At 43.5% G+C, this 115,343-nt stretch carries 100 protein-coding genes, 2 pseudogenes and 1 riboswitch (2 of these 103 only partly in view); of the genes and pseudogenes, 63 read left to right on the top strand and 39 right to left on the bottom strand.

What is annotated here, in order from left to right:
* Positions 1-39, bottom strand: the 5' end (the start) of a protein-coding gene (locus tag OCU28_RS06140) for a DUF2982 domain-containing protein (protein WP_261815339.1). It extends 633 nt beyond the left edge of the window; the window shows 39 of its 672 coding nt (coding positions 1-39); the start codon lies at positions 37-39; its stop codon lies off the left edge, out of view.
* A gap of 304 nt (positions 40-343) precedes the next feature.
* Between OCU28_RS06140 and OCU28_RS06135 the strand changes: the two genes are divergently transcribed.
* The 4 genes from OCU28_RS06135 (at position 344) to OCU28_RS06120 (ending at position 4,874) form a co-directional block, all read left to right on the top strand.
* Positions 344-1,366, top strand: a complete 1,023-nt coding sequence (locus tag OCU28_RS06135; RefSeq protein WP_261817446.1) for a TRAP transporter substrate-binding protein — start codon at positions 344-346, stop codon at positions 1,364-1,366.
* Between the two features lie 29 nt (positions 1,367-1,395).
* Positions 1,396-1,911, top strand: a complete 516-nt coding sequence (locus OCU28_RS06130) for a TRAP transporter small permease subunit (RefSeq protein WP_390623755.1) — start codon at positions 1,396-1,398, stop codon at positions 1,909-1,911.
* Complete coding sequence (locus OCU28_RS06125) at positions 1,908-3,203, top strand: TRAP transporter large permease (RefSeq protein ID WP_261815338.1); 1,296 nt, start codon at positions 1,908-1,910, stop codon at positions 3,201-3,203. Before OCU28_RS06130 ends, OCU28_RS06125 begins: the two co-directional genes overlap by 4 nt.
* Positions 3,204-3,302: 99 nt before the next feature.
* Complete coding sequence (locus OCU28_RS06120) at positions 3,303-4,874, top strand: BCCT family transporter (protein WP_261815337.1); 1,572 nt, start codon at positions 3,303-3,305, stop codon at positions 4,872-4,874.
* Here the strand turns inward: OCU28_RS06120 and OCU28_RS06115 are convergent.
* Positions 4,871-5,575 carry a 3'-5' exonuclease gene (locus tag OCU28_RS06115; RefSeq protein ID WP_261815336.1) on the bottom strand — a complete coding sequence of 235 codons (705 nt, stop codon included), beginning with the start codon at positions 5,573-5,575 and terminating at the stop codon, positions 4,871-4,873. The genes OCU28_RS06120 and OCU28_RS06115 overlap by 4 nt on opposite strands.
* A 2-nt stretch (positions 5,576-5,577) precedes the next feature.
* Positions 5,578-7,449 carry a putative nucleotidyltransferase substrate binding domain-containing protein gene (locus OCU28_RS06110; protein ID WP_261815335.1) on the bottom strand — a complete coding sequence of 624 codons (1,872 nt, stop codon included), beginning with the start codon at positions 7,447-7,449 and terminating at the stop codon, positions 5,578-5,580.
* A 170-nt stretch (positions 7,450-7,619) separates the two neighbouring features.
* Between OCU28_RS06110 and OCU28_RS06105 the strand changes: the two genes are divergently transcribed.
* Positions 7,620-8,249 (top strand): hypothetical protein, encoded by a 630-nt coding sequence (locus tag OCU28_RS06105; RefSeq protein ID WP_261815334.1) that lies wholly within the window; start codon positions 7,620-7,622, stop codon positions 8,247-8,249.
* Positions 8,250-8,360: 111 nt separating this feature from the next.
* Here OCU28_RS06105 and OCU28_RS06100 read toward each other — a convergent pair whose 3' ends face one another.
* From OCU28_RS06100 to pabB, 4 genes are all read right to left on the bottom strand, one after another.
* Positions 8,361-9,551 carry an amino acid aminotransferase gene (locus OCU28_RS06100; RefSeq protein WP_261815333.1) on the bottom strand — a complete coding sequence of 397 codons (1,191 nt, stop codon included), beginning with the start codon at positions 9,549-9,551 and terminating at the stop codon, positions 8,361-8,363.
* A gap of 190 nt (positions 9,552-9,741) precedes the next feature.
* Positions 9,742-11,142 (bottom strand): asparagine--tRNA ligase, encoded by a 1,401-nt coding sequence (gene asnS / locus OCU28_RS06095; protein ID WP_261815332.1) that lies wholly within the window; start codon positions 11,140-11,142, stop codon positions 9,742-9,744.
* Between the two features lie 121 nt (positions 11,143-11,263).
* On the bottom strand, positions 11,264-11,833 hold the full coding sequence (locus OCU28_RS06090) for a CoA pyrophosphatase (protein WP_261817444.1): 570 nt from the start codon (positions 11,831-11,833) through the stop codon (positions 11,264-11,266).
* A gap of 47 nt (positions 11,834-11,880) precedes the next feature.
* Positions 11,881-13,221 carry an aminodeoxychorismate synthase component I gene (gene pabB / locus OCU28_RS06085; protein ID WP_261815331.1) on the bottom strand — a complete coding sequence of 447 codons (1,341 nt, stop codon included), beginning with the start codon at positions 13,219-13,221 and terminating at the stop codon, positions 11,881-11,883.
* Positions 13,222-13,371: 150 nt separating this feature from the next.
* On the opposite strand from pabB, the gene OCU28_RS06080 reads away from it, so the two are divergent.
* The 8 genes from OCU28_RS06080 to OCU28_RS06045 all read left to right on the top strand — a co-directional run bounded on the left by OCU28_RS06080 (position 13,372) and on the right by OCU28_RS06045 (position 20,992).
* Positions 13,372-14,892, top strand: a complete 1,521-nt coding sequence (locus tag OCU28_RS06080; protein WP_261815330.1) for a fumarate hydratase — start codon at positions 13,372-13,374, stop codon at positions 14,890-14,892.
* A gap of 137 nt (positions 14,893-15,029) precedes the next feature.
* Positions 15,030-15,215, top strand: coding sequence for a hypothetical protein (locus OCU28_RS06075; protein WP_261815329.1), 186 nt, complete (start codon positions 15,030-15,032; stop codon positions 15,213-15,215).
* Positions 15,216-15,287: 72 nt separating this feature from the next.
* Positions 15,288-16,655: a YcjX family GTP-binding protein gene (locus OCU28_RS06070; protein ID WP_261815328.1), complete on the top strand. Its 1,368-nt coding sequence runs from the start codon at positions 15,288-15,290 to the stop codon at positions 16,653-16,655.
* Positions 16,656-16,658: 3 nt separating this feature from the next.
* The gene (locus OCU28_RS06065; RefSeq protein WP_261815327.1) at positions 16,659-17,708 is read left to right on the top strand and encodes a YcjF family protein; all 1,050 of its coding nucleotides are present in this window, start codon (positions 16,659-16,661) and stop codon (positions 17,706-17,708) included.
* Positions 17,709-17,789: 81 nt separating this feature from the next.
* Positions 17,790-19,331: a transcriptional regulator TyrR gene (gene tyrR / locus OCU28_RS06060; RefSeq protein WP_261815326.1), complete on the top strand. Its 1,542-nt coding sequence runs from the start codon at positions 17,790-17,792 to the stop codon at positions 19,329-19,331.
* Positions 19,331-19,918, top strand: coding sequence for a ribosomal protein S5-alanine N-acetyltransferase (rimJ, locus tag OCU28_RS06055; RefSeq protein ID WP_261815325.1), 588 nt, complete (start codon positions 19,331-19,333; stop codon positions 19,916-19,918). Before tyrR ends, rimJ begins: the two co-directional genes overlap by 1 nt.
* The gene (locus OCU28_RS06050; RefSeq protein ID WP_261815324.1) at positions 19,915-20,517 is read left to right on the top strand and encodes an HD domain-containing protein; all 603 of its coding nucleotides are present in this window, start codon (positions 19,915-19,917) and stop codon (positions 20,515-20,517) included. The genes rimJ and OCU28_RS06050 overlap by 4 nt, the downstream gene beginning before the upstream one ends.
* A 1-nt stretch (position 20,518) precedes the next feature.
* Entirely contained in the window at positions 20,519-20,992 is a 474-nt protein-coding gene (locus OCU28_RS06045) for a DUF2947 domain-containing protein (protein ID WP_261815323.1), read from the top strand.
* Between the two features lie 65 nt (positions 20,993-21,057).
* Here OCU28_RS06045 and OCU28_RS06040 read toward each other — a convergent pair whose 3' ends face one another.
* Together OCU28_RS06040 and OCU28_RS06035 are read right to left on the bottom strand one after the other, a co-directional pair.
* The gene (locus tag OCU28_RS06040) at positions 21,058-21,612 is read right to left on the bottom strand and encodes an outer membrane beta-barrel protein (protein ID WP_261815322.1); all 555 of its coding nucleotides are present in this window, start codon (positions 21,610-21,612) and stop codon (positions 21,058-21,060) included.
* A 133-nt stretch (positions 21,613-21,745) separates the two neighbouring features.
* Positions 21,746-22,375, bottom strand: coding sequence for a helix-turn-helix transcriptional regulator (locus OCU28_RS06035; RefSeq protein ID WP_261817443.1), 630 nt, complete (start codon positions 22,373-22,375; stop codon positions 21,746-21,748).
* A 555-nt stretch (positions 22,376-22,930) separates the two neighbouring features.
* Here OCU28_RS06035 and OCU28_RS06030 point away from each other — a divergent pair.
* Genes OCU28_RS06030 through OCU28_RS06015 form a run of 4 tightly spaced genes read left to right on the top strand, consistent with a single transcriptional unit; the run spans position 22,931 to position 25,183 of the window.
* Positions 22,931-23,614, top strand: a complete 684-nt coding sequence (locus tag OCU28_RS06030) for a hypothetical protein (protein WP_261815321.1) — start codon at positions 22,931-22,933, stop codon at positions 23,612-23,614.
* Between the two features lie 21 nt (positions 23,615-23,635).
* A complete protein-coding gene (locus OCU28_RS06025; protein ID WP_261815320.1) occupies positions 23,636-23,959 on the top strand; it encodes a carbon storage regulator in 324 nt (107 codons plus the stop codon).
* A gap of 4 nt (positions 23,960-23,963) precedes the next feature.
* Positions 23,964-24,644, top strand: coding sequence for a C39 family peptidase (locus tag OCU28_RS06020; RefSeq protein WP_261815319.1), 681 nt, complete (start codon positions 23,964-23,966; stop codon positions 24,642-24,644).
* An 8-nt stretch (positions 24,645-24,652) separates the two neighbouring features.
* Positions 24,653-25,183 (top strand): hypothetical protein, encoded by a 531-nt coding sequence (locus OCU28_RS06015; protein ID WP_261815318.1) that lies wholly within the window; start codon positions 24,653-24,655, stop codon positions 25,181-25,183.
* Between the two features lie 61 nt (positions 25,184-25,244).
* On the opposite strand, the gene OCU28_RS06010 is transcribed toward OCU28_RS06015, so the two are convergent.
* From OCU28_RS06010 to OCU28_RS05990, 5 genes and pseudogenes are all read right to left on the bottom strand, one after another.
* The gene (locus OCU28_RS06010) at positions 25,245-26,231 is read right to left on the bottom strand and encodes a transporter (RefSeq protein WP_261815317.1); all 987 of its coding nucleotides are present in this window, start codon (positions 26,229-26,231) and stop codon (positions 25,245-25,247) included.
* A 156-nt stretch (positions 26,232-26,387) separates the two neighbouring features.
* Positions 26,388-27,398 (bottom strand): annotated as a pseudogene (gene msrB, locus OCU28_RS06005) (peptide-methionine (R)-S-oxide reductase MsrB); the annotation flags it as partial.
* A 248-nt stretch (positions 27,399-27,646) separates the two neighbouring features.
* Positions 27,647-30,427: an Hsp70 family protein gene (locus OCU28_RS06000; RefSeq protein WP_261815316.1), complete on the bottom strand. Its 2,781-nt coding sequence runs from the start codon at positions 30,425-30,427 to the stop codon at positions 27,647-27,649.
* A 52-nt stretch (positions 30,428-30,479) separates the two neighbouring features.
* Entirely contained in the window at positions 30,480-32,324 is a 1,845-nt protein-coding gene (locus tag OCU28_RS05995) for an Hsp70 family protein (protein WP_261815315.1), read from the bottom strand.
* Positions 32,324-32,956: a DUF2760 domain-containing protein gene (locus OCU28_RS05990; RefSeq protein ID WP_261815314.1), complete on the bottom strand. Its 633-nt coding sequence runs from the start codon at positions 32,954-32,956 to the stop codon at positions 32,324-32,326. The genes OCU28_RS05995 and OCU28_RS05990 overlap by 1 nt, the downstream gene beginning before the upstream one ends.
* Positions 32,957-33,108: 152 nt before the next feature.
* Here OCU28_RS05990 and OCU28_RS05985 point away from each other — a divergent pair, with 152 nt between their 5' ends.
* Entirely contained in the window at positions 33,109-33,639 is a 531-nt protein-coding gene (locus OCU28_RS05985) for a 3'-5' exonuclease (RefSeq protein ID WP_261815313.1), read from the top strand.
* 20 nt (positions 33,640-33,659) lie between these two features.
* Here OCU28_RS05985 and OCU28_RS05980 read toward each other — a convergent pair whose 3' ends face one another.
* The gene (locus OCU28_RS05980) at positions 33,660-34,106 is read right to left on the bottom strand and encodes a tellurite resistance TerB family protein (RefSeq protein WP_261815312.1); all 447 of its coding nucleotides are present in this window, start codon (positions 34,104-34,106) and stop codon (positions 33,660-33,662) included.
* Positions 34,107-34,240: 134 nt separating this feature from the next.
* Between OCU28_RS05980 and OCU28_RS05975 the strand changes: the two genes are divergently transcribed.
* The 4 genes from OCU28_RS05975 (at position 34,241) to OCU28_RS05960 (ending at position 41,066) form a co-directional block, all read left to right on the top strand.
* Positions 34,241-34,933, top strand: coding sequence for a sulfite exporter TauE/SafE family protein (locus OCU28_RS05975; protein WP_261815311.1), 693 nt, complete (start codon positions 34,241-34,243; stop codon positions 34,931-34,933).
* 119 nt (positions 34,934-35,052) lie between these two features.
* Complete coding sequence (locus tag OCU28_RS05970) at positions 35,053-36,420, top strand: MipA/OmpV family protein (protein WP_261815310.1); 1,368 nt, start codon at positions 35,053-35,055, stop codon at positions 36,418-36,420.
* A 166-nt stretch (positions 36,421-36,586) separates the two neighbouring features.
* Positions 36,587-40,492 (top strand): ATP-dependent RNA helicase HrpA, encoded by a 3,906-nt coding sequence (gene hrpA / locus OCU28_RS05965; RefSeq protein WP_261815309.1) that lies wholly within the window; start codon positions 36,587-36,589, stop codon positions 40,490-40,492.
* Positions 40,493-40,574: 82 nt separating this feature from the next.
* A complete protein-coding gene (locus tag OCU28_RS05960) occupies positions 40,575-41,066 on the top strand; it encodes an outer membrane beta-barrel protein (RefSeq protein ID WP_261815308.1) in 492 nt (163 codons plus the stop codon).
* A gap of 108 nt (positions 41,067-41,174) precedes the next feature.
* Here OCU28_RS05960 and tnpA read toward each other — a convergent pair whose 3' ends face one another.
* Positions 41,175-41,570: an IS200/IS605 family transposase gene (tnpA, locus tag OCU28_RS05955; protein ID WP_261815307.1), complete on the bottom strand. Its 396-nt coding sequence runs from the start codon at positions 41,568-41,570 to the stop codon at positions 41,175-41,177.
* Positions 41,571-41,667: 97 nt separating this feature from the next.
* On the opposite strand from tnpA, the pseudogene OCU28_RS05950 reads away from it, so the two are divergent.
* Both OCU28_RS05950 and OCU28_RS05945 read left to right on the top strand, forming a co-directional pair.
* Positions 41,668-42,867, top strand: a pseudogene (locus OCU28_RS05950) (RNA-guided endonuclease InsQ/TnpB family protein); the annotation flags it as partial.
* Positions 42,868-43,102: 235 nt separating this feature from the next.
* Positions 43,103-43,531 (top strand): GNAT family N-acetyltransferase, encoded by a 429-nt coding sequence (locus tag OCU28_RS05945; protein WP_261815306.1) that lies wholly within the window; start codon positions 43,103-43,105, stop codon positions 43,529-43,531.
* Positions 43,532-43,640: 109 nt separating this feature from the next.
* On the opposite strand, the gene OCU28_RS05940 is transcribed toward OCU28_RS05945, so the two are convergent.
* Entirely contained in the window at positions 43,641-45,122 is a 1,482-nt protein-coding gene (locus OCU28_RS05940; protein ID WP_261815305.1) for a carboxypeptidase M32, read from the bottom strand.
* A 79-nt stretch (positions 45,123-45,201) separates the two neighbouring features.
* On the opposite strand from OCU28_RS05940, the gene OCU28_RS05935 reads away from it, so the two are divergent.
* On the top strand, positions 45,202-45,837 hold the full coding sequence (locus OCU28_RS05935) for a LysE family translocator (RefSeq protein WP_261815304.1): 636 nt from the start codon (positions 45,202-45,204) through the stop codon (positions 45,835-45,837).
* Here the strand turns inward: OCU28_RS05935 and OCU28_RS05930 are convergent.
* Positions 45,815-46,342 carry a cobalamin adenosyltransferase gene (locus OCU28_RS05930; protein ID WP_390623753.1) on the bottom strand — a complete coding sequence of 176 codons (528 nt, stop codon included), beginning with the start codon at positions 46,340-46,342 and terminating at the stop codon, positions 45,815-45,817. The genes OCU28_RS05935 and OCU28_RS05930 overlap by 23 nt on opposite strands.
* 141 nt (positions 46,343-46,483) lie before the next feature.
* Here OCU28_RS05930 and OCU28_RS05925 point away from each other — a divergent pair, with 141 nt between their 5' ends.
* Genes OCU28_RS05925 through OCU28_RS05915 form a run of 3 tightly spaced genes read left to right on the top strand, consistent with a single transcriptional unit; the run spans position 46,484 to position 49,190 of the window.
* Positions 46,484-47,386 (top strand): ABC transporter substrate-binding protein, encoded by a 903-nt coding sequence (locus tag OCU28_RS05925; protein WP_261815303.1) that lies wholly within the window; start codon positions 46,484-46,486, stop codon positions 47,384-47,386.
* The gene (locus OCU28_RS05920) at positions 47,386-48,426 is read left to right on the top strand and encodes a FecCD family ABC transporter permease (protein ID WP_261815302.1); all 1,041 of its coding nucleotides are present in this window, start codon (positions 47,386-47,388) and stop codon (positions 48,424-48,426) included. Before OCU28_RS05925 ends, OCU28_RS05920 begins: the two co-directional genes overlap by 1 nt.
* Positions 48,423-49,190, top strand: coding sequence for an ABC transporter ATP-binding protein (locus tag OCU28_RS05915; RefSeq protein WP_261815301.1), 768 nt, complete (start codon positions 48,423-48,425; stop codon positions 49,188-49,190). The genes OCU28_RS05920 and OCU28_RS05915 overlap by 4 nt, the downstream gene beginning before the upstream one ends.
* 64 nt (positions 49,191-49,254) lie before the next feature.
* Here OCU28_RS05915 and OCU28_RS05910 read toward each other — a convergent pair whose 3' ends face one another.
* Positions 49,255-50,640 carry an alanine/glycine:cation symporter family protein gene (locus OCU28_RS05910; RefSeq protein WP_261815300.1) on the bottom strand — a complete coding sequence of 462 codons (1,386 nt, stop codon included), beginning with the start codon at positions 50,638-50,640 and terminating at the stop codon, positions 49,255-49,257.
* Between the two features lie 109 nt (positions 50,641-50,749).
* A riboswitch (glycine riboswitch) is annotated at positions 50,750-50,842 on the bottom strand.
* A gap of 507 nt (positions 50,843-51,349) precedes the next feature.
* Between OCU28_RS05910 and OCU28_RS05905 the strand changes: the two genes are divergently transcribed.
* From OCU28_RS05905 to OCU28_RS05895, 3 genes are all read left to right on the top strand, one after another.
* The gene (locus OCU28_RS05905; RefSeq protein ID WP_261815299.1) at positions 51,350-52,051 is read left to right on the top strand and encodes a hypothetical protein; all 702 of its coding nucleotides are present in this window, start codon (positions 51,350-51,352) and stop codon (positions 52,049-52,051) included.
* 67 nt (positions 52,052-52,118) lie between these two features.
* On the top strand, positions 52,119-52,751 hold the full coding sequence (locus OCU28_RS05900) for a LysE family translocator (protein ID WP_261815298.1): 633 nt from the start codon (positions 52,119-52,121) through the stop codon (positions 52,749-52,751).
* On the top strand, positions 52,729-53,199 hold the full coding sequence (locus tag OCU28_RS05895; RefSeq protein WP_261815297.1) for a GNAT family N-acetyltransferase: 471 nt from the start codon (positions 52,729-52,731) through the stop codon (positions 53,197-53,199). The genes OCU28_RS05900 and OCU28_RS05895 overlap by 23 nt, the downstream gene beginning before the upstream one ends.
* On the opposite strand, the gene yidA is transcribed toward OCU28_RS05895, so the two are convergent.
* The 4 genes from yidA to OCU28_RS05875 form a co-directional block, all read right to left on the bottom strand.
* Positions 53,192-54,001 carry a sugar-phosphatase gene (yidA, locus tag OCU28_RS05890; protein WP_261815296.1) on the bottom strand — a complete coding sequence of 270 codons (810 nt, stop codon included), beginning with the start codon at positions 53,999-54,001 and terminating at the stop codon, positions 53,192-53,194. The two genes, OCU28_RS05895 and yidA, sit on opposite strands and share 8 nt — an antisense overlap.
* A gap of 13 nt (positions 54,002-54,014) precedes the next feature.
* Entirely contained in the window at positions 54,015-54,368 is a 354-nt protein-coding gene (locus OCU28_RS05885) for a DUF2750 domain-containing protein (RefSeq protein ID WP_261815295.1), read from the bottom strand.
* Positions 54,369-54,484: 116 nt separating this feature from the next.
* The gene (locus OCU28_RS05880) at positions 54,485-55,081 is read right to left on the bottom strand and encodes an OmpA family protein (protein ID WP_261815294.1); all 597 of its coding nucleotides are present in this window, start codon (positions 55,079-55,081) and stop codon (positions 54,485-54,487) included.
* Between the two features lie 2 nt (positions 55,082-55,083).
* The gene (locus OCU28_RS05875) at positions 55,084-56,391 is read right to left on the bottom strand and encodes a TolC family outer membrane protein (RefSeq protein WP_261815293.1); all 1,308 of its coding nucleotides are present in this window, start codon (positions 56,389-56,391) and stop codon (positions 55,084-55,086) included.
* 259 nt (positions 56,392-56,650) lie between these two features.
* Between OCU28_RS05875 and OCU28_RS05870 the strand changes: the two genes are divergently transcribed.
* Entirely contained in the window at positions 56,651-61,105 is a 4,455-nt protein-coding gene (locus tag OCU28_RS05870; protein ID WP_261815292.1) for an Ig-like domain-containing protein, read from the top strand.
* A gap of 37 nt (positions 61,106-61,142) precedes the next feature.
* Here OCU28_RS05870 and OCU28_RS05865 read toward each other — a convergent pair whose 3' ends face one another.
* The gene (locus tag OCU28_RS05865; protein WP_261815291.1) at positions 61,143-62,330 is read right to left on the bottom strand and encodes a class I SAM-dependent methyltransferase; all 1,188 of its coding nucleotides are present in this window, start codon (positions 62,328-62,330) and stop codon (positions 61,143-61,145) included.
* Between the two features lie 124 nt (positions 62,331-62,454).
* Between OCU28_RS05865 and yccX the strand changes: the two genes are divergently transcribed.
* Positions 62,455-62,724 (top strand): acylphosphatase, encoded by a 270-nt coding sequence (gene yccX, locus OCU28_RS05860; protein WP_261817440.1) that lies wholly within the window; start codon positions 62,455-62,457, stop codon positions 62,722-62,724.
* Here yccX and OCU28_RS05855 read toward each other — a convergent pair.
* From OCU28_RS05855 to OCU28_RS05830, 6 genes are all read right to left on the bottom strand, one after another.
* Positions 62,719-63,048, bottom strand: coding sequence for a TusE/DsrC/DsvC family sulfur relay protein (locus tag OCU28_RS05855; protein ID WP_261817394.1), 330 nt, complete (start codon positions 63,046-63,048; stop codon positions 62,719-62,721). The two genes, yccX and OCU28_RS05855, sit on opposite strands and share 6 nt — an antisense overlap.
* A gap of 93 nt (positions 63,049-63,141) precedes the next feature.
* Positions 63,142-63,804: a Bax inhibitor-1 family protein gene (locus OCU28_RS05850; RefSeq protein ID WP_261817393.1), complete on the bottom strand. Its 663-nt coding sequence runs from the start codon at positions 63,802-63,804 to the stop codon at positions 63,142-63,144.
* Between the two features lie 255 nt (positions 63,805-64,059).
* Positions 64,060-64,809: an amino acid ABC transporter ATP-binding protein gene (locus OCU28_RS05845; RefSeq protein WP_261817392.1), complete on the bottom strand. Its 750-nt coding sequence runs from the start codon at positions 64,807-64,809 to the stop codon at positions 64,060-64,062.
* Between the two features lie 16 nt (positions 64,810-64,825).
* Positions 64,826-65,923, bottom strand: coding sequence for an amino acid ABC transporter permease (locus tag OCU28_RS05840; protein WP_261817391.1), 1,098 nt, complete (start codon positions 65,921-65,923; stop codon positions 64,826-64,828).
* A 2-nt stretch (positions 65,924-65,925) separates the two neighbouring features.
* Positions 65,926-67,128, bottom strand: a complete 1,203-nt coding sequence (locus OCU28_RS05835; RefSeq protein WP_261817390.1) for an amino acid ABC transporter permease — start codon at positions 67,126-67,128, stop codon at positions 65,926-65,928.
* Between the two features lie 75 nt (positions 67,129-67,203).
* On the bottom strand, positions 67,204-68,232 hold the full coding sequence (locus OCU28_RS05830) for an amino acid ABC transporter substrate-binding protein (RefSeq protein WP_261817389.1): 1,029 nt from the start codon (positions 68,230-68,232) through the stop codon (positions 67,204-67,206).
* A gap of 438 nt (positions 68,233-68,670) precedes the next feature.
* On the opposite strand from OCU28_RS05830, the gene OCU28_RS05825 reads away from it, so the two are divergent.
* Positions 68,671-69,612: a precorrin-2 dehydrogenase/sirohydrochlorin ferrochelatase family protein gene (locus OCU28_RS05825; protein WP_261817388.1), complete on the top strand. Its 942-nt coding sequence runs from the start codon at positions 68,671-68,673 to the stop codon at positions 69,610-69,612.
* A 46-nt stretch (positions 69,613-69,658) separates the two neighbouring features.
* Here OCU28_RS05825 and OCU28_RS05820 read toward each other — a convergent pair whose 3' ends face one another.
* Together OCU28_RS05820 and OCU28_RS05815 are read right to left on the bottom strand one after the other, a co-directional pair.
* Positions 69,659-70,141, bottom strand: coding sequence for a YajQ family cyclic di-GMP-binding protein (locus tag OCU28_RS05820; protein WP_261817387.1), 483 nt, complete (start codon positions 70,139-70,141; stop codon positions 69,659-69,661).
* A gap of 10 nt (positions 70,142-70,151) precedes the next feature.
* Positions 70,152-71,204: a 3-deoxy-7-phosphoheptulonate synthase gene (locus OCU28_RS05815; protein ID WP_261817386.1), complete on the bottom strand. Its 1,053-nt coding sequence runs from the start codon at positions 71,202-71,204 to the stop codon at positions 70,152-70,154.
* A gap of 244 nt (positions 71,205-71,448) precedes the next feature.
* Here OCU28_RS05815 and OCU28_RS05810 point away from each other — a divergent pair, with 244 nt between their 5' ends.
* Complete coding sequence (locus OCU28_RS05810) at positions 71,449-72,312, top strand: putative PEP-binding protein (RefSeq protein WP_261817385.1); 864 nt, start codon at positions 71,449-71,451, stop codon at positions 72,310-72,312.
* A gap of 87 nt (positions 72,313-72,399) precedes the next feature.
* A complete protein-coding gene (locus OCU28_RS05805) occupies positions 72,400-73,236 on the top strand; it encodes a CvfB family protein (RefSeq protein ID WP_261817384.1) in 837 nt (278 codons plus the stop codon).
* A 144-nt stretch (positions 73,237-73,380) separates the two neighbouring features.
* Here the strand turns inward: OCU28_RS05805 and rsmF are convergent, their stop codons facing one another.
* The 3 genes from rsmF to OCU28_RS05790 all read right to left on the bottom strand — a co-directional run bounded on the left by rsmF (position 73,381) and on the right by OCU28_RS05790 (position 78,808).
* Positions 73,381-74,808 carry a 16S rRNA (cytosine(1407)-C(5))-methyltransferase RsmF gene (gene rsmF / locus OCU28_RS05800; protein ID WP_261817383.1) on the bottom strand — a complete coding sequence of 476 codons (1,428 nt, stop codon included), beginning with the start codon at positions 74,806-74,808 and terminating at the stop codon, positions 73,381-73,383.
* 110 nt (positions 74,809-74,918) lie between these two features.
* Complete coding sequence (locus OCU28_RS05795; protein ID WP_261817382.1) at positions 74,919-77,561, bottom strand: PqiB family protein; 2,643 nt, start codon at positions 77,559-77,561, stop codon at positions 74,919-74,921.
* Positions 77,558-78,808, bottom strand: coding sequence for a paraquat-inducible protein A (locus OCU28_RS05790; protein WP_261817381.1), 1,251 nt, complete (start codon positions 78,806-78,808; stop codon positions 77,558-77,560). The genes OCU28_RS05795 and OCU28_RS05790 overlap by 4 nt, the downstream gene beginning before the upstream one ends.
* A 156-nt stretch (positions 78,809-78,964) precedes the next feature.
* Here OCU28_RS05790 and OCU28_RS05785 point away from each other — a divergent pair, with 156 nt between their 5' ends.
* From OCU28_RS05785 to rmf, 13 genes are all read left to right on the top strand, one after another.
* Entirely contained in the window at positions 78,965-79,438 is a 474-nt protein-coding gene (locus OCU28_RS05785; protein ID WP_261817380.1) for a GAF domain-containing protein, read from the top strand.
* 101 nt (positions 79,439-79,539) lie between these two features.
* On the top strand, positions 79,540-80,166 hold the full coding sequence (proQ, locus tag OCU28_RS05780; RefSeq protein WP_261817379.1) for an RNA chaperone ProQ: 627 nt from the start codon (positions 79,540-79,542) through the stop codon (positions 80,164-80,166).
* An 18-nt stretch (positions 80,167-80,184) separates the two neighbouring features.
* On the top strand, positions 80,185-82,188 hold the full coding sequence (prc, locus tag OCU28_RS05775) for a carboxy terminal-processing peptidase (RefSeq protein ID WP_261817378.1): 2,004 nt from the start codon (positions 80,185-80,187) through the stop codon (positions 82,186-82,188).
* Positions 82,189-82,375: 187 nt separating this feature from the next.
* On the top strand, positions 82,376-83,029 hold the full coding sequence (locus OCU28_RS05770) for a hypothetical protein (protein ID WP_261817377.1): 654 nt from the start codon (positions 82,376-82,378) through the stop codon (positions 83,027-83,029).
* Between the two features lie 134 nt (positions 83,030-83,163).
* The gene (pepN, locus tag OCU28_RS05765) at positions 83,164-85,767 is read left to right on the top strand and encodes an aminopeptidase N (protein ID WP_261817376.1); all 2,604 of its coding nucleotides are present in this window, start codon (positions 83,164-83,166) and stop codon (positions 85,765-85,767) included.
* A 222-nt stretch (positions 85,768-85,989) separates the two neighbouring features.
* Positions 85,990-90,837, top strand: coding sequence for an NAD-glutamate dehydrogenase (locus OCU28_RS05760; protein WP_261817375.1), 4,848 nt, complete (start codon positions 85,990-85,992; stop codon positions 90,835-90,837).
* A gap of 46 nt (positions 90,838-90,883) precedes the next feature.
* Complete coding sequence (pyrD, locus tag OCU28_RS05755; RefSeq protein ID WP_261817374.1) at positions 90,884-91,894, top strand: quinone-dependent dihydroorotate dehydrogenase; 1,011 nt, start codon at positions 90,884-90,886, stop codon at positions 91,892-91,894.
* 162 nt (positions 91,895-92,056) lie between these two features.
* The gene (locus tag OCU28_RS05750; protein WP_261817373.1) at positions 92,057-92,599 is read left to right on the top strand and encodes a cell division protein ZapC; all 543 of its coding nucleotides are present in this window, start codon (positions 92,057-92,059) and stop codon (positions 92,597-92,599) included.
* A 467-nt stretch (positions 92,600-93,066) separates the two neighbouring features.
* The gene (gene rlmKL, locus OCU28_RS05745) at positions 93,067-95,202 is read left to right on the top strand and encodes a bifunctional 23S rRNA (guanine(2069)-N(7))-methyltransferase RlmK/23S rRNA (guanine(2445)-N(2))-methyltransferase RlmL (protein WP_261817372.1); all 2,136 of its coding nucleotides are present in this window, start codon (positions 93,067-93,069) and stop codon (positions 95,200-95,202) included.
* Entirely contained in the window at positions 95,186-95,422 is a 237-nt protein-coding gene (locus OCU28_RS05740; protein WP_261817371.1) for a glutaredoxin family protein, read from the top strand. Before rlmKL ends, OCU28_RS05740 begins: the two co-directional genes overlap by 17 nt.
* Entirely contained in the window at positions 95,400-97,319 is a 1,920-nt protein-coding gene (locus OCU28_RS05735; RefSeq protein WP_261817370.1) for an ABC transporter ATP-binding protein, read from the top strand. Before OCU28_RS05740 ends, OCU28_RS05735 begins: the two co-directional genes overlap by 23 nt.
* 6 nt (positions 97,320-97,325) lie before the next feature.
* The gene (locus OCU28_RS05730) at positions 97,326-99,230 is read left to right on the top strand and encodes a DUF3466 family protein (RefSeq protein WP_261817369.1); all 1,905 of its coding nucleotides are present in this window, start codon (positions 97,326-97,328) and stop codon (positions 99,228-99,230) included.
* A 189-nt stretch (positions 99,231-99,419) separates the two neighbouring features.
* Positions 99,420-99,593: a ribosome modulation factor gene (gene rmf, locus OCU28_RS05725; RefSeq protein WP_261817368.1), complete on the top strand. Its 174-nt coding sequence runs from the start codon at positions 99,420-99,422 to the stop codon at positions 99,591-99,593.
* 184 nt (positions 99,594-99,777) lie between these two features.
* Here rmf and fabA read toward each other — a convergent pair whose 3' ends face one another.
* Positions 99,778-100,308: a bifunctional 3-hydroxydecanoyl-ACP dehydratase/trans-2-decenoyl-ACP isomerase gene (gene fabA, locus OCU28_RS05720; protein WP_261817367.1), complete on the bottom strand. Its 531-nt coding sequence runs from the start codon at positions 100,306-100,308 to the stop codon at positions 99,778-99,780.
* A 66-nt stretch (positions 100,309-100,374) separates the two neighbouring features.
* The gene (locus tag OCU28_RS05715) at positions 100,375-102,018 is read right to left on the bottom strand and encodes a Lon protease family protein (RefSeq protein WP_261817366.1); all 1,644 of its coding nucleotides are present in this window, start codon (positions 102,016-102,018) and stop codon (positions 100,375-100,377) included.
* 188 nt (positions 102,019-102,206) lie between these two features.
* Between OCU28_RS05715 and matP the strand changes: the two genes are divergently transcribed.
* From matP to OCU28_RS05700, 3 genes are all read left to right on the top strand, one after another.
* On the top strand, positions 102,207-102,656 hold the full coding sequence (gene matP, locus OCU28_RS05710) for a macrodomain Ter protein MatP (protein WP_261817365.1): 450 nt from the start codon (positions 102,207-102,209) through the stop codon (positions 102,654-102,656).
* Positions 102,657-102,668: 12 nt separating this feature from the next.
* Entirely contained in the window at positions 102,669-102,968 is a 300-nt protein-coding gene (locus OCU28_RS05705) for a DUF3634 family protein (RefSeq protein WP_261817364.1), read from the top strand.
* Positions 102,969-103,227: 259 nt separating this feature from the next.
* Positions 103,228-104,421, top strand: a complete 1,194-nt coding sequence (locus tag OCU28_RS05700; RefSeq protein ID WP_261817363.1) for an MFS transporter — start codon at positions 103,228-103,230, stop codon at positions 104,419-104,421.
* Positions 104,422-104,682: 261 nt separating this feature from the next.
* On the opposite strand, the gene OCU28_RS05695 is transcribed toward OCU28_RS05700, so the two are convergent.
* Complete coding sequence (locus OCU28_RS05695; protein ID WP_261817362.1) at positions 104,683-104,859, bottom strand: hypothetical protein; 177 nt, start codon at positions 104,857-104,859, stop codon at positions 104,683-104,685.
* 255 nt (positions 104,860-105,114) lie between these two features.
* On the opposite strand from OCU28_RS05695, the gene ccoN reads away from it, so the two are divergent.
* The 11 genes from ccoN to ttcA all read left to right on the top strand — a co-directional run bounded on the left by ccoN (position 105,115) and on the right by ttcA (position 115,174).
* On the top strand, positions 105,115-106,542 hold the full coding sequence (gene ccoN / locus OCU28_RS05690) for a cytochrome-c oxidase, cbb3-type subunit I (RefSeq protein WP_261817361.1): 1,428 nt from the start codon (positions 105,115-105,117) through the stop codon (positions 106,540-106,542).
* A gap of 11 nt (positions 106,543-106,553) precedes the next feature.
* Positions 106,554-107,174 (top strand): cytochrome-c oxidase, cbb3-type subunit II, encoded by a 621-nt coding sequence (gene ccoO, locus OCU28_RS05685; RefSeq protein WP_261817360.1) that lies wholly within the window; start codon positions 106,554-106,556, stop codon positions 107,172-107,174.
* A 10-nt stretch (positions 107,175-107,184) separates the two neighbouring features.
* The gene (locus tag OCU28_RS05680; RefSeq protein ID WP_261817359.1) at positions 107,185-107,358 is read left to right on the top strand and encodes a cbb3-type cytochrome oxidase subunit 3; all 174 of its coding nucleotides are present in this window, start codon (positions 107,185-107,187) and stop codon (positions 107,356-107,358) included.
* Entirely contained in the window at positions 107,358-108,338 is a 981-nt protein-coding gene (ccoP, locus tag OCU28_RS05675; protein ID WP_261817358.1) for a cytochrome-c oxidase, cbb3-type subunit III, read from the top strand. The genes OCU28_RS05680 and ccoP overlap by 1 nt, the downstream gene beginning before the upstream one ends.
* A gap of 88 nt (positions 108,339-108,426) precedes the next feature.
* Entirely contained in the window at positions 108,427-108,906 is a 480-nt protein-coding gene (locus OCU28_RS05670) for a FixH family protein (protein ID WP_261817357.1), read from the top strand.
* Positions 108,907-108,913: 7 nt separating this feature from the next.
* Positions 108,914-111,355, top strand: a complete 2,442-nt coding sequence (locus OCU28_RS05665) for a heavy metal translocating P-type ATPase (protein ID WP_261817356.1) — start codon at positions 108,914-108,916, stop codon at positions 111,353-111,355.
* The gene (ccoS, locus tag OCU28_RS05660) at positions 111,276-111,458 is read left to right on the top strand and encodes a cbb3-type cytochrome oxidase assembly protein CcoS (RefSeq protein WP_261817355.1); all 183 of its coding nucleotides are present in this window, start codon (positions 111,276-111,278) and stop codon (positions 111,456-111,458) included. Before OCU28_RS05665 ends, ccoS begins: the two co-directional genes overlap by 80 nt.
* Positions 111,445-112,107, top strand: a complete 663-nt coding sequence (locus OCU28_RS05655; RefSeq protein WP_261817354.1) for a sulfite exporter TauE/SafE family protein — start codon at positions 111,445-111,447, stop codon at positions 112,105-112,107. The genes ccoS and OCU28_RS05655 overlap by 14 nt, the downstream gene beginning before the upstream one ends.
* A gap of 142 nt (positions 112,108-112,249) precedes the next feature.
* On the top strand, positions 112,250-113,002 hold the full coding sequence (locus OCU28_RS05650; RefSeq protein ID WP_261817353.1) for an FNR family transcription factor: 753 nt from the start codon (positions 112,250-112,252) through the stop codon (positions 113,000-113,002).
* A gap of 183 nt (positions 113,003-113,185) precedes the next feature.
* Complete coding sequence (gene uspE, locus OCU28_RS05645; protein WP_261817352.1) at positions 113,186-114,130, top strand: universal stress protein UspE; 945 nt, start codon at positions 113,186-113,188, stop codon at positions 114,128-114,130.
* Positions 114,131-114,250: 120 nt separating this feature from the next.
* Positions 114,251-115,174 carry a tRNA 2-thiocytidine(32) synthetase TtcA gene (gene ttcA / locus OCU28_RS05640; protein WP_261817351.1) on the top strand — a complete coding sequence of 308 codons (924 nt, stop codon included), beginning with the start codon at positions 114,251-114,253 and terminating at the stop codon, positions 115,172-115,174.
* Between the two features lie 33 nt (positions 115,175-115,207).
* Here the strand turns inward: ttcA and OCU28_RS05635 are convergent, their stop codons facing one another.
* On the bottom strand, positions 115,208-115,343 hold the 3' end of the coding sequence (locus OCU28_RS05635; protein WP_261817350.1) for a DUF2987 domain-containing protein. The gene runs 494 nt beyond the window's last position; 136 of the gene's 630 nt are visible here — the last part of the coding sequence; its start codon lies beyond the right edge, outside the window; it ends in the stop codon at positions 115,208-115,210.

Genomic DNA, 115,343 nt, shown 5'->3' with positions numbered 1-115,343 from the left:
AAACCTTATCTTTTGATTCGAAAGCTGAAGGGTGCGCACAGTGAAGGCTCCTCTCATGATCAAATTCATTAAAGTGGATCGCTAAGTCTAGACCCATATAAAGCATCTTGCCTTGTTAAATTTTGATTTCGTGTTCAAGGGCAATTTTTGATGATTTTCTTTTATAAATCATAAATTTAAGACCATATTTATAATGACGTAACTTAATGTTATTGATGAGCGTGAATAGGATATAACAAGGTAGTCCCGCGGTTGCGGAGTACATGGATTAATGGAGATGTGTATGGCTTTCAAAGCAAAGTTGTTTACGGCGTGTATTAGCAGTGCAGCGCTAGTCATAGGGATGTTAGGAGCGAGCAGTGTTGCCGCTGATGATAAAGTTTATCGCTTGAAACTGGCAGAAACCTGGGGACCAAACTTTCCAATTTTTGGTGATGCGACTAAGAACATGGCAGCAATGGCGGATAAGATGTCGAATGGACGTCTGAAGATCCGTATTGATTCTTCAAACAAGCATAAAGCGCCGCTCGGTGTGTTCGATATGGTTAAATCCGGTCAGTATGATATGGGGCACTCGGCTTCGTACTACTGGAAGGGTAAGGTTCCAAATACGCTTTATTTTACCACTATGCCATTTGGTATGACGGCATCTGAGCAATATTCTTGGTTCTACTACGGTGGAGGTATGGAATTGATGGCTGATGTGTATAAGCCTCACAATCTGTTGTCCTTCCCTGGTGGTAACACAGGTGTACAAATGGGGGGATGGTTTCAAAAAGAGATCAAATCTGTCGACGACCTAAAAGGCTTAAAGATGCGCATCCCCGGTTTTGCAGGGGAAATCCTAGCAGAGCTTGGCGCCAAGCCAACCAATATTGCACCGGGTGAGCTTTATACGGCATTAGAAAGAAAAACCATAGATGCACTCGAGTGGGTTGGACCTTCTCTCGATCTGCGTATGGGCTTTCATAAGATAGCGCCGTATTACTATACAGGTTGGCATGAGCCTGGAACTGAATTGCAATTTCTTGTGAACCAACGCGTATGGGACAAATTACCGGCCGATCTGCAAGAGATCTTACGCGTAGCAATGCGAACTGCAGCTTATGATATGTATACCCAGTCTACTTATGAAAGTGGTAAAAACTGGGTGAGTATCAAAACTGAGTATCCAGATGTACAGGTGAAAAACTTCCCACCAGAGGTTATGACACAATTGCGCGCGGCTAACGACAAGTTGTTGGTTGAGCATGCTGCACAAGATGACATGGCAAAGAAAATCCAAAAGTCACAAGCTGAATATATGAAGCAAGTGCGTTCATGGACTGAAATATCCGATAAAGCTTACCTAAATAGCTTTGATTAAAGCTAGCGTCAGCAGGACAGGGAGGTCATTTGCTGAAATCACTAAAATCTATATTAGATAGAATTTGCAACACACTCGGGCATGTCTCGAGTGTGTTGTTTTTATTGTTGCTGGCTAACGTCGTTTATGACGTGGTTATGCGATATGTATTTAACGATGTTTCAATTGCAATGCAAGAAATGGAGTGGCATCTATTTTCCGCCGTTTTCTTGCTAGGGGTACCTTTTGCATTAAAGACCCACGGTCATGTTCGGGTCGATGTCTTCTATGAGCGCTTTTCAGTAAAAACCCAAGCCACCATTGACATACTCGGCACCTTAGTTTGGTTATTGCCTTTTAGCCTATTAGTTGCATGGTACGGAATTGATTTCGCCTGGCAGGCCTACGAACTCGGTGAGAAATCGGGAGACCCAGGCGGTTTAGCCTATAGATGGATTATAAAAGCCGCAATTCCAGTCTCATTTCTATTTATTGCCATAAGTGGCGTTGGGCTTATCTGTCACTCACTTATTCGCATTCAAGAGAGCAAGGAGAGCACTCAATGATAGGCATTATTATGTTTTTTGTAGCACTGCTTGCATTGCTACTCGGGTTCCCAGTTGCGTTTACTTTTGGCGGAATTGCGTTGATATTTGGTGTGTGGGCAGAAGGTTGGGATATGTTTGCCTTTATGCCTTATCGTATTGAATCTATTATGCAAAATACGGTTTTGATGGCTGTTCCCTTGTTTATTTTTATGGGGCTAGTTTTACAAAAGACCCGCTTAGCAGAACAACTTCTAGAAGCTATGGGGCGATTATTCGGTGGTGTGCGTGGTGGTATAGCGATATCCACTGTGGTGGTTGGTGCGCTTTTGGCCGCTTCAACCGGAGTGGTTGGTGCGTCAGTGGTTGCAATGGGCTTAATCTCATTACCGGTTATGTTGAAGTATCAATATGATACCCGTTTAGCCTGCGGTACGATTTGCGCATCGGGTACTTTGGGGCAGATCATTCCCCCCTCTATTGTTCTAATACTTCTTGGCGATGTATTAGGTGTTCCTGTCGGTGATCTGTTTCAAGCCGCAATATGGCCTGGGGTGGTATTAGTTCTGGCGTATGTTATATACATAGCGTTATACGCATACTTTAAACCAGAGGTTGCGCCACCGATCCCACAGCAAGACGATCTATCAAAATCGGAGCAGTGGATCTCCGCGGCCAAAGCGATAGTGCCTCCTCTAGCGCTAATCGTTGTGGTTCTTGGGTCTATCTTTGCCGGTGTCGCTACTCCAACTGAATCGGCGGCTCTAGGTGGGGCAGGAGCGGTTGTACTGTCAATAGTATACCGTCAGTTTAGTTGGCGATTAATCTACGAATCTGCTACGGAAACGGTCAAGGTTACCGCGATGGTGTTTGCCATCTTGCTTGGAGCAACGGCGTTCTCGATGGCGTTTACTTATACAGGGGGAGACTACCTTGTAGAAGAGTGGATGCTCGCACTGCCAGGTGAGAAGTGGGGATTTCTGATTTTAGTCATGTTGGTAATATTATTACTTGGCTTCTTCATCGACTTTGTTGAGATATGCTTCATTATCGTACCTATTATTGCACCTGTTGCCGAGTTACTTGGCATTAATATGGTGTGGTTTGCCATTCTGGTAGCGATGAATTTACAGACCTCGTTTTTAACCCCTCCCTTTGGGTTTAGTCTATTTTATTTGAAAGGGGTAGCACCGAAAACAGTATCGACAGCGCAGATCTACTCCGGCGTTATACCGTTTATTTTGATCCAAATAGTTGTATTGGCCAGCATACTTCTTGTACCAGGGTGGTATGGTTTGTCTTCGTTAGGGTGATTTTTGTACTGTTCTTTCAGTATCTTACAGATTTAGCCCACATTTTAGTGTATACTTGTAAGTTAATTACAACCCATGCCTCGCATATAAGGAGTTTGCATGACTAAGGGTATCGATAAATATAGCATCGATAGTACTGATTATCAGATAGGACAGGATAACATTCAGAAATGGGGCTTTGATGTACATAACGCCGTATTTTCTACCAGTGCTGGCCTGACTATTCTGTTTTTATTAGCAATGGTGTTTATGGACGCCGACACAGCAAAGAATGCATTAGATGGTTTGAAGTGGCAAATTATCGGATCATTTGATGTGTTGTTTATTTGGGCAGGTAATATTTTTGTTATCTTCTGCTTTGCATTGATCGTATCTCCGTACGGTAAGATCCGACTAGGTGGTAAAGAGGCGGTTCCTGAGCACTCATGGATGTCGTGGATAGCGATGCTGTTTGCCGCAGGCATGGGTATCGGTCTGATGTTCTGGAGTGTGGCTGAGCCGGTTGCTTACTTCACTGGTTGGTACCATACGCCACTCAACGTGGCAGCTAACTCACCAGAAGCAGCTAAGCTTGCCCTTGGTGCGACTATGTACCACTGGGGTTTGCACCCTTGGGCTATTTACGCGGTAGTAGCACTTTCTTTAGCATTCTTTACCTATAATAAAGGTCTTCCGCTGTCTATTCGCTCTATTTTTTATCCTATTTTAGGTGATAGAACTTGGGGTTGGCCCGGACATATTGTTGACATCTTAGCGGTGCTTGCAACCTTGTTTGGTTTAGCAACATCTCTTGGTTTAGGTGCACAACAGGCTGCTAGTGGTATTAACCATGTATTTGGGATTACATCTGGATTTGGCTTGCAAGTTGGCGTAATCGCCTTTGTTACGTTGTTGGCCATTATTTCGGTAGTGCGTGGTATTGATGGCGGTGTGAAAGTCGTATCAAATATCAATATGATCGTGGCGTTTGTTTTACTAACTCTAGTAATGATTATTGGTTACCACGTAACATTTAGCAGTATTTCTACTACTTTAATGTCTTATGTTGAGAATATTATTCCGCTAAGTAACCCGCATGGTCGTGAAGATGAAGCTTGGTTCCAAGGCTGGACTGTATTCTATTGGGCATGGTGGATTTCATGGTCCCCATTTGTTGGTATGTTTATCGCTCGCGTTTCTAAAGGTCGTACTGTACGTGAATTCATCACAGCTGTACTACTTGTTCCGGCAGCAGTAACCCTAGTTTGGATGTCTACCTTTGGTGGTTTGGCTATCGACCAAGTGATTAATCATGTTGGTATTCTAGGTGATAAGGGTCTAACAGACGTATCTCTTGCAATGTTTGAGATGTTTGATGCGATGCCAATGGGTAACGTTCTGTCTATCATCGGTATTATTCTAGTCATGGTGTTCTTCGTGACTTCATCGGATTCAGGTTCGTTGGTAATCGATAGTATCACTGCTGGTGGTAAGCTCGATGCGCCAGTTCCACAGCGTATCTTCTGGGCATTTATCGAAGGTGCAATTGCTGTTGCAATGTTGTGGGTAGGTGGATCGGAGGCGGTTCAGGCACTGCAAGCAGGTGCAATCTCAACCGCGCTACCATTTACCTTTATTCTACTTGCCATGTGCATTAGTTTATTAATGGGTATGGCGACGGAAGAGCGTTAAACCCATAGCTCTTCAAGCAGGGTCTCATCACTGTAAAGGTGTGAGACTTGTGCTTGCAAAAGTTCTGCTGTTGCAATGGCGTCAACCAAGGCATCGTGCGGAGTATAGGCTGGCAGGTTGTACCTAGTACGACTTGCCCCTAATCTTACTGAAGCAGGCCGCTTACCTTTAAGTCTATTCCAAACTCCACTACTGATCTTTCTCTGTTGTTCCCACTCAATCTGTAGCGTATCAATGACCGGAAATACAATCCCTTCGCCAAACCGGCGTTTAAAGGTCGCATTCAAAAAATCCCGCTCAATTTGACGATAATGCACTACGCATATCTTGCCAGCTATGGTCTCAAGAAACTCGGGTAATATTTTATTTAGGTCCGGCGCATCTTCAAGATCAGAGTGTGTAATGCCATGGATTACCACAGAATCTGTATTTAATTTTTTCTTTGGCTTAATTAACCAACTTCTACTCTGCTTTAGATAAATACGATTCATATCAAAAGGGACAAGTCCAATTGATATGATCTCATCTTTTTTGGCATCTAATCCAGTGGTTTCAAAATCCAAAGCCAACAACTGTGTATCTTTTAATAAGGTGCCTGATTGGGGAAGTGCCGTTTGAAAAAAGCTCTTCAACCAAGGATTTATAGCGTTGTGTGCTTGATGCTGATGCTGCTCAAACCAATCTAAATTTTGTTTACTCATAACTATCTAAATGTATTTCCTTGGTGACGAAACTTGAGGAAGTTTTGCGCGTTGCTTAAGATTTGGAAAGCATCTTTAAGGTTACGACGTTCAAATTCGGACAGGTTATCAGGTTCAATATTATTATCAGGCTCATTACCTTGTTCGATATCTATAGCTTGATGTCGAATACGAACCATTGAGATAAACTCAAGGGCATCCTTGAGATCTTGCGCTTTGCCTTTCGGTAATAGAGCACTTTCCAAGATATCATCTAAACGCTCAAATGAGTTTTGCTGGGTCGAACCAATCGCTAGAGCATGAACACGTATTAGATCCGCTAATGGTGCTGTACCGCGTCGTTTAAGGTTGATTGATTTTCTATGCTTACCATCTTTCTCCATCACAAAACTTTTAAAGAAGCCAAGTGGTGGGGTTCTATTGAGGGCATTACGTGCCATCAGGGCTAAAAACTTAGGGCTTTTACGGGCGCGCTTGGTTATAAAGCGATTAAGTTGATCCGCCCACTTGAGTTGGCCGTGTACTCCTACAAGGTCAAAAAAGATAGAGGCATTGAGTAATGCTTTAGGGTTTGGATTATCGATCCAATCGGAGAAGCATTCCTCCCATTCAGTTTGAGTCATGCGCCATATTGGGTTGGTTGCCATAATGTCACCGGTACAGTAGGGATAACCACATTTGTCCAAGCCATCACTGACCCATTTTGCAAGTTCACTAAAGTACTGGTCATGTTTTTCTTTTTCAAAGCTGTTGGACAAAATGATGGCGTTGTCTTGATCGGTGACAATAAGCTGCTCATCTCTTGCCATCGAGCCTAATGCAAGGAAGCAGTAGGGGATAGGCGCAGGGCCAAGTTCTTCTTCGCCAAGCTCAATAATACGCTGTTTAAAGCTTTGACCAATAACCGACATCGCGCTGCCAATCATATGTGAATTGGCATCTTCATTAACAAATCGAACAAAGCTTTCTCTTACTTGTTCGGAAAGTACCACCAGTTCTTCGATGGTGTTTTGTTGGAAGATAGAGCTTACTAACAATAAGGAGTTTTGAGACTCGTAGCGAACAATATCGGTTGCTTCAATAACGCCAAGTGCTTGCCCTTTGCGCATTATAGGCAGGTGATGCACGTTATATCGCAACATGGTTAACATGGCTTCATATACATAAGCATTACTGTCTAATGTAATAACCTCTTTGGTCATCACTGAGCTTAGGGGGGCATCGGTATCTACGCCCCGAGCAAGGGCTCGAGTACAGAGATCACGGTCAGTAAGGATGCCTTGTACTTCATCTTGCAGGTGCTCTTCTTCTGAGATAACCAATAGGCAGGAGGTATTTTCTTCATCCATAATAATAGCAGCTTGCTTGATGCTTTCATTATCAAAGATGGTATAGACTGGTCGCGATATAAGTTCACGTACCTTAACTGTGGTTAGGTCATTTTCGTCATTGTTATTGGCGATGGCACGGCGTAAACGAATATTGTTCTCAGCGGCAACAAAGTCAGCGAAGCTATCAAAATTATCATAAAGATATTGGAAGGTTTCGCCTGGAATGCAGTAGATAAGTGAGTCTTCTATTGCTTTGGCGGGAAATTGTACTCGACCGTTACTTAATAGCGCCATCTGACCGAACACGGCGCCTTCGTCCAAGCGGTTGTATAGTTGACCGTTTCGTTTGCTAATTTCAATAACGCCACTGCGAATGACAAAAAACTCTTCAATGGTTTGACCTAGTTCAACGACGCTTTTGTTTTCTCTTACATAAGAAATTTCAGTATTGCGAGTCACCTCGGCCAACACCTCTTCAGGCAGTTGGTTAAATGGGGGATATTGCGCTAAGAATTGTTGTATTTCGAGTAGTTCCGCTTCCATGATTATACCTGTTCCAAGATCTCTACCCCATTTTGGAACGAAATCAACGAATAGTCACTAAGCTGTTGAAATTTAAATGACGATTTGTCGGTTTTAGTAGCACCATATAGGCAATTAATTGTACTAAACTCAAACTGTTGTGTTTTAAAAGCTATCGAAAGGAGCGTCGATTGCAGAAATTCATTCCCCTTGGTTTAATAAGTATGTTGCTGTTAAGTCCGTCGCTAGAAGCTGCGCAGCGGTCGAGTCCTGCGGTGGATTACTCGTATTTTAGTGCTTCAATTGGTGGTGGAGACCTTGATTCCGATGTATTAGTTGATAGAGACAGTGTCACAGTTAGCCGCTTCAATCTGCAATGGGTGCTCAGTGAGTTATATGTCGTCAACCTTGAATATAAAGCTCGTTTTACCCATTTCGATGAGCAAAATGATAGAGCCGATTATCTAATTGTTTCTGCTGGGCGTCGTTTTGCCTTATGTGAGTCGTTAGACCTCGAAGCTGGGATCAGGTTAGGTGGTTCAAAATTAAAACTGCGTAATCAAAATGGGTCGACCTTGCTATCAGAAAAGGACTTTATCTTAGGTGGCTATGGGGCATTAAACTATGGCCTTTCTCAAGATATAGCACTAAAGGCAAGCTTGGAATATCTGGACTACGATGTGACACATGAAGCGTCATTTGAACTGAGTGCGGATTATTATCTATTCGATAATTTAGCTTTCGGCGTATATGGAAGAACGACGTGGAATAATGACTTGAATCTAAATCAAGGCGGGGTCATAGCTAAGTTACGATGGTAACTTTAGGGCAGTTATATACTGTATTTTAGATACTTAATCTTGTGAGCACACCAATAAAAAACCTCAGCTAAATAGCTGAGGTTTTTGCTGTTAATTCCAGTAAACTAGAGCTTATAGAACAGCGGCAATGCCTTTACAAAGAGGAAGCATATTGTCTTTAGTCATACCCGCTACACTAATACGACCTGAACCTACGATGTAAATCGCAAACTCTTCTTTTAGACGGCCTACTTGTTCTTTGCTCAAACCAGAGAAAGAGAACATACCGTTTTGACGCTCAATAAAGCTAAAGTCATCAGTGACGCCTTGAGCCTTTAGCGTTTCAACAAACAGAGTACGCATCTGTTGAATGCGATCACGCATCTCTTTTACTTCCGCTTCCCATTCTGCGCGTAGGCCAGGATTATTGAGGATATGCGTCACAACTGCAGAGCCGTGAGCAGGTGGGTTTGAGTAGATAGAGCGGATAATAGCTTTAACCTGAGAAAACGCCTGTACTGCTACATCATTATCTTTTGCCACTAAGGTAAATGCCCCAACACGTTCGTTATATAGGCCAAAGTTTTTAGAGAAAGAACTAGCAACTAGGATTTCACTATTGTGGTCAGCGAAAGCGCGTAGACCTGCGGCGTCTTCTTCAACACCGTTACCAAAACCTTGATAAGCGAAATCAAACAATGGGATCAGTTTCTTGTCAGAGGCTAATTTAGCAAGGGTTTGCCACTCTTCAGCCGTTGGGTCAATCCCCGTAGGGTTGTGACAGCAACCGTGTAGAAGGACGATATCGCCTTCTTTAGCTTGCTCTAAATCGGCAAGCATAGCGTCAAAATCTTTGGCTTTTGTCTGTGCGTCATAGTAACGGTATTCTGCCAGTTCGATTCCTGCTGCAGTAAATACACCTTTATGGTTTGCCCATGTAGGGTTGCTGATCCAGATCTTAGCGCCGCTTAGATGGCGTTTTATAAACTCGCCGGCAACGCGCAGAGCACCGGTGCCACCAGGCGCTTGAGCTGTCTTAGCACGCTTGCTTGAAACAATAGTGCTATTGTCACCAAATAGCAGTTTCTGTACCGCTAGTGCGTATTCCGCTGTACCTTCAATGGTTAAGTAAGATTTAGTAGTTTCAGTCTCAAGAATTGCTTGTTCTGCTTTTTTTACAGTGGCTAGAACAGGGGTTGTACCTTGCTCGTTCTTATAGATACCCACACCGAGATTAATTTTGGTATCGCGAGTATCTTTTTTAAACTCTTCAGTTAAACCTAAGATAGGGTCGGCAGGAGCTGCTACTACTTTTTCAAACATGAGGATCGTCCGTGTTAAAGTGAATTAATGGATTGTGACTATCTTCTTTTATACCTGTACAAAAACGGCAAAACAATAGCTTTGTAATTAATTTAACAATGTAAGCAGTAACACCTGTCTAATATCAATTTTTTTTGTAATTTGGATACAAAAAAACCGCCCGTAGGCGGTTTAAATAACAATGCGTAATCTAGAAGTTTGCACTACGTGGTGTGCGTGGGAATGGAATTACGTCTCGCACATTCCCCATACCAGTTACGTAAGATACTAGACGCTCGAAACCAAGACCAAAACCTGCATGTGGTACGGTGCCGTATTTACGTAGATCGCGATACCAGCTCATGTGCTCAGGGTCGATGCCCATAGCAATCATGCGCTCATCAAGTACGTCAAGACGCTCTTCACGTTGAGCACCACCGATGATTTCACCTATGCCAGGTGCTAGAACATCCATAGCCGCTACGGTTTTGCCATCGTCATTTAAGCGCATATAGAAAGCTTTGATGTCTTTCGGGTAGTTCTTAACGATAACAGGAGCCTTGAAATGCTCCTCTGCAAGGTAACGTTCATGCTCTGATGACATATCGATACCCCATTCCACATCAAATTCAAACTTACGACCAGAATCGAGTAGGATTTGGATTGCGTCGGTATAGTCTACTTGAGCAAAGTCAGCGTCTACAAACTGTTCTAGACGAGTAATGGCTTGTTTGTCGATACGCTGAGCAAAGAACTCAAGGTCATCACGACGCTCGGCAAGAACAGCTTTAAATACATACTTAAGCATGTCTTCAGCCAATTTTGCAGCGTCATCAAGATCGGCAAAGGCGATCTCTGGTTCAACCATCCAGAACTCTGCTAAGTGGCGGCTGGTGTTTGAGTTTTCAGCGCGGAATGTCGGTCCAAAGGTGTAAACCTTACTCAGGGCGCATGCATACGCTTCTGCGTTTAGCTGACCAGATACGGTAAGGAAGGTCTCTTTACCAAAGAAGTCTTCGTTGTAATCTACATTACCTTTGTCTGTGCGAGGCAGGTTTTCTAGGTCTAGTGTCGAAACGCGGAACATCTCACCTGCACCTTCAGCATCAGATGCGGTGATTAACGGCGCTGACGTCCAGAAGAAGCCTTGCTCGTGGTAGAAGCGATGAATAGCTTGCGATAAGCAGTTACGTACGCGCGCTACAGCGCCAATCACGTTAGTACGTGGACGCAGATGCGCTACTTCACGTAAGTACTCGATAGAGTGACGAGTTTTAGCCATTGGGTAGGTATCAGCATCTTCAACCCAGCCGACAACTTTAACGTTTGTCGCTGCAAGCTCAAAGTCTTGGCCTTTGGCCGGTGATTCTACAATGGTACCCGTTACTTCAACAGAGCAGCCAGTGGTTAGCTTTAGTACTTCGTCTTCATAATTGTTTAAATTATTAGGGACCACGGCCTGAATCGGGTCGAAACAAGAGCCGTCATAGATGGCAAGAAAAGAGATTCCAGCTTTGGAATCACGACGTGAACGGATCCAGCCGCGAACAGTAACTTCACTGTCGATCGCAAGCTTTCCGCCAAGTACGTCTGTTACAGGCGCGTAAGTCATTAGATAAAACTCTCCAATAGATGCTATTGAGAAAACAAAATAGAAATAGAACCTCTCAGTTTACTTAGCTAAATGTGAGCTTCAAGGTTTTAGTGCGCTTTTTTTAATAAGCGGTGGATATTCAAGCAAGTTGACGCTGTATCGCCTCAATAATCTGTGCGGTTACCCCCCAAATGAAGTGTCTCTGATAGGAAATAGCAAAGATTTTATGTTGGCTGTGCCTTAATTCAAAATGGTTGGAGTAGGTGTTTTTAGGAGAAAACAGGAAAGCGGCCGGTACTTCGAAGGCTTCTTCAACCTCATTGTGGTCAAGTGAGGTGCTATAGTTGCTGTCAATTAATGCCACAAAAGGCGAGACGGCAAATTGACTAACCGTAGGTATTGGAGGCAGTGCACCGATAATCTTAATTTGATGTGGCTCTAAGCCCACTTCTTCACATGTTTCTCGGGTTGCAGTGTGGCGTAGCTGGCCATCTTGTGGCTCATATTTCCCTCCAGGAAAGCTAATCTGTCCTGGGTGGTGCTTTAAATGTGCAGCCCGTTTTGTCAATAGAACGTGCAGGCCGTTGCTACGCTCAACAAGACCTATTAATACGGCGGCAGGGCGTAAGGTCTCGGTTTGAATAGGAAGTAAACGCTGTAAACTGATCGAGTCATATGCTTGCGGGCTCGAAAAATTAAAACGCCTCATAAATTGATTGCGGTTCACTGAGAGTTACTTCCTTATGTGTGCTGTTGTTAGCTTAATATTGGCAGAATTTTCCCCAATTTATCCAGTGTTTCTTGATATTCGGCATCTGCTTGGCTATCTGCAACCAAACCACCGCCAGCCCAAGCGTATAAGGTACCTTGTTGGGAGATCAGGGTTCGAATCGTGATACTGGTATCGATATTGCCACAACGACTGATATAGCCGATGCTTCCACAATAAACGTTCCGTCGATGTGGCTCGAGCTCTTCGATAATCTGCATTGCTCTGACTTTAGGCGCACCAGTGATTGAACCGCCGGGAAAGCATGCTCGAATAAGGTCGTATACATCATAATTTTGGTCTAGTTCACCGGTAATAGTGCTTACTAGATGATGCACAGCTGGAAAGCTCTCGATATCAAATAGCGTTGGCACTTTTACCGTTCCGGGCGCGCATACTCGGCCAATATCATTCCGTAATAGGTCCACTATCATTAAGTTTTCCGCTTGATCTTTAGATGCGGTTTTAAGGTCATCAATCTGCGCTTGATCTAGAGAGGGGTCTTTAAACCTTGGCCTGGTGCCCTTAATCGGTTTGGTTTCTACTTGATTGCGATGACATTGTAGAAAACGCTCTGGTGAGATACTAATAATAGCGTGCTCACTAAGGCGAATGAAGGCCGAAAATGGGGCGCAATTTTCATGCTCTAATGTTTTATACGCTTGCCACTCATCCCCAACAAACTGCGCTTTAAAGCGTTGAGCAAGATTTATCTGATAGCAATCACCAGAAGAGAGGTACTCTTGCACTCGGTCAAACTTTTCAATATAGGCGGCTTTAGACATATTGGGTTGCCATTGAGAGGTCAGCTTGAATGGGCCTTTACTTATTCTGGTCTCACTCTCAATGTTTGGAACCTCACCAACCCAATAGGCTTGTTTTAGTTTGTGATCAATTATCAGTGCTGACTCATACAAGCCTACGGCAAGATCTGGGGCATCTATGTCGTGCTTGGCAATATTAGGAATATTTTCTATCTGACGGCCTAAGTCGTATCCAAAATATCCTAACCAACCGCCACAAAACGGGATATCTTCCATCTCTGGAGAGTAGGGTAAGTGCTCTGCTTGTAATTCTCTTAGCAGAGTGAAAGGATCTGTTGTTGAATGAGTAACTTTGCCTTGCTGTGAAATTTCACTGTTTGCACCGCAGGTCTCAACCGTTATCAATGGCTTGAGTGCCACAATATCAAAACGACTATTTGCGTGACAGCTATCGGCTGAACTTAAAAGCATTGCCCACGGTAGGTGATGACAAGCTTCGAATATTGTATGAGCGAGTTTTGCCTCATAAGGTATTTCAGTTATTTTTGGTTTATGAACAAACATGAATCAATTTGTATGAATTGTGACAACACCACAATGGTGAGTATGGTTTGATAATCGTGCCAAGGGTATCATAGTTATTACTAAAGTTAGAGCGTCGTGGCGTTTACCGGCGTAAATGGAATTCAAAAGACACTAAAAGGGGCAATACGAATGGCTGTAATTCGTAAGCAAGACGTCATCGATAGCGTTGCTGACGCACTTCAATATATCTCTTATTATCATCCTCTTGATTTTATTCAAGCACTGGAAAAGGCGTACCATGCTGAGCAAAGTAGTGCGGCAAAGGATGCTATTGCACAAATACTAATAAATTCTCGCATGTCGGCACAAGGTCATCGCCCGATCTGTCAAGATACTGGGATAGTTACCTGCTTTGTTAATATAGGCATGGCCGTGCAATGGGATGATACGGACATGACTGTGCAACAGATGGTGGACGAAGGCGTGCGTAAGGCGTATACCAATCCGCAAAATCCGCTGCGAGCATCCATTTTGTTAGATCCAGCAGGTAAACGTATTAATAGTAAAGACAATACTCCTGCAGTTGTGCACATCAATATGGTGGCGGGAGATAAGGTCGAAATTCAGATTGCGGCTAAAGGCGGCGGTTCTGAAAATAAAGCCAAAATGGTAATGCTAAACCCTTCAGATGATGTTGCGCAATGGGTTGAAGAAACACTACCGACAATGGGGGCAGGATGGTGTCCACCGGGTATGCTAGGCATAGGGATTGGAGGCACGGCGGAAAAAGCTGCGGTATTGGCAAAAGAGTCTCTAATGGAAGCGGTTGATATCCATGAATTAAAAGCGCGCGGCGCAAGTACGACTGAGGAAAAACTGCGGCTAGATATCTTTGATAGGGCCAACAAAACCGGTATTGGCGCGCAAGGTCTAGGGGGTTTGACTACCGTACTTGATGTGAAGATCAAGACCGCACCAACGCATGCTGCATCTAAGCCGGTGTGTATGATTCCTAACTGCGCTGCAACGCGCCATGTGCACTTCACTCTTGATGGTTCGGGGCCTGCACAATTAGAAGCCCCTAAGCTAGAGGATTGGCCTGAAGTGACATGGGAGGCGGGTGACACCGCACGTAGAGTGAACCTAGATACTATCACTCAAGCTGATATCGAGAGCTGGAAAATGGGTGAAACCTTACTCTTATCTGGCAAGATGCTCACGGGACGTGATGCAGCACATAAACGTATTCAGCAACTATTGGAAAGTGGACAAGGGCTTCCCGATGGCGTGGATTTCAAAGGCAAGTTTATCTACTACGTGGGTCCTGTGGATGCGGTGGGTGATGAAGCCGTAGGTCCAGCGGGACCGACCACATCCACTCGTATGGATAAGTTTAGCGAGATGATGCTTACTCAAACCGGTATCGCTGGCATGATAGGAAAGGCCGAGCGCGGGGCGCAAACAGTCGAGCTAATTAAGCAAAATAAGGCGGTCTATTTGATGGCGGTTGGGGGCGCGGCTTATCTTGTATCTAAGGCAGTGAAGAGTGCCAAGGTTATCGCATTTGAAGAGCTTGGGATGGAAGCCATCTACGAATTTGATGTAGAAGACATGCCGGTTACGGTCGCTGTGGATGCTACGGGTGCCAATGCTCATCAGCTTGGTCCTGACACATGGAAGGTAAATATTGCGCAACTAGATGATGCATAACGAATAAAAGTGCGACACTTGTCGCGCTTTTCCTTTAATTTTCAGTGATATGTAGCTAGGGTAATAGTGATTATTGCGCAATTGTGTTGGTTTTTTGCAATGCACCTTACTGATTTATTTAATTACAAGGAAAGTGGATGGCTCGTTTCATTAAAATTCTACAGATTATCATCGCAGTGCTGATTGGTGGCACGCTTGCATACGATCTTATCTTAGATGGGATCTCTATCTTTCAAGAGAAATATATAACGATTACTATTGCGTTGACCTTGTCTCTAGAATTGGCACTATTTGTCATCTATAAGCTTATCGTTGACGACTAAACTGTGTTGATGATCCCCTCCGATGCTGGAAATAAAGCATTTTATCTAATATTTTAAGGGTCGGAGAGACATATGAAGATCACAAGACAAACCAAAAACTTAATAAATCGAGGCCTCGACACCCATATCCGTATTGGTGTGACGGGGCTTTCTCGTGCTGGGAAAACGGCATTTATTACTTCGTTAGTTAATCAATTAATATCAAGTGCAACCAACGATAATCTTCCTTTATTAAGAGTTCAGCAACAACAGCGCTTACTAGGCGCGAGAAGAGTACCGCAAAAAAACCTACTGACCCCTAGATTTAATCTGGACGCAAGCATCAAATCATTGAGTTCAACCCCTCCGCAATGGCCGCAACCTACTCGTGATGTCAGTGAGATTCGATTGGCGATTAAATACAAGCCCAATAGCCGAACTCGTAAGTTATTGTCACGCACCGCCACCTTGTATCTAGACATTGTCGATTATCCAGGAGAGTGGTTACTTGATTTACCAATGTTGGAAATGGACTTTGCTACATGGTCAGCCAATCAATTACAGCACTTAGAGCAGATCCCACTACCAGAGGTAAAAAAATGGCTGCAGTCTGTTGTCGACCTCAAGCTAAATCAAGACAAGGGTGATGGATTAATTAATCAAATATCCAATGACTATACCCAATTATTGCTGCTGTTAAAGTCTCACGGCTATCATCATATTCAGCCGGGTCGATTCGTATTACCCGGTGAGCTTGCCCACGCGCCGGTGTTGTCGTTTTTCCCATATGTCGCAGAAGCTAAACTGATTAAAGGCAGCGCTCTGGAGCTGTTGGATAAACGCTATCGAGAATATCAAAATCAAGTAATTAAGCCCTTTTATAAGCGTTATTTCTCAGAATTTGACCGCCAGATAGTATTAGTTGATGTTCTTTCTTCGCTGAATCAAGGGCCACATGCGTTTAATGATATGCAGTGGGCAATTTCAGATATTATGAAAAGCTTCAGCTACGGCAATAATTCGATTTTACGTCGTCTGTTTGCACCTCGCACCGATAAATTATTGTTTGCTGCGACCAAAGCGGATCATGTCACGCCAGATCAACATTCGAATCTTGCGCTATTGCTTCGCCATTTAGTGCAACCAATCTGGCAATACGTATCATTTGAGAATGTTGAAATGGAGTGCTTGCCTGTCGCATCCATATCGGCAACTGAGGCGGGCTACGTAGAGAGTAAAGGTAAAGCGCAACCGGCGATTAGCGGTACATTAGACAATGGTGAGAAAATCACACTGTATCCTGGCGAGGTACCAGCCACACTCCCTAATGCTCATTTTTGGAAAAACTCTGGCTTTGAGTTTAGCAGTTTTCAACCGAAATCTTGTGGTGAAGGTGAGGCATTACCGCATATTGCGATGGACAAGGCTATTGAGTTTTTAATTGGTGATAAGTTGAGATGATAGATGGATAACTACAAACAAAAACACGTGTTTCATCAGACTCAATCACAGCAAGATGCTGAAGAGTTGCAGAAAAAGCAAACCTTTGATTCTAGCGATTTTGTTACACAAGATGCCACCCTAGTTAGCGATGGATCTGATATTGAAACCGATATAGAACAGGCGCTAAAACCGCAGCCTAAGAAACTACGCCTACGAATGCTAGCGCTCTTGTTTGGCGGATTGTTGGTGTGGCAATTGGTTGATTCGTTTATAGAGGCATTAGATAGTGCCGATTACCTTGCTCTAGCGTGGATAGCGTTGTGGAGCATCATTAGTTGTATTGGTCTTGGCGCACTTATTCGAGAGCTCATTAAGTTACGCAGGCTAAAAGGGCAGGCTGATCTACAGCAGCAATCTCAAGTCATCGCTAAGCAAAATGGCTATGGGCAGGCTTTACCCTTTTGTGAACAGTTAAACAAAGGGTTGTTTGCTAATAATGTTGAAACGCCAATGGTGGAGAAATTTGAAGCACAAGTCCTCCCTACTCATAGCGATAATGACATCTTAGACCTATACCAAGCCAGCGTGCTTGAGCCGATTGATTCAAGAGTAAGTCGCCTGATTGCCAAGTACTCTTCAGAGGCGGCGGTTATGGTAGCTGTCAGTCCTATTGCAATTGCAGATATGGCTTTGGTGGTATGGAGAAGTTTGGCTATGGTGAGTGCCATCTCTAAATCCTATGGGGTTGAGCTAGGTTATTGGTCGCGGATAAAGCTGCTGCGCTCCATATTTATTAATATGGCTGCCGCCGGAGGAAGTGAACTGGTGATTGATGCTGGGATAGATTTTTTATCTATGGATATGACCGCTAAATTATCTTCACGCGCTGCACAGGGGATAGGGGTCGGACTATTGACCGCTAGGCTCGGCATCAAGACAGCCGAATTAACTAGGCCTATTTCATTTACACCCAAAAACCAGCTTAAACTTTCGCATGTGCGCAACCGCATATTAGGTGCTGTTAAGCAACGTTTACAACTATCGATTACCAAAAATCACGATAAGGTCTGACTTTTACTTAAATTTCTTGACGCTAGGCGATGCATTTAAGACACTGGTGTAAAAATAATTAGACACCCAAAAGGGGTTAGCGTGCGCCTAGAAGTACAGTGTGAAGACCGCATCGGCCTGACTCAAGAGCTACTTGATATCCTCACTACACAAAATATCGATTTGCGCGGTATAGAAATTGATACGATAGGGATCATCTACCTCAACTTTCCAGAATTAGAATTTGAGTCTTTCAGTAATATAATGGCTCAGATCAGGCGGATTGATGGCGTTGAAGATGTTAGACGCATCCCGTTTATGCCTTCTGAGCGTAAAAGCACCGAGCTTACCGCTCTGTTTAATTCTCTTTCTGAGCCACTATTGTCGGTCAATAATCGCGGCCATGTCGACATGGCTAATCAGTCGGCCTGTCAGTTATTTAATGTTGCAGAAGATGAGTTGTTGGATGTTTCTGTGAATACGGTGCTGCCCAAGTTTCATTATGAACAATGGGTTGGCAGCCAATGTCAGCGGGAAAAGCATCGGACCGTTGTTAGAGGCATAGATTATCAGCTAGAGATAATTCCTGTATATGTTGAAGGCCATCAACAATCCCCAATCTTAGCAAGTGCTGTATTGCAGCTTAGTCAATCGAATATAAAGTTAGGTGCACTAGATCTATCTTCGACAGATAACCCGCTTGGTTTTGAGCATTTTGTTGGTATATCTAATCGTCATAAAGCGTTAATTATCCAAGCAAAGAAATTGGCCTTGCTCGACCAGCCTCTATTGATTGAAGGAGACACGGGTACTGGTAAGGAGATGCTGGCACGGGCGTGCCACGCTCGCTCTAGCCGCGCCCAGAAACCTTTTATCGTATTGAGTTGTGCGTCGATACCTGATGATGTGGCTGAATCTGAATTGTTTGGGCGAGTATCATCTTCAAATAGTGCTAACCCACCGAAGGGGATCTTTGAAACGGCGGATGGAGGGACTGTATTTCTCGACGAAATTGGCGAGATGTCACCGCTATTACAGAGTAAGCTACTAAGGTTTTTGCAAGATGGAACCTTTAGACGTGTTGGTGAAGATGAAGAGGTGCATGTCAACGTACGAGTCATCGCTTCGACAAAACATACCTTAGAGCAGCTGATAGAGTCAGGGCGTTTTCGCGAAGACCTCTATTTTAGATTAAACGTTCTAAACCTGCATATTCCACCGCTGCGCGAGCGTCTCTCTGATATTGACGCTTTATTGGATATGTTTGTGGCTAAGTACGCAACGCAACTTGGACTTGAAAAGCCTGTGGTCGATAGCAATGTAGTTGAAACCTTAGCCAGCTATCCATGGCCGGGTAATATTCGTGAATTTGACAATGCGGTGCTGCGAGCACTTACCCAACTTGATGGTAAGGTGTTAAAGACTGATCATTTCAATCTACCTAATATTGAGAGCTTATCGGTATCTGAGACTAAGTTTGATTTAGAAGGGTCACTTGATCAGATCATGAAGCGACATGAATCAGCGGTATTGGATAAGTTATATCAAGCCTTTCCATCAAGCCGCAAGCTGGCCAAGCGACTGTCGGTTTCTCATACTTCTATAGCTAATAAGCTGCGTGATTACGGAATTGGAAAAAAATAATGCTGTTTACGACTAAGGCCATTGTTGTGCATAGTGCGAATGATGAATTTCCCTATACAGTTCGTTCAGCACGGAAAAATGATGCAGATATACTTGCTGCGTACTTCCAACGTAATCGTGCATTCCTTAAGCCTTGGGATCCTGTGCGCGATGAGAGTTTCTATACTGAATCAGGTTGGAAGTTTAAAATTCATCATTTGGTTGAATTAGAGAAGTTATCGCAAAGCCTTTACTTCATGATCCTTGATGAAACAGAGCAACAAGTGCTTGGTATTATTTCTTTTAGTAATATTTGTGGCTACCCATTTCATGCTTGCAACCTAGGTTATTCATTGGATGAACAATGGCAAGGAAAGGGGATTATGAAGCAGGCGTTGACTAGGGCATTGCAGTATGTCTTTGAACAACGGAATGTTCATCGTATACAAGCTGCATTTATGCCACATAATACCAAAAGCCAACGTGTGTTATACGGATTAGGATTTGAGCAAGAAGGCTTTGCTAAAGATTACCTATTAATCGATGGGAAGTGGCAAGACCACGTGTTAACCTCTTTGGTTGATCAGAATTGGACTAAGAAATCATGATGTCACCTGAAAACCGACTAGACCAACAACTTTCTATGTTGATGGAGCTAGATCAACTTAAAAGTGTACTTCGCCGTACGCGAGTGAAAAGTGCAAATGGTCGAGAAGAGAACAGTGCTGAGCACAGTTGGCATGTGGCAACCATGGCGCTGCTTATTCAAGAGCATGCTAATTCTGAAGTGGATATAGCAACGGTGCTTAAGATGTTACTTCTGCACGATATTGTAGAGATCGATGCGGGCGATACCTTTGTATACGACACAGTCGCATCGCAACAGCAACAGCAAAATGAATTACAAGCCGCCGACCGATTGTTTGGCTTATTGCCTAAAGATCAAAGTCAGACTTTACGCGCTGTCTGGGATGAGTTTGAAGCGGCGGAAACGGAAAATGCCAAATTTGCCAAAGCCCTAGATCGGTTTATTCCTATGCTATTGAACTACCACAATAACGGTCAAAGCTGGGTAGAGCATGGCGTCAAGCGCAGTCAGGTTATTGCAATCAATGGGCGTATAGAACAAGGCTCAAAAACATTGTGGAACAAAGCACTACAGATGATCAATGAAGCCGTACAAAACGGCTGGTTAAAAGACGACTAATATGGCTTATTTATCGATAAACGAATACTCACGTAAATGGATTTTTACTCATAATTCTTTACCAATACCTGAACAAGACTTGACGATGATAAAACCAATGACTCAAGCGCGTAGTGCTGAGTTTTGGAAGGAAAGTGTCAGTAAGCTAAGCCCAGATGCAGAGCGATTGAGCAGCAAAGATTGGCCAGCGCAATCCTCGTCTTGGAAAAACACGATTGATTGGATGCAGTGTTGGGATGCAGACAGTGCAGATATGCCAGCTGAAATTGTGCAGCATATAGATTGGCAAGATGACGTCACGGTTTATTTTTGCTACGAAAAATATAATGTCGTACAAACGTCTTGGGGCGTATTCAAGCGTCACTGGAAAAACTTTCTATTCTTTGATGATGGCCCCATTTTACTCGGTCGTCGTCGCAAGCAAGCACTATGGTTTAAGTCGGATGGTAAGGTGATGCTTGGACTGCGTCCATAAGCGGGTTCGGAAGCGAGCTATCGTTAACATAAATTAGCGCCCAATTGGGCGCTAAGATTAAGGTATTATTTCCAGTGATAGATAGCCGAGATACCAAAGTAATTAACGTCTGGCCCGCCAATATCGTCATACCATGTGTATTCAAATGTACCAGACCAATTATTGGCAAACTGGTATTCTAGACCAGCGCCTAAATGTGGTGACCAATTTTTTTCGTCTTCACGTACATTGTCACCATTTGCATTCCACTCATATGCCTGAGTCCCCATTTTACCGAAGATAGACACCTTTTCTGCAACCTCATAAGATGCCTTAGCAGTGAAGGTTAATGCTTGAGCATCATAACTGCCCGACACATCTTTAAGATCTATCTCACCTAAGTTGTGATAACCGAGTTCAAATGCAAGCCAAGGCAGTGCCTGAATACCGGCAAATACCCCCCAAGAGAAGGCGCTATCATCGACATCAGTGACGTCAGTAACACCAGATCCCAAGTCTCCAAAGCTCGAAGAACCTAATTTTAGGCCACCGTAAAAATGAGAGAAGGTGGCGTTGTCAGCAGCGTGGGCTATGGTTGATGTTGCAAATACCAGTGGCAAGGTTAGAAGGATTTTTTTCATTGGCTGATTTCCCTTTCAAGCTCCAAAAATAATCGAATTTCATCTTCTATATTACACACTTAGCGGTATATGTTTAGTTTTTTTTAATGCAATGGGTGTTTATTGTTGCGATTTGGTTTTCGTTCAGGGGTGGTTAGTACCCATTTCTACGAGCGTACTTTATTGCGTCTTGTCGAGAGTGCACCCCTAGCTTTCGATATAGTTTATAGATATGGCTCTTGACGGTGCTTTCTGATAAAAATAACTGGCTGGCGATTTTTTGATTAGAGATACCATAGGCCAATAGTTCTAGCACTTGCTTCTCTCTAAAGGTTAGCTCGGAGTGCGTTGCAGTCTCCGACTCACCGGAAGTACGATAATGACGCAGTAAGGTTTCCATAAATGGCCTTGGAAGCCATAATCCCCCCTCGAAAATATACTCAATACTCTCGTTAATATGCTCAAGGTTTGCTGTTTGTAAAAGTAAGCCTTTTAGGATTTTCCAACGTAGTAGTTTTTGATCGTAGCGTTCGCATGGCACGTTGTGTATCAATAAAGGCCAATCTAGCATATCGAAATCAGGGACTAATGCGCGCCTTTCAAGCTCGATTAGATAGTCGTAATCGATCAAAACTAAATCGGTGAGCAGGTTATGGCTTTTAAATACCGCCTCTACGGGCAACAAAACGCGTACTTCAAGATGAGGTATGGTAGAAACCTGCTGCTCTAGTAGACCTGTTTGCATACTCTTCTCTGCAAGGATCAAAAGGTGTCGTGTTTCCATAATATAATTTGTTCGGTACACCGAACGAAGGATTTTAGCTTCGTTACCAAACCTAGCCATTAAAAAATTATTATGCATAAAATATAGTTCAATAATGGATTCCTACCTACCTAGCTGTATTAGAACAGCCTCAAAGAGAGTACATAATAGGGAAATTTCACAGACTTTTATTTGCTAAAATTCAACCTTTTTTCAGCCTTGTTATTGGCAAACGATTGAAATTTGTATGGAAAATGGCCCAAGCTGTGCTGACAATCAGCAACTGGTGAGCTAATGAAGCAGAGCCTTGAATCAACCTTCGTCATACGGCTTTAGGTACTAATATCATACTCATATAAACATCAATAGATCCCACGTTTAACCTGTTGAATAATAAGGTAAAAATTCACCGTTTACCCTAGCCATTGGGCTATGCGCCTTTGGCCGAATGTTCAGAGCAAAAATTGTTGTTTTAATCGACCTATACTGTCGACTGTTCCCTAATGAACGAAGGGGGACGAATGAGTTTGTATGATTTATTCAACTGAACTAGCTAGGCACAAAGGGGTAAATGCAATGACTTTTAATAAAACAGGTATAGCTATCGCATTATCAGCAGCGTTTTTATTCAGTGGCAGCGTCTTGGCCGATTATAAAAAAGGGGGCTCAAGCGACCCTTCAAGTACCGAAGTGGAAAACTATGTTGATGATGGTAATAGCAATAAACAATGGTCAGATAGCGCTAATGCACAAGGCAGCTACAACGATAGCTCAGACAGTAGTGATAACTCAGACCAGAGTACCACTGCGAGCGTTGATGATAGCTTTAATATTGATTCTGATATCACCTCTGATTCAAGTAAGAATCTCGATATAGAATCTGATTCGAGTAAAAATCTTGATGTTAAAGATAGCTTCAATATTGATTCTGATTCAAGTAAAAATGTTGATATTAAAGATAGCTTTAATCACGATAGCCGACATGAAACCACCTTTGATTTAGATGTTGAAGCAAACTTTGTTGTGGCGAATTCCGAGCTCAACGGTGAGGTAGATGATAACGATATTGACCTAGGCTCTGCGGGACAAGGCTACAAACGCGGTCAAAAATCTAGTGGCGCTGGAATGGGGCTGAGTGCTTCGAATACCTTGAATGGTATGGATAATGTGTCAGGTATTACTACTGTTGCACAGAACTCAGGGGCTAATTCCTTAGTTCAGCAATCTGTAAATACCAATGCTAGTCTGCATACTGACTAGGGTTACCATTAGGAGAGAGCGATGCGTTCGACACTGTGTACTATCAGTTTGTTAGTTACCTTTTCTGTGTACGGTGAAGAGATCGCGTTGCCTGATTCGGCTGTAACTATCGACGTCATGGAGCAATCTAGGGGGAAGCAACACTTAGATTTAGACTTCACCAGTTTGGCTTCTGACGTCGATGGCATAAGTACGGGTAACGTGGCTAAAAATACAGTCAATGGTAGTAATATCCTGTCTTCAGGTGCCTTTGCGGATAGTTCAGGTATTTCGAGTGTTATTCAAAACACAGGTAATAATGTTCTGATACAGAACTCAACCGTTGTAAACCTGACAATTAAGTAACGTTATGACAGTTATTAAATTGAGCGTTATAGGGTGGATGCTGACACTGTCGACATCCACCTTTGCTATCGACTTTTTACCACATCGAGCCAATTACTCAGTTCCAGTACAAAGCTACAAAGAATTGATTTTTGGAGATGTGTACCGCCAACAGTTTGATTTTAGTTGTGGTTCTGCTGCGCTAGCATCGCTGTTGCATTTTCATTATCAAAGGCCGGTTAAAGAGCAACAAATATTTGATGAAATGTACAGTAAAGGGGACAAATCCGTCATAAACAAAAAAGGCTTCTCTTTGCTAGATATGAAGCTTTATTTAGAGTCAAAAGGGCTTAAAGCAGACGGATTTAGGATCAGCCTTGAAAAGTTACGTGAACTCAGTGTACCTGGGATCACTCTGGTTAACTTTGATGGCTATATGCACTTTGTGGTGATCAGAGGGGTGAGTAACAACAGTGTCATTCTTGGTGATCCTTCGCGAGGAACAATGATTATGCCGACTGCGGAGTTTGAGCAGTATTACCGAGGATTAGTACTGCTGGTGCGTAATGAGGCCGATGTCGGTCGAGCAAGCTTTATTAAAGATGATAACTTTTCACTCTATCAAGCGTCTCCACTGGATGCGGGGGTTTCGCGAGATTCATTAGGTGTGTTTAGTATTACATTGCCTCAATCAGGTGATTATTAGGGGGGTTCATGCTAGTTAGTAAACTGTCCGTAACGCTACTATCGGCATATCTGCTGGTTAGCCCAACTCATGCAAGTGAGTTGGACTTATCTGATGCCTATAAACTTGATAATCAAACGTTATCAACGCTTAGAGGCGGATTTCGGCTTGCTAATGATTATGTTGTGGATATCGGAATTAGTATCAGTGCTGCGGTAAATGGTGAAAATATCTACCGGAGTACGATTGCTAGTTTGGTATTTAAAAACGGCACCTTAACCGCTAAGTCAAGGGCGAGTATTGGAAGTACGCCGCAACAAGAAAATCTAGTGAATGTTGTGCAGGTAGGGGGCGGTAACGTTATTGAAGAGCCGCAAAATATTTCGGGGCAACCGGGAGCAACTGGGTCAAGTGTGATTAATATTATACAAAATACCTTAGACAATAGTGTGATTGGGTTAAACACAATTGTGGATGTAGATGCTCAAGTCGATAGCTTAAATAAACAGATCCAAGCCGATCTTCGCCTGAAAGATGCCTTACTCAATCACAGCCACTAATGAGTGATTGTGATCAATTAGAGCTTAACAGGCTATTACCTAAAACCTAACAGGCTATGCTCTAAAAATAGTAGGGTACTCGCATTGTCAGTTGGAAGTCGGGACTGTCTTCGGTGAGTCCGGCTTGCGCACTAATATTAAGGGATGAGCGGTCGTTCATCCTTAGATTGACCCCCATAGTTAAAGAGTCTAAGTGAAGCAGTTTTGCGTCATTGGCTTCACCACCATTAATCTTACTCTTTAAAATGGTTCGGTGGTTTACCCCAAGAGAGAATGAGAGGTCTGGGTTTACTGCAAATCCCATCCCGCCGCCTAATGAAATTGTATCCCCTAGTGCGACCTTAGTTTCTTGACCGTTTAGTTCGACGCTATCTTCAATATTAAAAATATATCCAATATTGACAAATAATACCGCAGGATCAGACGGGTATAGCATGGTTAAGCTCGGTTCTACGCTCCAAAAACCGGTTCCCGTTGATACATCTTCCAAGGTATTAGTGGTTTCATCTATATCAATATCATAAGGGGAGCGCCCAGTGCGAGTTTTAACCCGTAACCCCCCAATCCAATAAGGCGTCGAATCAAAGTTAAATTGATGTCGAAGGGCAAACTCTAAATCACCAACAGCGCCACCGCTGGTGGAGCGATTGATTATAGTATCTTGTGAGCCGGTTTCGATGGGGCGAACCAATACCTGATCATTGCGGTAGACATAAGGTAGGCGCAGTTCAAATTCCGTCGCATTGGTTAATCCTAACCGCGCAGTCAACCCCAAGGTGGTCGTGACATAATCTGCATCACTCACTTCGATACGGCCAATGATAAGAGTGGGAAGTACCGTATAGCCGACTACAGATACACGGTTAGATGAGTTCTGAGTAAAGCTAAGTGATCCCTCTACAGACCATGTGCCTTTTGGAGATAAAACGCCTCTTTTATCAATGACATCGCTGACAGTAAGGGTGACATCGTTGCTTTCTTCAGCCAAGGTGTTTTGGATTAAACAGATCATTAATGCACTAAATCCAAGTGTAGATTTACCTAACATTACCGACTCCTCATTCCCTGTGGACTCTAAATTATTAGGCAAGATTTGGAATTAGTGCAACCTGATGTGATTAAAAAATAGACACCACAACTAAGGCGGTGGCGAGTTAACAAAGGCGGTACCGCCTTTGTTGTGGGCAGGGAATCGGCGCTTAAATTAGAAAAGAGTGAGGTATTGTCCGTACCCTTGCTGTTGTAATTCTTCCTTAGCAATAAACTTCAATGCGGCGGAATTTATGCAATAACGCAGTCCGCTGGGCTTAGGTCCATCGTTGAATACGTGTCCAAGGTGCGAATCGCCAACACGACTGCGTACCTCAATGCGGGTGTAGAACAATTTACTGTCTTTATGTTCGGTAATGAAGTTATTGTCGATGGGTTTAGTAAAGCTTGGCCAGCCAGTACCGGATTTGTATTTATCCGTTGAACTAAATAGAGGCTCTCCTGACACGATATCGACATAGATACCTTGGTCGTTATTATCCCAATATAGATTCTGGAAAGGCCGCTCGGTGCCGTCTTGTTGGGTTACATAATATTGTAACTGACTAAGCTGGGCCTTTATCTGTTCGGGTGTCGGCTTTGTATAGCCACTGTTGTGTTGCGCTTTGTGGCTTTCAATCATTGAGATTAAGGTTTGCCCGTTGCTGTCTCGATCCTTACCAAAGATACTATCGAGATAGCGGTCTCTGCCTGAGCCTCGTCGATAATAGTTATAACGAATCGGGTTCTTTTTGTAGTAATCCTGATGGTAATCCTCTGCCACCCAGAATTTGCTATATGCGATCAGTTCGGTTTTTAATGGTTTGTTGAACACACCAAGATTATCAATATCTTGCATGAAGCTCTGAGTAATCTGGAGTTGTTGATTATCATGATAAAAAACCGCAGGGCGATAGTGAGCGCCTCGGTCGGCAAACGAGCCTTGGTCATCGGTTGGGTCTATATGTCGAAAGAATTGATCCAATACTTCAATATAAGTGACCTGTGTAGGGTCATACGTGACTTGAATCGCCTCAATGTGATGGGTCTTTCCTGAAGCGACTTGTTTATAGGTCGGATTCGGCTCACTCCCTCCCGAGTAACCAGAAACAACATCAATCACTCCGGGCAGTTTTTCAAGGTCTGATTCAGTGCACCAAAAACACCCGCCAGCTAGGGTTGCCACTGCTGTTTGGTCTGAATGTGTTGGCATGTCAGATTCGGCGTTAGTATCGGTGGGTATCATCCAAGCGATGGGAGATGCGATACCCAGTACAATTAATAATTTATAGAAGCCCTTCATATATCACCTCGACTCGTAGCTCTTGATTTATATGAAAGAGGTTTAACCAATTAAATTTCACCAACTGAGCATTTTTGTTATACGTAGCAGTGAATATAGATAGAGAGCTCCCCCCATAAGGGGGAGTGTGGTTATATTAGATGCAACCCAGCAGGTAATGAGTCACCAAACGCCTTTGAAGCTTGTTCTTGTTTAAGGTTAGCAGAATCGACCAAAATAGAGACCCACGATTGTGGCATTTTGTTGCGGCTTAATTTTTCTGATATTCGCTGCCTAAGCTCGTCGTTTATATCGATCGCGCGATCTCCGGTTCGCGCAGCCATCATTACTGCGGCAAAGCCTGCCATACTCGATTGATTCCAATCTAATTCAATAATAGCCTCAATCCACGGTTCTACCGTCGATGCTGGTATGACGTTATGCTGACTGCCATATAAAGGTCTACGACTGCCTAGGCGGGCCAATGCCCACCAGTGTGCGTCTTTATAGCTGTCAATATTGATTGCTTTAGACATAAACCAAGTAGCCAGTAAGGTCTTATCATCGTAATGTAAGTGCTCTAGAGATGCGGCAAGGCGCACCATAGCCTCATAACCTGTTTGGTGCGCTGTTTGCGCCGATTTTGGGTTTTTCAGCATGCCCGGATGCAAATACTTTGCGATATCGGCAAGAATGGTTTCTTGCTGTTCCTGGGTTAAACCGCCACTTATTCGGCGCCAGAAAATCCACCAATCACTCCAGCCTTGCTGATTTTTAAACTGTAGGCCTTGTTCGTACAGTGGCCAGACTTGATCAATTCTCCAGCTATCGACCGCATCACCAAAACCAGGACGTAGTGCATAGCCACCGATACGAAACCAATTTTTTTCATGCTGTTCAGAGCGACGGCGTCGTTTTCGGCCAAGAGCAAAGGTATCAAATATTGCTCTTGAGGTGGCTAAATCCCACAGGTCACGTTTACCCAGTGTTTGTTCAAGCTGTTTATTGAGCAGCTTAATCGCCTTAGTATCAACTTGTTTTTTATTTCCGCTATACAGTGACGATATCAAGTCACAGGCTTGCTTCACCTTAGGTGATAGGGTTTGTTGTTGATGCTCTTTACTATGGCGAACCTCAAATTCGACTTGCCAACGCTGATCGTCATCACTCACGCATTCAAGCTTTAGGGTACCGACTTCGGTTAATCGGCAACTGAGCTGAACCTCTTGCTTATGTTTTTGATTGAGAATAACGGGCTGCTGTTGACTAGATAGAGATGCGACATAAGGCGGTAATGGTCGCATTTGCTCTTCGTCTACCGGATGCAACGACCCATTTTGAATTGGTGTTCCATCATTTAGTACATCAATAGTGGTTGTGAGCAGATTAAAACGCACCGGCTGATCTAAAGTAAGCGCAAAGCGACGTCCGGTTAAGCGGATTTCTTGTTCTTCTTCAGCCCCTTTTTGCAACAAGCACAGTGCTTGCGACTTCTTGTTTTTACCTTGCAGGTGTAAAAAGTAAGAGCGCGGACTACCGCCACCAATTTTTAATTGAGCACCACGTCTTGCTTTACAATAGGCGACGGCCCCATAAGCAACGGCATAATCGGGGTGGGGGTTATCAAGTAATGTAATGGGTTCGCCACGCCAGCCTTCCATTACCTCAACCAGTCGCTGCTTGATGAGTTCACTGTTGAATGCGCCACCATTAACCAATAACGCTACCGGAACAGCATTGCCCTGTTCGTTTAGTGCTTGTTGGCAAGAAGCCCTATGCTGTGACAGGAACTGCGCTATGTGTTTAGTAACCGCAGGGTCGGAAACATAAGGGAGCCCAAATTCAACCATCGCACTGCGTTTTGTATCCGGTAGGGTTTGTAGGTCCGTTTTCGGGAAAAAGCCGTCCAGACCCACCTGTTGTACCTGCTCTTTACTAAGGTGCACGCTACGACTGCCACCAATAAGGCGTGAACCACCGCCCAACAAGGTAACCTTGCCTTGGGTTGGGGCATCGACGGCAAGCAGTGACTCTTTTACGCGGCGGGTTTGTTGTATTAACTTACCAAGTGCTTGCGCCTTCATCGGCTTATTGCCATTGAGTTGGCGTTCACTCATATGTGCAAGGGCGAGGTCGATGTTATCACCGCCTAACATAAGGTGTTCTCCAACACCTATCCGATTAAGCGTTAGTTGGCTTTGTTGATAACTGGCTTGAATTAGGCTGAGGTCAGTTGTTCCCCCGCCAACGTCGCATATGAGCATTAGCGGTAGGCTTGATAGATCTTTATCTTGATGGCGACCATACCAGTCATAACATGCAGCTTGCGGTTCTTCTAGAAGCAATACATCGTTAAGGCCGGCAAGCTTGGCCGCTTGCAGCGTCAGGTTACGTGCTGTTTCATCGAAAGAGGCGGGAACGGTTACCACCACTTCTTGCTGTTCAAGGCGGTTAATTGGATTATGATGGTTCCAGCTTTGACGAATATGGTTGAGGTAGCTCGCGCTGGCAATCAAAGGCGAGACTTTTTCAACATCTTCACCTCCTGTCCAAGGTAAAATATTGGCTTTGCGATCAACTTGCTGATGAGATAGCCAACTCTTAGCACTAGATACTTGTCGTCCTTCAACGCTTGAACCAAGCTCGCGTGCCCATTCACCGATAATTAGACTACCAAGATCACCGTCAACATGTTGATGTTCCCATGGCAAGTGAAGACTCATAGGGTCAAATTGATTCGCGGCTGGATGAAATCGAAAAGAGGGCAGTTGTGGTCGTCTGGCCACTTCGCCTTGTCCGACGAGTTGGTCGATGTGAAATAGTTCGATCTTTGCATCGATAAGTGGCGTCGTATTTTCACAAAATGCCACAACAGTATTGGTTGTGCCAAGGTCAATGCCGACTAAATAGCGGGCTTTGTTATTTGAGGCCATGTTATTCCTCGTCTAAAAAAGGAAAAGCACTGCGATTGCAGTGCTTTATATATTAAGCGGTGGTAGCGTCGTTACGCACGTCGAACTCGACATGCCATTTTTGTCCATTGTCTTTGGCAATCGCCTCCAGATACAATGTACCAAGCTCGGTAACGCGTGACGCTAAGGTCACTGCCACCACATCACCGACTTCTCGACCTTGGGTCGCGTCGAGTGTTACCTGAATTTCAGGCAGCTCTTCTAGTTCTTCATCACGCCAGTAGTCTAAGTGTGTGCCCGCTGTATCATCACGGCGAATGTTAGAGCCATAGAATTGAAAGTGAACCGGCTGGCCTATGATAAGCCCAAACTCACGGTCGTTAACCTCAACGCTAGAGCCTTCTTCCATGCCAAAGGGTGCGACGCACAGCGCTTCCATTGGTGGTGCCATACCTGGAATAGCAGGCATCGCACTTTCAATGCCAACATAATAGCTTGAGGCAATACCACCACGGATCCGAACGCCTTTTCCTTCTCTTACTTGACCGTAATAAGCGGCGCCAGATGCGACGGCCAAATCAAGGTCAGAACCTTGCAGCTGCTTAGCTAGCGGTGCCTTTGCATCGCCCAACCATAGGTTTATCACCTCAAATAGGCGCTCAGAAAGCGCTTCTGCTTTGAGTACGCCACCGTTAAATAGGACGGCGGTGGGTTTGATAAAGTCCGGTTTTTCATTACCAAACATGCCACCGAATACGTTCTGAGTGGAATCGGATTGCTTGGTTAAAAATGCAGCAATGTGGCGAGTTACCCCCGCATCTTGGGCATATGGGAGCCCCATTTGGGTTAATGCACCACGAGAGCGCTGAACTGGATGTTCGTCAATATCAACCACCGGGAAAAAACCATCGACTAGAGATTCTTTGACTTCGCTGGCTGTGAGCTCGGTTTTTAAGGTACTACCAAGTAGCTTAGAGCCACGACTTGGGACGACGATCGGCACGGATTGTAAATCTTGGTCTTTAAGCAGGGCTTCTTTTGCATCACGACAGGCGTGGGTAATGGCTTGGATCTGCCATGGGGCAAGCTCTTTACCTTGCTGAGCAAGTTTCATTTTAAGGCGATAGGCCAACGCAAGATCCATGTTGTCGCCACCGAGCAGAATATGTTCGCCAACAGCGACACGCTCAAGGGTCAAATTACCTTCTTGTTCCGTCACTGCCACTAATGATAAATCGGTGGTGCCGCCACCCACATCGACCACTAGTACAACATCGCCAACATTGAGTTGATTACGCCAGTCATCACCGGTTTTTTCAATCCAGTTATATAGTGCAGCTTGCGGCTCTTCGAGTAACGTTAGGTGTTGGATGCCAAGGTTGCGCGCAGCTTCAGCGGTAAGGTCGCGCGCTGCAGGGTCAAATGACGCAGGCACAGTAATTGTAATATCTTGGTCTACCAACAGGTGTTCGGGGTTTTGATGGTCCCAAGCCTGTTTTAGGTGGGCTAGATACAGCTCAGTTGCTCGCAGCGGGGATATCTTTTCTACTTCTTCAGGACTGCCAGCAGGTAAGAATGCTTCGCGGCGGTTTACTTTAGAATGACATAACCAAGACTTAGCACTTGCAATCAGGCGTAGCGGCGTTTTGCTACCAAGTTTACGTGCCACAGCGCCAACCAATGCCTCTGGCGTTGTAGTCCATGGTAGGCTGCGGGAGCCTTCACCCATTTCATGCTCACTGGCTTGATAAATAAACGAGCCTAACTGATCTAAACTTTCAACTTGTCCCGGAGCGGTTAGTTGCGCAATAGGCATAATATTGACTGGGGCATTTTCAATGTGTTTCTCGGTGTATGAGAGCACGCTATGCGTAGTACCTAAGTCTATACCTAAGATAAATTTTGCAGATTCAGTCATTACAGCTCTACCTCTGCTGGGGCAATGATAGTTGCGTCATAGTTTTCAGAAAGTTTAGGAAGGGTGATGTTATTAACTTTCCAACCTTTATGAATCAAGGTACCCGTGAAAGGAGCGCTGCCTGTTACGTTGCCGACTAAGCGTACCTGCTGGGCATCAAACCCTTCAGGTAGTGTAATTTGAGTTTCTTCTTCTGCATTTTGGATAGGAGTCAGGGTTAAGTACTCATCCAGTACTTTTTTACCACCACTGTGAATCACTCGCGCTGCCGCACCAACTTCTTCGTCGCTAAATGCGCTAACGTCTTCGTTTAGGAAGTCAATTAGGCGCGCTTCTTGCTGCATAAGAGATAGTAGTTGTAGGGCACTGTCAGTGGAGGCTGTTTTCAGTTTGGACTCAACCTCTACAACTTTTTCTACGATTTTTTCAACTTCAACAATCTTTTCGACTTCGACGATTTTCTCAATCGGTTTCTCGACTTCGACGATCTTCTCTACTGGTTTCTCAACGATTTTCTCGACGGTTTTAGGTTTTCTTGCCACTGCAATGGCAAGTAAGGCGATACTTGAAACGGCAAGCCCTGCGTGGAGCATATCAAAGGTTTGGGGTACCGAAGAAAGGTCGATAATCATGATCAGTTCTCATTAGATATAGTAACTGGGTATAAGATGCGGGCGCGATGCACAAATTTCAAGAAAAAAACAGACAAAATCATTTGCTTGGGGGATCTATGCTCAATCAGTTAAACTAACTACAAGATATAAGATGAGATTAAATAGGTTACATGAATTTTAATCGAGTGGTCTGTTTTGACCTAGAAATGTGCTGTTGGAATGTGGACGGCAAGGGCAGTACTGGTGAAATCATCGAAGTGGGCTTAGCTGAGATTGACCTTCCTAAGCAACAGATAGTGAAACGAGCTCAGTACTATGTGAAGCCAGAAGTTGATGAGGTTTCGTTATTTTGTAGCGAGTTAACCGGAATCACCCCGCGTAAGGTAGCAAAACAAGGTCGTGCGCTGAGCAGTGTTATTCAATCTATGGTGAAGAACTTTGGCGGGGTAAATAAAATCTACGCCAGTTGGGGACGAGATGACCTTATATTGATTGAGGAATGTAGAGCCAAAGGTATCGATTTACCATTTGTCGAGTTCATTAATCTGGCTACTTTATATCGAGTTCAGCATCGTTTGAAAGATAAACGGATAGGCCACAGAGCCGCTCAGCAAGCGCTAGGGATTGAGTGGGAAGGGCGTCAGCATTCTGGATATGTTGACGCTTATAACTTGGCGAAACTTGCTTTGCGTATGCTATAGCTAGCTGAGTTCTAAAAATGTTATTTCGGGCTAGCTTCAAGCTTGGCCCGAATAAACTCATGGTGGTCGAGATAGATAAGCTCAGAAACCTTTCTGATAATGGACTCTTCTATAGGGTCTAGCACGCCATCGGCAAATGCTACCACCCACATACTTTTGATGAGATTAAAGCGCTCTGATGGAGCAAGTTCACGCAGCTGAGAAGTAAAGTCGTACAATGAGGCAGATTGTTCAGACTTGTCACGTGCTTGCTGGAGGAGTAGCCTTGCTTCCTCTGATTCTATTTCAAGCAAACTTTTTAGCATGCTGAGTTCAGCCTGCGCTTCTTCATCAGTCAGGGTATGGTCTGCTTTAGACACTTCACACAATAACGCGGCCATCGCAAGTTTTGGCTCAGTTTTGGCATGGCTTGCTAGGTCCTGACCTTCAAGTAACTCTTTAAATAGAGATTGGATCTTATTAAACATCTAACGTAACTCCAAAGAATAATACCCTTTATATGGAGTATGACCCCTATATCTGTCAATGGGTCAATTAAATTTATAGGCATGCAATATTGGAAATCTTAGGTATCACTTTCTCAATGGGCGTTTTTGCAGCCATGGGACTGATTTTTTTAGGGGCATTTGTTCAAACCTCAATTGGCTTTGGATTAGCGATTGTGTCCGCGCCACTGTTGTTTCAGATCTCGGTTGACTATGTGCCGGGGCCGATTGTGTTGGTGGCACTGTTCATCTCAATGCTGAGTTCTTTCAAACACCGTAGCAATATTGCAATTGGTGGTTTGAAGCTTGCCGTATACGGGCGGATACCAGGGTCTATTCTGGGTGGGGCTATTTTGTTGTATGTCTCTCCAGCAACGATTTCGTTTACGCTGGGCATTTTTGTACTGATTGCTGTTGTTATTAGCCTGCTCCCTTTTCGTATCGAGCCAACGCCTAGGCGTATGTTTAGTGCGGGGTTTCTAGCCGGATTTATGGGTACCAGCTCATCGATTGGCGGGCCTCCGATGGCTCTATTATTACAACATCAAGAAGCAAATAATCTGAGAGCCAATCTATCGGCGTTTTTTGTGTTTAGTTCAATTATATCGCTCATTGTTTTGATGTTTATTGGGGCTATGAGTTACAAGCATTTGTTGCTCTCTTTGCCTTTGATTCCAGCTGCATTTTTTGGATATTGGTCAGCAACTAAACTAATGCCTTATATTCCTCGTGTATGGATGCATCGCACTTCTTTATTAATGTGTTCGGTGAGTGGCGTTACCGCAATCTTACATAGTGTGCATTTTTAGAGCGCTTAAGTGCAACTTGTTACTAATAACTTGCACAGTGATATACATCTAAGTCTATAATTCCTATTGAATTTTAATCTCAGGTCACAGACCTTAGTAATTTATCATGAAAGGAATCTATGGATAAATTAACCCCCAGACTATTAAGCCTGTACACGCTATCGGCTTTTTGTAGCCCCGTTTTTGCAGAAGATTCTGACAAACCGCATTTAAAGCAAACTCAGCCAGCTACACAGACACAAAGCGAAATCCCTGAGGCAACTTGGGGGCTTGCAGGTGTTATGCGCAGTGCGTCGGTGCCATATTCTGGAATTGATGAGTTTAGTGACTCTGACCGAGTAAACACTTTCATACCTATGCTCTATTTTGAAAATGAGTATGTCTATGTTAAAGGATTAACCTTAGGTGGCTATCTATATAATCCGGCGCAAAGTGATTGGAACGTATCTGCCTTAACCCGATTGCGCTTTGTTGATATACCAGCGGACTATCAAAACAAGATAGGCGCTGATGCTGCTGATTTTGGCCTGCGCTCGGAGTATTCATACGCCAAACATTGGTATGGATATTCAGAAATCATGTCGGATAAAAGTGGTAACTGGCATGTTAATCTCGGTACGGAAGGGGAATATCAATTTGGCGGCCTACAGCTACAACCGCATGCATCACTTCGCTATAAGAGTAAAGACTTTAACACCCTCTATTATGGTCTTGACCTAGAAAAAGTGGATGCTGGAGTAGATTATTTTGTCGGGGTTAGGGCGAGCTACCATCTGGTATCGAACCTTTATTTATTAGGTGCAGCCAATCTACAGATTTTAGACGGTAGTGCCAAGGATGCCTCGATTATTACCGATTCGTTGCAAAACGATTTTTATGTTGGGATTGGGTTCTTTAATGACCGTGACAAACCGCTAAAAACCGCATTAAGCAATAAACCGTATATCCGCGTTTCTCATGGTTGGGGGACGCCTTCGAATTTGGGGGATATCTTAGGGGGGGATATTGAAGACGATCCGTATGACAGCCAGATAACAACCCTGTTTTATGGCCACCCTTTAACAGATGAGCTGTTTGGTTTGCCATTAGATATCTATTTAACCCCTGGCTTTGGTTGGCACTGGAGTAATGACAACCAAGCATCGAATCAAGAATATATATTGGCAATCAAAGCCTATTACACGATTAGTTGGCCATTTGATTGGCGTCTTGGGGTCGCAGAAGGTATGTCGTATACCACCAAGATAAACTCGCTAGAAAAAGAGGAGTTTAAAGAAAAGGGCTATGAACCAAATAATTTCCTCAACTATTTGGATTTTTCGATAGATGTAAACCTTGGCTCTATGTTCAATGCGCGCTCAATGGATGGCGTATGGTTGGGTTACGCGATACACCACCGCTCCGCTATTTTTGAAAAATCTTCCCAGTATGGGCGGATAAAAGGCGGCTCGAACTACAATACGGTTTATTTGCAGTTTGATTTTTAAATGACAAGGCCTAGCAAACGCTAGGCCTTTTTGTCGCTGCTTGGTTTTGCTAGGTTTTTGTTCTATCTGTATAATTATCCTAGCTGTTATCTCTGGATAGACATCACACTTGCGCCAGTTGTGCTACAATCTCGCCGCAAAAATTAATTCAAGTATCGGAGCCGTTTTGACTCAAGCTCAACCACCTAAAAATGTAAACTCCGCGCATTCCCTAAAAGCGGCGCTTAAAGACTGTATGCTCAGGGATCGTTTTCGTCTCAACAAACGAATCCAAGGCGCAAGCCGAATTAAAAACGAGAATGCTCGCACCGCGGTATTTGATGAGATCGCTTTAGATATTGCAACCTCGATGATGAGGGTTGCACAGCGTCAGCAAAATGTGCCGCTTATCGAATACCCAGAAATATTACCGGTTAGTCAAAAGCGTGAGGATATAGCTAAAGCAATCCTAGAAAATCAGGTTGTGATAGTTGCAGGTGAGACAGGCTCAGGTAAAACCACCCAGTTACCGAAGATTTGCGCTGAGATTGGTCGGGGTAAATTTGGCGTTATTGGGCATACCCAGCCAAGGCGTTTAGCTGCACGTTCGGTTGGCAGTCGGATTGCCGAAGAGATGCACACTCCTTTAGGTGAGTATGTAGGTTATAAGGTACGATTTAACGACAAAATAAGTGATAACACCCAAGTTAAGTTAATGACTGATGGTATTTTATTAGCGGAAATCCAGCATGATAGATACCTAAATCAGTATGACACCATCATTATTGATGAGGCCCATGAGCGCAGTCTAAATATTGACTTTATTTTAGGGTATCTGAAGAATATTCTGCCAAAGCGTCCAGATCTTAAGCTAATTATTACCTCTGCGACCATAGATCCTGAGCGATTTTCAAAGCATTTTCGCAATGCGCCGATTATAGAAGTTTCAGGGCGCACCTATCCGGTAGATACGCGTTATCGTCCACTGTCTGGCGATGATGACGCTGACAGAGACCAGATGGACGGTATCTTTGACGCTGTCGATGAACTGTGTGACGAAGGTCTGGGTGATATCCTTATCTTTATGAATGGTGAACGCGAAATTCGTGATACCGCTGAAGCATTAAGTAAGAGAAAGCTTAAAGAAACCGAAATAGTCCCGCTATACGCGCGTTTGTCTGCCGCAGAGCAAAACCGCATCTTCCAGTCTCATACTGGGCGAAGAATTGTGTTGGCAACTAACGTTGCCGAAACATCATTAACGGTTCCGGGTATTCGTTATGTTATTGACCCAGGAACTGCGCGTATTAGCCGCTATTCATATCGTACTAAGGTACAGAGACTGCCAATTGAGCCTATTTCTCAGGCAAGTGCCAATCAGCGTAAAGGGCGTTGTGGTCGTGTTGCGGAAGGTATCTGTATTCGACTCTATTCAGAAGAGGATTTTTTAAATCGAACTGAATTTACCGACCCTGAAATACTAAGAACCAACCTTGCCTCGGTGATCTTACAGATGACCGCGTTAGGGTTAGGTGATATTGAAGCGTTTCCATTCGTAGAAAAGCCTGATCGCCGTAATATTCAAGATGGTGTGCGCCTTCTAGAAGAGTTGGGCGCTATAAACGCCGCGGCCACTGATCCGCGCAAACGCCTAACAGGAATTGGTCGCAAACTGGCTAGATTGCCTATCGACCCGCGCCTTGCGCGTATGGTTATTGAAGCGCCTAAAATGGGGTGCCTAAAAGAGGTGATGATTATTGCCTCAGCGTTATCAATTCAAGATCCCAGAGAGCGACCTTCTGATAAGCAGCAATCGTCAGATGATAAACACCGACGCTTTTTCGACAAAGAATCGGATTTTATGACCTTTGTTAACTTATGGGATTATGTACAAGAGCAGCAAAAACAGCTATCTAGCAATCAGTTCCGCAGGCAATGTAAGCAAGATTTTCTGAACTACTTGCGAGTGCGTGAGTGGCAAGACCTGTATTTCCAGATCAACGAAGCACTTAAAGATATGGATATTAGGCCAAATCAAAATGCAGCCGATTATCAGTCAATACATTGTGCGCTATTAAGTGGCATGCTGTCGCATGTTGGTATGAAAGACCAAGAAAAGAGTGAATATCAAGGCGCTCGTAATGCCCGTTTTCATATCTTTCCGGCTTCTGGGCAGTTCAAAAAACAGCCTAAGTGGATTATGTCTGCCGAACTGGTCGAGACATCAAAACTTTGGGGGAGGATTGTTGCCAAGATCCAACCTGAATGGATAGAGCCATTAGCAAAACACCTGATCAAGCGTAGCTATAGTGAACCGCACTGGTCTAAAAAACAGGCCGCAGTACAAGCTTTTGAAAGGGTTACACTCTATGGAATCCCAATTATTCCAAAGCGTCAGATAAACTACAGCACGATTGAGCCTGCTTTATGTCGAGAGATATTTATCCGCAGTGCCATGGTTGAAGGTGATTGGGAAACCCGTCATACGTTCTTTAAGCAAAATAGAAAACTGCTTAGAGAGGTAGAAGAGCTAGAACATAAATCTCGCCGCCGAGATATTCTAGTCGATGACGATGAACTGTTTGATTTTTATGATCAGAGAGTATCAACGGATGCCGTTTCAGGGCGCCATTTTGATAGCTGGTGGAAGCAAGAGCTTAAAAGTAATCCAGAGTTACTCAACTTTGAAAAAGCTATGCTGTTTCGTAATGATGCATCGCATGTTACCGACCTCGATTATCCTAACTTCTGGCACCAAGAAGGCTTGAAGTTAAAGCTAAGCTATCAGTTTGAACCGGGGGAGGATAGTGACGGTGTCACTGTGCATCTGCCGTTACCGGTATTAAATCAGGTGACGCCACAAGGCTTTGACTGGCAGATCCCCGGATTGCGCCTTGAATTAGTGGTTAGTCTTATTAAGTCTCTGCCTAAAACATTGCGCCGTAACTTTGTACCTGCGCCCAACTACGCGGATGCATTCTTAGCGAGAGTAACGCCGTTTGAAGCGCCGTTACTAGATAGCTTAGAGAAAGAACTGCGTCGTATGACCGGGGTTGAGGTGCTGCGTGAAGATTGGAAGCTAGAGCAGATACCTGAGCACTTAAAGGTCACTTATCGCGCGGTGGACCATCGTAATCGTAAACTAAAAGAACACCACGATCTGTATGAGCTTAAGGAGAGCCTAAAAGAAAAGGTTCAACAGACACTGTCTAAGGTGGCTGATGATGATATTGAGCGCCAAGATCTAAAAACGTGGAGCTTTGGTGAATTGCCACGCGTATACCAGCAGAAGCGGGGCGGATATCAGGTTAAAGCGTTTCCTGCCATCGTTGATGCTAAACAGAGCGTTGAAATAAAACTATTTGAGACCGAGTACGAACAACAGCAAGCGATGCAAGCGGGTCAGCGCCGCTTGATACTGCTTAACGTGCCTTCTCCTATTAAGTATCTACACCAAAACCTGCCTAATAAATCTAAACTTGGTTTGTACTTCAACCAATATGGAAAGGTACTAGACTTAATTGATGACTGTATTGCGTGTGGTGTTGATAAATTAATTGAAGAGCATGGCGGTCTTGCTTGGGGGGGAGATGAATTTGAAAGCCTCAAAGAGCATGTTCGAGCCGAGCTTGGTGACACGGTCGTTGAGATTGCTAAACAAGTAGAAACAATTTTGACAACCGCTTTTGGTATTAATAAAAAGCTAAAAGGGCGCGTTGATTTGAGTATGGCATTTGCATTATCTGATATCAAAGCTCAGCTAGAAGGGCTTATTTATCATGGCTTTGCAACCGATTGTGGGTGGAAACGCTTACCCGATATTTTGCGTTATATGCGTGCTATTGAGCGTCGTATGGAGAAACTGCCTATCGACCCTAATAAAGATAGGCTGCAAATACTCAAAATAGAGGCTATTACTAAAGAGTATCAAGAACTTAGGAATAAGATCCCGAAAGGGGTTGTAGTGCCAGAGTCGGTCAAAGAGATCCGTTGGATGCTACAAGAGCTTCGAGTCAGTTATTTTGCACAACAACTTGGGACTCCTTATCCGGTTTCCGATAAACGCATTCGAAATGCGATAGAAAATTGCTAAACCCTAACAACAAATTGTTAGGCAATCCTTCGTTTTATGATGCATAATTTTGCACAATAATAATATACAACAGGAAGTTAGAATGAAATTTGTTAAAACTGCACTGGCTATTGGCCTATTAGCTGCTTCATCATCTGCAATGGCAGATTCATGGCTGTATGCTGGTGGCTCGGTCGGTTCGTCGTCGTTTGATCATGACAACACTTCTACCTTTGGCTTTCACGTAGGTACAGGTATCCTTCCTATCATTGGTTTAGAGGCGGGTTACTGGAACCATGGTAGCTTCAAGGTCAATAATGAAGATTATGATTTCCAATCTTTTTATGCCGCAATGAAACCAAGTGTCGATCTCGGGCCTTTCCATATCTACGGTCGTCTAGGTGCTCACACATATTCAGTTGATGCGCCGGGAACTTACGATGGTAAAGATGATGGCGTAGATATCATGTACGGTGCGGGTGTCGAATATTTCGTTATCGATATGCTATCTGTCGGTGTGGGTTATCAAAACTTTGAGTTTGATAAAACCAATATTGATTCATGGACATTGAACGCAACCTTCCACTTCCTATAAGTGTACATTGCTTAATCAATATGTATTAACCGCCGCAAGGCGGTTTTTTTATAGCGTTTTGAGCGAGAAAACCCAGTGATAAGCTCTGCTGTCGCTGGGATGAATCGCCTAGCCCTGATCTTGAATGTATTTCCTAACAGTTTCAGCACTGGCGTTTCCAACTGAGCAAGCGAAGTAACCATCAGACCAGAATGTTTTCTCCTTCCAGAATTGCCGCTTTAACTTAGGATGCAGTTGCCACACAACTCTAGTTGTGTGTTGCTTAATTCTTCTAACGTGCTGACTTACGGAGTATCGTGGAGAGATAGTCATTAAGATATGTAAATGATCTTGATCTACTTCCATTTGCTCAATTTCGAACTCAGAATTTTGAGAGAGTGACATTAGAGAGTTCTTCATCACCAAGCCTAACCCTCCTTTGAGTAGTTTCTTCCTATATTTAACCACCAAAATGAGATGAATAGCTATTAGAAACTTACAGTGCGAATTTCGTTGATACTCCATACTTGACACCTTTATGTGCTGTATTAATATACAGTATATGAAAAAGACGCTTAGATACAATTTCAGGTTAAAACCTAGCCCATAGCAAGAGTTAAAACTCGTCGAGTTTGGCTCATATGCCCGTGGTTTATGGAACTTCCTGTTGTCTGAGAATCAGCGTCAATACGAAGTCGATAAGACATTTTCTTTCTACAATGAAATGGCTTCGAAGATTAAGGAAATTAAGAAGTTGCCTGAGTTTTCATGGGTTAAAGCACTTGACTCAGGGGCGGCACAGCAAGTCGCCAGAGACCTAGACGCAGCGTTAAAAAATGGAACATCAAAGAAGTCCCACCAACACTTCCCAAAGTTTAAGGTTAGCTATCGAGTTAAGAAGCAACACAATGACAGCTACCGCTCAGTAAATAATAACAACTGCATTAGAGTTGAGAACGGCACTATTACTTTGCCAAAAGTTGGGGCTGTTCCTATTGTCTTGCACCGTAAGTTAGTTAGCTCAATTAAAACAGCGACAGTCCAATACCGACACGGGAAGTGGGAGGTTAGCCTTACACAAGAAGTGGTGTGTGACGAAGCGAAGAAGGTACTAAAAAGCATTGCGGGATACGACATCAACTCAAAGCAAACCGTTGTCGGATCTAATGGTTTAACGGTTGATAACCCGAAATACTTAAAACAAGCAAAGCAGAAACTAACTAGATTACAGCGACAGCTTTCTAGAAAAAAGAAAGGTTCTGCTCGCTGGAAGAAAACAAAATCCCGTCTAAATAATCTTCACGGTTCAATCGCTAGAAAACGAATGGACTTCGCACATAAAACCGCTCATCGGATAGCCAACGAAAGCGATATTGTAGTGTTTGAAGACCTAAATGTGGCGGGTATGCAAAAATTCAACGGCAGGATGATTGCTGACAACATTATGGGGCTTATATCTGACTTAGCGAAATACAAAATTGAGCTGAGAGGTGGTATACATCATGAGATTGGTCGGTTTGAACGCACAACGGGTGTGTGCTCACACTGCGGTCAACATAATAGATTGACGTTGAAAGACAGACATTTCACCTGCATTAGTTGCGGCACTTTTAGTGATCGAGACTATTCCTCTGCAATAGCAGTACAACGGATAGGTGAATCTGATTTAATGGCGAATGGAACTGTCGTCAGGTTGACTAGATCAACCAGCACTCAGCAGAAATCAGGCGTTAAAACGAAAGTCTTTGCATTGGCAAAGTTGTCTTTGGGAGCTGAGGAAACAGAAAAGGCAGTTTGCTTAACTGCCTTAGAAGCTCAGTGATCAGCTATGCTGTCGCTGAGTAGTTCACTATGAGGCTGCTCTGAGTTATGTTGAAGCTATGAGATGAGGTGATATGAAATACCGCATAAAAAGAAAATGGTGGGAAAGGGTACTGTTTAAAGAAGTGTACTGGAACGATAACACTCAACAAAAACAACGAATCCTTAGATTCAGCCGATAAGGCGCTCAATATCAATGAACACTAGGTAAGAGTGATGCCAAGGAACGCTGTAATATGAATAAAATAGTATTTCGAACTTGTGATCATAATAGCCATTATTGGGGATCGGTTGAACGGCTATTTCAAAGTGTATGGCCTGATCTGTTATTGGCGGATACCTACACGCCAGATGTGCAATTACCACCTATTGTTGTTGCTCTACAAGGCAGTGAGGTTATTGGTGGGTTGGCATATTCATGGTTTCAAGAGCCGCATACCAACGCGAGCGTGATTTGGTTGAATGCCGTATTTGTATCACCACAATGGCGTGGTCGAGGGATCGCAAGTGAGTTGATTAATCATGGGGTTCGTCAAGTAGCAAACTCTCCGCAAAGTAGACTGTATGTATATACCAATGTTGCTCAGTTATACCTGTCATTAGGCTGGTCAGTGGTTGATATAGAAAGTGAGCCAAAGCATAGTGTGATGAGTATTGCACTATAGTTTCAAGATATAGTTTCAAAATATAGTTTTAAGATCTAGTTGCTAGAGAAAGCTTGATACGCCGCAGTAATAGGCGTACCAAGCAAATGCATTGCTTAATTGTTATCCGTTATAGGTAGCGACTCATCAAATGCTGTTTGAAATGCTCAGGGTTTAACTCTTCACCCGTCGCCTGTTTAACCAACTCATTGGTAGTAAGTAAGCTGCCTTTACTCCAGATATTGTGTTCTAGCCAGCTGAAGATTGGAGAAAGATCGCCACTGCGAACAGCGCCTTCCACATCGACTGTTTGACTCATTACTGATTTAAATTGAGCTGCGTACATCGCCCCCAACGTATAGCTTGGGAAGTAACCAAAGCTTCCATCAGACCAGTGCATATCCTGCATGCAGCCGTTAGTGAAGTTACCTTCAGTGGAAAGGCCTAGATAGGATTGCATCTTGGCGTTCCAGATTTCAGGTACATCTTTATAGCTAATATCGCCATTGATCAAATCACGCTCAATCTCAAAGCGTAAGATAACGTGCGCGGGATAGGTAAGCTCATCGGCATCAACACGAATAAAGTCCTTCTTAACCTGGGTATAGATATTACTTAGGTTAAGAGGTTCGAAAATTTTAGCGTCATGTTCAGCAAAATGGGTTTTAGATAGGCGGCTTAGGTGTTCGATAAACTCTTGGCTGCGGCCTAATTGCATTTCAAAGAATAAAGACTGAGATTCATGGATACCCATTGAACGCGCTTCGCCTGCAGGCAGTCCGGTTATCGATTTAGGCAATCCTTGCTCGTAGCGAGCATGGCCTGTTTCATGAACAATCCCCATTAATGATTGGGTGAATTCTTGCTCATTGTAGCGAGTGGTCAATCGGACATCTTGGGGCACACCGCCACAGAATGGATGTACACTTTCATCAAGGCGGCCATGTTCAAAATCAAACTGTAGCAGTTTCATAATGTCTAAGCCGAGTGCTTTTTGGCTTTGAGTCGAGAAGGTACCAGTTGGGGCTATGATGGTTTGAGATTTTTGTTTGTCGATTGCCGCATCGATAAGGTTCGGAAGCCAGCTCTTTACATCATCAAATAGGGTTGTTAATTGCGCTTGATTGACCCCAGGTTCATAGAGATCAAGCATGGCGTCATAAGGTGTAGAACCAAGAATGTCGGCGCGTATTTGCGCTTCTTCGATGCTGAGCTCTACAACAGGTTGCCAGTTTTTAGCAAAGCCTTGCCAGTCATTTGCACCGCGTTGAGTACGCCATGCATGCTCACATTTTGAACCGGCCAGTGATTTAGCTTCCACCAGTTTAGCGGGTAGTGCAGTGGAGAGTTGCCAAACGCGACGCATTTCACGAACTTGGGCTGCCTGATTATCGTCTAGATTACTTTGTTGCGCTTGGTCGAACCACTCTTCGAGTTGTGGTGCGGTACTCAGTTTATGAATATGTACCGAAAGCTCAGCCATAGCGTTTGAGCGGGCATCATTGCCTCCGCTTGGCATCATTGCCGAAGCGTCCCAACCACAGATGGCGGCGAGGTGATTAAAATTAGCAATTTGCTGGAAGTGCTGATTTAGATTGTCGAATGCAGACATAATTCTTCCTTGGAACGGGTGAGGTGGTTTAGACTACCAAAATTCTCAATAAAACACAGCTACGCTAGTGAGTTACCCTATGCTTTCCAATTTGCCAGCCTTTATTATCGCAATGTCATTGTTAACCATTACTCCAGGCTTGGACACCTTATTGGTTATAAGAAATACCACACGCGGCGGGATAAGAGATGGTTTGATCACCAGCCTTGGCATATGTTTAGGTTTATACGTACATGCAACATGGTCTGCGATTGGTGTTGCCGCGATAATTAGTCACTCACCTTCGCTATTTGCTGGATTAAAAACTCTAGGTGCGCTTTATCTTGTTTATTTGGGCGTTTGCGGATTAAGGGCTTTGCGCAGCGGAGCTGGTCTAATAGCGAAGGATACCAAGCAACAACAGGTGTCATGGAGGCGTTCGTTAAAGGAGGGCTTTCTTTCCAATGTATTGAATCCTAAAACTGCTATTTTTTATTTGGCTTTCTTGCCTCAATTTATAAACCAGCAGTATTCTATCTGGCTGCAGTCTATGTTATTGGCATCGATTCATTTTGGATTAGCAATGGCATGGCAAGGCGGGCTTGCCATGACTTTGGAAAAAGCAAAGAATTGGCTATCTAATGATAAGATAAATTTCCGTTTACAGTGTGCTACCAGCCTTATGCTATTAGGGTTAGGAATCGAGTTGATAGTTAGCGTTTATTGGGGTAATTGATACTGTTATATTCCGGCTCTTCGATACCCATTTCTTGATTTAATACCCGAGTCAGAGCAAAAAAATAGTTAACCAATAGGTTTGCAAATCTTGGTAGGGTTTCAGGTACTTTTTTGCCAAATTTTTCTACAAGTACCAGTTGCCTAACAACCTTTTTAGATAGGCTTCGACATTGATGTAGGGTAATCACAGGGCCTGTACCACGTGGCAGCACGAAGCGTTTGGCATCGTCTTCCACAATGGCACGAAAATGGTGATACTCATGAGTGAGATCTTGGATGTCTTGCTCAAAGATCCCGTTTTTACCGCGTATTGATCCGTTGAGATGAAATACTTTAGGTTGCAGTGACTCAAGGGACGCTTTTATTTCGCTATTATCTATGTTGGTTAAAGCAAGTCCCACTAGTGTGCATAGCTCATCAGTTAGGATCTCAAAATCACAAAGAGGGCTTTCTTCGAAGATGAAAGGGTAAGCGAGTTCATCGATGTTGCCACTAAATTTCATGAATATTCCTTTGAAAAATCGATAGGTGAATGGCGAGATTAATCAGTAACTTAGTTTTATTGTTCTATAGCATTTGACAGAGTGCCTAGTCAATGCTTCAATCCTGTTCCGTAACTGGTTCTTATTGTACAGGTTTATAAGATGAAGCGCTTTGGATTACTATTAGTTGGGTTATTTTCTTCTGTGGCATGGGCGCACTACCCATTAACAGTAACGGACGGCAATGGTACAGCAGTGACTATCGCTAAAAAGCCGCAACGAATTTCATCTAAGACCTTGTTTAGTGACGAAGTGTTGAACGAACTGGTCGCGTACCAGCGTCTGACTTCAGTCACTAACCTGGTGGACAATCCAAACTTTTCAAACGTCGCTCACCACTATCCAAACGATATCCCACGTATGGATATGAATGTAGAACGTATTCTAGTTAATAAACCTGATGTCGTGTTTGCTGCAAACTGGAGTGACCCTAGTAAGGTTGCGCAATTAAGAGCGGCCGGAATCACGGTGTTTATTTTACCCACTCCCAATACGCTAGATCAGATAGAAGACCTTATTGAGTTAGTCGGTGATATCGTTGGTGAAGAGGATAAAGCAGAGACCATAGTGATAGGGATGCAAGAAAACTTACAGCGCTTTTTAATTCCAGCTCGTAAACCAATACGTGTTATTGATTACAATAATTGGGGAAGCTCAAGTACCAAGCACTCTACGTGGCAACTCATTATAGATGAAGCGGGCTTTAAAAATGCCACCGAATCCTTTGAAGGTGATAAATACGGTCAAACGCCACTCTCTAAAGAGATGCTTATTGCACTTAACCCAGATGTCATGTTTTTACCATCCTGGGTTTATGGGAACGATGAAGCTGCGGACAAATTTCTTGAAAACGTATTAGATGATCCCTCTTTAAAGGGCATCACTGCAATTGAAAAGGGCGATGTTTTTCAAATGCCAGAGTCTCTTAGAGGAACCTATAGCCAATATATTGTGGATTCGATTATATATGTTAACCACGCAGTATTAGGCGAGGCCGCGCCTTAATGATAAGCCGGCGCAGTCAAGCGATAACCCTCATTTTAAGTGGTGCCGCTTTATTTTTTTGTTCACTACTGGCATTGAGTTTAGGGGCTGTTTCTACGCCAATCAGTGACGTGGTGCACTTTTGCGTCATCGCCATTAGTGACAGTTTGCTCAGTGCACAGCAACACTATCCATCACTGTATGCGATTGTATTTCAGATCCGTTTACCACGCGTTGTGGCTGCCATTGTTGCCGGTGGTGCGCTGGCTATTGCTGGGGTATGTACCCAAGGGCTATTTAGAAATCCTCTGGCCAGTCCGGATATTCTTGGGGTGAGTGCGGGTAGTAGCTTTGGCGCCGTGGTAGCAATTAGCTTTGGCTTTGCACTGACTAGCCCCCTAGCTACGCCATTTGCTGCCGCCATTGGCGCGTTGATTTGTGCCTTTTTTGTCTATCTATTGGCAAAGAAGAGTCACGATGGGCAGACCTTGTATCTGATTCTAGCAGGCCTTGCGTTATCTTCGCTGCTCGGCGGGATGACCATGGGAATATTGCTATTTGCTAAGCAATATCAACTCAATCAGTTCGTCTTTTGGACCATGGGTGGGCTTGAGGGGCGCATGTGGCAACATGTGTTGTGGCCACTACCAATTATTCTTATTGTTGCTGGGCTGGCATTATCAAAAGCCCATTGGCTCAACCTATTATCTCTTGGCAATGAAGCCGCGCATGGATTGGGCTTAAATGTGCCCCGAGCGAGGGTCACCTTGCTGATGATCGCAACGCTATTAACCGCTATGTCAATTGCTATTGCCGGCCCTATAGGTTTTATCGGTTTGATGGTTCCCCATTTAGTCCGTTTACTGTTTGGTGCTAATCATAAAACCCTACTACCGATTAGTGCTATGTTTGGCGCTATATTACTCTTGGTGTGTGATTTGGCGGGCCGCTACCTTATTGCTCCATATGAAATTAAAGCAGGGATTATTATTTCAGTGGTAGGTGGTTTATATTTCGTGATGCTGATTGTGAGAGTACAGCAAAAGGGAAGACTAATATGAGTCGTCTTAGTGCTTGCAACGTATCATTTGAACAAAATGAGCGGGTGATCATTGCGCCTTTAGACCTGCAGATTAAGCAGGGAGAGTTGATTGGTATTATTGGTCCAAATGGAGCTGGGAAATCCTCTTTGATTAGGCTGTTGTCTGGCTTTGCATCTCCTACACAAGGAGAAGTTCTACTTGGCACTCGCTCTTTACAACAGATCAAAGGTGAGGAGCGAGCAACAAAAATTGCTTATCTGCCTCAAGTAAGTCGAGTTGAGTTTCCTTACTCTGTGAGTGAAGTCGTTAGCTTAGGTTTGACGCAACATCGCGCATTTACGCGCAATGAAAAAGTAGCAGCGATAAGAGCGAGTTTACAACAATTGGGTATTGTTCATCTTGAACATAGGCAAATAAATGCATTATCTGGCGGAGAGCAGCAGCTAGTGCATATTGCGCGTATTCTGGCACAAGAAACGTCAATTATGCTACTTGATGAGCCTTGCTCAAGTTTAGATATTGGGCATGAAGCGCAATTAATGAATCTACTCGCCTTGCAAGCCAGTCAAGGAAAGTCTATCGCTGTAGCGCTACATAATCTAAATACGGCTGCAGAGTTTTGTAGTCGTCTGGTGTTACTAAATCAAGGAAAGGTTGTGGCCACTGGTGCACCTAAGCAGGTATTAACTAAGCATAATCTTGAAGCGTTATACCCAAATAATGTTGCGGTGACCTATAACTCTCAAACTGGCAATCCAAATATCTTACCCATTAAATTGTAGATTATTAAAAACCCCGATAGAAGCGAGTTCTATCGGGGTTTTTAGTGTTAAGTATCAGCTGACACTATGATGTGGTTGTTTTTGGCGCACGAGGGGTAAAGTTGTCAAAAAACAAGCGCGTTTCTGAAATGACCACCTGACGCAATGCAATAAGACCGATGAGGTTTGGCACTGCCATTAAGCCATTAACAATATCTGCAATTATCCAAATCATATCTAGGTGTAGATAAGCGCCAGAGAAGACTAATGCCAAGAATACCAGCTTGTAAGGTAGGATAGCTTTGGTACCAAATAGATACACGACACAACGTTCACCGTAGTAGTTCCAACCTAAGATGGTGGTAAAGGCAAAGAATAGTAAACCGACCGAGACGAGGATAGGACCAAATGTATCTGCGTTTAAGCCTACTGCAAATGCATGGGTTGTCATCATTGCGCCGGCAAAATCACTCTGCCATGCATCGGTAATGATTAACGCAAGGCCTGTCATAGTACAGATAATCAAGGTATCGAAAAAGGTACCTGTCATTGAGATAAGACCTTGGCGCGCTGCTGAGTCGGTTTTCGCAGCCGCGGCAGCCATAGGCGCGCTACCAAGTCCTGATTCATTAGAGAATACACCACGAGCAATACCGGACTGGATTGCAAGCATGACGCTCGCACCAAAGAAACCACCGGTTGCAGCTGTAGGAGTAAAGGCAGAGACAACAACAAGTTTGATAGCGCCCAATACTTCGCCACTGTTGTTAATTAAGATGGCCAAACATGAAAGCACATAGATAACTGCCATGGTTGGTACAACTTTACCCGCAACGCGTGAGATAGATTTGATACCGCCAAGGGTTACTGCTGCCACGAGTAACGTTAATACGATACCTGCAATAGTGCGATCAGCCCCTAAGGTGAGTTCTGATGCATCTAAGATGGCGTTAACTTGTGGGAAGGTACCTATACCAAATAGCGCGACACCGAGAGCGAAGGTTGCAAAAAGTGTTGCAAGCAAAGGAGATTTTACACCATCACGCAGGTAGTACATTGGTCCGCCAAGCATACCTCCTTTATCATCTGTGGTGCGATATTTAACCGCCAATAGGCATTCAGCGTATTTGGTAGCCATACCAAATAGGGCTGCCAGCCACATCCAGAAAAGAGCGCCAGGTCCACCCAGTTTTATCGCAGTTGCTACACCAACGATGTTACCTGTACCTATGGTTGCAGATAGGGCAGTACATAAAGCGGCAAAGCTTGAAACGTCACCTTGCTTGTTGGCACTGTCGGATTTGCTAAAGACCATCTTTAGGGCAGTAGGTAGATGTTTAAACTGAATAAGTCCAAGACTAAAGGTGAAATAGATACCGGTTCCCACTAGTAGAATGAGTAGTGGTGGTCCCCAGATAAAGCTATCTACAGATTGTAAAAATGAATGAATTGATTGTTGTGAAAGTTGCATGGTTTCCCCTTAAAAAAACAACATAAGGAGAAGAGTGAACACGAGGTCCAGTTAGGCTGGTATTGATCTAAGTGATCTCTCAATACAGTTTGGCTGTGAATTTTTCGCTTTTCACTCCTCTGTCCTTTTGCCTGAGAGTTTCACCCATAATGGGTTTGCTCCTTCGGCGGTCGATTAAACGACACTCTCCAGAGATTCCTCCAACTGCAGTCCTCACTCGTATACATATAATGTATAAACAAGAACCTGAAAGATTTACTTCTTCGGTAGACGCTAAATTGCGTCACTCTCCTGCAGTCTTCATCGGAACTAGCATAAATGCTAGGTGTGTAAGTAACTTACTTACGGCTGCGTAATTTATCACAACGAAAAGTCATTACAAGATGTAAATTGTTGTTTTTTTTCGTCAGTGCATATTGGTGCTTATCAATGTGAATTGCGGACAAATAGAAAATTAATCTTAAAATTGTCGGATTATTATAAACTTAGCTTCTAGTTTAACGTAATATTGATATATATATTATGCACAAGGGATAACATGACCCGATTGATTGCCATTGTAGTACTGATAGCCGTAGCTGTGCTATTTGTAAGATACAATACAAACGAGAAATTACAGCGGTGGGTGGTGATAGGGCTCAGCAGTCTTATTGCACTCTACGCGGTGATACTAATGATTACCGAATTAGCCAGGTAAGTTGGATTTATTTTGAGTACACCTACAGATACAACAGCACTGAAAGTTAAATACGCTTTAGGAGGGGTCGCTATTGGTATAGCGCTTTCAACGGCTGCGGTTTATGCTCATTTTTTCTCGTTAAATGAAGCGCAAATGAGTACACAAACCCAGTTAAAATCTGATATGGAAGTGCTCGATACGCAAAATAAAACCTTGCAGCTTGAGCTCGAGGCCAAATCAAAGAGTGCGCATACTGCCAATACGTCAGTGGATGAACTAAAAACTCAATTGGAAGAGTCTCAAGCTCAGACAGCTCAACAAGCGGAGCAATTAAAAGCACTTAAACAACAGTATAAGCAGGTACAACAACTTCAAGCACAGCAAGCTAAAAAGTTAACATCTAACCAAGCAGAGCTTGTCGCCTTGCAGCAAAAATCCACACAACAAAAGCAAGTACTAGAACAATCGAAGCAGTTTTTTCAAAGTCAGTTAACCTTGCAGCACAAGCAAGTCGAATTAAATAAAGAGCGCGCTAAACTGATCCCCATCCTCAATAAATTGGTACAGCAATGTCAATTATTCAATGAAGGAAAAAGTTGGGATGCAAAATCCGATGCCTGTGACCGGAAACAGAAAGCGTCAGATAAATTAAAGAGAATCGATGAACAGATAGATGCAAACCAAAAGAAGGTTGTCGCTATCGACTCCACGACTGATATGCTGGGATTGTAATATTATCTTGAGCTTTGTAGCTTGAATCCTTAGCATAAGCGCTTTGTTATAACTGAGTTTATTTACCATGACATTTGATGTGTGGTTTTCCCTATTTTTAGTTTGCCTACTTGGGGCAATGTCTCCCGGCCCGAGCCTTGCCACGGTTACTAAACATACCTTGGCAGGGGGGCGTGTTAATGGTCTAGCTACATCATGGGCTCATTCGCTTGGGGTAGGCTTTTATGCCTTAATTACGGTCACAGGTCTTGCGGTTTTACTGCACAAATCAGAGCTTTTGTTCGTACTAATCTCGTGTATCGGCGCACTGTATCTTGCTTATTTAGGCTGGAAATCACTGAGTTCACGGGGGGGGATTGCCAAAACCCTGATCATAGGTAAAGCACAAACTCCGTTACAAGCCGCCAAAGAAGGACTGATGATCTCCCTATTCAATCCTAAAATTGGTCTGTTCTTTATTGCACTGTTTAGCCAATTTATTGCGGCTGGAGAAGGGGTGTCAGGCAAGGTGATCGTTGTCGCCACGCCACTGTTGGTTGATGGGCTATGGTATAGCATTATAACATTTTTATTATCGTCGCCTTTACTGATTGAACGACTGCGTTCACGGGGTAAGTTAATCGATCAGATTTCAGGTGTAATACTTATTATATTAGCGGTTAGAGTGGTATGGCAAAATGTTGGATACTTTGCAAGTTAGGGCTGCCACGGCAACGGATAGCGCACCCTTGCTAAGGCATTGGTTGGCTCTATATCAGATGCATGTGCAACATAGTGGTGGGGAAATTGATCAAAATGAGATTGAGTCACTGCTAAACGATTATCTAACCCATCCAGAAAGTCTGATCTTTGTCGCGATTGAACAACATCAGATCGTAGGGTTTGTAGCAGGGCAGTTGTCGCAGATAGAATCACCACTTCGACCAACCTACACTATAGGAAGCTTAGATCATTGGTACGTTGATGAGGCTCATCGTAAAGGTGGGATTGGTCAGGCTTTATTAGCCAGAATAGAAAAAGGCTTCGTAGATTTTGGCGTCAAACAGGTAATGGTAGAGGTGTGGGCGTTTAATCAGGATGCGCTACGACACTATCAAAAGAAAGGGTATCGAGCGCACATCCATTGTCTACAAAAGCGCCTTATTTAGCTAGAACGTATTTCTCAATAGCTTGACCGACACCAGAGTTATTATTGGTGTCTGTTATCGCATTAGCTAGAGCTTTGGTTGCGTCATCTGCATTTTGCATTGCAACCCCAAGACCTGCATATTTTAACATGTCATGGTCGTTGCCAGCATCACCAATACACATTACTTCACTTTGCTTGATACCAAGATGTTCAGCAAGAGCTTTGACACCAGCACCTTTGTTTCCTTCAGGGTTACCGAACTCTAAAAAGAAAGGTGCACTTCGAACAATACTGAAGTCTTGATACATCTTCGGTGGAAGTGCCGCGATAGCGAGCTCTAAGATTTCTGGTGGGTCAACCAACATTGTTTTCACAATAGGGTGGTCGTCATCCAAATCATCAAAGCTTTGTAGCGTAATATCAAGGCCATTGATGCTTGCTTCATGCTGGGTGTAGTGACTGTCTTTTTCTGCAATTAAGCCCATAATTGAACTAAATGCATGGAAGTTGCAGCCATGTTGTCTGGCAAGCTTAGCCAACTGCTTGGCGTCTTTACCCGTGGTTAAGATTTCGCGAATCACTTCACCTGTACCAAGGTTCATGATTTTTGCTGCGTTATAACACAGCACGTAATCCTGACTACTGTCCATATTGAGTTCAGCCAGATAATCTTGCATCCCTTCATAGGGACGACCTGATGCTAACACCACAGTGACACCTGCAGAGCGCGCTTGCTCAATAGCGCGTTTATTACGTTCAGAGATGACTTTATCGCCGTCTAATAGCGTACCATCCATATCAATAGCAATAAGTTTATACATTTTTACACCGCGATTATTTTACAAACAGCTTAGCGAGTGTCTGCGGCTCGATCTCTTTGCCTTCAAGCTGCGCATTCCAGTTAGTGCCAACTAAAACACCATCTTCAGATAGAGTGATAAGCCAGTCTTCTACAAAGATATCGAGTGGAATTTCTTGTACTTCAAAATCTGACCACTCTTCGACATTGTGAGCTGCAGCATCTTGGCTATTTGACCAAAATGGCATAACTTCACTTTCTTCAAACTCTGTGGAATCAACGGCTAGCCAACCATCTTCGTTTTTTAAACCCCAAACTAGCTTAGTGTTGGTGCATTCTTCGATGAAAAGCTCTAGATTCAGCTCTAGGTTATCGGTTAATTGACTCATACTTTGTATCCTCAGAAGTGATTTATTTCAGTGTATCATGCTTAACCCTTTGAAGCTGAAACAAATAGACATAAAAAAGCCGGGAAAATCCCGGCTTATGTAACGGCATAGGGTGTCTATTTAGGCAGTTTGGTAAATATGGTCCACTGCTTAATAAAATCACCTTTAAAACCAACGACAGTAGCTTCAACTCGGCGGTCTAGTGCTTCAGTTGTCGGATCGTCCGAAGTGCTTTCTTCCTCACCAAAACCTACGATAGCGATGCGGTTTGGGTCTACCCCAAATGAGATGATCTTATCTTGTACCACTATGGCTCGATTACGAGATAATTCTATGTTGTAGGTATTGCTCCCAGGTGTACTCGCAAACCCTTTAAGCTCAACGGAGGTTTCAGGGTATTCCTTGAGAAACTCAGCCATTCCTTCAATCTGGCTGCCAAACACAGGATTTACTTCGGTGGAGTTATTCTGGAACAGTATCTTGAGTGTTTGTTGCTGGGTTACTTCATAATATTCTTCGCATCCATCGTTGCTGACTTCTGCGCCTCGAGGGGTGCCGGGACACTTATCCCTAGCATTGATGACGCCGTCGTTGTCGAAATCGCGCAGATCCGCTTGCTGCTCGGGAAGAGGCGTTTCCATGTATGTTTCAGTATCGTTGGCACAGCCGAAAAGCAATAAGCTCGTCAATGAGATAATTAGGACTTTTTTCATAATTAGTACTCCACCGCTGTATTCCATTCTTCGGGAATATCGACCAGTAAGGATTCAAGCAGGGTGCCGGTTGCGTTCAATATGCGATATTTAGCGTATTGTTCTGCATATAGGGAGTCGACATAGCCTTTGCGCGATTCAAATAATTCGTTTTCTGTATTAAGTAAGTCTAATAGGGTGCGACGGCCAATGCGGTACTGCTTACCATATGCAACAACTGTATCTGATGCGGCATCGACGTGATCCGCAAGAAACTCTTTTTCTTGCAAGGTTAGGTCATGGGCACTCCATGACAAGCGTAACCCTTCTTCAACTGAGCGAAATGCACGGTCGCGCAGATCTTTAGCTTTATTCATCTGATAGGCAGAGCGGTCTTTGTTGGCTGAGTCTACACCGCCATTAAACAGGTTATAACGCATACGCAAGGTGGCATTCATCTCATCACGTCGTCCTGCGACCCCTTCCGCATCGTCAAAATAATCATATCCCGCCTCTACGGTGAAGGTAGGCAGATTTGGACTGTTTGATTGCTTATATTGGAACTTTGCCGCATCTACATCGACTTGGGCGGTCTTGATCACTGGGTGTTTGGTTACCGCCAAGTCAATCGCTTCAGTAATCGTCAATGGTATTTTGGTGTCATCTGCTCTTGGAAATACAAGCCCTTGAGGGGTTTGACCAACCAGACGCGTAAATTGAGTATGTGAATCAAATAGGTTGTTTTGCGCAGCTAATAGGTTTCCGTGCGCTTTGGCAATGCGTGCCTGTACTTGAGACAGGTCTGCGGTGGAACCTATACCTGATTCTGTGCGTTTTTTAATGTCTTGGAAAATCTTTTTATGAGTGGCAAGGTTACTCTCTGATAGGGCAAGGACCTCATACGCTTTTAGTGCATCTAGATAAACCTTAACAACATCTAGGGCTTTATCTGAAGCATCACTTAGTACCTTATAACGCAATGATTCAGCCTCAGCCGCGGTGCGGTCCATATTGTGCAGTGTCCCTGAACCATCCCACAACAACTGGGTCAACTTTATTGAAGCGTCGACAGCGGTGTAGTCGTCATCACGGTTAGTTCGATCTGCTTGATAGTTTTCCCAACCTACGCCTGCAATTAAGTCCACTTTAGGGTAATACTCTCGTACTGCGGCTTTGTTGTCATAAACGTAAGACATGAAGTCATTGTATGAGGCTTTGACTTCAGGGTTAGTTTGCAGCGTGTATGATATCGCTTGCTCTAATGATTGAGCCGATACTGGTGTTGACAATACACTGGCTATCGCAAGCGCTGTTAGCTTGAATTTATTCAAGGTCGTCTCCTGTAATCCTTTACACTGACCTAAACATATAACCCTCTTATTACAAGGCTACATAAAATACTTTCTATAAGTTCATAATAGTTTTGCTATTTTTTTATTTCAACAACAACCTATGCAACTTGGCTAATAAATATTGTAGGAATGACCTATTATTTTAAGGTAGAGTGAACCTATATGTATTGAGCGTGGTATTGAATTATTGACTCAGGGAATGAGTGTCATTTATTCAGGTTATACCTAAGGAGAAAGCATGGAAGGTATCTCATTAGCACAAGACGTTGTATTTGGCGATGGATGGATCATTGTCGACGCTGAAGGCAACCTCAAAATAGTCCCCCCTAATTATCCAACCTCACCAGGTGAAGTCATATTATCTGTAGGTGATGGCCCGATGATTGTCCCTGAGGATGTTGTATCTCAGTTGCGCGTTGACGTAGTTACTGATCTACAGATTCAATCTGTTGATGTCACTGCTAGTGTAGGTCGGGTTATTCAAACATTAAGTGATGATGAAGAAGATATTCAATCACAAGACCGAGATGAAGGTTCAAGCCTCACTACCTCGGCGGCCATACAAAGAGATGGGGCAGAAACCATCGCGCAAACCGTATTCGATACCTTTGGCCTTGATGATGTGCTGATAACCCCACAACAGCAAAGTATTATTTTTCAGTTTATTAGTGAAACAGTTGAGTTAGTTAATACACCTCCTCAAGCAGGCGACGCTATCTTTGAGACCAATGAAGATAGTACGTTTGCTGGTGCAGTCCCAGTTGCAGATGATAGCGATGGAGAGATCGTTGGCTATGAATTGGTTAAAGACGTTGAAAGTGGCAGACTAATTTTTGAATCAGACGGCAGTTTTAGCTTTGATCCCCAAGGGCAGTTTGATGATCTTTCTTCTGGTGATACTAGGGAAGTAAGCTTTGATTACAACGCAGTGGATGACGATGGCGCTTCAAGTGATGTCAAAACCATTACCATAGTTGTTACTGGAGCAAATGATGCGCCAACTATTGAAATTACTCCGCTAACTGTTTACGAAGGTGAGGTTGATGAGAGCGACAGCGTCGCCACGTATGAAACATGGGACAAAGAAGGTGACGCTGTAACTGTAAACTTTACCGGTGAGTCCAATTCGGATGGCTACTACCAGCTGCAAGGCGGCAAGGTAGTGCTGACCGATAAAGGCGCCGAGTGGGTGAATGGCGGCAATGCACTGCCTGAGATTGACCTGACTGTGACTGAGAATAAAGAAGGTGGGCTCTCTGGTAGCGACCAAGGCACGCCTACAGTTGACTTGGTGAATGATGCGCCGAGCATTGACATTGTGGCCGGTAGCGTTACCGAAGACGATGTTGTTGAAGGCAGTGAAGTTGCCACCTACAGCACCTTTGATGAAGAAGGCGATGCGGTCACTGTGAACTTTACCGGTGAGTCCAACTCGGATGGCTACTACCAGCTGCAAGGCGGCAAGGTAGTGCTGACCGATAAAGGCGCAGATTGGGTGAATGGCGGTAATGCACTGCCTGAGATTGACCTGACTGTGACTGAGAATAAAGAAGGTGGGCTCTCTGGTAGCGATCAAGGTACGCCTACAGTTGACTTGGTAAACGATGCGCCGAGCATTGACATTGTGGCCGGTAGCGTTACCGAAGACGATGTTGTTGAAGGCAGTGAAGTTGCCACCTACAGCACCTTTGATGAAGAAGGCGATGCGGTCACTGTGAACTTTACCGGTGAGTCCAACTCGGATGGCTACTACCAGCTGCAAGGCGGCAAGGTAGTGCTGACCGATAAAGGCGCAGATTGGGTGAATGGCGGTAATGCACTGCCTGAGATTGACCTGACTGTGACTGAGAATAAAGAAGGTGGGCTCTCTGGTAGCGATCAAGGTACGCCTACAGTTGACTTGGTAAACGATGCGCCGAGCATTGACATTGTGGCCGGTAGCGTTACCGAAGACGATGTTGTTGAAGGCAGTGAAGTTGCCACCTACAGCACCTTTGATGAAGAAGGCGATGCGGTCACTGTGAACTTTACCGGTGAGTCCAACTCGGATGGCTACTACCAGCTGCAAGGCGGCAAGGTAGTGCTGACCGATAAAGGCGCAGATTGGGTGAATGGCGGTAATGCACTGCCTGAGATTGACCTGACTGTGACTGAGAATAAAGAAGGTGGGCTCTCTGGTAGCGACCAAGGCACGCCTACAGTTGACTTGGTGAATGATACGCCAACGAGCGAATCATTTAATGTGTCGGGGATGGAAGATACTGCTCTAGCATTCAATTGGGCGCAATTTAATACTAGCGATCAAGATACAGCGGATAATGAACTTTCAATCGTAATTACGTCGCTTCCTATAGAAGGGGAATTGCAACTACTCATTGATGGGGTTTGGACATCAGTAGAGACTGGTGATGTTATCTCACAACTTGATATAGCAGCAGGCAATCTTATTTTCATACCAGAGCTTAACGCATCTGGTGATGATGAATTTGATGATGCAGGTTTAGGAGACCAAAAGCAGAGCTATGCGAGTTTTGAATACTCAGTGTCAGATGGCAACTCAGAAAGCAATCAACAGACGGTTACTATAGATATTTCAGCGATAGCTGATGAGCCCAAGCTGTGGGTAGTCAATGAACAAAAAGTCGCATTGATTGATTTCCAAGATGCAGGGCCGTTGCTAGGTGAAAATAGAAACTGGAGCTCAAATATTGATGTTAGCCAAGTACTAGGAGGGAATACTCTTGGTACTTGGTATGCAAATGATGATAACAAGGTAGAGATTGGCCGAGAATCTGTCTATCGCAGTGGTGCGAGTAAAGATAATCTTGTACTAGAGGTTGAAGGAGACCGAGGAGATAACTCTATCTATACCGATCTCAGCGTTGAAGAGGGGCGTTATTATAGCTTCAGTTTTGATGCTGCTGCGCGACGTTGGCAAAATGGCGATAGTGACTTAAATGTAATCTGGGTAAGACTCGACGACCAAGGAAATCCGATTATGGAGGAAGCCGAAACTCTGTATCAATTTAGGCCGAATGATAACTCTTGGGAGCGAGATATTCAGATTACCTTACCTTCAGATACGGAAGGTAACTATCGACTGATTCTTCAATCTACAGATGCAAATAGTTATGGTGCTATTGTCGATAACTTAGTCTTAGAATCATCAGATGCGAAAGGGCTCGAAGGTAGCTTTGTCGACCTTTGGGACCTCGGTGCAGCCTTAACTGATATTGATGATAGTGAAACTCTAAATGTGGTTATGTCTGGGCTACCACAGGGGACAATTATTAAAGATAGTGATGGTAAAGAGCTCGTGGTGGGGGCTGATGGTATTGCTGACGTTACTGATTTAGATCTTGCTAGCTTAAAGGCAAACGTACCAATTGCGGGTGAATATAACGTGACGGTTACTGCAATTAGTACCGAAACGAGTAATGGTGATACAGCCAGTAAATCTATCGAACTGCCATTGATCATCATTGATAATGGTCAAAGCAATCACGCCCCAGAGTTTCTGTCAGGGTCAGACACCCAAGATAGCCCTATAAACGATGATGTGTATGACTTTGGCGTGATTAAAGCCAGTGAGTTTGGTTCAGGAGATATCATCAATACCGTAACGGCGTATGATACGGATAACGATCCACTTTCCTATTCATTTAGTGATGGCAGTTTAAGTTATGGGGTGTTCGATATTGACCCAGATACAGGGGAGATCTCCCTAAATACGGACTTACGCGATAGTGATTCAGGAGTGCATCAGCTAGCCCTTAAAGTCTCAGATCCCAGTGGAGAGGTGGATGAGGCTAGTGTCAATATAGAGCTTTCTACAGAAAATGATGCGGCGTGGGGATTGACACCCAAGTCTTTGGTATCGGTGATTGAAGGCCAAGATGCTAACAAAGCAATTGCGGTTAAACTATTAGAAGGCGGTAAGGTTGTAATTCGAGATGGTGGTAGTCTTATCTTTACCTTTGTCACCGCTGCGGCGACTGCAACCGCGTCATCTGACGACTACGGCATTAGGTTGGAAACTACGTCTGATTACATAGCCTCTTCTTACGCAACGGATAGCGGTCATGTGGTAACGGTGACTAATATTTCTGGCGCGGACAAAACGGTTCGACCGGGGAATTCTGATGGTGATTTGATCTCGATTATTATCGAGGCCAATGTTGACGCTGATAACGAAGGTATTGAGACCTTTACCGCACAGTTAGTGGATGTGAATATCGGTGCTCCGAAAGGATCGCAAGATGAGGTTAATATCCAAATCGAAGATGCTCTCAATGTAGATAGCCTCATGCTAGATGTGGGACAAACTCAACAACTGTTAGCACAACTCGGTGATGATGTCCTCACTGGTAGTGAGCAATCTGATACGTTTATTTGGACCGAAGTTGCATTAGATAGCGGTACTGACATTGTAACTAATTTCTCTGTAGGTGAAGATTTACTGAACTTTGATGAGCTATTAAATGCCACTGATAGTTCAGATCTAGATGAACTGCTTTCTAATGTTGAAGTGTCAGTTACTGAGCAAGATATTGCCCTAGAAATTGAGCATCAAACAGGCACTCAAACCATTATTATCCAAGATGTTAGGGGGCAATTTGGTGACAGTATCAGTGATGGCGGTGTGTTTGATTCGAGTGAACTGTTAAACCAGCTGATAGTTAAGAGTGAATAAATGAATAAGGCTCGCGATTGCGAGCCTTATATTATATTTATAGTACTTTGGCAGCAAAGCCTTTGAGGTATAAGCCTTCAGGGTAGGCGCTATCTATGATGTGGTCTTGGGCTTGAGTGAAGCTTTCAACAAACTTCACTTCACGTCCTGCATCAAGTGCGGCGTCAGCAATTATCTTTTGAAAGAGGTTGCTTTCCATTAACCCAGAACAAGAATAGGTAAGAAGGGTACCACCAGGTTTAAGGATCTGCATCGCTAGCATATTGAGGTCTTTATAACCGCGGGCTCCACTGGTGAGGTTGGATTTAGAGCTCACCATCTTTGGTGGATCCATTATCACAACATCGAACTTGGTTTTTTGGTCACGATATTCACGTAATATTTTAAACACATCTGCGTTTAAAAACACCGCTTGTTTGGGAGCAAATCCATTAATTTCTGAGTTCTGTTTTGCGATATCCAGTGCCGGTTGTGAAACATCGATATTGATGACCCGCTCTGCACCACCTTTTTGAGCGTATAACCCAAAACCACCCGTATAGCTAAAGCAATTGAGAACTTGTTTGCCTTTGACGTATTTCATTGACTGTAAGCGACTGTCACGCTGGTCGAGATAGAAGCCAGTTTTATGCCCAGACAAGATATCAACTTGGATTTTTATACCATTTTCTTCAATGATAATCGGTTCGGTTGGGGCATTACCATGTAGCACGCCAGTGGTTTCTTGCAAACCTTCTTTTTTACGCACTGCCACATCTGAGCGCTCGTAAACTGTGCACTCAGGGAAGCATTCAATCAGCGCATCAACGATATTCTGTTTATGAAACTCTGAACCAGCACTTAGAAATTGGCATACTAGGTAATCTTGATACTTATCGATAGTCACGCCTGGCATGGAATCGGATTCAGCAGCAATCAGACGGTAACCCGTTAATCCACCTTGTTCAATAAACGCTTCTCGAATTAAAATAGCACTTTTAATACGAGAAACAAAGAAGGCTTTGTCGATATTTTGTTTAGTAAAGGTCCAAACTCGAGCTCGGATTTGGGAATTAGGTGAATAAGCCGCTTTAGCAAGCCACTGCCCGTTATTTGCATATACATCAACGGTTTCTCCTAACTCGGGTTCGCCTTTGACGCTGTCGATTCCGCGAGAAAATATCCACGGATGACGACGACGAACGGATTTGTCACGTCCTTTAGCTAGGGTAATTGATGCACTCATATTGGGTCTCGATAGGAAATTTTGTGTCATTGTGGTTGATGAGACAGTTAAAAGCAAATGCTAACCCATATCTGTTGGGTCAGCTGGGTATATACTGATCAAAGGCAGAAATGTGGAGGTTCAAATGGATGTGTGTTGTCAGTTTTTAGTTAAAGGGCGAGTGCAAATGGTTGGGTTTCGATATCATACTGCCCATCAAGGTTTAAAATTAGGTTTGAGTGGCTATGCTAAAAATCTAAATAATGGCAGTGTTGAGGTCGTCGCTTGCGGAGAAGAAATGCGTGTAGCACAGCTGGCGAAGTGGCTACAACAGGGGCCAATAACGGCATCGGTAGAGTCATTAGACGCCCAACCAATACCGTTTCAGCACCATAGCGGCTTTAAAATACTATAAGCATTTTGCAGGTTTTGGTAACCCGGCCAGTTTAGTAGCTTGTTTTGCAGGGCCCTGTTTAAACAGTTTGAACAGGTATTTACTATTGCCTTTTTCAGGGCCGTGCGCTTTTTCAATGGCTTTGACTAGCATGCGCACAGCTGGAGATGTATTAAACTCTAAATAGAACGCCCTAACAAAGTGCACCACCTCTAAATGGGCGTCAGTGAGCTCAATGCCTTCTTGCTCTGCTAATACCTGTATCATGCCTTCTTCCCATTCTTGGAAATTTAGCAGATACCCCTCAGTATCAGTTTCAATCTGCTTATCTTGATATACAAACATAACGGTCTCTGTATTCTATTTTTATAAATTATCGGTAAAAACAAAAAAGCCCGCAACCTGTGCGAGCTTTTAAAATAGACGACTGATGAAAGATTAGTCGTTATTCATAATACCTAGAATACTAAGTAGGCTGATGAACATGTTATAGATAGATACGTATAGTGATACGGTTGCAGAGATGTAGTTAGTTTCACCACCACGTACGATCTGTTGAGTCGTCAACAAAATGATACCCGTTGAGAACATAATAAACATCCCACTCATTGCAAGATGAAGAAGTGGCATCTGCAAGAAAATATTAGCAACCATACCGATAAGCAACACGACAAAGCCAGCCATCAATACGCCATTCAGTACCGAAAGGTCACGCTTAGTGGTTAGAGCGTACGCTGATGCACCCATAAATGCTAAGGCAGTACCGCCCAGAGCAGTAATAATTGCATCGCCCATACCCGCGCCAATATACATATTTAGTATAGGGCCTGTGGTATAGCCTAAGAAGCCAGTGAATAAGAAGGTAAACACTAAGCCCATGCTGTTGTTACGATTCTTTTCGGTTAGGAATAGAAGACCATAAAAGCCAACAAGCATCAGGATTAACCCTGGACGTGGTAGGTTCATTGCCATAGAGAACGCGGCAACAAGCGCAGACCAAAGTAGGGTAAGTGACAACAAGAAGTAGGTGTTGCGAAGCACCTTGTTAGTTTGTAATACACTCTCTTGAGAGCGAGTACGTGAAACCATTGGACTGTTCATAGTTTTCCTCAAAAAGACCTTTAGGTAATTAGTAATTATATTGGGTGAAAAGTTCCATTTTTCAAGCGCTATAATAAGTAAAAGCACAGCATGCGTGAATTGCAAATTGTAACAATGCATTTCATGTGCTGTGTTTTTAATCTGTAAGGCTCATGCTTGTGGCTAGATACAGATTTAATCTCATTATTAGAGTGTACGTCATATAGCAACAAATAGGGCAGCGTGAGCTGCCCTAAACTGTTAACTACGTTGCAATTAGTGATGAAGGATCTGCGAAAGGAAGTTCTGAGTACGGTCAGACTGTGGATTTTCAAAAAACTCAACCGGGTTGTTTTCTTCGATTATTTCACCAGCATCCATAAATATCACTCTGTCTGCTACCTCTTTAGCAAAACCCATTTCGTGGGTAACACAAAGCATAGTCATGCCTTCTTCTGCTAGCTCAACCATAACATCAAGCACCTCACGTACCATCTCAGGGTCGAGTGCTGAAGTCGGTTCGTCGAACAGCATGACTTGTGGGTTCATACATAAAGAGCGAGCAATGGCTACGCGCTGTTGTTGACCACCTGAGAGCTGACCTGGGTATTTTTCAGCTTGATCTGGTATTTTTACGCGTTCGAGATACTTCATAGCAACCGCTTCTGCTTCGCTTTTAGGCATCTTTTTGACCCAGATAGGTGCTAGAGTGCAATTTTCTAATACCGTTAGGTGCGGAAATAGGTTGAAGTGCTGGAAACACATACCGACCTCTTTACGGACCGCCTCTATGTTCTTTAGATCTTCGGTTAGTTCAGTACCTTGAACAATAATCTGTCCTTTTTGGTGCTCTTCTAATCGATTTATACAGCGAATCATAGTCGATTTTCCAGAGCCGGAAGGGCCACAGATTACGATTTTTTCACCTTTCTTAACCTCAAGATTGATGTTCTTTAATACGTGAAAATCACCGTACCACTTGTTCATGTCCTTTAGTTGGATCATGTAGTCTTGTTGTTGCGTCATAATACGTCCTTGATAATTATCGTTTGTGACCCGTGTGCAATTTGTTTTCTAGCCAAATCGAGTACCTCGACATGCCAAAACAAAATACCCAGAACACTAACGCGACAAATACATAGCTTTCGATAGCGAACCCGAGCCACTCTGGATCGGTGTTTGCTGACTGACCAATACCCAATACATCGAACATACCGATGATAAGTACCAAACTGGTATCCTTAAACAACCCGATAAAGGTATTAACGATAGAGGGAATAGTAATTTTAAGCGCTTGTGGAAGAATAATTAAACGCATTTTCTTCCAGTATGAGAGCCCAAGAGCGTCAGCGGCCTCATATTGTCCCTTTGGAATGGCCTGCAGCCCTCCTCGAATTACTTCCGCCATATAAGCAGCACTGAACATGACTACACCGATTAACGCACGCAGTAATTTATCGGTTTCTGTACCTTCAGACAGGAATAGCGGCAACATAACTGAGGCCATAAACAGTACAGTAATGAGAGGAACACCCCGCCATACCTCAATGTAAATGGTACAAATACTGCGGATTATAGGCATCTCAGAGCGGCGACCTAAGGCTAGTAGCACCCCAATTGGAAGAGATACGACAATACCAACTAACGCGATGATAAGGGTAACAAGTAAACCGCCCCATTTATGGGTGTCGACTACTTCTAATCCAAATACACCACCGTATAGCAGAGCTGCGATAATAAACGGATATACATTTACGAAAAACAACCAAATCCAAGTGCGTTTTGGTGTTTTCTCATATACCAAAGCGGCAATAAATATGGCCAGTGTTGCGTAGAATAGGCGCGGGCGCCACAACTCGGCTTCAGGGTAAAAGCCGTACATAAATTGTTCCCAGCGCACACTAATGAATACCCAGCAAGCGCCGGCGCTGCTGCAATCATCACGGGTGGTGCCTATCCAATCGGCATTAATAAATGCCCAACTTAAGACGTTGGTAACAAGGCTAAAAACTAAATAGCCTAAAATTATGGTTACAATTGAGTTTACTGGACTATTAAATAGGTTCTTGCGTAACCAGCCTACGATACCAACCGAATTACCCGGTGGTGGAAGGTCTGGCTGAAATTGATGTACCTTCATGCTTATCTCTCCACCAGTGCGACTTTACGGTTATAAATATTCATGACTAACGAGGTAAGTAAACTCAGAGTTAGATAGACGCCCATCGTCATTGCAATAATCTCTATCGCTTGACCAGTTTGGTTAAGTGTCGTACCTGCGAAAACAGAGACTAAATCTGGATACCCAATAGCCATTGCCAAAGAGGAGTTTTTGGTCAGGTTTAAGTACTGGCTTGTTAGTGGTGGAATGATGATGCGTAGCGCCTGCGGAATAACCACAAAGCGCAGGGTGCGGCTTCTAGGTAAACCAAGTGACATAGCAGCTTCGGTTTGACCGTGGCTTACGGCATTGATACCAGAGCGAACAATCTCAGCGATAAACGAGGCGGTATAAATAGATAACGCAATTGTTAGAGCGGCTAGCTCGGGAATAATGCTGATACCACCTTGGAAGTTGAACCCTCTAAGTTCCGGCATCTCTGCTGAAATAGGCATTCCCGCCAAGAAGTAAACCACTACGGGTAAACCGACTATTAACCCTAATGCAATGCGACCAACGGGAGTTTGTTGACCGGTGAGTTTCTGCTTATTGCCAGCCCATACTTTAATAAAGATAGAGGCGATAGCGCCAATCACTAGTGCGGCAATAACAAATCCACTGCCTGCTTCAAACGAAGGTGCAGGGAAGTACAAGCCACGTACATTTAAAAAAATCGCCTCACCAAGACTTAAGCTTTGTCGCGGTGATGGAAGCGCCTGTAGTACTGCGAAATACCAGAAGAAGATCTGCAATAGCAGTGGGATATTTCGAAAAACTTCAATATAAACTGCGGCTAAGCGACTGACTAGCCAGTTACTCGATAAACGGGCAATACCCATGGTAAAACCGAGTATTGTTGCACATATAATACCCAGCACAGAAACTAATGCGGTGTTTAATAGGCCGACAAAAAAGGTGCGACCGTAGCTAAATGTCTCATCATATTCGATAAGGTGTAAGCCAATACCAAATCCCGCTTCTTTTGATAAGAAATCGAATCCGGTGGCGATTCCCCGCGCTTCTAGGTTACCTAACGCATTGCTTACTATGGTATAGAAAAACCAAACCAGAGCAGAGATAGCAATAATTTGAAACGCAACTGAGCGAAATGTGGGGTTGTAGAGGAGGTTAGTTTTGCGAGAGGCTGTTGTGCCTTCGTCTTGGGAAACCTTCGTTGGATTCATACTACATCCTAAAATTTTATATCCGTATAAAATAAGGGCGGCGATGCCGCCCTCAGTTTCCTTAACACATGATTATTAACGTAGTGGTGGCGCGTACATGAAACCACCTGCGTTCCATAGTGCGTTAACACCGCGGCTAATTTGTAGAGGAGAACCTGTACCTACTGTACGTTCGAAGCTCTCACCGTAGTTACCAACTTGCTTAACTACTTGATAGCCCCAATCATCCTTAAGGCCTAAAGCTGTGCCTTTTGGACCATCAACACCTAGGATACGTTTAACGTTTGGATCTGTAGATTTCAGCATTTGATCCGCGTTCTTTGATGTAATCCCGTATTCTTCTGCGTTAATCATTACGTTGAGTGTCCACTTAGCGACGTTAAACCACTTGTCATCACCTTGACGCACAACAGGGCCTAGTGGCTCTTTTGAGATGATTTCAGGAAGAACAACGGCTGATGTTGGATCTTTCAGATTAAGACGAAGTGCATATAGGCCTGATTGGTCTGTAGTTAGAACATCACAGCGACCTGCGTCAAATCCAGCAGACGTTTGTGCTGCTGTATCAAATACGACTGGCTTATAGCTCATACCTGATGCACGGAAATAGTCGGCAAGGTTAAGCTCAGTGGTGGTACCGGATTGAACACAAACTGCTGCGCCATCAAGCTCTTTAGCACTTTTAACGCCTAGGTCTTTTTTGACCATGAAGCCTTGCCCATCATAGTAATTGACGCCAACAAAGTTGAGACCGAGAGCAGTATCACGGTGCTGAGTCCATGTGGTGTTACGTGATAGGATATCAATCTCACCAGATTGTAGGGCGGTGAAACGCTCTTTTGCGGTTAAAGGAACATATTTTACTTTTGTTTTATCTCCAAGTACCGCTGCGGCAACTGCTTGGCAGTATTCGACATCAATACCTTCCCATTGACCTTTAGAGTTCGGGTTAGAAAAACCAGGAAGACCAGTGCTCACGCCACAGGTTAATGAACCAGCCGCCAAAACCTTGTCTAATGTGCTATCTGCTGCGCTAGCAGAGGTAGCAACGACTGCAGTTGAAGCTGCTATTACTGAAGCTAGAATGGTGAGTTTTTTTGCCATCTCTTCGTATCCTTGTATGTAATTTCCATAGTGATGTGATATCACTCTCAACGTGACTTTGATGTATCAAAACACCTTGTTTGAGTCACCAAAGTGGGGCATATTTTTAAAACCCACTTACAAAGTAGTAGAGCTTGCTAAGTATCTCAATTGACTACAATTTGTTAGATACGTGCAAATCACGTAACTAGAATGACGAAATGTTATGCGTTTGTAAATAGTGCGGGCTTGATCAATTTTGGTGAAACAAGATTTATGCGTATCCTTATTATCAGGCTTGAATATTTGCTCTGAATTTGTGGTTATTTACCATATTATAAATTGTATATAGTTATTTATTTGAAGTAAGTATCTACAGGTTGCAAGTGTAGGATATTTTCAATGCACCATTTCACAGCAAGATATTAGCCAGTAATTTTTTAACAACTAAGGGCGTTTATGCAATACTTTCCGCTGTTTTATGATCTAAATCACAAACCTGTATTGGTGGTTGGTGGAGGTGAGGTTGCTTGTCGCAAGGTAGAGGCATTAATTAAAGCTGGGGCATTAGTTACTGTTGTATCTCCTAGACTCGATCCGTATCTAGCAGATCAGTACCATCAACAAGCTATTATATGGATAAAGTCCTTTTATCGCTCTGAATTAATAGATGACTTTATTCAGGTATGGGCAACAACAGACAATCCACAGCTCAATCATCGGGTGCACCATGATGCAAAACGCGCTGGAATCATGGTTAATGTTGTTGATGATACGCCATATTGTGACTTTATTACGCCATCAATGATTGAAAGAGGTAAGGTTCAGATTGCCTTTTCAAGTGGGGGGGCATCTCCGGTACTTATTCGTAATTTGCGCAAGTTATTTGAGGCGGTGTTACCGCAAAATTTGGCGCTGCACGCGGATTTTGCGTCTAGTAAACGTGAAGATATTAAACAGTATCTATCTGATGTAAGAAAGCGGCGACTTTTTTGGGAGGCATTTTTTAGTAGCGCCGCGGTATTAAAGGCGCAACATTATAGTGAGCTTGAAACTGCGTATCACGCACTGTTAGCTAGTCAAAGATTCGAACCAAGTTTTAAGGTGTTTTGGGTTGAGACAGGTGATGATTTTGAGCTGTTGAGTCTTAAAGCATTACGACTGATGCAAAACGCTGAAATGGTGTTTGTGCATAAAGATATCCAGCCAGTGTTTATTGAAGGTGTACGCCGAGACGCTGAGCGTGACACATGGACATCGATGGTGGAACTTAAACCCATGTTAGAGGTTCAAAAACACAAATCTACTAATGTTGTTATCTTATTGCCTAGACTTAACTCGATGTTAGAAGCGGAGATAGAGCTTGGCTTTGATAATGTTGAATTGTTGAGAAGTCTTTAAAAAATGGAGCCTAAAAGGCTCCATTTTTGTATGCAACTAACCAAGATTAGTCACGAAAGTTTTCATATTGGAAAGGTTGACCTAATTCGCTCTGCTTAATCAGCGCGATACTAGCTTGAAGGTCATCTCTTTTTTTGCCTGTGATACGAACTTTATCACCTTGAATACTAGCCTGAACCTTAACCTTGTTATCCTTAACAAGCTTAACGATCTTTTTAGCCATGTCTTTATCAATGCCTTGCTTAAAAATAATCGTTTGATACCAGTTTTTGCCAGAGGCATCTTCTTTCTGCGATTCCATGCTATTTACATCAACACCACGTTTGGTGAGGGCGCTACGCAGGATATCTCGCATCTGTTTTAACTGGAAGTCGGCTTCTGCTGCCAACTTTACTTGGTCATCTTTAAATTCAAAGCTTGCTTTAATACCACGAAAATCGAAGCGCGTAGCAAGCTCACGGTTAGCATTTTCTACCGCGTGGCGAACATCAACGCTTTCAATTTCTGAAACGATGTCAAATGAAGGCATCTGTTTTTCCTTATTGTTGAGTCTTTACTGCACTAGAAAGGATATCAAGCATCTCAACGGTATGCTCCCAACTTAAGCATGGATCTGTGATGGATTTACCATATTCCAATGAAGTTAGGTCGTTCATCGGTTGATTGCCTTCCTCTATGAAGCTTTCAGCCATAATTCCTGCAATTTGAGTGCTGCCAGATTCAATCTGCTGTGCGATATCTTTGGCTACATCCAGTTGACGGCGGTGCTGTTTCTGACAGTTAGCATGGCTAAAATCGACGATTAAGCGCTGTGGCAAACCAACGTCACCCAATGCTGAACACGCTGCTTGGATTGATTGTGAGTCAAAGTTAGGACCAGTATCACCACCACGTAAGATAACGTGACCATGTGGGTTGCCCGCAGTTCTATAAACAGTCATGCGACCATTTTTGTCTGGTGAGTAGAAGTAGTGGGACGCTTTTGATGCGCGGACAGCGTCGATAGCAATCTTAACGTTACCGTTGGTTCCATTTTTAAAGCCAACAGGGCATGACAAAGCAGACGCCATTTCACGGTGAATCTGTGATTCAGTAGTACGTGCACCAATAGCACCCCATGAAATAAGGTCAGTAATATATTGGCCTGTAATCATGTCTAAAAACTCAGTGGCAGTAGCAAGTCCAAGCTTATTAACGTCAAGTAGAAGCTGTCTTGCCATATTTAGGCCAGTTTCCAACGCGTAACTGCCATCAAGATTTGGATCTGTAATCAGACCTTTCCAGCCGATAATAGTACGAGGCTTCTCAAAGTAAGTACGCATTACAATAAATAATTGATCTTGATACTGCTCTTGAACGGCCGCTAAGCGGTTAGCATAATCTAATGCCGCTTGTGGGTCATGAATAGAGCATGGGCCTACGATGACAAGTAGACGATTGTCTTTACCATTCAAAATATCTTGAATTTGTTTACGAGAGTCGTCGATGTGTTTAGCAACTTCGTCAGTCAAAGGATGATTGGCTGATAATTCACTTGGTGTAGGTAGTGGACCTAGGGCTTGAGTTCGTAACTCATCAGTTTGTAAAGGCATATCAAGCTTCTTAATTAGTTAAATTAGGCTGGGATCAGCAGACCTTAAAGATAACGGAAATATATGTATGAATAAACGTGAAAAGCAGTTTTATCGTAGTTTGTCATATAATTGAATAAGTTTTAATCACATCAGCTGCACAATAAGCCCTGTTTTACGTTGAAAGGCGTAATGACGCTTGGGCTCGCTATACTTTGGTGGTATGTTGGTAAAAAACCTTTATACAGAGATTTCAAGGAAGCCCATGTCCCAGTCTAAACATTCAGTTGGCAGCTCAATTCAACATACTTCGCAGTCTGCTCCACATGTATTTCTTTCTTTAGGTGACTTTCTTCAAGAGCGTCTTTTCTTTCACCCAAGCTTACTTGATGAGCGAGAGCCTCTTGGTGAAGGTGATGAAATGGCGCTTAATACCATCTTGGAAGGTCGCAGCATCGATGAATGTTACGATGCGACCTTGGCTGTGGTTATTGACGCTTTAGATATTCAGCCAGACCAACGGGTGCGCTTTGAATTAAACAGCTGTGATAGTAAAGATTTGGCATCTCTTATTGGTGGTGATATTGAAGCACAAGAACAAAACCCTTTAGTAGGGCTTCGTGGTGTCGCTCGTTATACAGACAGCAACTGTAAGAAACCCTTCATCCGTGAATGTGAGATAATCAAATCACTACGCGCTAAGGGCATCGCCATTGAGGTTGTGGTACCGTTTGTTAAAAGTTTAAGTGATGCTGCGCGTGTTATTGATGCGTTAGCAGAGCAGGGATTACCGCGTGGGCTTAATGGTCTGCGCGTGTTATTTGGGGCTGATACACCTTCAGCGGCACTGCTGAGTGAGCGCCTTCTAAAATATTTCGATGGTGTAGTGGTTGATCTAGAAGTTCTAGCGCAATTGACCTTGGGTGTTGATATGTCCAATGAACACGTTTCGCAAGCCTTATCTTTAGATAACGAACCCGTACTAGAGCTTGTGAGTCGTGCGTTCGGCAATGCTCAAGCGGCCAATAAATCCCATATATTATTGTTGCCTGAGAGTGCGTACCAATCCGATAAAATCCATGATTTATTGAACGACTTTTTGAGCACGGATGTGGTGCTAAAAGGCTAAATAGCTTGTAAAGTTTGTTTTGCACACTACAATCACCTCGAATCTTTTCTGGGACGGTGAACGTCCCGCACTACACAGAGAGACACAATGATCAAAGTTGGAACCATTAACAACTTAAAAGTTACTCAAATTGAAGAGTTTGGGGTGTTTTTAGATGCTGACGATTATGGCTCAGTATTACTGCCTAAAAAGCAAAAGCCCGCAGAGCTTGAGGTTGGGCAATACCTTAAGGTGTTCCTTTATTTTGATTCCAATAATGAATTGTGTGCAACGCGTGAAACCCCAGTAGCACAAGTTGGAGAGTGGGGGCTAATGCGCATTAGTAGCGTTAATAGCACCGGCGCTTTTGCTGATTGGGGTATCGAGAAAAAAGACCTACTTGTTCCTTATGGCGAGCAACGTGCTCGTTTTAGTGAAGGACAAACCGTCTTAGTATACGTGTATAGTGATAAAGCCAGTGGTCGTATTGTTGGGACAACCAAATTCAACAAGCTACTAGATAAAACCCCTAAACACTATAAAACAAATCAGCAAGTTGAATTGATCATTGCTGAGCGTAGTGACTTGGGCTTTAAGGCAATAGTTAATGGCGAACATTGGGGCATGATATTTAGCTCTGATGTGATTGGTAAAATCTTTGTCGGTAAGCGTCTTAAAGGCTATGTGAAACAAGTTCGCGAAGATGGAAAAATTGACCTAGCGTTACAGAAAGTAGGTTCAGAGAAGTTAGATGATCTTAGTGATAAGATCATGACTTTACTGCAAAAGAAAGATGGATTTTTGCCAGTGAATGATAAATCTGCGCCAGATACAATCTTCAATTTGTTTAGAGCAAGTAAAGGTACGTTTAAGAAGTCTATCGGTGGTCTGTATAAGAAAGGACTCATCACCATAGAAAAAGATGGCATACATCAGGTTAAATAGAATCAAAAAAAGAGCCTAGGTTATCCTCACCTAGGCTTTGGGGAATGGCTCTTTATCAAAAGAGCCTACGCTAATTAATTATCTAAGTTTAGTATAGCTTTCCCTTTCTACAAGTCAGTGGCATTTTTATCTGTAGAGTACTCACTAGAAGAGGTTCGTATCACGCACCATTTCTCTAGGTAGCCCGTTCTTTATCCTATTTCCTACCCATTTACCAAGGCCAATAGTGACACCTTGATAGCGGACTAATACCTCACCTTGCTTATTTTCTGACTCTGGACGGATATCACGCCCCATATACCACTGCCTAGCATCGTCTACTGACAGTTCGACCGCACTAGATTCACTGTTATTACATAATGCGGTTATGGCTTGATGTTGCCAGCGGTAGCCTTTCTTATGTGTTTCAGCCAACTTAATCCCAATTCTTTGAAATCTAAGCTGACGCAATAATGATTCAATTGGGGCAGGGAATAACCAAATTTCATTATCCCTTTGCCACAATTTAAAGCTGCCGGGTATCTCAATATCAACACTGTGCTTAAATGCTTTAGTTACCGTGTCACACTCCTTCCTAGTGAGAGGAGAGAATGGGAATTTACCTAGGCGCTTTTTAACCTTTGGCGGTGTAACTGAATCCACTTTTCGAAACTTAGCAATAAAAAAACCTTCACAGTCATAAACCTGCGGGTAGACGTGAATATGCCCTTGCTCTGTCAATGAGTGCTCAACCCCTTCAAATAAGCCATCTAGCGGAATACTTTCAATCGCATCGTCAAAGGTATCTAAAAGGTGTGATACAACCCCTTGGTTTTCTTGAGTATTGAGAGTGCAGGTTGAATACACTAAAGTGCCACCTGGCTTCAGTGCGTGGAAGGCACTTTCGATTAGGTCTTGCTGAGTGTTGGAAATATCAGTAACCGATTCAAGGCTCCAGTTTTTCATGGCATCGGCGTCTTTTCGTAGTGACCCTTCACCTGAACACGGCGCATCCAACAAGATGGCATCGAAGGTCTCTGGTAGCCAACCCCCAAATACGCGTGCATCAAAATTGGTGAGTGCCATGTTGCCAACCCCACAGCGCATGAGATTGCCAAACAATATTTTGACCCGGCTCGCGGCGTATTCATTCGCAACAACTAAGCCGTTACCGTTAAGTGCAGCTGCGAGCTGCGTTGTTTTAGAGCCAGGAGCGGCAGCCATATCTAACAAACGCATATCTGGGGTGATCTCAAGGTCTTTTAATAGTGCGCTTACCGGCACCATTGAGCTTGCTTCTTGAATGTAGAACAGGCCAGATAAATGTTGGCTGGTATTACCTAGCGATATTGTCTCACTTTCGTTGTCAAGCCAAAACCCTTCACTACACCAAGGTATAGGGGTCAATACCCAGCCCATTTCGCTGGCTTGGACGATAAAATCCGCTACGGATATCTTTAGCGTATTCACACGAATGCTGCGTTTTAGTGGCCTGCGACACGCTTCAAGAAGTTCGTCTAAATCAAGGTGAGCAGGCAGTTGTTGTTGCATGAGGTCAATAAACTGCTGAGGGATATATACATTTGGGTGCACGAAGATGCTCCGGCTGTTAAAGGGGCGTGCAAAGTGTAACAGCACACCCTCATTAATTTAAGACTAATTCTTCTCTCTATAGGTTAAAAGAATCAATCGACTCGGTTTGGTTAATCTTTAGGTATTGCGGTGCGCCATTCTAACCATGTCGGATCAGCTTGTTTATACAAATAGAACGCACGCCCATCTTTGGCGATAGGTGTAAGCTTGGTATCCTCAGGCGTTGCAAAGGCGATCCCCCCCCGAAGAATACTTTCGACCGTACCTGATTTTACATTAGCTCCGCTTAGGCCAAAGGAGACGTCAAGTCCAGATACGTTCCAAAATAGGGTGTTTTCTCTGATCAAATACGCGTAATCAGGGCTTACCTGAGCCGTAACAATGACGCGATCAGCAAGCTCACCTAGACGCACATCGCTCACGTGTCCAACCTCTATTTCGCGATACAATATCGGCGTACCTACCGAGACTGAACCCTTAGATTTGGCCTGTAGATAGAAATTGACCCCTCCAGATTGTGGCTTGGACTGGGCTAGAGAAAAGCGGGTCTGTGTATTGCCCTTATTCGATGGTTGCACCTCAATCGTTGGCACAATCGCACTGGCGAGATTCTTTATTCCCTTTAATCCTATCTCAGGTGTAACAAGCCAAAATTTGGCGCCAGCTTTGGCAATCTTGTTTGAATATTGCGGGTAAATGCGTGCCTCAATTTCGACTTGAGAGTGAGTGAATACGGGCTGAACCTGTGTTACCTCACCAACGTTAACCCCTTTATAGGTAATCGCAGTGCCTGTGGTAACGCCATTAGCTTGGGTGGCGGTAAGCGTGATGGATTTACCATATTGCTGGGCTGAGGTTTTATCAGGGTATAGTTTGAAATTACTCCCTGACTTATTTGCCACACCTGCAATGGTATCAAAAGCGATGCCGCCATTAATAACGCGAGACAAGGGCTGAGCCGAAACCTTGATTCCCGATAAACTGGCATCGACTTTAATGCCGGAATGATTCCAAAACACTGTATTTTTATTGAGTAAGTGGGTGAACTGCCCCTCAATTAACACCTTAACCACCATACCTGACACATCAAGCTTGTAACTTATGACCTGGCCAACGGGCAGGTTGCGGTAATACAGTGGAGAGCCTATAGCAACCGGAGGGAGATCGTTAGCAATCAAACTAATAATTTGCTTGTTGTTGCTAGAGTCTTGTGCCAGCTTCGCAAGTTGCTCACTAGAATACAGTGGGTACTGTTTTAATACCTGTTTAGTACCCGTGCTATAAAAGCTAATACTGCCAGTTAATAGATTAGCAATGGGGGGGATTTTGACGTCAACGCCGCTAGGAGCCAGTTGTGCTGAGACGGTTGATGATATAAAAAACTTATTTTGTGAGCGGATCAGATAACGGTAAGGGGCATCAATAAGTAGGTTTATTTTTACGCCGTGCTTAGTAAGTTGTGACGACGTCACTTTACCTACGGTAATTCCCCGGTACAACACCGATGCGTCTGCTTCCAGGCCATAGCTTTGGTCAGCCAAAAGCGAGATAGCGAGTTTACTGTTGTCTAATGTATTGAGTTTATCTTGTTTGATAGCCTTGAAGTTTCTGGTCGCTTCGCCGTCTCCAGGTAAGAGAGTTAAAAAATTACCTCGAACCAAATTGGAGAGGTTATCAACCTTACTCAAAGATAATGTCGGTTCTTCGAGTAGAAACTGAGCGCCAGTAGTCAACATTTCCTGATAGGCAGGCTCTACCGTTGCTTGGGCAATAATATCTTTTTTATCTTTGCTTAATTGGACCGCCGTTATCTGTCCAATTTCAATCCCGCGATAAACCAAGGGTGCGCCGCTGGGATTAATTTTATTGTGGTCGGGCAGCGCTATGGTGATAGGGATACCACGGCCTGCGGTCGCGAGATTAGGGTAGAGCTTAAACTCAGTGTCCGGCGCCACCTTATGCCCTTGAGCGGGTGAATCAACGGCAATTCCGCCACCAACAAGCGCTGATAGGCTTTCTAGATTTACGTCAACTCCATCAAAACCAACACGAGCATTAATCCCTGACACATTCCAAAAACGGCTTTCACTGGTGATGATATTGTCGTATTCCTCGTCGATATAGGCCCTTAAAATGACAGATTTTCCGTCTTTGTCTAAATCAAAGCTATAGATCTCACCAATTGGGATTTTACGAAACAATATCTTAGACCCAATATTAACTGAGCCTAAATCTTTACTGCGCAGTGTTAAGCGTAATCCATTGGGGTTGGAACTGTGTAAGTCCTGTGGTGCTTTGCTTAGCGCTTGAAATACCTTCGGCCAGTTTTTTGATTTACGAGTCGCACTTTGAATGGCGATATAGTTGCCTGAGACCAAGGCATCCAATCCTGATACCCCTGATAGACTAGCAGTAGGCTTAACTAACCAAAACTTTGTATCTTTACCCAACAACTGTATTGCATCGCGAGATACCTCAGCATCGACGTAGATACCTTTGAGATCTTTAGCAAGCTCAAGTTTTTTAACCATACCTACTTCTAGACCTTGGTATCTTAGGGTAGTACGGCCGGCAATGAGACCTTGAGCGTTAGGGAAATGGATACGAACCATTTGCCCTGATTCATTTACACTTTTAAATAGCAGCCACGCACCCAGTAGCAAGGCCAAGATAGGAAGCGCCCATAAAGGTGAGAGGCCAGTGGCTCGCTTAATGTCAGGTTTAGGTGGTGTATGAATATTCTGTTCTGTCATTTCTCATTCTTATTCGAGTAGTTTTTCCAGATTAACTTGGAATCAAGGGTTTCTGCGGCAAACATGGTAAACACCACCACCACACCAAACGCCACCGCGCCATATCCAGGAGTAAAGTTAAGTATCTGGCCTCTATCGACCAAGGTTAACATGATAGCCATAACAAAGATGTCTACCATTGACCATTTCCCAATCCATTTAACTATATAAAACAACATCATACGTTGTCGATGATAGACGGTTCTTTTAAAGTGAATACAAAGTAATAAATACAAAATGCCAAGTATCTTAGCCACGGGTACCACGATACTGGCAACAAAAATAACAATGGCAATTGCGACCATATCACTATTAACCAGTGAAATAACACCAGAAAATATGGTGTCTTCTATGCGAGCACCATTGGCATACAAAATAGATATAGGGATGACATTCGCCGGTATTAATGCCAGCGCAGCCACAATAATTAATGCCCATGTTGCTTGAATTGATCGGGAATCATTCTGAGTAAGGCTACTATTGCATCGTTGACATCGAGAGCCCGTATTTTGTGGTAAATGACAGTGTGGGCAGTCAGCAATACCTTGCTCAATATTTAGCGGTTGCTGACGTAAGGTTTGTGTTTGTCTATCCCACTTCTTCCAATAGCGGCGAGGACTGACCCGCATTACCAATATTAAACACACAAATTGCAATACCACCAATATCGGAATACCGATACCAAAGATCAAGTCACTATAGTCCCTGAGTTTGATACAGCAAATAACGATACTCACAATGTAGACATCTATCATCATCCAATGTTTTAGATGATGTACCCCAAACATACTCCAACGCATCAATGGAAAGTTCGTTGTTTTAAGAGCAAAATTTGCCATTAGTACGCAACTACAATGTAGGAGTGGCACCAGAAAACCGCACAGTAGTACCAATATGGCAACAAAGAGGTAGCCTTCGTCATTGAGTAGTCGTACACCATCTAATACGGTTGCCGGTATCACCTCTCCAACCAATCGAATAGATAAGAAAGGGTAGATGATAACAGGGATAAAAAGCATTAATGCACTGATCGCCAGCGCTATGTCACCAGAAAAAGAATGTCGAGCACCTCGGTAGAGTTGAGTCGAACAGCGCGGGCAATAGGCATTTTGTTTGTTTTCAAGTTTAAGGTGCTGTACCGCCATCCCACAGCCTTGGCATAACCTAAGTGCATTTTGTGGGATGTTGGGGGTAATGGTGCTATACATTTATGCCTACTTCTTGCAGTAACTTGAGATTACTTGGTTATTTAGGGTACATTCAAAGACTAAGCGTAGCCAGTCGTGGTTAATCCTGCATTTTGTAGAGGCAACTGTATAGGCTTATACATGATTTAGTTACAAAAAGTATAATGGAGATTAAGTTTGAAGCTGTCCGACTATCATAGAGTTAGCCTACAAATTGAGGCGTTAATAACGGGAGAACCCGATATTATTGCAAATCTGTCTAATATTAGTGCCGTGTTGGCGATGGAGTTAGAGGCGATTAATTGGGTCGGTTTTTATCTTACCCAAGGGGATGAATTAGTATTAGGGCCGTTCCAAGGTAAACCCGCTTGTGTGCGTATTACATGGGGGAAAGGTGTCTGTGGTACAGCGGCGGCAACCAATACAGTGCAACGCATTGCGGATGTTCATCAGTTCGAAGGACATATCGCTTGTGATGCAGCAAGTAACTCAGAAATAGTTATTCCATTTGTAATTAATGGTAAAGTAGCTGGGGTATTGGATATTGATAGCCCAAATATAGGTCGTTTTAATGAAATTGATGAGCAAGGATTGACTTTAGTTATGGGAAAAGTCGAAGAATTGCTCAATACTCAAGCTAACTCGAACTAAAATGACGTTCGGGAGTGGTTTTTAAATCGCATCTCTTTATAATAACGCTCATAATTATTGATGAATAAACGCGGAAGGCCGCGTCTTAATCAGGAACCCGCATGGAAAACACCGAAAAACTAAAAACTACCAAAGAAGTGATTGCATATATTGCCGAATGCTTCCCTAAATGCTTTACTGTAGAAGGCGAAGCTAAACCACTGAAAATTGGTATTTTTCAAGATTTAGCACAGCGTTTAGACGAAGACACTAAAGTGAGTAAAACTCAACTACGCGCTGCGCTTCGCCAATATACGTCATCTTGGCGTTACCTGCATGGTGTTAAACCTGGTGCGGTTCGCGTTGATCTTGATGGCAATGCGTGTGGTGAACTAGAGCAAGAACATGTTGACCACGCTCAACAAGCGCTAGCGGAAAGCAAAGCTCGTGTTGCTGCTCGTCGTAAAGAGCAAGCAGATAAAGCACGTGAAGAGCAAAAAGCGAAACGTGCAAAAGCAAACAAAGTGCCGGCTCGTAAATCTAAGCCACGTGCTGAACAAAAACCAAAGGCGCCAGTAGAAACTCGTGCTCTAAACAGCGATGAAATTGCTGTAGGTAATAACGTTAACGTCAACATGGGTACCGGCAATTTGGCGGCTACGATTGTTGAAATCAACAAGGACGATGTGCGAGTGCAACTAAATAATGGCCTGCAAATGGTCGTTAAAGCGGAGCATCTTCGCGCTTAAAAGGAGTTTATCCTGCGAATGAAAATGCGTGCAAAGATAACGCTTATTGCAGCTAGCGTAATGCTAGCTGCTTCTGCAAATGCAGTAGAAGCAAAACTTTCTCTAAATAACCTGCCAACCTTGACTCCTGAGGTTCAGCATCAAACTTCGGCAAAGCGTGTTACATCACGTTTTACTCGATCACACTATAAGCAGTTTAAACTCGATGATAAGTTCTCTGAGCATATCTTTGACCGCTACTTAAACATGTTGGATTACAATCATAATTTGTTTACTCAAAGTGAAGTCGATGGCTTTGCACAGTGGCGAGTTGGATTGGATGATGCGCTAAAAACTGGCGATAACAGTATTGCATTCAAGCTTTATAATGAATCGATGCGTAAGCGTTTTGAACGCTTTAGTTATGCACTTTCTCTTCTTGATCATGAAATGAAATTCGATGCGGATGAATCGATTGAGCTAGATCGAAGCAAGGCCGCTTGGCCTAAGTCTAAGGCTGAGATTGATGAGTTATGGCGTAAACGTGTTAAATATGACGCGTTAAACCTTGCGTTAACTGATAAAAAATGGCCTGAAATAAAAGAGATACTAGAAAAGCGTTACAACAGTGCTATGAAGCGTATCTCTCAAACAGAAAGTGAAGATGTATTCCAGCTTTATATGAATGCCTTTTCTCGTTCGGTTGATCCACATACCAGCTATTTATCACCACGTAGCGCGGATAACTTCCAATCAGAGATGAACCTTTCTTTAGAGGGTATCGGTGCTGTGTTACAGATGACTGACGATTACACTGTCATTCGTTCGTTGGTAGCCGGTGGCCCTGCGGCCAAAAGTAAATCCTTGAATGATGGCGATCGCATTATCGGTGTTGGTCAAGAAGATAGTGATATCGTTGATGTTATCGGCTGGCGTTTAGATGATGTTGTTGACCTTATTAAGGGGCCTAAAGGTTCTAAGGTTATTTTGCAAATCTTACCTGAAGGTAAGGATGCGAAAAGCAAAACGGTCACTATTGTGCGTGACAAGGTTCGCCTTGAGGACCGCGCCGTAAAATCGGAAGTAATAGAGAAAGACGGTCATAAATTTGGTGTCCTTGAAGTACCTAGCTTCTATGTTGGGTTATCGAAAGATACAGACAAACTTATTACTGAACTTAAGCTGCAAAAAGTAGATGGTATTATTGTTGACTTGCGCAACAACGGTGGCGGCGCTTTATCTGAAGCTACGGCACTGTCTGGTTTATTTATAACCAGTGGTCCTGTGGTGCAAGTCCGTGATAGCTATGGTCGGGTCAATATTAATACCGACACCGGCAATGAAATCAGTTATGACGGCCCACTGACGGTATTGGTAAATCGTTATAGTGCCTCTGCATCAGAGATCTTTGCGGCAGCAATGCAAGACTATGGTCGTGCAATTATTTTAGGTGAAAACTCATTTGGTAAGGGTACGGTTCAACAACACCGTTCTTTGAACCATATTTACGACTTGTTCGATAAAGAGTTAGGCTACGTTCAATACACGATTCAGAAGTTTTATCGTATCAATGGCGGCAGTACCCAGAATAAAGGGGTCATCCCCGATATTAGCTATCCGACAGCAATAAACCCTGAAGATACCGGTGAGAGTGTTGAAGACAATGCATTGCCTTGGGATAGTATTGAGGCGGCGCCATATAAGATTTATCAAGATGAGAGCAAGCTGATTACTGAGTTAACCGCCCAGCATAAAGCTCGCGTAGCGAAAGATATTGAGTTTGGCTTTATTCGAGATGATATTGAACGCTACAAGCAAGACAAAGACAACAACGAACTGTCTTTGAATCGAGCGGTACGCGAACAGGAATCTAACGATAGAGAGGCGTTGAACCTTAAACGCATTAATCAGCGCCAGGTTGAGCACGGTGACAAACCGTATAAAACCCTCGATGATGTGCCAAAGGATTATCAAGCACCAGACGCTTATCTAGATGAGTCAGTATCTATCATGGTTGATATGCTTAGTGATACCAAACAATAGCTTATTGTTTGTATGAGCAGATGGTAATGACTAAAGCCTTGCGCGTTTCGCGCAAGGCTTTTTTATTGTGCTTGATTGGCACTAGATTAAAACTGAGTCATTGAAAATGTGATACTGATCAACTTTCTCGCATTATCGTATAACCCTAACTAAGCTTTTATTGGTGATGTGTTTTGGGGGAGTAGTTATGCGGGCCTTATTGATTATAGTAAGCTTACTGATTGCTTCGTTTAGTGGTTATGCGCAGCAAAAAAACAAACCGCAATTTGAATATCCATTTTTACTGGGAGAATGGTACGTAAAAAATCCAAGCCCAGACCAAAATAGTGGATTTCGCGCAATAAAAATAAAGTTCGATTCTAACTACATTTTTCAGATTGACGTGCAGAAAATTGACTATTCATTGGAGCGTTGGCAGGGGATATATAATGCCAATGCTGACACCTTAGTCTTGGGATTAAACACGGCCACACCACAGATATACGCCTACCAAACCACCCATAACAAGCTCAACCTCAATGGAATTACATTTGTTAAATCCCTAAGTCGTCCGCTAGCTGGAATGTGGTCTAGTACGTCATTGTCCGGGGCGGACATTCTGGCGAGCAAAGTTGCGAGGCTTGACCTTATCTTACAACCTGATTTTATCTTTATGTTTAGGGTTAGTGGAGAAGGAGGGGCTGAGAGTATTAAACGCGGTGTTTATTATGTGGAGAACAACAGGCTAGTACTGCTTTATGACGATGGAGAAACCGCATCACATTATTCCTTGGTTGAAGATAAACTGACGCTGTATGGTCAAGGTGTTGATATGCAGGCTGAACTTGCTCGGATAAGGTAAAGTAAGTTTTCAGGTAAGTATTGGCTAGCGGTTAACTGTTTGCACATTATTTGGGCTTTCTAACTTGTATTTTTATTAAGAAACAGGGAATCTAGCAACAGAGACTATTCAACGTTATATCACAAGGAAATGGAATGAAAGACGCCTCGCCAATCCAACCTACAGCTAAATATCGTAAAGATTATGCTGCACCTTCATACACCATCACTTCAGTAGATCTGCGTTTCAATTTACATGAAACAGCCACTCAAGTTATCGCAACTTCTCAGCTCAAAGCTCTAGGATGTGATGATACACTCGAGTTACAAGGAGAGCAGTTGGTACTAAAAGGTATTACTGTGAATGGTAGCCAGTGGAGTGATTATGAAGAGAAGGAAGGCGCACTTATTCTTTCCAATCTTCCTACGGAGTTCGAACTTGTAATCACTACCGAGACTAACCCTAAAGCCAATACGGCGTTAGAAGGGTTATATATGTCGGGCGGTGCATTCTGTACTCAATGTGAAGCGGAAGGCTTTAGACGCATCACCTATTTCTTAGATCGACCAGATGTACTAGCAAAGTACACTACCACGGTTGAAGCAGACAAAGCGGCGTTTCCTTTCTTGTTGAGTAATGGTAATAAGATTGCCCAAGGGGACACAAGCAATGGTCGCCATTGGGTCACATGGCAAGACCCACACCCGAAACCAAGCTATCTGTTTGCCTTGGTTGCAGGGGATTTTGACCAATTAGTTGATACCTTCACTACACGCTCAGGCAACCAAGTTGCGCTGGAGATATTTGTAGATAAGGGCAACCTAAGCCGCGCTGAACACGCCATGCTTAGCCTTAAAAACTCAATGAAATGGGATGAAGAGCGATTCGGTCTAGAGTATGACCTTGATATCTACATGATTGTTGCGGTCGATTTCTTTAATATGGGCGCGATGGAAAACAAGGGTTTAAACGTATTCAACTCCAAGTTCGTATTAGCCGACCAAGATAGTGCGACTGATGCTGATTACCTTGGTATTGAAGCGGTTATTGGGCATGAGTATTTTCATAACTGGACCGGCAACCGCGTTACCTGTAGAGATTGGTTCCAACTTAGCCTCAAAGAAGGCTTAACCGTATTCCGCGACCAAGAGTTTTCAAGTGATCTTGGTTCACGTGCTGTTAATCGAGTGAATAATGTTAGTGTGATTCGTGGGCCGCAATTTGCTGAAGATGCAAGCCCGATGTCGCATCCGATTCGCCCAGAGAAAGTTATTGAAATGAATAACTTTTACACAGTAACCGTGTACGAAAAAGGCAGTGAAGTTATCCGTATGATTCACACCTTGTTAGGCGAATCTAAATTCCAAGCGGGTATTAAACTCTATTTTGAACGCCATGACGGTACCGCTGCAACCTGTGATGATTTTGTCGCAGCAATGCAAGATGCATCTGGGGTTGATCTTAGCCAATTTAAGCTATGGTATAGCCAGTCGGGTACACCAATTGTTACGGTTAAAGACCACTTTGATGAACAAGCTCAAACCTATTCGCTTACGATAGCGCAGCACACTCCTGAGACTGCGACACAAAAAGACAAGCAGCCGTTGCATATTCCATTTGATATTGAGCTTTATGATGATAAGGGCGATGTTGTGCCACTTATCATAAACGAAAAGCAACAGCCAAGCTTACTGCAGTTAACCCAAGCATCGCATACCTTCGTATTTGAGAATATCAAACATAAACCAACGCCGTCTCTACTGCGTGAGTTTACAGCGCCTGTTAAGCTTGAGTATGACTATACTGAAGCGCAATTAGTGTTACTAATGAAATGCGCCACTAACGAAGTCGCACGCTGGGATGCAACCCAATCTTTGATGGGACTGTATATCAAGCAGATGGTTGAGTCAGGTCAAACAGTTGCATTAAGTGACAAGGTGTTAGAGGCACTTAGAAGCATCCTTACCGATAAACAAGCAGATAAGGCATTAATTGCCGAAGCATTATTACCACCTCCATATAACGAAGTCTCAGGTTGGTATGAGCAGGTCGATGTGGATGCAATATTAACCGCACTGGATGCGTTGCGACTTGATATTGCAACTAATTTAGAGCCGCAACTTAAAGCCGTATATCTATCACTTTCGGCTCAACAGTACGATATTTCTCATCAAAGTATGGCGCGCAGAAAACTTCGTAATGTTTGTCTGCGCTACCTTTCACGCACGGGTAACTATGATGAGGAGATTAAGGCTCAATTTGAAAGCAGTGATAACATGACCGACAGCAGTGGTGCCTTGATTGCGGCAAATACTGAAACCGTTTCGGTACGTGAGCAATTGATGCAGGCATTTAGTGACAAATGGTCTGACAATGGCTTAGTGATGGATAAGTGGTTTGTTTTACAAGGACAGTACCCGAGTATACAAGCACTAGATAAGGTTAAGGCTGCTTTAGACCACAGTGCATTTAGTATGCAGAATCCAAATCGGGTACGTAACCTTATTGGTGGCTTTATCGGTAACCCTTATGCATTTCATGCAAAGGATGGTTCAGGCTACCGTTTTACCGGTGAAATGCTGGCAAAACTTAATGAGAGTAACCCTCAAGTCGCATCACGCCTGATTGATCCATTATTGAAGTTCGCTCGTTATGATGATCAGCGTAAGGCATTGATGAAAAAAGAATTGGAGACCTTGCGCGGCAATCCAAACCTGGCTAGAGATTTATTTGAAAAAGTAGAAGCTGCTCTCAAATAGGGCACTTTTTAGTCATTAAGGCTTGGTGGTGACCAAGCCTTTTTTCATAGTATTTTATAGAAAGAAGAAGGTTTATTAACAGGAGCTTCACATATATAGAATTTTATTAATAAATGTGAGCGGCGTGTCTTAACATACAAGAAATAAACGCCTTACAATACGTGCAACAGACACCATTGTCTGCCCATACTTAGAACAATAAAATCTAGATGGAGTGTTCCTATGAACGCACGTGAGCCCCTAGTTCCAGTCCTACTTGAAAAAGTATATCTTTTGATCCAAGACAAGGTTGCCAAAGAGCATCAAGTCGTTGTGACTCAACTTGCAAAGCACCTTTTTAGCCACATCTCTCATGACGATCTTGTATCACGTAATGAATCTGATCTTTATGGAGCCGTTGTCAGCCTATGGCAACATATGAAAGAAACACCTCTTCAACAGCTTTCGGTCAGAGTATTTAATCCCTCACTAAGCCGTAATGGTTGGCAATCAACCCATACCATTGTTGAAATCATATTAAAAGACAGCCCATTCTTAGTTGATTCAATCAAGATGACCTTGTCGCGCTTAGGTCTATCGAGTCATGTCATGTTACATGGTCCTGCACGTGTGAGTTTAAATAAGCAGGGTAAGATTCAGGAGATCAATAGTGATGATCTGAATGGCGAACTTTATTCGGTGTTTCATATAGAGGTCGATAGGTTAAGCAGTAAACAACAGATGCAACAGTTGGAAAACGAGCTGATTAGTGTGCTGCAAGACGTGCGGGCGGTGGTTGACGATTGGCAGCCAATGGCGAACACCCTAAAAAATGTTGTAAGCCAAGTAGAAGCACTACAGAAAACACCAAATTTAGACCAAGACCATATTAAGGAGTCTATCGATTTTCTGAACTGGATAGCCAACCATAATTTTACTTTTATGGGATACAAGGAATATCGCTTAGTCGAACAGGATAACGACAGTGTTTTAGAGCCTACCTCAGAGAAGGGGCTCGGTTTACTCGCGGACCCAAGCCGTGTACGGGCGACCAAGCTCAGCCAATTCTCCGAATCGGCTCGCAGAGAGGCCACCAAACCCTATGTCTTGATCCTTACCAAAGGCAATCGCCCATCGCGAATCCATAGACCGGCATACAATGACTACATCGGCGTAAAGATCTTTGATAAGGCTGGTAAGGTTATTGGCGAGCATCGATTTACTGGGCTTTATACCTCGGCTGTGTACAACCAAAGTGTTGAACGCATTCCTTTAGTACGTAACAAGGTGTCTAGGATCTTAGACAATAGCGGTTATTTAGATGGCTCCTATGCGTTTAAGGCTTTACACAATATTCTAGAAACCTACCCAAGGGATGAGTTACTACAAGCAGATGAAGAAGAACTGCTGCACACAGGGATTGGCGTTGTTCAGATGCAAGATAGGGATCTAATACGTCTATTTGTACGTAAAGACCCATTTGGCCGCTTTCTAAGCTGCATGGTTTATGTCACTAAAGACAGATATAACACCCAATTACGCCGTCAAACCCAACGCATCTTTAAGCGTGTATTTAATACAGATAAAGAGGTGGAATTTACCACCTATTTTTCAGAGAGCCCTTTGGCGCGTACCCATTACATCGTTCGTATCGAAGATAGTCACCTAGATTTTGATGTCAAAGCGATTGAACAAAATCTTATGGAGGTCTCATCTACGTGGAGTGACAGGCTAAAACAAGCCATAGTGACAAACCTTGGTGAAAGTCAGGGGCTGGCGATTGCCAAAAATTACAGCGAAGCATTTCCACGCTCTTATCATGAAGCTGTGCTACCCAATTCAGCCGTTACCGATATAGAAAAGCTGCAATCCTTAGACAATAATCAACGCCTTGGAATGCTATTTTACCGCCCCCAAGAAGAGCTTGTCGAAAGTAAAGTCGTTCATCTAAAGCTATATCATAAAGACACCCCAATCCATCTTTCGGATGTGATGCCGATGCTGGAAAACTTTGATCTTAGGGTTATAGGTGAATCCCCTTATCAGGTGACAACGGCCGATGGGAATACATACTGGATTCTTGATTTCTCTATGCTACATAAAGGCAGCAATGCAGTTGACTTTAATAAAGCTCGAGACCGTTTTCAGCAGGCCTTTGCTGGCGTGTGGCAGAAGGAATATGAGAATGATGGTTTTAATCGATTGGTTCTTGGCGCGGGATTGAGCGGTAGAGAGGTAACGATACTGCGTGCCTATGCCAAATATATGCGTCAAGTTGGTTTCCCGTTTAGCCAAGAATATATTTACAGCACCTTAGCCTCTCATCCTAAGCTTGCCACTCAATTGGTGAGCCTGTTTATCAAGAGATTCTCACCAAAGCACGGCGGGGAAGAGAGTGCGCAAGTTAAGGTTATCGAACAGATCAACACTCAGCTTGATAAAGTAGAGAGCCTGGATGATGACCGCATTGTTAGACGTTATGTTGAGATGATACGTGCGACTTTGCGAACCAATTACTATCAAACTACAGATAACGGCAGCTATAAATCTTGCCTAGCACTCAAGCTATCACCGAAACAGATACCTGAGATCCCACAACCGGTGCCGCAATTTGAGATGTTTGTGTATGCGACCGACGTTGAAGGCGTGCATCTGCGAGGTGGAAAGGTAGCAAGAGGGGGCCTGCGTTGGTCAGACCGATTTGAAGACTACCGTACCGAGATCCTAGGTTTAGTTAAGGCGCAACAGGTCAAGAATACTGTAATCCTACCCGTTGGTGCAAAAGGAGGTTTTGTTTGTAAGAACCAGCACCTATTTACCAGTCGCGATGAGATCTTCGCGGAAGGACAGCGATGCTATAGACGCTTTATCAGTTCATTACTAGATGTGGCGGATAATATTATAGAGGGGCAGATTATTGTTCCTCAACAAGTAATACGCCACGATGATGATGACCCATACTTCGTAGTAGCGGCAGATAAGGGTACTGCTACCTTTTCTGATATCGCTAACAGTGTATCTGCTGATTATAACTTTTGGCTTGGCGATGCATTTGCGTCAGGTGGCTCAAATGGTTATGACCACAAAGTTATGGGGATAACGGCTAAAGGGGGATGGGAATCTGTAAAACGACACTTTCGTGAGGTCGGAGTAGATTGTCAAACTACCGATTTTACCGTAATCGGTATCGGTGACATGGCCGGTGATGTCTTTGGTAACGGTATGCTGTTATCCAAACATACGCGCCTGCAGGCTGCGTTTAATCATTTACACATATTTATTGACCCTAAACCAGAGGCAAAGTCCTCTTATGTTGAACGGGAGCGATTGTTTAATACACCTCGAACTGGATGGGAGGATTATGACAAGTCCTTGATTTCAAAGGGGGGAGGTGTGTTCTCCCGTAAAGCTAAATCAGTGACGTTGTCACCTGAAATCAAAAAAATGCTGGGCACTGATGCCACCACCATGACCCCAAATGAACTGATAAAACAGCTGCTATGTATGGAAGTGGACTTGTTATGGAATGGGGGGATTGGCACCTATGTTAAGTCCTCAAAAGAGAGCGATTCTGATGTGGGCGACAGAGCCAATGACGCCCTGCGTATCAATGGTAACCAATTGAAGGCGAAGATCGTCGGTGAAGGTGGAAACCTTGGGTTAACCCAGTTAGGACGAATAGAGTACGCACTTAACGGCGGGCGAGTGAACACCGATTTTGTTGATAATGTTGGTGGAGTAGATAGCTCAGACAATGAAGTAAATATTAAGATCCTACTCAATTCAGTTGTTGCTAATGGTGATCTTACCTTTAAAAAGCGTAACCAACTTCTTAACGCGATGGAAAGCCAGGTATCGAATATCGTACTGCAAGACGCCTACCGACAATCAGAGTCGATATCGGTGTCTGAAGCGCAGGGTGTTGCGGGCGTAAAAGAGCAACTTCGCTTTATTCACACTTTGGAGAAAGGTGGCCATCTTGATAGGCAGCTTGAATATATTCCTGATGATGAACAGCTTTTGGAGCGTGAAAAGCAAGGTAAAGCATTAACCAGACCGGAGCTATCGGTGCTGGTGGCTTATGCAAAAATGCAGCTCAAAGAGCAGTTAGCGGTTGACTCAATCAGCAACGATAGCCACCACACTCATTTGCTAATTAATTACTTCCCTAGTGAGTTACGTGGTAACTTTGAAAGAGAGATATATCAATATCCTTTACGCAAAGAATTGATCGCGACAGTACTAGCAAATGACATTGTCAATGAAATGGGGTGCAATTTCGTTACTCGTCTGCAAGAAGAAACCGGTGCCAATGTTGTCGATATTGCTAACGCATATACAGCATCTAAGGTGTTGTTTAAGTTAGATAAAACCTTTGATGACATTCGTTCTCATGACAATCGCCTACCATCATCGGTGCAATATGAATTGATGTTTGCTCTTCGCAGAACCTCGCGCCGTTTAACGCGTTGGATGCTACGCAACCGCTCTCAAAAATGCAGCGTGTCTGAGCTGGTGGAACGCTTTGAAACGGATATTAGGATAGTAGTGGAAAAGCTGGATGAGTTGCTTGTACAAGAGGAAGTCATTCAGCATGAACAACAGGCAAATGGATGGATTGAGCAGGGCGTAGATAGTCGTGTTGCAAATTATATTGCTCGATTATCGAGTCTGTATTGTTGCTATGATATTTCTAACGCTGCGAAGGAATGTGGTACCTCTGTTGAGCAAACCGCAAAACTCTATTTCCATCTCGGCGATAAGTTATCCCTGCATTGGTTCTTATGGCAGATCAATAACCAAGTTGTTGATAACCACTGGCAAGCGCTGGCTAGAGCTGCCTTTAGAGAGGATCTCGATTGGCAACAACGTCAATTGACGATTCAGGTATTGCAGTGCGGATGCAGTGAAGGGAATGATAGCGTCGAGCAAACAATAGAGAACTGGATGCACATCAACAAAGAAGCTCTATCTCGCTGGGAGAATACTTTAAAGGAGTTTAAGGTGGGTAAGGTGCATGAATTTGCGAAATTTTCAGTCGCATTACGCGAACTCATGCTTTTAAACTTGAATTGTGAAGCAACTAAGTAAATAATAACGCCCCGTTTACTCGGGGCTTTTTATTATCGGAGGCACAATGCTCTACCGTCTTGCCAGGACTGGCTTATTTCAATTCGACGCAGAAACAGCGCACGATCTCGCGATCAAATATCTTCCTAAAATGACAGGCACGCCGCTTGATCTATTTTACCGTCAGCGACTCCCAAACCGTCCAGTTGAATGCATGGGCATTACATTTAAAAACCCAGTTGGATTGGCCGCAGGCCTAGACAAAAACGCAGAGTGTATTGAAGCATTCGGCGCAATGGGCTTTGGTTATATCGAAGTGGGTACCGTTACTCCACGCCCACAACCTGGCAACGATAAGCCACGTATGTTCCGCTTGCTTGAAGCTGATGGTTTGATTAACCGTATGGGCTTTAACAACCTTGGGGTTGATGCATTAGTTGAGAATGTAAAAAAATCGACCTATGACGGTGTCATAGGTATCAATATTGGTAAAAACAAAGACACTCCTATAGAACAGGGCAATAGTGACTACCTGATCTGTATGGAAAAGGTTTATCAATACGCAGGTTATATTGCGGTGAATATATCTTCACCAAATACTCCGGATCTTCGTACGCTGCAATATGGTGATGCATTAGATTCGTTGCTTGGTGAACTTAAGGCTAAACAAACTGAACTTAATAAGTTACACGGTAACTATGTACCGTTGGCACTTAAGATTGCTCCAGACCTAACGGATGATGAAATCAGCCAAATTTGTCAGTCGTTACTAAAACACAACATTGATGGTGTTATTGCGACCAATACCACATTAGATCGTAGTGTGGTTGAGGGGATGAAACATGCGAATGAGACTGGTGGCTTAAGTGGTCGTCCTGTACAACTACGCAGCACCGAAGTAGTTCAGAAACTGTATCAAGAATTGGGAGAAGAGATCCCTATAATTGGTGTTGGCGGTATTGATTCTTACGTTTCAGCAAAAGAAAAGATGCAAGCCGGTGCCAAATTGGTTCAAGTTTATTCTGGCTTTATTTTCCATGGTCCAAAGCTGGTTAAAGATATCGTGAAAAATCTTTAATTATGTAATTGAATAAACCTAGGAATTTAAATAAAGAGGGGATCTGTTTCCCCTTTTTTTTTCGCCTGCTGTTTGTAGAATTATTCAAAAGTAACGTGAACCTCATATCGAGAGGGAGCTGTAACGTCTTACTTTGATTGGAATCTGAGACGGGGCGAAGGTATGCTGAAATTAAGCGACACATGGAATTGGTATTATGACGAGGAGCAATCCTCATTGATGCTCGAGATTAGCAAGGAAATGGTTTTCCGTGCTAATTTGTCACGTAAGGTATTGATTGAGTCTGCATTTCAACCTCAACCGTTCTCCGTAGAGGATGCCCACCTATATGAATTCTTTCAAGCATCTGTGAAAGGGCTTGATATTTCAGTACCGCGTCAGTCGGAACTGATTCTAAAAGCGGTTACAGTTAAACGCTTCCATAAGCCGGTTCAACCTAAGAGTTGGTTCTTTGATTCGTACGGCGAAGGCTATGACCCAGAAGAAGGGGAGATAGTCGAGCTTAGCAATGGCTATAACAGTGGCATATTCATGGTTGTAGAGGCTTCTGAGTGTGCCAGTATTGTGGTCTCTGTTAATCTTGATGCTTTCTATTTGTCAGAAGGCAAATGCCTCACCTTTGGACACCCGATAAAGGTTATGCATGATAGGATGCGCCCTGTAAATAGTATATATACTCACGCAAATATTAAGATGGTGTCGTAACAACGGCCTATCAATCAACTTTTAAAAGCCGCCTTTGGTAATCCCAAAGGCGGCTTTTTTATTGCCTAAGATATTTTTCTATCACTAAGGTCAATGTTTTATTGGTCATTTTGTTGGTTCAAATCAATAAAAAGTGATTATTTTTAGCTGTATTTATTCATCCCATCAACGGTTAGCAGCGGTATTACACCCCTTTATTTCCCTGTTTTCACCTATATGTAAGTAACTTACTAACGAATCTGCACTCTGGTATACACCAATTTAGGAGTGAATAAGCATGCACTTACGGTCAGTTGCCTAATCTACGGTTGGGATAGCCAAATGTGAGTTAATAACCTGTGGTAACAAAACCACGAGCTGGAGTGGTGGATAAGTAGGCGATTGAAGTAAGGAATAAGAGAAATATCGGTATTTGCACTAATTAAGGTTTATAATTGACACCATTTTTGATCGGCTAAGTGACCAACATGCATCAATACCTAGCGGTAACCGCGAATGGACTAGAAAACCTCCTTGTAGATGAATTAAAGGAATTGGGGATTTCAGATCCCAAACCCGTACAAGCGGGTGTGAGATTTAAAGCAGATTTAGAGCAGATCTATAGAGCCTGTTTGTGGAGCCGCACTGCGTCACGCTTTGTTCGGGTATTAGCTGAGTTTCAATGCCAAGATGATATGGACTTATATCTCGCTGCAACCGCCGTGCGCTGGTCAAGCCACTTTGCACAAACCAAGAGTTTTATAGTGGATTTTAATGGTACAAACCAAGAGATTCGCAACAGCCAGTATGGTGCGATGAAGGTTAAAGATGCCATCGTGGATAGCTTTACTAAACAAAACCTAGAAAGGCCTACGATCAATAAAGATCAACCGGATCTGCGGGTGCATGTTCGTTTGCACCGTGATAAAGCGATTCTAGGTATTGATATGGTTGGTCAAGGCTTGAATCAACGCGGCTATAGAAGTGAAGCCGGTAGAGCGCCGTTGCGAGAAACCCTTGCCGCAGCCATTGTAATGAGAAGCGGTTGGGACAAGCAGTCACCTCTAGTCGACCCGATGTGTGGCTCAGGTACACTGCTGATTGAAGCTGTGATGTGGGCGGCCAATGTTGCCCCTGGACACGCCCGCAACAACTGGAGTTTAGAGAACCTTTGTGACTTTGATTATGAATTATGGGCAGAGGTTAAATCCGAAGCTAAGGTGCAAGGGCGCCGTGGTATAACTAAGTTTAGCCAACCTATCGTTGGCTATGACCTCGATAAGCGCGTTATCGAAACAGCGAAAAACAATGCCCGTCGCGCTGGCATTGCCGACTTGATTGATTTTCAAGTTTCGGATGCGACTAAGATCGTTGCTACATCCAGCGATAAAACAGGGACCTTGGTTAGTAACCCGCCATATGGCGAGCGTTTAGGGACTGAGCCTGGGCTTATTGCACTTTACTCTGAGTTTGGTGCACAGCTTAAAGCCCAATTTGGTGGTTGGAACGCCTCTATTTTCTCAAGCTCTGATGAGCTACTTAGCTGTTTGCGTATGCGTGCTGATAAGCAGTACAAGGTAAATAACGGTGCATTGAATTGTTTGCAAAAGAACTATTCTATCTCACTAAATAAGACCAACCCTAACGATGGTGAGCAACAGGTTGTTGCGCCAGATTTTGCTAACCGCCTGAAAAAGAATCTCGGCAAGATTGGTAAATGGGCTAAACGCGAACAGCTGGACTGTTATCGTATCTATGATGCGGATCTTCCTGATTACAATGTTGCTATTGATATCTACAACGATCACCTGGTTATACAAGAATATGCAGCGCCTAAAACCATTGAACCGCATGTGGCTAAAAGAAGACTCACCGATGTGATTCGCGCTGCTGTGCAAGTAACTGGTGTTGAAGCGAATAACGTGGTGTTGAAGGTAAGGCAAAAGCAAAAAGGGACCAATCAATATCAAAAATTGGCTCAGAAACAGCAAGAAATGCATGTGAATGAGTATGGGGTAAAGTTGAAAGTTAACCTGTTTGATTATCTGGATACCGGGTTATTCCTTGATCACAAGCTTACTCGTCGCATGCTTGGTCAGATGGCGCAGGGTAAGGATTTTTTAAACCTCTTTGCCTATACAGGTAGTGCTACAGTACACGCTGCTGCGGGCGGCGCTAAAAGCACCACAACAGTTGATATGTCAAAAACATACCTTGATTGGGCGCAACAAAACCTTGCTATCAACGGGTTTAAAAACAAGGCTCACACCTTTGTTCAAGCGGACTGCTTACAATGGCTTGAAAAATCACAATCGAATTACGATTTGATTTTCATTGATCCGCCAACATTTTCAAATTCTAAGCGAATGCAACAAACCTTCGATGTGCAGCGTGATCATATTGAATTAATGACCAATCTTAAGCGCTTGCTTAAACCTGGCGGTACTATCGTGTTCTCTAACAACAAACGTCACTTTAAGATGGATGTTGATGCGCTTGAGCAGTTACAGCTACAAGCAGAAAACATATCTGATAAAATGTTGCCGTTAGACTTTACTCGTAACAAACATATCCACAACTGCTGGTTGATTACTCACGGAGAGCAGGGTGATTCAACTCTTTAGTACCCAAGGTTGCCATCTGTGTGAACAAGCCCTTGAAATGTTCATGCAGATAGGTCAACAAGTCACTGTGGTTGACATCGCGTTTGATGATGAGTTGTTTTCTCGTTACGGCGTAACAATTCCAGTAGTGGAACATAACGGTGCCGAGCTTAACTGGCCCTTTAATATTGAAATTCTCAGATCTTGGTTAGAAACGAATGGCATTACTGACAATACATAACGGACAATTGGCTTTTGGCGATCTGCCTTTGATGCAGAACGCTGATTTTCAGCTGCAAGAAAACGAACGCGTATGCTTGGTAGGACGAAATGGTGCGGGTAAATCCACCATGATGAAGGTGATCGCTGGCGATATCCTAATGGACGACGGTCGATTGCAGATCCAGCAAGATGTTGTGGTTTCACGACTAGAGCAAGATCCACCTCGAGACCAAGAAGGGACAGTCTTTGATTATGTTTCGGAAGGCTTAGCCGAAGTCGGCAGACAGCTTAAGAGTTATCAAGAGCAACTCGATCTGCTAGCGGTTGACCCATCTGAAAAAAATATCAACAAACTGTCCAAGATCCAAGAGCAACTTGAGCATTCTGGAGCTTGGCGGTTCGAGAGCCGTATTACCAACGTTTTGGATGCACTCAAACTAGACGGGCATACTAAGCTAACGGACTTATCTGGCGGGTGGCAACGTAAGGCGGCACTTGCTAGAGCACTGGTACCCGATCCGGATGTGTTATTGCTCGATGAGCCGACTAACCACTTAGATGTGACGACCATAGAATGGTTAGAAGGCTTCCTTAAGGATTTCCGCGGCTCAATTATCTTTATTTCACACGACCGTAGCTTTATTCAATCTATGGCAACACGTATCGTTGACCTTGATCGCGGTAAGCTTTCTTCTTTCCCTGGTAACTACAAGCAATACTTAGAAGATAAAGAAGAAGCATTACGTGTCGAAGAGATGCAAAATGCGGAGTTTGATAAGAAATTAGCCCAAGAAGAGACCTGGATTCGTCAAGGCATTAAGGCGCGTCGTACCCGTAATGAAGGGCGTGTACGTGCATTAAAGCAACTGCGTAACGAGCGCAGTGAACGCCTTAACGTACAAGGCAAGGTAAACCTTAATATCGACGATGCTGCACGTAGCGGTAAGATAGTATTTGAAGCAAACAACCTTGGTTACAGCATCGACGGTAAAACCATAGTCAATGACTTTACCTTCTCAGTGATGCGTGGCGATAAGATTGCACTTATTGGTCCTAACGGATGTGGTAAGAGTACCTTGCTAAAGCTGATGCTTGGTGAATTAGCGCCACAGTCGGGTAATCTGCATTGCGGTACTAAACTAGAGGTGGCGTATTTTGACCAATACCGTGAAGCACTCGATCCTGAAAAAACGGTTATGGATAACCTAGCCGATGGCAAACAAGAGGTCACTGTTGGGGGGCGCGAAAGACACGCTCTTAGTTATCTACAAGATTTCTTATTCTCACCAAGGCGTGCTCGCTCACCAGTAAAAGCATTATCTGGTGGCGAGAAAAACCGTTTGTTGCTGGCGCGTTTGTTCCTTAAATCGAACAATTTGTTGGTATTGGATGAACCAACCAATGATTTAGATATCGAAACTTTGGAACTTTTAGAGGATTTGCTTGCCAATTATCAAGGGACTTTACTGTTAGTAAGCCATGACCGTGAGTTTGTTGATAATACGGTTACTACAAGCTGGATATTTGAAGGCGAAGGTAACATCGAAGAATTTGTTGGCGGTTATCACGATGCGCAGCAGCAGCGAGCACAGGTTATTAAGGCTCGCGGCAATGCAGTAAGTGATGCGATAACAGAAAAATCGACGTCAATTACGCAACCTGATGTGAAGTCAACACGCAATAATGGTAAAAAATTATCTTACAAATTACAGCGTGAGTTAGAATCGTTACCACAATTGTTAGAGCAACTTGAACAAGATATCGAGGCGCTCCAAAGCAAAGTGAATGACCCCCAATTTTTTGCAGCATTAGTTGAACAAACTCAGCCAGTGTTAGATGAGCTCGAGAAAAAAGAGCAGGAATTAGAAATTGCATTCGAGCGTTGGGAAGAGCTTGAAGCGATGCAACAGGAATAAGATATAGTGAAACGCAGTAATATCTTCAAAATTTCGGCTGTGGCATTTGTAGTGACGGCGTCACTAAATGCCAATGCTAGCCTTTATAACGTAGTGCAAGTTACGCCAAGTGTGACAGGGACGGAATACTACGGTAGTGCAATCTCACCAGCAGATACCTTCGCAGATAAAGGCGTACTCGCCGGAGACACTCGCGAAGGCACCGATGGTTTATCGCCACGTGAAGAGGCGCCTTTTGGCATCGATAATAATTTTTATTATTTAGATTGGTCGGATCTTGAAAGCTACTGTTATCGCGAATTGGGTTATAACAGTTGTGAGAACTGGGCTAACCGCGAATGGAAAGGTATCAATGGTGCCGGTGGTCTTGAAAGGGAGCGTGAAGCCTTTAATCAAGGTTATAGGGCCAACGCATTAGGCTTTACTGAATCTGCAGCGGTAATGACAGCACCAAGTAGTGATTATGCCCCTGGCGGCGGTACACTAGAAAGTGGTACCAATAATGTGCATATCAACAAGTATACTGATGCAGGTGTTATCGGTATTACTAGCAGTGGCTACTATAACTTTGGTAGCCATGGATTAGCATATCGTGAACGTGGTTTCGTTGATGATACTATTTTATTGCCACGTCAAGACGGTGACGATTTAGTCAAGCTAATGGGCCGCACCATGGCCTTTGATTCATTTGTGTACCCAAAAGATACAGGTAAGACCTATATAGTTGGCAGCGCAGCGGTAAATCCGTTTAATCTTGGTGATGATAATAAAAACTATGGTGGCGACCTAAATTCGTGCGACTCTAGTTCTGATCCTGGTGCACTATGGGCATGTCAGAATGTGGCTTTTTCCACTAAAGGCTATGTATGGGATTTAGCGACCCCAGATGCCGGGGTTAGTGTTTCCATTTGGCCAAATACCAAAGACAATGATGCTACCTCCGGTCGTCGTGATGACGCCTCATATATGGCAAGTGTGCGTGGTGCTGTGGTGCGAGATGTAACCCTAGACCCTGAACACACCACCTCTTACGATGATTTACCGGTGTTAGCGGGTTACAACACCTATCGAGATGATAACAACTTGCTCATGCAAGCTGCGGTATTTTATCCAAAGGATGGCTTTAGTGAAGTAAAAGCGGATAACTGGACTACCACGTATATCGCGGGCTCTGAGGTTAAGCAGAGCGGTGATTACATTTATTCAAATTCCAAGGCAACGGATATAAACAACAACCTATTGGTTATTGGTGAGGCTAAACGTCGTGGAGATAAACCTGAAAACGGTTCTGCCAATAATCGACTATTTTTAGCCGATGCAAGTGCGGGTAAACCGGTAGCAAAGTATTTTGAAGATCTAGGGCAATCTATCTTCTTCCGCAGTGCCGGCGGTGAAGCTGAGGCAATCAATAATCACAACGAAATTGTGGGTACGATAGATGCGGAAACCGCTCGTGAATACAGTGGTAAACAGCGTCGTCATCGCGGTTTTATCTATGCGTATGACTTTAATGGGACGGATAAAGACCGTGCCAGCAAGTTTGAGAATCGTGCATGGTGGTTGGATGATTTAACCAACGACGAAAATGTTTCGGGTGAAAACAATAAGTATCGAATCGTTGCGGCCAGCGATATCAACGAGAAGGGTGAAATATCGGCAACTGCACTGTATTGCTCTGCGGGTTATGACAATACTGGCCATAATGCCTATTGTGGTGGTGGCAACGGTGTCGAAAAGGTAGTTGCGGTTAAGTTAGTACCGACAATTGACCTTGATGATGCGACCGCTTCAGCACCCATTATTGCACGCAGTGTTGCCCAAGAACCAATTGAAAGACAAGCAGGTAGCTTAGGGCCGTGGGTATTAGCGCTATTAGGTGTCTTTGCATGGAACCGTAGACGCAATAACTAGTGTTATAATCAGCAAAGAGGACAGCTTCACATTTTGTGAGCTGTCTTTTTTTTTACCTTGTTAAATCCGAGTTTATAGTCAACTCTTATATAGGGAGCAAAAACGACGCACTCAATTCTGTTTAATTATAACGAAGGTGCGTATGAGTACTCCCTATAAAATTGGTTATTAAAGTTAGAGGATTTAACTATGAAGAGACAAAAGCGTGATCGTCTTGAGCGAGCTCAGTCCCAAGGATACAAAGCTGGGGTAAATGGACGCTCTAGTGAAACTTGCCCTTATCAGCAAGTGGATGCTAAATCTTATTGGTTAGGCGGTTGGAGAGACGCGAAAAGCGACGTCGAGTCAGGTCTTTTTAAATAGCACACTATTCGGAGTTAAGGCCCCATATAGGGGCTTTATTATTTCACGGCTAACGCACTATAACTAATTTATTGTGGTTCTATAAATAACACATCATTAAATACTACGAACACTATGCCTATTGCTTAACTAATAAAAAGCCGAGCAACTTAGGCTCGGCTAGGGGATAAGCTTGTTTGCTTAATTAAAACTTGCTGGTATCTTGAAAAAGACCCACTTTTAAGTCTTTCGCTACGTAGATCTCTTTACCATCAACTAGCACACGACCATCAGCCATGCCCATAACTAATCTACGGTTCACTACGCGCTTCATATTGATTTCGTAGGTTACTTTCTTTGCCGTTGGGAGAATTTGGCCAGTAAACTTCACTTCACCAACACCTAGTGCACGGCCTTTGCCTTCACCACCAATCCAACCGAGGAAGAAACCAACCAGTTGCCACATTGCATCAAGGCCAAGACAACCAGGCATTACCGGGTCACCAGGGAAGTGGCAGTCGAAGAACCAAAGATCTGGAGTAATATCTAATTCAGCAGTAATAAGACCTTTGCCAAACTCACCTTCAGTCTGTGACATCTTAGTCACACGATCCATCATTAGCATGTTTGGAGCAGGAAGTTGAGGTCCTTTAGGGCCAAACAGTTCACCTCGACTCGATGCCAATAGGTCGTCACGGTCGTAAGAGTTTGCTATATCGCAAGGTTTTTGTTGCATGTTCTCGGTTCTCCAAAAATTCGAATCTGCATCTTATGTGAATCAGTGCTGTTGCTACAACTCCGATCAGTCTTTAAATAGCATTCTTTTTAAGCGATTAAGCCACTTTTCATCTAAATCGTGATGGCTGAGCCTATCTATGCGCTCTGCAATTTTATTAAGTAAGGTCTCAGAGTCATCTCCTCTGAATTCCTGTCCAGTAATTATAGGCAAGGCTTGGTCAACGTTTTCAACGCTCCAGATATGAAACTTTCCTTGCTTGATTGAGTCAATAACATCCTTATGTAAGGAGAGATGACGAAGGTTTGATTGTGGTAGAACAACCCCTTGTAATCCAGTAAGGCCTTGATGGGCACAAACATAATAAAAGCCTTCGATCTTTTCATTTAGACCGCCAACGGCTTGAACTCGACCAAACTGATCAACGGCTCCCGTCACTGCAATACTCTGCTTGAGTTTACATCCAGACAGCGCACTAACTAATGCACAGAGTTCAGCTAACGATGCACTATCACCATCAACTTCACTGTATGACTGTTCAAACACAATTGATGCTGAATAAGGGAAGGGTTCATCAAGATCCAAGGCACTACTTAAAAATGCCTGCATGATCATCATACCTTTGGCGTGAAGATTGCCGCCCAATTCAGCTTTTCGTTCTACATCAGAGACGTCACCATCTCCAAAGTGTATCACACATGAAATTCTAGCAGGCTCACCGTAGCTAACCGGATGCCCAGGAATATCGACAACGGTTAAGCCATTAACTTGTCCAACTTGCTCACCTTGGGTTTGAATCAATACTTGGCCTTCAAGGATATCATCTAAGGCTCGGTTTGGTAGGTACGACTCCCGGTAATAGCGTCCTTCTACAACCGCATCTATATGCGTCGCATCGATAGTTTGAGCATTGGACTCAATGGCGCTTTCTCGTATTAACGATAATATCCATTGTGAAGACAATGGGGCATAGTGCTGCTCTTCACATATCCTTGCGCCAGCGGTTAAAAAGCGTTGAATGGCAACCGGTGACAAATCAGGCAGTTTATGCTCTTTAACTAACGCAGCAACATACCCCAAGTAGGTAATTGCCGTTTGTTGAGTGATACGTAAATCCATCTCAACCTCAGCAAATAAGGTTAGAGAAGAGCTATAACTTGGGTCAAGGTAATCAAGATCGCCGAGTTGATTACGGTCACCAACTAAAATAACGCGCACTGAACTTTTAAACGCTTGCGGATTACTTGGGCTATATTTCCCAGTATTAACTCGATTAACTTGCTCGCCAACTAATAGAGAACGGATAGCGATCAACAGCTTAGGGTTAGCTAACACTGCGTTTGCTGATAACACTAAATAGCCATTGTCATACTTCTCTAATAAGCCACTGTGGGTACGAATCTGTTCTTTACTATCCACATCATAGCTACCAAGCAGTTCGTTAATTTCTATAGATTCTGAATATGCGATAGGCTTTTGAGTCAGTTGCTGCAGCGTATTAGTAATATTTCTGCGTTCGTATACCGTGTCAGCGCCATTTATTACCATTAAAGGTGCCAGTACATCCAATTCAACAAAACGCTTTAATGATGCACTTAAACGAGGTTGCAGATCAGAAAAGCTACTGCTGTTGTACTGTAACAAAGAGAGAGTTGAGTCTATAACTTGGTCATATTGCGGAGTTGCAAGGCGCCAATCGATGGAATTCATATGTTGCTCGGTAAAAACTTTTATGCGACGAGTATACCGAAGCGAAGGGCATTTATCTGTATTTTTTCAACTTTGTGCTTCGGTTCTAAAATATAGTCAATTGTGGGTATAGAATTGGTGTAGATTTATTGTCAAACAGCGCAATCACAGTTACGCTGTCACTGTACGCTATCAATATTGGGGATAACATGAAATATCAACAACTTGAAAACCTTGAATGTGGTTGGAAATGGAACTATCTCATCAAAAAATGGAAAGAAGGTGAAACCATTACCCGTCATATTGATAGCAGCGAAGACCAGGTTGCAGTTCAAAAGCTTAGAGACATAGAATTCGAACCAACTTTGGTGTTGGATTGGATAGAACAACACATGTCATTAGAGCTAGATAATAAGCTCAAGCAGGCTATTCGAGCTAAGCGTAAACGCCACTTTAATTCCGAGCAGGTTCATACTCGTAAAAAGTCCATTGACCTCGATTATCGTGTGTGGGAAAAGCTGTCTCAGCGTGCCAACGAGCTCGGTTGTACCTTGTCGGATGCCATTGAATACTTGGTCAGCGAAGCCTCTAGAAGCGAACAAGCAAACAAAAAGGTTAGCTCTTTAAAAGAAGACCTTAGCAAATTGTTATCTGATTAAGGGACATAGATTATGTTGTACGTCATTGTTATCGCCGCAATATTGATTTTTGGCATCATACTTTATGATAAACCACTAGCCAGCTATGTATTTAAGCAAGGCAACTTAACTAAGAGTCAGGGTGCGGTTGATAAGCAGTTTGTTCTGAAAAGCAAAGAGATTGCACGCAAGCAACCATTTTCTGGAACGGTTAAGGTGTACAAGACCAGAAAGCAATATAAGGTGAAGTTTTCAAAATCGATTCCCAATAAAGTTCGACACGCTTTAAGGGAGCAATTGCCAGGTTCAAAAGCTCATACTAAAAAGCGTTAGGTTTTGTAGATATTGCGCTTATATAGGTGGCATTGGTAGCTGTTTAAACTGCGCTAAACCGTTAACTAGCTAATACAACCTTAGTGCGCATAATCAATGTTATGTTAAATAGGATTCGATAACCCTCTATAAGCTGGTATATTACGCGCAATTTAGCCCTATTTCATTTCGCGCCCGTCGTTGTTCACTATCAAACCGCTATCTGTTGTAAGTAATGTTCTTTATACTACGACAACTTTCTATATGCAGACCCTAGTGCATGAAAACAAATTCTTCCCGTGCTCAACAAATACCGTTTACGTCGTGGCTAGCAATTATCGGTATTTTACTGTTAGCCGCAAACCTTAGAGGCCCCTTTACCAGTCTTGCGCCTTTACTTGAACAAATCATGGAGTCGTTACAACTTTCGACAACCATTACCGGTTTATTGTCTTCATTACCGCTGCTTACCTTTGCCTTTATTTCGCCATTAGCTTTACCTCTATTAAAGTATCTACAACTTAAGAAAAGTATTTGCTTTGCCTTGTTTGCGATTTTGGTTGGTATTGGATTGCGTTCCGCCGGACATATTGCGCTGCTATGCCTTGGTACTGTATTTATCGGAATTGGTGTGGCCATTGGTAATGTTTTACTGCCTGTTGCTGTAAAGCAAAGCTATCCTTATCGCATCGCTATAGTGACGTCGCTATATACCTTTTCTATGGGATTCGGTTCAACCCTTACCTCCTCATTAATGGTTCCTCTGAGCCACTTGAATCCAAGCTCATTACAAGGCTGGCAGTTTGCGCTGCTATTTAATCTTTGCCTTACGATACCGGCTCTTATTTTTTGGCTGTTAAAGCCAAGCAGCTCTAACGCACAATCCCAAAGCTCATCATTGCCTTTAGCTAAGGTGCTTCGTAGCAAGATTGCATGGCAAGTTACCTTAGCTCTAGGGTTTAATTCCATCACCTTTTATGCGTTTGCAGCCTGGCTTCCAAAGATATTAATCGATTCGGGGCTTGCCGAAGCTAAAGCCGGTTATATTTATGGATTGCTGCAATTTGCTACCATCTGGCCTGGCTTAGTATTGATCCCACTGCTTGCTAAGCTAAAGAGCTCTCAAATACTGATCCTTTGCACCGCTTTGGGTACTGTTAGTGCTGTTATTGGCTTGATGCTAGCCCCTGAATTTGCAGTAATTTGGACAATACTGTTTGGTTTTTGTAACTGCGCTACGTTTGTTATTACGCTCTCTTTTATTGGACTACGTACTAATAATAGCCATGAGGCTGCGGCACTATCAGCCATGTCACAAAGTTTAGGCTATCTGATTGCAACCGTTGGACCGCCGATTCTTGGAATGGTGCATGCGTTTACTCATAGCTGGAATTGGGCGCTTGGTGTTGTCGTAGCAACTGGCCTTGTTTGTGCTGTATTTTCAGGCTTTGCCGCTAGAGATAGAAAACTATAGTTATGGCACCACTTGACGAGTTAATAAGCTAAGCGGTTACAACTCAGTATTTTAATTACTTTGGGTTTTAAAATTACTCGCCATCACCGAAGATTACGCCGCAGTTAACATTAACCTACAGTGCATAACATGCAATTTAATACCATTAATATGCGGGTATTTTTCCTGTACGCTACATATGTTAAAAATAACCTACTACAACCCCTTTTCAATATAACGCATTCTCTTGTGTATAAGCCTCACATTATATTGATGCGAGGCTTATGATTTCCCCTCATCAGAGAAAACCTCACACTGCCCATGAACACTGGCGTTTGAGTTGTCATCAGTAACGCATTCATTGTGGGTTGCACTCCGCCAAAAGAACGCAGCTAAAAGTACAATAAACGTAATTAGAATTTGAATTAGCCTACCTTTGGTTAATTTTTCCGCAGCCATAAACCTTACCTTTGTAACAAACTTCAAACTTTTAACATTAAATGGGATTGACCTGATCATTAGTGCGGTTAAGTCCCTGTCATTAAAATGTTAAATACGTATAATTCCCGCAATAAATGTCACTTTTTACAGTGGTTTTTAGAGTCTACAGCAACAACCGTTATATTCTCTTCGTTTTTGTGACATTTGTGGTTGCGCCAATTTTTGGCGTTTTGTTAGGAAGTGTAGTTAATACAAGAAATTGGAAGCATGTAAATGAGCCAGGAAAAGCAGCTTGAACATAACTACAACTACACCGTAGTGCGTCAGTTTACCCTAGTTACCATACTATGGGGAATTGTCGGCATGGGTGTAGGTGTTTTGATCGCCGCTCAACTAGTTTGGCCACAACTCAACTTTGATACACCGTGGTTAACCTATTCTCGACTAAGACCGCTTCATACCAATGCGGTTATTTTTGCGTTCGGTACGAGTGCCCTGTTCGCTACGTCTTATTACGTAGTACAGCGGACCTGCCAAGCGCGACTTTTTGGTGGACCATTGGTCGCCTTCACATTCTGGGGTTGGCAAGCCATCATATTGGCCGCCGCTATCTCTCTACCACTCGGTTACACATCGGGTAAAGAGTATGCAGAACTAGAATGGCCAATCGATATAGCAATAGCTATCGTTTGGGTGGCATACGCAATTGTGTTCTTTGGAACCATGATAAAACGCAAAACATCGCATATTTATGTTGCGAATTGGTTCTTTGGCGCGTTTATCTTAACCGTTGCAGTGCTACACATAGTAAATAGTATGGCAGTTCCAGTACATGGCATGAAATCTTACTCCATGTATTCTGGTGCGGTCGACGCTATGATTCAGTGGTGGTATGGACACAACGCGGTAGGCTTCCTTTTGACAGCCGGCTTCCTTGGTATGATGTATTACTTCGTACCAAAACAAGCTGAGCGTCCAGTTTACTCTTATCGCTTGTCTATTGTTCACTTCTGGGCGTTGGTTTCTCTTTATATCTGGGCTGGTCCACACCACCTACACTATACAGCGCTTCCTGACTGGACTCAGTCTCTAGGTATGGTGATGTCATTGGTTCTGTTCGCTCCGTCTTGGGGTGGCATGATCAACGGTATCATGACCCTATCTGGTGCCTGGCATAAGCTTCGCTATGACCCTATATTACGCTTCTTGATCGTATCGCTGTCTTTCTATGGTATGTCTACCTTTGAAGGGCCAATGATGTCTATTAAAACCGTAAATGCATTGTCTCACTACACTGACTGGACTATCGGACACGTACACTCAGGTGCTTTAGGTTGGGTTGCCATGGTTTCTATCGGTTCGGTATATCATCTTATCCCTCGCCTATTTAACCAAGAACGCATGTACTCAGTTAGCATGATCAACGTGCACTTCTGGCTAGCGACAGTGGGTACTGTACTTTACATTGTAGCAATGTGGATTTCAGGTGTGATGCAAGGCCTAATGTGGCGTAGCGTTAACCCAGACGGCACTTTGACCTACAGCTTTGTAGAGTCAGTTCAGGCTTCTTATCCGTACTATACGGTCCGATTCATTGGTGGTGCCATCTTCTTTGCTGGCATGTTCTTGATGGCTTACAACACCTACAAGACCATTACTGCACCTAAAGCGAGCTTAAAAGCTGCGCCTCAACCAGCATAGGAGATGACGAAATGGCTAACAATTCGAACAATCGCCACGAACTAGTTGAGAAGAACGTCGGCTTAATGGCGATTCTTATCATCTTTGCAATTAGCTTAGGCGCACTGGTGGAGATCACGCCACTATTGTTCCAAAAGCAAACCACAGAGCCGGTTCAAAACCTGCGTGTATATAGCGCGCTGGAGATGGAAGGACGCGATGTCTACATTCGTGAGGGGTGTAATGTCTGTCACAGTCAGATGATTCGTCCATTCCGTTCAGAAACAGAGCGTTACGGTCACTATTCCGTTGCTGGTGAACACGTATGGGAGCACCCTTTCCTTTGGGGGTCTAAGCGTACTGGACCTGATCTAGCTCGTGTGGGTGGTCGTTATTCTGATGAATGGCACCGTGTACATTTAATCAATCCACGTGAGCTAGTACCTGAGTCAAACATGCCTGGTTTCCCATGGCTTGAAGAGAATGTACTCGATGGTAAACACACTCAAAGAAAGCTTGAGATATTCAAGAATAACTTTGGTGTCCCATATACAGATGAACAAGTCGCTAGCGCACAGCAAGACGTCGCGGGTAAAACCGAGATGGATGCATTAATTGCATACTTGCAGTCCCTTGGCCACGCAATGAAGTAAGGAGTGAGTAATGGAAATTAGCACTATTCACAGCATTTGGACCTTGCTTCTGTTTATTAGCTTTGCTGGCGTTGTTTGGTGGGCTTACGGTAAAAACCGTAAGGCTCGCTTTGACGAAGATGCCAACCTTATCTTTGCTGATGAGCAGAAAAAAGAAAGTAACGATCATGGAGTGACTAAATAATGACAACATTTTGGAGTCTCTGGATCACCATTATTACTGTCGGCACCCTAGTCGGTATCGCCATTATTTTAAGATGGTGTATTAAAGACAAAATGGGCGTGCCTGTCGGTGAAGATATGGGACATGAATACGATGGTATTCGTGAGCTCAATAATGACTTACCGAAATGGTGGAGCTACCTCTTTATCGGTACCTTTATCTTCGCCGTTATTTATCTTGCGCTCTACCCAGGTCTAGGTAATTACAAAGGTTTATTGGGCTGGCAAAGTTCAGACCAAACCGTAACCAGTCTTGAAGAGTCAAAGGCGTCTGTAGCTCGTGCTCAACAAGAGAAGCACCTAAATCAGTACGCAAAAGAACTTGCTGATGCCGATGCCTACTTTGGTGAAGCGTTTAACCGCTTAGCAATGAGTGATGATGGTACATCTCTGCGCTCTATTGAAGAGATTGCAGCGAATAGTGATGCAGTAAAGGTAGGACAAGCCCTATTCTTACAAAACTGCTCACAATGTCATGGTTCTGATGCACGTGGTTTAGTCGGCTTTCCAAATCTGACAGACAATGCATGGCTATACGGTGGTGAGCCTGAAGCTATTGTTACCACTGTAATGGATGGCCGCATTGGCGAAATGCCAGCATGGATTGATGTTCTGGGTGAAGCGGGCGTACAAGAGGTAGTGAGCTATACCCTTAGCCTATCAGGACGCAAGGTCAATGCCCGTGAAGCTGCGGCGGGTAAAGCGCGCTTTGTTGTATGTGCGGCGTGTCATGGTACCGATGGTAAAGGCAACCCTGCATTAGGCGCACCAGATTTAACTGACAATATCTGGTTATACGGTGATTCACGTGACGCGGTAACTGAAACTGTTGCCAATGGACGCCAAGGCGTCATGCCAGCATGGAAAGACATACTTGGACCTGAAAAAGTTCAACTTGTTTCTGCCTATGTATGGGGTCTAAGTAAGCAAAATAATGAGTAACAAGTAGTAATAATCAGACAACAGCCTCTGTATTAGAGGCTGTTTTTTTTTACAATGTCTAATCATATATACCTTCAGAGATTTTTTCATGGTACAGCCTTGGTACAAGCAGTTTTGGGCTTGGTTCATACTCCTTCTTATTCTAACCACCGTGTTCGGTACTCTTCTTCGAGTATACATATTGTCGCAACATACCGTTTCACTCGTTTCTGAGGATTACTATAAAAAAGGCAAAGGCATAAATGTTGACCTATCTCGCGTCAACGTTGCTAAAGAGATGCAGCTAGGTGCCAATGTCTATTCACAAGACAAGCAAATCATCATTGAGCTTGATAAGGGCGTATTAGCCAACTATCCCGCTCTAAACGTTGAGTTTTCACACAGAACCTTGCCGGATAGAGATTTTAATGTGCTCGCAACAGCAAACGCATCAGGTGTATATAAGATAGAACTTGAGTCGCCACTCAATGGCCCTTGGTTTATTGAGCTAATGCCACATGACCAAAAATGGTTAATACAAGGTCGAATGACCTTTCCAAGTAGCCAACCTGTTCCATTGATGAAGTAGAATTGCCATGACAAAATCGTGTTATCACTGCGGTGAAGAGATACCAGCCAACACGACCTTTAGCGTCACTATCTTAGGTGAACCTCGCCAAATGTGTTGCCCTGGATGCGAATCGGTGGCTCAAACTATCGTAGATAGCGGGCTTGTTTCCTATTATCAGTATCGAACGGAAAAAGCCGAAAGGGTTGACCTAGTTCCAGAGCAATTGCAGTCCCTCATTCATTACGACAATGAGCAGATACAATCTGAATTCGTGCGTAATGATGAACACACATCAGAAGTGACATTGTCACTTGATGGTGTGTCCTGTGCAGCCTGTGCATGGTTGATAGAAAAGCAAATTAACACCCATAAGGGTGTGGTTCGCATTCATGTCAATACCGCAACTCACCGAGCAATACTGGCATGGGACCGCCGAGAAGCAAAACTGAGCGAACTGTTGAGCGCCATTCATCGCTTAGGTTACAAAGCCGCCCCGTTTGAAGCCGATAAACAAGAAGAAACCTATTATCGCTCAATGAAACAGTACCTCTATCGCCTTGGTATCGCAGGATTAGCAACCATGCAGGTCATGATGCTGGCCGTTGCTTTATACCTTGAGGTGTTTGGTAATCTTGAGCCTGAGTTTAAACACTATTTTCGATTCGTAAGCCTTATCTTTGCAACTCCGGTATTGCTCTACTCTGCGCTGCCTTTCTACCTTAACGCGTGGCGCAGTTTAAAAGCGAGAACCTTAGGCATGGATGTGCCCGTTTCTTTAGCATTGATCTTTGCCTATATAGCGAGTCTTATCGCGACCTTCACTCAAAGTGGTGAGGTGTTCTTTGAATCTATCTCCATGTTTACCTTTTTCTTATTACTCGGTCGTTTCCTAGAAATGAGAGCACGACGCAAAGCGGCTGCCGCTAGTGCGAACTTGCTTAAGCTGATACCCGCAATGGCTACCTTACAAAATGGTGAGCAAGTACCAGTTAAAAATCTAAACATCGGTGATCGGGTTCGCGTTCTTGCCGGTGAACATGTACCTGCCGATGGGATTGTTATTGACCGAGAGGTGTTTGTTGACGAATCAATGTTGACTGGTGAATCCCTGCACGTCAAAAAAGAGCTCTCTGACAATGTATTTGCTGGGACAGTAAATGGCGAGCAAACCTTTGTATTGGAAGTCAATTGTCGTAATCAAGAGAGCATGATAGCTAAGATAGTTCGACTGCAAGACCAAGCACAATCTGGCAAGCCCAAAATCGCCGAAATAGCGGACATTGTTGCGCGATATTTTGTTGCCGCTATCTTGATCATCTCAGCGGCTACTTATATTTATTGGCACTATAATGCGCCTGACGATGCGTTTTGGATAATGCTAGCGGTTTTGGTGGCGACCTGTCCATGTGCACTATCTCTTGCTACCCCAACCGCAATTACCTGCGGTACATCGCGAATGAGTAGCCTTGGGCTTTTACTGCGTAAATCTCACGCTATTGAAACCTTGTGTAAAGTAAATCATTTAATAGTAGATAAAACCGGCACTCTTACCGAAGGAAAGGTGTCACTTAGCCATACTGAAGTACTCAATTCGATGACCAAGCGAGAGGTGCTTGCTATCGCTGCCAGCATTGAAGCTCATGCCAATCACCCTATTGCCAGCGCATTCAAGCCATATGCGGACAAAAATATAGAAATAGATAATGTTGATAACCATATAGGTTTAGGGCTAAGTGGTGATTACAAAGGCCGAGCATGTAAGATTGGAAGCTATAAGTTTGTCGCACCAACTGACATTAACAGCTGCCCGCAGACCGTATATATGAGCCTGGACAATAAGCTTATAGCGACATTTACTTATACCGATCCATTGCGTGAAAGCAGTATCGAATTTATCAGTAAAATTAAACAATTGGGTATCAAAACCACTCTACTAACTGGAGATAGCCAACAAAATGCGAGCCCTATTGCGGATAAGCTTAATATAGATACGGTTGTTAGCGGTGTGTCCCCACAAGGTAAGCTCGATTACTTGCAATCACTGCCTAACCAGCAAATCACCATGATGATAGGTGATGGTATCAATGATGCTCCAACTTTAGCTGGCGCACACCTTTCAGTTGCCATGGGAGGCGGTACTGATGTAGCCAAATCATCAGCTGATATGGTTTTGTTGGGAGATCGGTTAGATAAATTGATCGCCGCACGTCAATTGGCTCTAAAAACACGTAAGATTATTCGTGAGAATTTAGCATGGTCGTTGGGCTACAACCTGCTTATCTTGCCTCTTGCCGTAGCAGGACTCGTTGCCCCATATATTGCGGTTGTTGGAATGTCTGCAAGTTCGATAATTGTTGTCACCAATTCATTAAGGTTATTAAAGACTGATGGAAAGCTTATACATTCTGATACCGATAGCCATGGTACTCGTCGCAGTGGCGATAGCCGTATTTCTTTGGGCGGTTAAAAGTGAGCAATTTGAAGACTTAGATCGTCAGGGACATAATATTTTGTTTGAAGACGACCTTCCTAAAAAGTCCACAACAGATAAGTCAGATGCAGAACATTGATTGGCTGGGTGCCTTTTTAGTTGGCCTACTCGGAGCCGGCCACTGCATTGGCATGTGTGGTGGTATTGCCAGTGCAATTGCGCTCAATGGCAAGCACAATAAATTTCAGGTCTCACTGCTGTATAACCTAGGTCGCATTAGCTCATATCTTATTATGGGCGCGGTTATTGGTGGCGCAATTGCCAGTGGTGTACAACTATTTGGTTTCAATTACGGGCTATTTGTACTGCGTGTGATTGCCGCGCTGTTTATTTTAGCACTTGGTTTCTATCTCACTGGTTGGTGGAATGGCTTGCTGTATGTGGAAAAACTCGGGCAAAGAGTATGGAAGCTCATATCCCCTTGTGCCAGCAAACTCATGCCACTACGTTCGCGTTGGTATGCTTTTCCCCTAGGTTTTATTTGGGGGTGGATACCATGCGGTATGGTTTATTCCATGATCAGCTGGGCGGCAATATCAGGCGGCGCAGTAAATGGCGTGCTCATAATGGGGGCATTCGGGCTTGGAACCCTACCGGCAATGCTAACCATAAGTAATGGTGCCACCAATATCACATCTGCCTTGCGTAAGCCAAGTAGCCGAAGGGTATTTGGCATCATTATGATTGTCTATGGACTATACTCAGTAACAAGTATTTTTCATATTTAATGGCTAGACACTTTTTTTGCATAATGATTTTGAGTCTATAGCACGTGAAAACTGAGGTTTTACGCAACTAATTGTACTACCTTTTAATGGCTAGGAATGGTAATATATTGACGCAAATCAAGATTAAAGCCGATTGAGACCTATGATTATCACTGACAAGCCAACAGCTACGCGTGTTCAATCTGGTGGATGTGCCATCCACTGCCAAGATTGTAGTATCTCGCAACTTTGTATTCCTTTTACGCTTAATGACAATGAGCTAGACCAACTAGATCAAATCATAGAGCGTAAAAAGCCGATCCAAAAAGGACAAGAGTTGTTTAAAGCTGGTGATGAACTCAAATCACTTTATGCGATTCGCTCTGGGACAATAAAAAGTTACACCATCACAGAACAAGGTGATGAGCAAATCACTGCGTTCCACCTAGCCGGTGACCTGGTTGGCTTTGATGCGGTTAATTCAAACGCTCACCCTAGCTTTGCACAAGCCTTAGAAACCTCAATGGTTTGTGAAATTCCATACGAAATTTTGGATGACCTATCTGGTAAAATGCCAAAGCTTAGACAACAGATCATGCGCCTTATGAGTAGTGAGATTAAAGGCGATCAAGATATGATATTGCTACTGTCTAAGAAAAATGCAGAAGAACGTTTAGCTGCGTTTCTTTACAATCTATCAGAGCGCTTCTCTCAACGTGGATTCAGCCCTCGCGAATTTCGCCTGACTATGACCCGTGGTGATATTGGTAATTATTTAGGCTTAACCGTTGAGACAATTAGTCGCCTACTCGGTCGCTTCCAAAAATCAGACATCTTATCTGTAAAAGGCAAATACATCACAATCAATGACCATGATGCATTAGGTAAGCTTGCCGGAGCCAGCCGCTCAGCCTAACCCTTCATTCGAGAGTGGCTCTTCGTGAGTCACTTCAAATTCTTCACTATAAATATTTTAAACCACTAATAAGTCACTATTTTTTCGTCTAATATTACTCTATAGGTTTAGTACTTTACGTGATGCGTTATCACGTTCCTATTTAATCTAAGCGCTATTCTCGATAATTAGACAAGGTGACCTATGAGTATCTATAACAACATATTAGTTGTTGCAAACATTGATACCGAGCAACAACCTGCACTGGCTAGAGCCATGCAGATCGGTAAAAAGAGTCGTTCTCCTAGCCGAATTACCTTCTTTCTTGCCATATACGATTTTTCTTATGAGATGACCTCCATGCTCTCTTATGAAGAAAGAGATGCTATGCGCGCCGGTGTTGTCCACCAACGAAAACAGTGGATGAAGGAAATTGCAGCGCCTTACCTTGATGACAGTATTCAACTGGATATTAAAGTGGTGTGGCATAACCGCCCTTATGAAGCCATCATCAGTGAAGTATTTGCCCAAGATATCGAGCTCGTAGTAAAAACTACACGCAAACACGATGTATTGGAGTCGGTATTGTTCACCCCTACTGATTGGCATCTATTGCGAAAATGTCCTTGTGCTGTGCTAATGGTAAAAGAGCATGACTGGCCAGAGCATGGTCATATTGTTGCATCTGTACATGTCGGGTCTGAAAATGAACTGCATATGGAGCTCAATCAACATATGGTCGAATGTGCGTTAGATTTAGCTCGCCGTCTCAACGCCACGCCTCACCTAGTGAACTCATACCCAATAACACCACCTAATATTACTGTGGAGTTACCTGAATTTGATCCCACCATTTACTCCGATTCAGTTCGAGGTCATCACCTGAAAAGCATGAAGTCTTTACGCCAACAATATGGCATTGACGAAGCTCAAACCATTGTTGAACAGGGCCTTCCTCAAGATGTTATTCCCGCAGCGGTTGATGACTTTAACGCCGGATTGGTTATTATTGGTACCTCAGGTCGAACTGGATTGTCGGCGGTTTTCCTTGGTAACACCGCGGAAAATATCATAGACAAAATAAACTGCGATGTACTGGCATTAAAGCCTAGTGGATACATCAGTCCACTGGATCCCAAACAAGCATAATTAGTAATTTTAATGGCGGTTTATTACCGCCATTTTTTTTGCGTCCCATTTTTCACTGGAAACTAACCTGAATATCCGTATCATACCTGTCCAAAAGTTTAACCATTAAACGGAAGCAGTATGAGCGAACAAGTTCAACAACCCACCAAGGCGCAGCAATACAACTTAAACAAGTTACAGAAGCGTTTACGTCGTAACACAGGTAATGCCATTGCCGATTTTAATATGATCGAAGAAGGCGATCGCATCATGGTGTGTTTATCTGGTGGTAAAGATAGCTTTACTATGCTTGAAATCCTGATGAGCTTACAAAAAAGTGCGCCAATACAGTTTTCTCTTGTTGCCGTTAACCTGGACCAAAAACAGCCGGGTTTCCCTGACCATATTTTGCCAGAATATCTAAACAGTTTAGGTGTAGAGTACAAGATTGTAGAAGAAGACACCTACTCTATTGTTCAGGATAAGATCCCTGAAGGAAAGACCACCTGCTCTCTTTGCTCACGCTTGCGTCGTGGTATCTTATATCGTACAGCCAGAGAGCTCGGCGCAACCAAAATTGCTCTTGGTCACCATCGCGATGATATTATAGAAACACTTTTCCTAAACATGTTCCATGGCGGAAAAATGAAAGCCATGCCGCCAAAACTTGTTTCTGATAATGGCGAACACGTTGTCATTCGTCCGTTGGCGTATTGCCGCGAAAAAGACATCATCAAATTTGCGCAAATGCGCGACTATCCAATTATTCCGTGTAATCTTTGTGGTTCACAGCCAAATCTACAGCGTCAGAATATCAAGCAGATGCTCAATGGTTGGGATAAACAATTCCCTGGGCGTATTGAGACTATGTTTACGGCGCTGCAAAATGTGGTTCCGAGTCACCTTGCAGACCATAAACTATTCGATTTCAAGTCAATTGATAAAGATTCTGGGGTGATTAACGGTGGCGATATTGGCTTTGATAAAGAAGAGATGCCACAAGTTAGCACTCCTGAGCCAGTTGAATTTGATCCAAAGATGCAACTGGACGTGACTAATATCTAAACCAATAAAAAAGAGGACCGAAGGTCCTCTTTTTTATTGCTTAATATATGGCATAACTCTTTGAGTTGTAATCGGTATATTTGCAGTGACACCGTCACTTAAGTCGGTTAACTTCAGTATCGCCCTATCGCTATCATCAACCTTAATCACTTTACCATTCGATAGTAAT

Source organism: Vibrio gallicus, assembly GCF_024346875.1.
In the GTDB taxonomy this organism is placed as follows: Bacteria; Pseudomonadota; Gammaproteobacteria; order Enterobacterales; family Vibrionaceae; genus Vibrio; species Vibrio gallicus.
The sequence above is the reverse complement of the archived record's forward strand: the minus strand, read 5'-3'. Positions and strand labels throughout refer to the sequence as shown.

Excerpts from the sequence above, each read along its gene's own strand:
- OCU28_RS06135 (WP_261817446.1), top strand. The coding sequence starts at position 344 with ATGTTAGGAGCGAGCAGTGTTGCCGCTGATGATAAAGTTTATCGCTTG.
- OCU28_RS06125 (WP_261815338.1), top strand. The coding sequence starts at position 1,908 with ATGATAGGCATTATTATGTTTTTTGTAGCACTGCTTGCATTGCTACTC.
- OCU28_RS06120 (WP_261815337.1), top strand. The coding sequence starts at position 3,303 with ATGACTAAGGGTATCGATAAATATAGCATCGATAGTACTGATTATCAG.
- OCU28_RS06115 (WP_261815336.1), bottom strand. The coding sequence starts at position 5,575 with ATGAGTAAACAAAATTTAGATTGGTTTGAGCAGCATCAGCATCAAGCA.
- OCU28_RS06110 (WP_261815335.1), bottom strand. The coding sequence starts at position 7,449 with ATGGAAGCGGAACTACTCGAAATACAACAATTCTTAGCGCAATATCCC.
- OCU28_RS06100 (WP_261815333.1), bottom strand. The coding sequence starts at position 9,551 with ATGTTTGAAAAAGTAGTAGCAGCTCCTGCCGACCCTATCTTAGGTTTA.
- asnS (WP_261815332.1), bottom strand. The coding sequence starts at position 11,142 with ATGACTTACGCGCCTGTAACAGACGTACTTGGCGGAAAGCTTGCGATC.
- OCU28_RS06090 (WP_261817444.1), bottom strand. The coding sequence starts at position 11,833 with ATGAGGCGTTTTAATTTTTCGAGCCCGCAAGCATATGACTCGATCAGT.
- pabB (WP_261815331.1), bottom strand. The coding sequence starts at position 13,221 with ATGTTTGTTCATAAACCAAAAATAACTGAAATACCTTATGAGGCAAAA.
- OCU28_RS06080 (WP_261815330.1), top strand. The coding sequence starts at position 13,372 with ATGGCTGTAATTCGTAAGCAAGACGTCATCGATAGCGTTGCTGACGCA.
- OCU28_RS06075 (WP_261815329.1), top strand. The coding sequence starts at position 15,030 with ATGGCTCGTTTCATTAAAATTCTACAGATTATCATCGCAGTGCTGATT.
- OCU28_RS06070 (WP_261815328.1), top strand. The coding sequence starts at position 15,288 with ATGAAGATCACAAGACAAACCAAAAACTTAATAAATCGAGGCCTCGAC.
- OCU28_RS06065 (WP_261815327.1), top strand. The coding sequence starts at position 16,659 with ATGGATAACTACAAACAAAAACACGTGTTTCATCAGACTCAATCACAG.
- rimJ (WP_261815325.1), top strand. The coding sequence starts at position 19,331 with ATGCTGTTTACGACTAAGGCCATTGTTGTGCATAGTGCGAATGATGAA.
- OCU28_RS06050 (WP_261815324.1), top strand. The coding sequence starts at position 19,915 with ATGATGTCACCTGAAAACCGACTAGACCAACAACTTTCTATGTTGATG.
- OCU28_RS06045 (WP_261815323.1), top strand. The coding sequence starts at position 20,519 with ATGGCTTATTTATCGATAAACGAATACTCACGTAAATGGATTTTTACT.
- OCU28_RS06040 (WP_261815322.1), bottom strand. The coding sequence starts at position 21,612 with ATGAAAAAAATCCTTCTAACCTTGCCACTGGTATTTGCAACATCAACC.
- OCU28_RS06035 (WP_261817443.1), bottom strand. The coding sequence starts at position 22,375 with ATGGAAACACGACACCTTTTGATCCTTGCAGAGAAGAGTATGCAAACA.
- OCU28_RS06030 (WP_261815321.1), top strand. The coding sequence starts at position 22,931 with ATGACTTTTAATAAAACAGGTATAGCTATCGCATTATCAGCAGCGTTT.
- OCU28_RS06025 (WP_261815320.1), top strand. The coding sequence starts at position 23,636 with ATGCGTTCGACACTGTGTACTATCAGTTTGTTAGTTACCTTTTCTGTG.
- OCU28_RS06020 (WP_261815319.1), top strand. The coding sequence starts at position 23,964 with ATGACAGTTATTAAATTGAGCGTTATAGGGTGGATGCTGACACTGTCG.
- OCU28_RS06015 (WP_261815318.1), top strand. The coding sequence starts at position 24,653 with ATGCTAGTTAGTAAACTGTCCGTAACGCTACTATCGGCATATCTGCTG.
- OCU28_RS06010 (WP_261815317.1), bottom strand. The coding sequence starts at position 26,231 with ATGTTAGGTAAATCTACACTTGGATTTAGTGCATTAATGATCTGTTTA.
- OCU28_RS06000 (WP_261815316.1), bottom strand. The coding sequence starts at position 30,427 with ATGGCCTCAAATAACAAAGCCCGCTATTTAGTCGGCATTGACCTTGGC.
- OCU28_RS05995 (WP_261815315.1), bottom strand. The coding sequence starts at position 32,324 with ATGACTGAATCTGCAAAATTTATCTTAGGTATAGACTTAGGTACTACG.
- OCU28_RS05990 (WP_261815314.1), bottom strand. The coding sequence starts at position 32,956 with ATGATTATCGACCTTTCTTCGGTACCCCAAACCTTTGATATGCTCCAC.
- OCU28_RS05985 (WP_261815313.1), top strand. The coding sequence starts at position 33,109 with ATGAATTTTAATCGAGTGGTCTGTTTTGACCTAGAAATGTGCTGTTGG.
- OCU28_RS05980 (WP_261815312.1), bottom strand. The coding sequence starts at position 34,106 with ATGTTTAATAAGATCCAATCTCTATTTAAAGAGTTACTTGAAGGTCAG.
- OCU28_RS05975 (WP_261815311.1), top strand. The coding sequence starts at position 34,241 with ATGGGACTGATTTTTTTAGGGGCATTTGTTCAAACCTCAATTGGCTTT.
- OCU28_RS05970 (WP_261815310.1), top strand. The coding sequence starts at position 35,053 with ATGGATAAATTAACCCCCAGACTATTAAGCCTGTACACGCTATCGGCT.
- OCU28_RS05960 (WP_261815308.1), top strand. The coding sequence starts at position 40,575 with ATGAAATTTGTTAAAACTGCACTGGCTATTGGCCTATTAGCTGCTTCA.
- tnpA (WP_261815307.1), bottom strand. The coding sequence starts at position 41,570 with ATGGAGTATCAACGAAATTCGCACTGTAAGTTTCTAATAGCTATTCAT.
- OCU28_RS05945 (WP_261815306.1), top strand. The coding sequence starts at position 43,103 with ATGAATAAAATAGTATTTCGAACTTGTGATCATAATAGCCATTATTGG.
- OCU28_RS05940 (WP_261815305.1), bottom strand. The coding sequence starts at position 45,122 with ATGTCTGCATTCGACAATCTAAATCAGCACTTCCAGCAAATTGCTAAT.
- OCU28_RS05935 (WP_261815304.1), top strand. The coding sequence starts at position 45,202 with ATGCTTTCCAATTTGCCAGCCTTTATTATCGCAATGTCATTGTTAACC.
- OCU28_RS05930 (WP_390623753.1), bottom strand. The coding sequence starts at position 46,342 with ATGAAATTTAGTGGCAACATCGATGAACTCGCTTACCCTTTCATCTTC.
- OCU28_RS05925 (WP_261815303.1), top strand. The coding sequence starts at position 46,484 with ATGAAGCGCTTTGGATTACTATTAGTTGGGTTATTTTCTTCTGTGGCA.
- OCU28_RS05920 (WP_261815302.1), top strand. The coding sequence starts at position 47,386 with ATGATAAGCCGGCGCAGTCAAGCGATAACCCTCATTTTAAGTGGTGCC.
- OCU28_RS05915 (WP_261815301.1), top strand. The coding sequence starts at position 48,423 with ATGAGTCGTCTTAGTGCTTGCAACGTATCATTTGAACAAAATGAGCGG.
- OCU28_RS05910 (WP_261815300.1), bottom strand. The coding sequence starts at position 50,640 with ATGCAACTTTCACAACAATCAATTCATTCATTTTTACAATCTGTAGAT.
- OCU28_RS05900 (WP_261815298.1), top strand. The coding sequence starts at position 52,119 with ATGACATTTGATGTGTGGTTTTCCCTATTTTTAGTTTGCCTACTTGGG.
- OCU28_RS05895 (WP_261815297.1), top strand. The coding sequence starts at position 52,729 with ATGTTGGATACTTTGCAAGTTAGGGCTGCCACGGCAACGGATAGCGCA.
- yidA (WP_261815296.1), bottom strand. The coding sequence starts at position 54,001 with ATGTATAAACTTATTGCTATTGATATGGATGGTACGCTATTAGACGGC.
- OCU28_RS05885 (WP_261815295.1), bottom strand. The coding sequence starts at position 54,368 with ATGAGTCAATTAACCGATAACCTAGAGCTGAATCTAGAGCTTTTCATC.
- OCU28_RS05880 (WP_261815294.1), bottom strand. The coding sequence starts at position 55,081 with ATGAAAAAAGTCCTAATTATCTCATTGACGAGCTTATTGCTTTTCGGC.
- OCU28_RS05870 (WP_261815292.1), top strand. The coding sequence starts at position 56,651 with ATGGAAGGTATCTCATTAGCACAAGACGTTGTATTTGGCGATGGATGG.
- OCU28_RS05865 (WP_261815291.1), bottom strand. The coding sequence starts at position 62,330 with ATGAGTGCATCAATTACCCTAGCTAAAGGACGTGACAAATCCGTTCGT.
- yccX (WP_261817440.1), top strand. The coding sequence starts at position 62,455 with ATGGATGTGTGTTGTCAGTTTTTAGTTAAAGGGCGAGTGCAAATGGTT.
- OCU28_RS05855 (WP_261817394.1), bottom strand. The coding sequence starts at position 63,048 with ATGTTTGTATATCAAGATAAGCAGATTGAAACTGATACTGAGGGGTAT.
- OCU28_RS05850 (WP_261817393.1), bottom strand. The coding sequence starts at position 63,804 with ATGAACAGTCCAATGGTTTCACGTACTCGCTCTCAAGAGAGTGTATTA.
- OCU28_RS05845 (WP_261817392.1), bottom strand. The coding sequence starts at position 64,809 with ATGACGCAACAACAAGACTACATGATCCAACTAAAGGACATGAACAAG.
- OCU28_RS05840 (WP_261817391.1), bottom strand. The coding sequence starts at position 65,923 with ATGAAGGTACATCAATTTCAGCCAGACCTTCCACCACCGGGTAATTCG.
- OCU28_RS05835 (WP_261817390.1), bottom strand. The coding sequence starts at position 67,128 with ATGAATCCAACGAAGGTTTCCCAAGACGAAGGCACAACAGCCTCTCGC.
- OCU28_RS05830 (WP_261817389.1), bottom strand. The coding sequence starts at position 68,232 with ATGGCAAAAAAACTCACCATTCTAGCTTCAGTAATAGCAGCTTCAACT.
- OCU28_RS05825 (WP_261817388.1), top strand. The coding sequence starts at position 68,671 with ATGCAATACTTTCCGCTGTTTTATGATCTAAATCACAAACCTGTATTG.
- OCU28_RS05820 (WP_261817387.1), bottom strand. The coding sequence starts at position 70,141 with ATGCCTTCATTTGACATCGTTTCAGAAATTGAAAGCGTTGATGTTCGC.
- OCU28_RS05815 (WP_261817386.1), bottom strand. The coding sequence starts at position 71,204 with ATGCCTTTACAAACTGATGAGTTACGAACTCAAGCCCTAGGTCCACTA.
- OCU28_RS05810 (WP_261817385.1), top strand. The coding sequence starts at position 71,449 with ATGTCCCAGTCTAAACATTCAGTTGGCAGCTCAATTCAACATACTTCG.
- OCU28_RS05805 (WP_261817384.1), top strand. The coding sequence starts at position 72,400 with ATGATCAAAGTTGGAACCATTAACAACTTAAAAGTTACTCAAATTGAA.
- OCU28_RS05795 (WP_261817382.1), bottom strand. The coding sequence starts at position 77,561 with ATGACAGAACAGAATATTCATACACCACCTAAACCTGACATTAAGCGA.
- OCU28_RS05790 (WP_261817381.1), bottom strand. The coding sequence starts at position 78,808 with ATGTATAGCACCATTACCCCCAACATCCCACAAAATGCACTTAGGTTA.
- proQ (WP_261817379.1), top strand. The coding sequence starts at position 79,540 with ATGGAAAACACCGAAAAACTAAAAACTACCAAAGAAGTGATTGCATAT.
- prc (WP_261817378.1), top strand. The coding sequence starts at position 80,185 with ATGAAAATGCGTGCAAAGATAACGCTTATTGCAGCTAGCGTAATGCTA.
- OCU28_RS05770 (WP_261817377.1), top strand. The coding sequence starts at position 82,376 with ATGCGGGCCTTATTGATTATAGTAAGCTTACTGATTGCTTCGTTTAGT.
- pepN (WP_261817376.1), top strand. The coding sequence starts at position 83,164 with ATGAAAGACGCCTCGCCAATCCAACCTACAGCTAAATATCGTAAAGAT.
- OCU28_RS05760 (WP_261817375.1), top strand. The coding sequence starts at position 85,990 with ATGAACGCACGTGAGCCCCTAGTTCCAGTCCTACTTGAAAAAGTATAT.
- pyrD (WP_261817374.1), top strand. The coding sequence starts at position 90,884 with ATGCTCTACCGTCTTGCCAGGACTGGCTTATTTCAATTCGACGCAGAA.
- OCU28_RS05750 (WP_261817373.1), top strand. The coding sequence starts at position 92,057 with ATGCTGAAATTAAGCGACACATGGAATTGGTATTATGACGAGGAGCAA.
- rlmKL (WP_261817372.1), top strand. The coding sequence starts at position 93,067 with ATGCATCAATACCTAGCGGTAACCGCGAATGGACTAGAAAACCTCCTT.
- OCU28_RS05735 (WP_261817370.1), top strand. The coding sequence starts at position 95,400 with ATGGCATTACTGACAATACATAACGGACAATTGGCTTTTGGCGATCTG.
- rmf (WP_261817368.1), top strand. The coding sequence starts at position 99,420 with ATGAAGAGACAAAAGCGTGATCGTCTTGAGCGAGCTCAGTCCCAAGGA.
- fabA (WP_261817367.1), bottom strand. The coding sequence starts at position 100,308 with ATGCAACAAAAACCTTGCGATATAGCAAACTCTTACGACCGTGACGAC.
- OCU28_RS05715 (WP_261817366.1), bottom strand. The coding sequence starts at position 102,018 with ATGAATTCCATCGATTGGCGCCTTGCAACTCCGCAATATGACCAAGTT.
- matP (WP_261817365.1), top strand. The coding sequence starts at position 102,207 with ATGAAATATCAACAACTTGAAAACCTTGAATGTGGTTGGAAATGGAAC.
- OCU28_RS05705 (WP_261817364.1), top strand. The coding sequence starts at position 102,669 with ATGTTGTACGTCATTGTTATCGCCGCAATATTGATTTTTGGCATCATA.
- OCU28_RS05700 (WP_261817363.1), top strand. The coding sequence starts at position 103,228 with ATGAAAACAAATTCTTCCCGTGCTCAACAAATACCGTTTACGTCGTGG.
- OCU28_RS05695 (WP_261817362.1), bottom strand. The coding sequence starts at position 104,859 with ATGGCTGCGGAAAAATTAACCAAAGGTAGGCTAATTCAAATTCTAATT.
- ccoN (WP_261817361.1), top strand. The coding sequence starts at position 105,115 with ATGAGCCAGGAAAAGCAGCTTGAACATAACTACAACTACACCGTAGTG.
- ccoO (WP_261817360.1), top strand. The coding sequence starts at position 106,554 with ATGGCTAACAATTCGAACAATCGCCACGAACTAGTTGAGAAGAACGTC.
- OCU28_RS05680 (WP_261817359.1), top strand. The coding sequence starts at position 107,185 with ATGGAAATTAGCACTATTCACAGCATTTGGACCTTGCTTCTGTTTATT.
- ccoP (WP_261817358.1), top strand. The coding sequence starts at position 107,358 with ATGACAACATTTTGGAGTCTCTGGATCACCATTATTACTGTCGGCACC.
- OCU28_RS05670 (WP_261817357.1), top strand. The coding sequence starts at position 108,427 with ATGGTACAGCCTTGGTACAAGCAGTTTTGGGCTTGGTTCATACTCCTT.
- OCU28_RS05665 (WP_261817356.1), top strand. The coding sequence starts at position 108,914 with ATGACAAAATCGTGTTATCACTGCGGTGAAGAGATACCAGCCAACACG.
- ccoS (WP_261817355.1), top strand. The coding sequence starts at position 111,276 with ATGGAAAGCTTATACATTCTGATACCGATAGCCATGGTACTCGTCGCA.
- OCU28_RS05655 (WP_261817354.1), top strand. The coding sequence starts at position 111,445 with ATGCAGAACATTGATTGGCTGGGTGCCTTTTTAGTTGGCCTACTCGGA.
- OCU28_RS05650 (WP_261817353.1), top strand. The coding sequence starts at position 112,250 with ATGATTATCACTGACAAGCCAACAGCTACGCGTGTTCAATCTGGTGGA.
- uspE (WP_261817352.1), top strand. The coding sequence starts at position 113,186 with ATGAGTATCTATAACAACATATTAGTTGTTGCAAACATTGATACCGAG.
- ttcA (WP_261817351.1), top strand. The coding sequence starts at position 114,251 with ATGAGCGAACAAGTTCAACAACCCACCAAGGCGCAGCAATACAACTTA.